At 62.2% G+C, this 101,644-nt stretch carries 101 protein-coding genes and 6 pseudogenes; 69 read left to right on the forward strand and 38 right to left on the reverse strand.

Annotated features, from left to right (window positions below; all coding sequences use genetic code 11):
* Window positions 1-116 precede the first annotated feature (116 nt).
* On the reverse strand, window positions 117-380 hold the full coding sequence (locus tag HLH45_RS21675) for a hypothetical protein (RefSeq protein ID WP_046932423.1): 264 nt from the start codon (window positions 378-380) through the stop codon (window positions 117-119).
* 1,237 nt (window positions 381-1,617) lie between these two features.
* Here HLH45_RS21675 and HLH45_RS20955 point away from each other — a divergent pair.
* The 12 genes from HLH45_RS20955 to HLH45_RS21010 all read left to right on the forward strand — a co-directional run bounded on the left by HLH45_RS20955 (window position 1,618) and on the right by HLH45_RS21010 (window position 11,222).
* On the forward strand, window positions 1,618-2,550 hold the full coding sequence (locus HLH45_RS20955) for a DUF3560 domain-containing protein (protein ID WP_223670291.1): 933 nt from the start codon (window positions 1,618-1,620) through the stop codon (window positions 2,548-2,550).
* Between the two features lie 83 nt (window positions 2,551-2,633).
* Window positions 2,634-2,825 carry a hypothetical protein gene (locus tag HLH45_RS20960; protein WP_015462633.1) on the forward strand — a complete coding sequence of 64 codons (192 nt, stop codon included), beginning with the start codon at window positions 2,634-2,636 and terminating at the stop codon, window positions 2,823-2,825.
* Window position 2,826: 1 nt separating this feature from the next.
* The gene (locus HLH45_RS20965; protein WP_040156347.1) at window positions 2,827-3,234 is read left to right on the forward strand and encodes a hypothetical protein; all 408 of its coding nucleotides are present in this window, start codon (window positions 2,827-2,829) and stop codon (window positions 3,232-3,234) included.
* Window positions 3,235-3,260: 26 nt separating this feature from the next.
* Complete coding sequence (locus HLH45_RS20970; protein WP_046932490.1) at window positions 3,261-3,542, forward strand: hypothetical protein; 282 nt, start codon at window positions 3,261-3,263, stop codon at window positions 3,540-3,542.
* A 322-nt stretch (window positions 3,543-3,864) separates the two neighbouring features.
* Entirely contained in the window at window positions 3,865-4,686 is an 822-nt protein-coding gene (locus HLH45_RS20975) for a hypothetical protein (RefSeq protein WP_046932433.1), read from the forward strand.
* Window positions 4,687-5,320: 634 nt separating this feature from the next.
* Window positions 5,321-6,025 (forward strand): DNA-binding protein, encoded by a 705-nt coding sequence (locus HLH45_RS20980; protein ID WP_046932434.1) that lies wholly within the window; start codon window positions 5,321-5,323, stop codon window positions 6,023-6,025.
* 112 nt (window positions 6,026-6,137) lie between these two features.
* Entirely contained in the window at window positions 6,138-6,509 is a 372-nt protein-coding gene (locus HLH45_RS20985; RefSeq protein ID WP_017160559.1) for a single-stranded DNA-binding protein, read from the forward strand.
* On the forward strand, window positions 6,506-6,901 hold the full coding sequence (locus tag HLH45_RS20990; protein WP_223670292.1) for a hypothetical protein: 396 nt from the start codon (window positions 6,506-6,508) through the stop codon (window positions 6,899-6,901). The genes HLH45_RS20985 and HLH45_RS20990 overlap by 4 nt, the downstream gene beginning before the upstream one ends.
* Window positions 6,898-7,758 carry a ParA family protein gene (locus HLH45_RS20995; protein ID WP_015462640.1) on the forward strand — a complete coding sequence of 287 codons (861 nt, stop codon included), beginning with the start codon at window positions 6,898-6,900 and terminating at the stop codon, window positions 7,756-7,758. Before HLH45_RS20990 ends, HLH45_RS20995 begins: the two co-directional genes overlap by 4 nt.
* Complete coding sequence (locus tag HLH45_RS21000) at window positions 7,751-8,887, forward strand: ParB/RepB/Spo0J family partition protein (protein ID WP_046932437.1); 1,137 nt, start codon at window positions 7,751-7,753, stop codon at window positions 8,885-8,887. Before HLH45_RS20995 ends, HLH45_RS21000 begins: the two co-directional genes overlap by 8 nt.
* A 716-nt stretch (window positions 8,888-9,603) precedes the next feature.
* Complete coding sequence (gene mobC / locus HLH45_RS21005; protein WP_223670293.1) at window positions 9,604-10,122, forward strand: plasmid mobilization relaxosome protein MobC; 519 nt, start codon at window positions 9,604-9,606, stop codon at window positions 10,120-10,122.
* Window positions 10,119-11,222, forward strand: coding sequence for a relaxase/mobilization nuclease domain-containing protein (locus HLH45_RS21010; protein ID WP_046932439.1), 1,104 nt, complete (start codon window positions 10,119-10,121; stop codon window positions 11,220-11,222). The genes mobC and HLH45_RS21010 overlap by 4 nt, the downstream gene beginning before the upstream one ends.
* A gap of 58 nt (window positions 11,223-11,280) precedes the next feature.
* Here the strand turns inward: HLH45_RS21010 and HLH45_RS21015 are convergent, their stop codons facing one another.
* The 19 genes from HLH45_RS21015 to HLH45_RS21105 form a co-directional block, all read right to left on the reverse strand.
* The gene (locus tag HLH45_RS21015) at window positions 11,281-11,883 is read right to left on the reverse strand and encodes a TrbM/KikA/MpfK family conjugal transfer protein (protein ID WP_046932441.1); all 603 of its coding nucleotides are present in this window, start codon (window positions 11,881-11,883) and stop codon (window positions 11,281-11,283) included.
* A gap of 29 nt (window positions 11,884-11,912) precedes the next feature.
* A complete protein-coding gene (locus HLH45_RS21020) occupies window positions 11,913-12,473 on the reverse strand; it encodes an OmpA family protein (protein WP_046932443.1) in 561 nt (186 codons plus the stop codon).
* A gap of 217 nt (window positions 12,474-12,690) precedes the next feature.
* Window positions 12,691-14,370 (reverse strand): LPD7 domain-containing protein, encoded by a 1,680-nt coding sequence (locus tag HLH45_RS21025; protein ID WP_046932445.1) that lies wholly within the window; start codon window positions 14,368-14,370, stop codon window positions 12,691-12,693.
* 12 nt (window positions 14,371-14,382) lie between these two features.
* Window positions 14,383-15,009: a KfrB domain-containing protein gene (locus HLH45_RS21030; protein WP_017160641.1), complete on the reverse strand. Its 627-nt coding sequence runs from the start codon at window positions 15,007-15,009 to the stop codon at window positions 14,383-14,385.
* Between the two features lie 93 nt (window positions 15,010-15,102).
* Window positions 15,103-17,829, reverse strand: coding sequence for a type IV secretory system conjugative DNA transfer family protein (locus tag HLH45_RS21035; protein ID WP_152666351.1), 2,727 nt, complete (start codon window positions 17,827-17,829; stop codon window positions 15,103-15,105).
* A gap of 202 nt (window positions 17,830-18,031) precedes the next feature.
* Complete coding sequence (gene virB11, locus HLH45_RS21040) at window positions 18,032-19,015, reverse strand: P-type DNA transfer ATPase VirB11 (protein WP_197046139.1); 984 nt, start codon at window positions 19,013-19,015, stop codon at window positions 18,032-18,034.
* A 115-nt stretch (window positions 19,016-19,130) separates the two neighbouring features.
* A complete protein-coding gene (gene virB10 / locus HLH45_RS21045) occupies window positions 19,131-20,264 on the reverse strand; it encodes a type IV secretion system protein VirB10 (protein WP_029220872.1) in 1,134 nt (377 codons plus the stop codon).
* Window positions 20,264-21,142, reverse strand: a complete 879-nt coding sequence (gene virB9, locus HLH45_RS21050; RefSeq protein WP_046932455.1) for a P-type conjugative transfer protein VirB9 — start codon at window positions 21,140-21,142, stop codon at window positions 20,264-20,266. The genes virB10 and virB9 overlap by 1 nt, the downstream gene beginning before the upstream one ends.
* The gene (locus HLH45_RS21055; protein WP_080948171.1) at window positions 21,139-21,900 is read right to left on the reverse strand and encodes a VirB8 family type IV secretion system protein; all 762 of its coding nucleotides are present in this window, start codon (window positions 21,898-21,900) and stop codon (window positions 21,139-21,141) included. The genes virB9 and HLH45_RS21055 overlap by 4 nt, the downstream gene beginning before the upstream one ends.
* Window positions 21,901-22,191: 291 nt before the next feature.
* Window positions 22,192-23,289, reverse strand: a complete 1,098-nt coding sequence (locus tag HLH45_RS21060) for a TrbL/VirB6 family protein (protein WP_046735685.1) — start codon at window positions 23,287-23,289, stop codon at window positions 22,192-22,194.
* Window positions 23,290-23,565 carry an EexN family lipoprotein gene (locus HLH45_RS21065; RefSeq protein WP_017160589.1) on the reverse strand — a complete coding sequence of 92 codons (276 nt, stop codon included), beginning with the start codon at window positions 23,563-23,565 and terminating at the stop codon, window positions 23,290-23,292. It abuts the gene before it with no gap.
* Between the two features lie 49 nt (window positions 23,566-23,614).
* Entirely contained in the window at window positions 23,615-24,325 is a 711-nt protein-coding gene (gene virB5, locus HLH45_RS21070; protein WP_046932459.1) for a P-type DNA transfer protein VirB5, read from the reverse strand.
* A 124-nt stretch (window positions 24,326-24,449) separates the two neighbouring features.
* Window positions 24,450-24,566 carry a hypothetical protein gene (locus HLH45_RS21075; RefSeq protein WP_017160586.1) on the reverse strand — a complete coding sequence of 39 codons (117 nt, stop codon included), beginning with the start codon at window positions 24,564-24,566 and terminating at the stop codon, window positions 24,450-24,452.
* Between the two features lie 12 nt (window positions 24,567-24,578).
* On the reverse strand, window positions 24,579-27,068 hold the full coding sequence (locus HLH45_RS21080; protein ID WP_046932463.1) for a VirB4 family type IV secretion/conjugal transfer ATPase: 2,490 nt from the start codon (window positions 27,066-27,068) through the stop codon (window positions 24,579-24,581).
* A 5-nt stretch (window positions 27,069-27,073) separates the two neighbouring features.
* Window positions 27,074-27,415: a VirB3 family type IV secretion system protein gene (locus tag HLH45_RS21085; protein ID WP_007968798.1), complete on the reverse strand. Its 342-nt coding sequence runs from the start codon at window positions 27,413-27,415 to the stop codon at window positions 27,074-27,076.
* Between the two features lie 12 nt (window positions 27,416-27,427).
* Window positions 27,428-27,739 carry a TrbC/VirB2 family protein gene (locus HLH45_RS21090; RefSeq protein WP_017160625.1) on the reverse strand — a complete coding sequence of 104 codons (312 nt, stop codon included), beginning with the start codon at window positions 27,737-27,739 and terminating at the stop codon, window positions 27,428-27,430.
* A gap of 157 nt (window positions 27,740-27,896) precedes the next feature.
* The gene (locus HLH45_RS21095) at window positions 27,897-30,269 is read right to left on the reverse strand and encodes a type IA DNA topoisomerase (protein ID WP_046932464.1); all 2,373 of its coding nucleotides are present in this window, start codon (window positions 30,267-30,269) and stop codon (window positions 27,897-27,899) included.
* A gap of 25 nt (window positions 30,270-30,294) precedes the next feature.
* Window positions 30,295-31,080 (reverse strand): lytic transglycosylase domain-containing protein, encoded by a 786-nt coding sequence (locus HLH45_RS21100; RefSeq protein ID WP_046932467.1) that lies wholly within the window; start codon window positions 31,078-31,080, stop codon window positions 30,295-30,297.
* Between the two features lie 70 nt (window positions 31,081-31,150).
* Complete coding sequence (locus HLH45_RS21105; RefSeq protein WP_046932469.1) at window positions 31,151-31,627, reverse strand: hypothetical protein; 477 nt, start codon at window positions 31,625-31,627, stop codon at window positions 31,151-31,153.
* Window positions 31,628-33,127: 1,500 nt separating this feature from the next.
* On the opposite strand from HLH45_RS21105, the gene HLH45_RS21110 reads away from it, so the two are divergent.
* From HLH45_RS21110 to HLH45_RS21135, 6 genes are all read left to right on the forward strand, one after another.
* Window positions 33,128-33,541 carry a hypothetical protein gene (locus tag HLH45_RS21110; protein WP_223293198.1) on the forward strand — a complete coding sequence of 138 codons (414 nt, stop codon included), beginning with the start codon at window positions 33,128-33,130 and terminating at the stop codon, window positions 33,539-33,541.
* On the forward strand, window positions 33,538-34,179 hold the full coding sequence (locus HLH45_RS21115; protein ID WP_015462664.1) for a hypothetical protein: 642 nt from the start codon (window positions 33,538-33,540) through the stop codon (window positions 34,177-34,179). Before HLH45_RS21110 ends, HLH45_RS21115 begins: the two co-directional genes overlap by 4 nt.
* A gap of 142 nt (window positions 34,180-34,321) precedes the next feature.
* A complete protein-coding gene (locus HLH45_RS21120) occupies window positions 34,322-34,552 on the forward strand; it encodes a hypothetical protein (protein ID WP_015462665.1) in 231 nt (76 codons plus the stop codon).
* A gap of 43 nt (window positions 34,553-34,595) precedes the next feature.
* The gene (locus HLH45_RS21125; RefSeq protein ID WP_015462666.1) at window positions 34,596-34,916 is read left to right on the forward strand and encodes a hypothetical protein; all 321 of its coding nucleotides are present in this window, start codon (window positions 34,596-34,598) and stop codon (window positions 34,914-34,916) included.
* A gap of 9 nt (window positions 34,917-34,925) precedes the next feature.
* Window positions 34,926-35,240, forward strand: coding sequence for a hypothetical protein (locus tag HLH45_RS21130; protein ID WP_015462667.1), 315 nt, complete (start codon window positions 34,926-34,928; stop codon window positions 35,238-35,240).
* Window positions 35,241-35,270: 30 nt separating this feature from the next.
* Window positions 35,271-35,531, forward strand: coding sequence for a hypothetical protein (locus HLH45_RS21135; RefSeq protein ID WP_015462668.1), 261 nt, complete (start codon window positions 35,271-35,273; stop codon window positions 35,529-35,531).
* A 70-nt stretch (window positions 35,532-35,601) separates the two neighbouring features.
* Here the strand turns inward: HLH45_RS21135 and HLH45_RS22120 are convergent.
* Window positions 35,602-35,912, reverse strand: a pseudogene (locus HLH45_RS22120) (recombinase family protein); the annotation flags it as partial.
* A 183-nt stretch (window positions 35,913-36,095) separates the two neighbouring features.
* On the opposite strand from HLH45_RS22120, the gene HLH45_RS21145 reads away from it, so the two are divergent.
* The 3 genes from HLH45_RS21145 (at window position 36,096) to HLH45_RS21155 (ending at window position 37,847) form a co-directional block, all read left to right on the forward strand.
* Window positions 36,096-36,329, forward strand: a complete 234-nt coding sequence (locus tag HLH45_RS21145; protein WP_071117323.1) for an antitoxin VbhA family protein — start codon at window positions 36,096-36,098, stop codon at window positions 36,327-36,329.
* Window positions 36,319-37,293 carry a Fic family protein gene (locus HLH45_RS21150; RefSeq protein ID WP_015462671.1) on the forward strand — a complete coding sequence of 325 codons (975 nt, stop codon included), beginning with the start codon at window positions 36,319-36,321 and terminating at the stop codon, window positions 37,291-37,293. The genes HLH45_RS21145 and HLH45_RS21150 overlap by 11 nt, the downstream gene beginning before the upstream one ends.
* Before the next feature lie 140 nt (window positions 37,294-37,433).
* Window positions 37,434-37,847: a hypothetical protein gene (locus HLH45_RS21155; RefSeq protein ID WP_015462672.1), complete on the forward strand. Its 414-nt coding sequence runs from the start codon at window positions 37,434-37,436 to the stop codon at window positions 37,845-37,847.
* Between the two features lie 408 nt (window positions 37,848-38,255).
* Here the strand turns inward: HLH45_RS21155 and HLH45_RS21160 are convergent, their stop codons facing one another.
* Genes HLH45_RS21160 through HLH45_RS21170 form a run of 3 tightly spaced genes read right to left on the reverse strand, consistent with a single transcriptional unit; the run spans window position 38,256 to window position 39,494 of the window.
* The gene (locus HLH45_RS21160; protein WP_046932476.1) at window positions 38,256-38,801 is read right to left on the reverse strand and encodes a hypothetical protein; all 546 of its coding nucleotides are present in this window, start codon (window positions 38,799-38,801) and stop codon (window positions 38,256-38,258) included.
* A gap of 49 nt (window positions 38,802-38,850) precedes the next feature.
* Window positions 38,851-39,246, reverse strand: coding sequence for a type II toxin-antitoxin system VapC family toxin (locus tag HLH45_RS21165; protein WP_009602864.1), 396 nt, complete (start codon window positions 39,244-39,246; stop codon window positions 38,851-38,853).
* Window positions 39,243-39,494, reverse strand: coding sequence for an AbrB/MazE/SpoVT family DNA-binding domain-containing protein (locus tag HLH45_RS21170; protein ID WP_002804328.1), 252 nt, complete (start codon window positions 39,492-39,494; stop codon window positions 39,243-39,245). Before HLH45_RS21170 ends, HLH45_RS21165 begins: the two co-directional genes overlap by 4 nt.
* A gap of 181 nt (window positions 39,495-39,675) precedes the next feature.
* Here HLH45_RS21170 and HLH45_RS21175 point away from each other — a divergent pair, with 181 nt between their 5' ends.
* A complete protein-coding gene (locus HLH45_RS21175) occupies window positions 39,676-40,242 on the forward strand; it encodes a recombinase family protein (RefSeq protein ID WP_046932484.1) in 567 nt (188 codons plus the stop codon).
* 228 nt (window positions 40,243-40,470) lie between these two features.
* A complete protein-coding gene (locus HLH45_RS21180) occupies window positions 40,471-41,121 on the forward strand; it encodes a recombinase family protein (RefSeq protein ID WP_046932486.1) in 651 nt (216 codons plus the stop codon).
* Window positions 41,122-41,390: 269 nt separating this feature from the next.
* Here HLH45_RS21180 and HLH45_RS21185 read toward each other — a convergent pair whose 3' ends face one another.
* Window positions 41,391-42,410: a DUF8611 domain-containing protein gene (locus HLH45_RS21185; RefSeq protein ID WP_017160644.1), complete on the reverse strand. Its 1,020-nt coding sequence runs from the start codon at window positions 42,408-42,410 to the stop codon at window positions 41,391-41,393.
* A 22-nt stretch (window positions 42,411-42,432) separates the two neighbouring features.
* Between HLH45_RS21185 and HLH45_RS21190 the strand changes: the two genes are divergently transcribed.
* Entirely contained in the window at window positions 42,433-42,807 is a 375-nt protein-coding gene (locus HLH45_RS21190; RefSeq protein WP_306460199.1) for a ParC-related protein, read from the forward strand.
* The gene (locus HLH45_RS21905) at window positions 42,804-42,980 is read left to right on the forward strand and encodes a hypothetical protein (RefSeq protein WP_223866248.1); all 177 of its coding nucleotides are present in this window, start codon (window positions 42,804-42,806) and stop codon (window positions 42,978-42,980) included. The genes HLH45_RS21190 and HLH45_RS21905 overlap by 4 nt, the downstream gene beginning before the upstream one ends.
* A gap of 27 nt (window positions 42,981-43,007) precedes the next feature.
* On the opposite strand, the gene HLH45_RS21200 is transcribed toward HLH45_RS21905, so the two are convergent.
* Both HLH45_RS21200 and HLH45_RS21205 read right to left on the reverse strand, forming a co-directional pair.
* The gene (locus tag HLH45_RS21200; protein ID WP_046932235.1) at window positions 43,008-45,971 is read right to left on the reverse strand and encodes a Tn3 family transposase; all 2,964 of its coding nucleotides are present in this window, start codon (window positions 45,969-45,971) and stop codon (window positions 43,008-43,010) included.
* Window positions 45,972-45,991: 20 nt separating this feature from the next.
* Window positions 45,992-46,948, reverse strand: a pseudogene (locus HLH45_RS21205) (site-specific integrase); the annotation flags it as partial.
* A gap of 192 nt (window positions 46,949-47,140) precedes the next feature.
* Here HLH45_RS21205 and HLH45_RS21210 point away from each other — a divergent pair.
* The 3 genes and pseudogenes from HLH45_RS21210 to HLH45_RS21220 all read left to right on the forward strand — a co-directional run.
* Window positions 47,141-48,196: a DNA-binding protein gene (locus tag HLH45_RS21210; RefSeq protein WP_046932237.1), complete on the forward strand. Its 1,056-nt coding sequence runs from the start codon at window positions 47,141-47,143 to the stop codon at window positions 48,194-48,196.
* 132 nt (window positions 48,197-48,328) lie between these two features.
* Entirely contained in the window at window positions 48,329-49,405 is a 1,077-nt protein-coding gene (gene xopE, locus HLH45_RS21215; RefSeq protein WP_033482209.1) for a XopE/AvrPphe family type III secretion system effector, read from the forward strand.
* Between the two features lie 295 nt (window positions 49,406-49,700).
* A pseudogene (locus HLH45_RS21220) lies at window positions 49,701-50,396 on the forward strand (DNA-binding protein); the annotation flags it as partial.
* Here the strand turns inward: HLH45_RS21220 and HLH45_RS21225 are convergent.
* Window positions 50,384-51,421: a hypothetical protein gene (locus HLH45_RS21225; protein WP_017160582.1), complete on the reverse strand. Its 1,038-nt coding sequence runs from the start codon at window positions 51,419-51,421 to the stop codon at window positions 50,384-50,386. The pseudogene HLH45_RS21220 and the gene HLH45_RS21225 overlap by 13 nt on opposite strands.
* 393 nt (window positions 51,422-51,814) lie before the next feature.
* On the reverse strand, window positions 51,815-53,137 hold the full coding sequence (locus tag HLH45_RS21230; protein WP_017160583.1) for a right-handed parallel beta-helix repeat-containing protein: 1,323 nt from the start codon (window positions 53,135-53,137) through the stop codon (window positions 51,815-51,817).
* A 568-nt stretch (window positions 53,138-53,705) separates the two neighbouring features.
* On the opposite strand from HLH45_RS21230, the gene HLH45_RS21235 reads away from it, so the two are divergent.
* The 5 genes and pseudogenes from HLH45_RS21235 to HLH45_RS21255 all read left to right on the forward strand — a co-directional run bounded on the left by HLH45_RS21235 (window position 53,706) and on the right by HLH45_RS21255 (window position 57,195).
* Window positions 53,706-54,056 (forward strand): hypothetical protein, encoded by a 351-nt coding sequence (locus HLH45_RS21235; RefSeq protein ID WP_233449299.1) that lies wholly within the window; start codon window positions 53,706-53,708, stop codon window positions 54,054-54,056.
* A 328-nt stretch (window positions 54,057-54,384) separates the two neighbouring features.
* Window positions 54,385-54,573: a hypothetical protein gene (locus tag HLH45_RS21240; RefSeq protein WP_081397861.1), complete on the forward strand. Its 189-nt coding sequence runs from the start codon at window positions 54,385-54,387 to the stop codon at window positions 54,571-54,573.
* A gap of 188 nt (window positions 54,574-54,761) precedes the next feature.
* Window positions 54,762-55,109 (forward strand): annotated as a pseudogene (locus HLH45_RS21245) (helix-turn-helix domain-containing protein); the annotation flags it as partial.
* Between the two features lie 321 nt (window positions 55,110-55,430).
* Complete coding sequence (locus HLH45_RS21250; RefSeq protein ID WP_005918291.1) at window positions 55,431-56,345, forward strand: type IV toxin-antitoxin system AbiEi family antitoxin domain-containing protein; 915 nt, start codon at window positions 55,431-55,433, stop codon at window positions 56,343-56,345.
* Window positions 56,338-57,195: a nucleotidyl transferase AbiEii/AbiGii toxin family protein gene (locus tag HLH45_RS21255; RefSeq protein WP_005918293.1), complete on the forward strand. Its 858-nt coding sequence runs from the start codon at window positions 56,338-56,340 to the stop codon at window positions 57,193-57,195. Before HLH45_RS21250 ends, HLH45_RS21255 begins: the two co-directional genes overlap by 8 nt.
* 26 nt (window positions 57,196-57,221) lie before the next feature.
* On the opposite strand, the gene HLH45_RS21260 is transcribed toward HLH45_RS21255, so the two are convergent.
* Complete coding sequence (locus HLH45_RS21260; RefSeq protein ID WP_005918295.1) at window positions 57,222-57,500, reverse strand: hypothetical protein; 279 nt, start codon at window positions 57,498-57,500, stop codon at window positions 57,222-57,224.
* A gap of 202 nt (window positions 57,501-57,702) precedes the next feature.
* Between HLH45_RS21260 and HLH45_RS21265 the strand changes: the two genes are divergently transcribed.
* The 4 genes from HLH45_RS21265 to HLH45_RS21280 are packed head-to-tail and all read left to right on the forward strand — an operon-like array spanning window position 57,703 to window position 60,047.
* The gene (locus HLH45_RS21265; RefSeq protein ID WP_081397863.1) at window positions 57,703-58,167 is read left to right on the forward strand and encodes a ParC-related protein; all 465 of its coding nucleotides are present in this window, start codon (window positions 57,703-57,705) and stop codon (window positions 58,165-58,167) included.
* Window positions 58,164-59,030, forward strand: a complete 867-nt coding sequence (locus tag HLH45_RS21270; protein WP_081397862.1) for a hypothetical protein — start codon at window positions 58,164-58,166, stop codon at window positions 59,028-59,030. Before HLH45_RS21265 ends, HLH45_RS21270 begins: the two co-directional genes overlap by 4 nt.
* A gap of 10 nt (window positions 59,031-59,040) precedes the next feature.
* Window positions 59,041-59,409: a hypothetical protein gene (locus HLH45_RS21275; protein WP_008578304.1), complete on the forward strand. Its 369-nt coding sequence runs from the start codon at window positions 59,041-59,043 to the stop codon at window positions 59,407-59,409.
* 5 nt (window positions 59,410-59,414) lie between these two features.
* Entirely contained in the window at window positions 59,415-60,047 is a 633-nt protein-coding gene (locus tag HLH45_RS21280; protein ID WP_228996771.1) for a hypothetical protein, read from the forward strand.
* Between the two features lie 21 nt (window positions 60,048-60,068).
* On the opposite strand, the gene HLH45_RS21285 is transcribed toward HLH45_RS21280, so the two are convergent.
* On the reverse strand, window positions 60,069-60,332 hold the full coding sequence (locus tag HLH45_RS21285) for a hypothetical protein (protein WP_008571690.1): 264 nt from the start codon (window positions 60,330-60,332) through the stop codon (window positions 60,069-60,071).
* Window positions 60,333-61,912: 1,580 nt separating this feature from the next.
* Here HLH45_RS21285 and HLH45_RS21685 point away from each other — a divergent pair.
* The 29 genes from HLH45_RS21685 to topB all read left to right on the forward strand — a co-directional run bounded on the left by HLH45_RS21685 (window position 61,913) and on the right by topB (window position 88,358).
* Window positions 61,913-62,152, forward strand: a complete 240-nt coding sequence (locus tag HLH45_RS21685) for a hypothetical protein (RefSeq protein ID WP_045123789.1) — start codon at window positions 61,913-61,915, stop codon at window positions 62,150-62,152.
* Window positions 62,145-62,414, forward strand: a complete 270-nt coding sequence (locus HLH45_RS21290) for a hypothetical protein (protein ID WP_033478823.1) — start codon at window positions 62,145-62,147, stop codon at window positions 62,412-62,414. Before HLH45_RS21685 ends, HLH45_RS21290 begins: the two co-directional genes overlap by 8 nt.
* Before the next feature lie 583 nt (window positions 62,415-62,997).
* Window positions 62,998-63,396 carry a DUF6573 family protein gene (locus HLH45_RS21295; RefSeq protein WP_033479026.1) on the forward strand — a complete coding sequence of 133 codons (399 nt, stop codon included), beginning with the start codon at window positions 62,998-63,000 and terminating at the stop codon, window positions 63,394-63,396.
* Window positions 63,397-63,516: 120 nt separating this feature from the next.
* Window positions 63,517-64,110, forward strand: coding sequence for a hypothetical protein (locus HLH45_RS21300; protein WP_008574227.1), 594 nt, complete (start codon window positions 63,517-63,519; stop codon window positions 64,108-64,110).
* A 52-nt stretch (window positions 64,111-64,162) separates the two neighbouring features.
* The gene (locus tag HLH45_RS21305; RefSeq protein ID WP_008574229.1) at window positions 64,163-64,390 is read left to right on the forward strand and encodes a hypothetical protein; all 228 of its coding nucleotides are present in this window, start codon (window positions 64,163-64,165) and stop codon (window positions 64,388-64,390) included.
* A gap of 191 nt (window positions 64,391-64,581) precedes the next feature.
* Complete coding sequence (locus HLH45_RS21310) at window positions 64,582-64,926, forward strand: hypothetical protein (RefSeq protein ID WP_017164628.1); 345 nt, start codon at window positions 64,582-64,584, stop codon at window positions 64,924-64,926.
* A gap of 378 nt (window positions 64,927-65,304) precedes the next feature.
* Window positions 65,305-66,126: a hypothetical protein gene (locus HLH45_RS21315; protein WP_003490716.1), complete on the forward strand. Its 822-nt coding sequence runs from the start codon at window positions 65,305-65,307 to the stop codon at window positions 66,124-66,126.
* A gap of 1,058 nt (window positions 66,127-67,184) precedes the next feature.
* A complete protein-coding gene (gene parA / locus HLH45_RS21325) occupies window positions 67,185-67,823 on the forward strand; it encodes a ParA family partition ATPase (RefSeq protein ID WP_008576026.1) in 639 nt (212 codons plus the stop codon).
* A complete protein-coding gene (locus tag HLH45_RS21330; RefSeq protein ID WP_008576027.1) occupies window positions 67,820-68,155 on the forward strand; it encodes a hypothetical protein in 336 nt (111 codons plus the stop codon). The genes parA and HLH45_RS21330 overlap by 4 nt, the downstream gene beginning before the upstream one ends.
* A 272-nt stretch (window positions 68,156-68,427) precedes the next feature.
* A complete protein-coding gene (locus tag HLH45_RS21335) occupies window positions 68,428-68,892 on the forward strand; it encodes a DUF2840 domain-containing protein (protein WP_081397858.1) in 465 nt (154 codons plus the stop codon).
* Between the two features lie 4 nt (window positions 68,893-68,896).
* Complete coding sequence (gene lepB, locus HLH45_RS21340; protein WP_075242386.1) at window positions 68,897-69,493, forward strand: signal peptidase I; 597 nt, start codon at window positions 68,897-68,899, stop codon at window positions 69,491-69,493.
* The gene (locus HLH45_RS21345; protein WP_081397857.1) at window positions 69,486-70,076 is read left to right on the forward strand and encodes a lytic transglycosylase domain-containing protein; all 591 of its coding nucleotides are present in this window, start codon (window positions 69,486-69,488) and stop codon (window positions 70,074-70,076) included. The genes lepB and HLH45_RS21345 overlap by 8 nt, the downstream gene beginning before the upstream one ends.
* Window positions 70,077-70,700: 624 nt before the next feature.
* Window positions 70,701-72,503, forward strand: coding sequence for a DUF3363 domain-containing protein (locus HLH45_RS21350; protein WP_081397856.1), 1,803 nt, complete (start codon window positions 70,701-70,703; stop codon window positions 72,501-72,503).
* A gap of 4 nt (window positions 72,504-72,507) precedes the next feature.
* Window positions 72,508-74,565 carry an IncP-type conjugal transfer protein TraG gene (gene traG / locus HLH45_RS21355; protein WP_033479484.1) on the forward strand — a complete coding sequence of 686 codons (2,058 nt, stop codon included), beginning with the start codon at window positions 72,508-72,510 and terminating at the stop codon, window positions 74,563-74,565.
* Complete coding sequence (locus HLH45_RS21360) at window positions 74,562-75,053, forward strand: hypothetical protein (RefSeq protein WP_008578000.1); 492 nt, start codon at window positions 74,562-74,564, stop codon at window positions 75,051-75,053. The genes traG and HLH45_RS21360 overlap by 4 nt, the downstream gene beginning before the upstream one ends.
* Window positions 75,050-76,063: an ATPase, T2SS/T4P/T4SS family gene (locus HLH45_RS21365; protein WP_075246543.1), complete on the forward strand. Its 1,014-nt coding sequence runs from the start codon at window positions 75,050-75,052 to the stop codon at window positions 76,061-76,063. The genes HLH45_RS21360 and HLH45_RS21365 overlap by 4 nt, the downstream gene beginning before the upstream one ends.
* 206 nt (window positions 76,064-76,269) lie before the next feature.
* On the forward strand, window positions 76,270-76,590 hold the full coding sequence (locus HLH45_RS21370) for a TrbC/VirB2 family type IV secretion system protein (protein WP_075288077.1): 321 nt from the start codon (window positions 76,270-76,272) through the stop codon (window positions 76,588-76,590).
* Between the two features lies 1 nt (window position 76,591).
* Window positions 76,592-76,858 (forward strand): VirB3 family type IV secretion system protein, encoded by a 267-nt coding sequence (locus HLH45_RS21375; protein WP_019238162.1) that lies wholly within the window; start codon window positions 76,592-76,594, stop codon window positions 76,856-76,858.
* A gap of 64 nt (window positions 76,859-76,922) precedes the next feature.
* Window positions 76,923-79,493 carry a TraG/VirB4 family ATPase gene (locus HLH45_RS21380; protein WP_081397855.1) on the forward strand — a complete coding sequence of 857 codons (2,571 nt, stop codon included), beginning with the start codon at window positions 76,923-76,925 and terminating at the stop codon, window positions 79,491-79,493.
* An 18-nt stretch (window positions 79,494-79,511) separates the two neighbouring features.
* Window positions 79,512-80,291: a TrbJ/VirB5 family protein gene (locus tag HLH45_RS21385; RefSeq protein ID WP_033479468.1), complete on the forward strand. Its 780-nt coding sequence runs from the start codon at window positions 79,512-79,514 to the stop codon at window positions 80,289-80,291.
* On the forward strand, window positions 80,288-80,626 hold the full coding sequence (locus HLH45_RS21390) for a hypothetical protein (protein WP_039431433.1): 339 nt from the start codon (window positions 80,288-80,290) through the stop codon (window positions 80,624-80,626). The genes HLH45_RS21385 and HLH45_RS21390 overlap by 4 nt, the downstream gene beginning before the upstream one ends.
* A gap of 19 nt (window positions 80,627-80,645) precedes the next feature.
* Window positions 80,646-82,124, forward strand: a complete 1,479-nt coding sequence (trbL, locus tag HLH45_RS21395) for a P-type conjugative transfer protein TrbL (protein WP_081397854.1) — start codon at window positions 80,646-80,648, stop codon at window positions 82,122-82,124.
* Between the two features lie 6 nt (window positions 82,125-82,130).
* Window positions 82,131-82,841, forward strand: coding sequence for a conjugal transfer protein TrbF (gene trbF, locus HLH45_RS21400; protein ID WP_078563513.1), 711 nt, complete (start codon window positions 82,131-82,133; stop codon window positions 82,839-82,841).
* Window positions 82,842-82,867: 26 nt separating this feature from the next.
* Window positions 82,868-83,860 (forward strand): P-type conjugative transfer protein TrbG, encoded by a 993-nt coding sequence (gene trbG, locus HLH45_RS21405; RefSeq protein WP_008577462.1) that lies wholly within the window; start codon window positions 82,868-82,870, stop codon window positions 83,858-83,860.
* A 15-nt stretch (window positions 83,861-83,875) separates the two neighbouring features.
* Window positions 83,876-85,228, forward strand: coding sequence for a TraB/TrbI/VirB10 family type IV secretion system protein (locus HLH45_RS21410; protein WP_033837182.1), 1,353 nt, complete (start codon window positions 83,876-83,878; stop codon window positions 85,226-85,228).
* 70 nt (window positions 85,229-85,298) lie between these two features.
* Window positions 85,299-85,607, forward strand: a complete 309-nt coding sequence (locus HLH45_RS21415) for a hypothetical protein (protein ID WP_008575014.1) — start codon at window positions 85,299-85,301, stop codon at window positions 85,605-85,607.
* A gap of 10 nt (window positions 85,608-85,617) precedes the next feature.
* Window positions 85,618-85,857: a hypothetical protein gene (locus tag HLH45_RS21420; protein WP_008575015.1), complete on the forward strand. Its 240-nt coding sequence runs from the start codon at window positions 85,618-85,620 to the stop codon at window positions 85,855-85,857.
* A gap of 72 nt (window positions 85,858-85,929) precedes the next feature.
* On the forward strand, window positions 85,930-86,178 hold the full coding sequence (locus tag HLH45_RS21425) for a hypothetical protein (RefSeq protein ID WP_003490067.1): 249 nt from the start codon (window positions 85,930-85,932) through the stop codon (window positions 86,176-86,178).
* Between the two features lie 2 nt (window positions 86,179-86,180).
* Window positions 86,181-88,358, forward strand: coding sequence for a DNA topoisomerase III (gene topB / locus HLH45_RS21430; RefSeq protein ID WP_081397853.1), 2,178 nt, complete (start codon window positions 86,181-86,183; stop codon window positions 88,356-88,358).
* A gap of 188 nt (window positions 88,359-88,546) precedes the next feature.
* Here topB and HLH45_RS21435 read toward each other — a convergent pair whose 3' ends face one another.
* Both HLH45_RS21435 and HLH45_RS21440 read right to left on the reverse strand, forming a co-directional pair.
* Window positions 88,547-91,510, reverse strand: a complete 2,964-nt coding sequence (locus HLH45_RS21435; protein ID WP_046932235.1) for a Tn3 family transposase — start codon at window positions 91,508-91,510, stop codon at window positions 88,547-88,549.
* 20 nt (window positions 91,511-91,530) lie between these two features.
* Window positions 91,531-92,487: pseudogene (locus HLH45_RS21440) on the reverse strand (site-specific integrase); the annotation flags it as partial.
* Between the two features lie 192 nt (window positions 92,488-92,679).
* On the opposite strand from HLH45_RS21440, the gene HLH45_RS21445 reads away from it, so the two are divergent.
* From HLH45_RS21445 to HLH45_RS21455, 3 genes and pseudogenes are all read left to right on the forward strand, one after another.
* Window positions 92,680-93,735, forward strand: a complete 1,056-nt coding sequence (locus tag HLH45_RS21445) for a DNA-binding protein (RefSeq protein ID WP_046932237.1) — start codon at window positions 92,680-92,682, stop codon at window positions 93,733-93,735.
* Window positions 93,736-93,867: 132 nt separating this feature from the next.
* Window positions 93,868-94,944 (forward strand): XopE/AvrPphe family type III secretion system effector, encoded by a 1,077-nt coding sequence (xopE, locus tag HLH45_RS21450; RefSeq protein ID WP_033482209.1) that lies wholly within the window; start codon window positions 93,868-93,870, stop codon window positions 94,942-94,944.
* 295 nt (window positions 94,945-95,239) lie between these two features.
* Window positions 95,240-95,935 (forward strand): annotated as a pseudogene (locus HLH45_RS21455) (DNA-binding protein); the annotation flags it as partial.
* Here HLH45_RS21455 and HLH45_RS21460 read toward each other — a convergent pair.
* From HLH45_RS21460 to HLH45_RS21480, 5 genes are all read right to left on the reverse strand, one after another.
* The gene (locus tag HLH45_RS21460; protein WP_017160582.1) at window positions 95,923-96,960 is read right to left on the reverse strand and encodes a hypothetical protein; all 1,038 of its coding nucleotides are present in this window, start codon (window positions 96,958-96,960) and stop codon (window positions 95,923-95,925) included. The pseudogene HLH45_RS21455 and the gene HLH45_RS21460 overlap by 13 nt on opposite strands.
* Window positions 96,961-97,353: 393 nt before the next feature.
* Window positions 97,354-98,676, reverse strand: a complete 1,323-nt coding sequence (locus HLH45_RS21465) for a right-handed parallel beta-helix repeat-containing protein (RefSeq protein WP_017160583.1) — start codon at window positions 98,674-98,676, stop codon at window positions 97,354-97,356.
* Window positions 98,677-99,352: 676 nt separating this feature from the next.
* Entirely contained in the window at window positions 99,353-100,297 is a 945-nt protein-coding gene (locus tag HLH45_RS21470) for an Eco29kI family restriction endonuclease (RefSeq protein WP_223670422.1), read from the reverse strand.
* The gene (locus HLH45_RS21475; protein ID WP_253909673.1) at window positions 100,298-101,446 is read right to left on the reverse strand and encodes a DNA cytosine methyltransferase; all 1,149 of its coding nucleotides are present in this window, start codon (window positions 101,444-101,446) and stop codon (window positions 100,298-100,300) included.
* A 1-nt stretch (window position 101,447) separates the two neighbouring features.
* Window positions 101,448-101,644, reverse strand: a 197-nt coding sequence (locus HLH45_RS21480) for a ribbon-helix-helix domain-containing protein (protein WP_171309893.1), incomplete at its 5' end; no start/stop codon positions are given.

The following is a 101,644-nucleotide window of genomic DNA, read 5'->3' on the forward strand; positions in this document are numbered from 1 at the left end:
TGTAATCGGCTCCCGCAGCAGATTGCTGCAAATTGCTGCAATTTTGCAGCCCGCCCATCATTGAGGCAATGAAAAGTTCGGGAGGCACATATGTAAGACGACTGAGGGCGCTAGCGTCAGAGAAAGCGTTTCAGGTCTGCAATCGGCGCGGGCAACTCTTCTCCGTATGCGCTGTGGCGCGCCACCGCTGCCGCCCATGTGCTTTCTAGCTCGCTCATATCGATGTCTTCGCGCGGTGTCGCAACGTAAGCCCGGCCGCCGCAGTCTGTGCAAAATGGGTCTACGCCCTTGCAGTTCGGGCAGCGAGCAAATTGCCAGAATCCGCGCTGGATGAACACGCCGGCCAAGCACACGTAGCAGACAATTCCGGCTTGATCCATTGTCCCGCACGGGCTCCCGCACGCATCGCACACGCCAGGTGGGCCGAATAGCCAGGGATCAAGTCGTGGTCGTTTGCGGTTGCCCATGGGACAGATTACCCATGCCGATGTCGCAGAACATGCGAAAACGAGCCTGTGCCGTGCGTCTGATCCAGTCCAGGCGGGGGCGTGACCGCAAGCGGTCACCGGCTTGGGGTGCTGCGCACCGATGCCGCGTGCCGCGTCATCGCCAGTCGGCCCTAATCCTCGCCCCTGCGCGCTCCGCTTGCAGAAGCAAAACCGCACCCCTCCAGCACGCCGTTTTCCGAAGGGTCGGGGACCAAGGATTGGCGACAGCCCGGCGGCTGGCCAGGCCGAGGCATGTCGCCAACGCCCTGGCCGGCACGCTGAAAACTGTCTTGGTCACAGATCAAGCTCACCAGGTCCGCGATCGTGTCGCCAACTCCGCCGGCGGCGCTGCCGACGACCAGGTGCCCGATCCGGGGTGTAGGGGGGAACCCCCTACGGACAACGCCTCACCCGCGCAAGCGCGGCTTCAGCGCCGAGAGCAACGCTCCCGCCGCCGGCAGGGAGCCACCCCCACCTCCCCACTGCAAACCCGCTTTTGATGGCGCCGCTAGCCCGTCCGCGGCTTGTCCACGGCCGGCGCGCAGCGCCGCCCCGGAGCCCGGAGACCTCCCTATCGGAGGGGTCCGGGGGAAGCGGTGGGCAAGCTGGGGGCGGGCGTCCTATCGCACGCGCCGCAAGACAGTTGCAGCGCACGCGCCGCACACGTCCCGCGCTGGCGCGCAAGACAGTTTCAGCGTGCCAATCGCACGCCGGCCAGTGCGGCCGCCCTGCCCTGCAGAACGGCCACCAGCTCGATCACCAAGGCGATCACCAGCGACGGCCGCACACGGCCGCAGAACCGCGCCTGCGGCTCGCCGGAACGGCTCCATCTGCACGTCGCTGACGCGACGCGCTCACGGTCCACGGGACCGCTCCCACACGTCGCCGGTGGCGTGCTGCATCGCTGAGACCCTTTCGCCTGCCCTGAACGGTAGTCCGGGCGCTGCGCGGCCATCCAGGGCACCGCTTCGCTGATCCGCTCACCCGGTCCCTGCGCTGCGCTCCGGGCTGCGGCTTCCCGTCTCTCCCTGGACACCCGCTTGACCCGGCCGACCTACGGGCAACACGGCGAAAGGCACTCAGCGAAGCAATGGTCAACTCCCCCCACAACAGCAAAAGGAGCGTCCCGATGAACCTAAACACGCCCGCGCCGAAGCGCGATACACAAGATCAAGAGCCGGCTCCTGCATCTAGCAAAGCAATGTGTGAGAGCAACAGCAATCAGATCGACCACACTGAGGAAAAGACCCCGATGAACAGCTATGAAGCCAAGTTGGAAGCCCGCCGTGAACGCCTGCTGACCCGTGCCCAGGAAGCGAACAAGAACGCCGACAGCCTGCACAAGAAAGCCCGTTCGATGGCCGGTGCGATCCCGTTCGGGCAGCCCATCCTCGTTGGGCATCACAGCGAAAGCCGGGACCGTAATTATCGCGAGCGCATACACAAGACGTTCGGCAAGGCGTTTGCCGAGATGGACAACGCCCAGCACTACGCGAGCAAGGCGGCGGCCGTCGGAACGGGGGGGGTCTCCAGCGATGACCCGGATGCGGTCGCCAAGCTGCGCAAGGAGCTGCAAGCGATGGAAGCATCACAGGAGCGGATGAAGGCCGCGAACAAGGTCATTCGGACGAAGAAGACGCCGGAGGAACGCGAAGCCGCATTGATCTCCCAGGGGTTCACGGCTGCGGTGGCCGCCGACATTCTGAAGCCGGATTTCTGCGGCCGCGTCGGCTTCCCGAGCTACGCGCTCAGCAACAACACCGCGAACATGCGACGGGTGCGGTTGCGCATCGATGAGCTGGAGAAGCGCAAGGCCTCGGCTGACGTGGAGCGGCGTGGGGACGGTTTCACGTACCGCGAGGACGTAGCGGAAAACCGGGTGATGTTCCTTTTCGACGCCAAGCCGGACCAGGCGACGCGCACGCTGCTCAAGCGTTACGGGTTCAAGTGGAGCCCGAGCCGCGATGGTCAACCGTGGGTTCGGCAACTGAACAACGCCGGTATCTACAACGGCAGACAGGTATTCGACGCCCTCAATTCTTCCAATATTGGTGACATTTGATCGCCAATATGAGGTACATTGGAAACACAGGATTACCAACTTGGAGTCCCCTACGGGGGCTCCCACTACCCAGGAGGGTGCCCGTGAAAATCTTCCGGTTTCTGGACGACTTCATTGTCGTGATCGCCAAGGCTGTTATCCGCGCTGTATTCGCCGTCGGGACAGGCCTGGTCTACATCCAGTTTATTGGCGGCCTGCTGCTGACGCTCGCTTTCGGTACGAGTGCGCTGGTCCTGGTGCTTGCTGCCGTGCGTCGTGCCGTCCTCGGAGCCTGATATGACAAAGACCACCAAGCGAGCTACGGCGCACCTTGCCGCGCTTGTCGACGAGTTGCCAAACCTGATTACCGGCCTTGACCAAGAAATTCAGTCAATCACCGAGACGATGGCCGGGCTTAAAAGGCAGGGCTTAGTGTACGCCTCGCCATTCTGGAAACGCGACAAGTCCGGACAGCCCAAATATTTCTACCTGCTGCATACCCAGCGCAAAGGCGAGCCGCGTAACCGCGAATATATCGGATGCGATGCCAACCGCATTGCTCGCGCAAATGCCGCGATCGAGCGAGCCAAGCAGTACGACAACTTGAACCAGCGTCTGACCCAGCTTCAGAGCCAGGCCGAACAAGGCGTGCGCGTGCTTGCTGATGCAAAACGCGTCCTGACCGGCAACGGTCGGACGTGGTGAGCTTCAATTTCCGAGCAGGTGACGACGTGAACGAAGATCAAACCCAGTTCGCCCCGACCGCGATCGATGCTGCGATCGATGCGCTGGACGAGCTATCCAAGGGGCATCAATTCTGCGGCGATGACCTGATCGCCGCGGCCTACGCGCTCGACTACCTTGCGATGCAGAGCGGCGATCTCCGGCGCATTGCGAGCGATCCCGGCTTCGCTGGCTCAATGCAGGGGACGGAGACGGCCGAACGAGTCGCGCGGCTGCTGCGCGAAGTGCGGCGGCACATCATGCCTGCAGCATTGGCGACGCTGCACTGATCGACCGCGCGTGAGCGTCTACAGCTACGCTCAACGGAGCGCAGATGATGGCGCTGCTGGCATCTTAAGGCCCGAGCGCCGATACTTGGCAGCGATATGACAACGCGGGTGGGCTAGCTGCTAGCGCAGTAGACCCCCAAAAACGAAAAAACCGCCTTTGGCGAGGCGGTTTTTTCATCACTGGACTGGCGGGAACACCAGACCAATGGGGCAGTAACGTACCCCCATCCTAATCCCGCCGGCGAAGCCGTGCAAGAGGGAAAAGGATGCAAAGGCCTAAACGCCGAACACCTTGCCCCGCTGCCGTTCATCGGCGCGGGACATGCCAGCAGTAGATCCAGGCTCCCACACGCCAGGCCCCGAACCGACCGCCACCATCGGCCGGCCGCACAAGCGTGTGCATTGGCGTCAGCCCAAGCCGCCGTCCGGCAAGAAGCGCCGGCCGGCCGTCCTCGATGCCACCCGCGAAGCGCTGGTGCGGAGCCTGGAACAACGGCGAGGCTCGCTGTGGATGCGGATTAGCCGCAACGTCATCGTGGCCGGCTATGCCCTGGACAAGGCGCTGACGCGGGTGCGCGCTCTGCGCAAGGACGGCGCCGAATCACTGTTGGCCATGTCCGTCGCCCTGCTCTACCTGGCCGACGTGCGCACCGGGTTTGTGGGCAAGCCGCGCCAGGGCGGCGGCCCCTGGCAGCGATACACCCTCAGAGACCTCGCCCAGCTCGCCTATGGCGCACAGACCGGCGCCGAGCTGGAACGCGCCAAACGCTCGATCGACATGATGGTGAGCCTTGGCTGGGCATTCCCCACCAAGCAGGTGCGCCGGCACACCAAAGACGCCGAAGGCCGCGACGGGTGGTGCAGCGAGCCGGGCGTGCGCCGGCTCAACTTCCAACGGCTGTGCGACATGGCCGGCACCAGCTGGTTACTCAAGCGCGACCGCAAGCACGCTGACCAGGCGCGTGGGACCGGTGTTGCGTCCTTCGCCCAGGCGCACGCACGCCGGCAGTCGCCTCAGGACGCGGGCACTACGCCGCGCACGGGCGCTGCCCGCCCTGCGGCGCACCGAGCCACGGGCGACCCGCCAGGCGGCGCGCAGAGTGCCGTGCAGCACATCTCCGACATCCTCGCCATGTTCAAATAGCCGTCGCCGGCAGGCTCGCCCCTGCCCGATGCCGCAAAAACAGGCGCACACGCCGGCAAATCTGCCGCGAAAAGGCGAGCCGCCCTGACTTTGGCGGCCTCGATCACCACCCCGCCGCCCTCAACTACACCCCCCGAACCGAGTTCCACCCCGCTTCGGGGGATAAGCCTGTGGGGAAGTAACGTTATTTGTGACCCTTAATTGCCAGGCCATCCAGTCAACCTTTGGTTGAAAGCACAGTCAGTAGAGCACTCAACAGCAAATCGGCGTCGCCGCCGCTACGCGCCGACGACAGCGTTAGAAGCTCAATGGAGGGGCTGCGCCCCTCCCACCGCCGTTGCGCACCAACCGCATTGCTGCCTCAAGCAACCCATGTGCGCAACGGCGGCGGTTCCCTCCTGCAAAAAGCAAAAACGGGTCAGCAGGGAGTAATTAACCGGACTTCGAGGAGGCCATGACCCTAGAAAGGCTGTCGGCTTCGGGTTGCCTGCGTTGAAAAGCGGTCACCGTGCGCTACGCGCACACAAGCCTGCTGCGTGCCCGCCGAACGGTATGCAATCAAGCGCAAAACCGCTTGTATGATAAGAAGAATAATACTGTTATTCTTCTTATCATACAAGTATCGGAACCGTACATGGACCCCTCCCAAGACGCACGTGATCGCATCCTCGCCGCCGCTGATGCGCTGTATGAACAGGCCGGCCGTGAGGTCTTTCCGACCGTCGATGCCGTGCGCAAAGCGGCCAAGGCCAACATGAACGAGGCAAGCACCGTCATGAAAGAATGGCGGCGCACACAGGCGCGTCCGGCGTCGGTTGCCGTCCAGGTGCCCGAGCCGGTGCAGCAGGCCGCAGGCTTGGCGGTGGTGGCCATTTGGCAGGCCGCCCAAGAGGTGGCCAACGACGCGCTGCGCGCGGCCCAGGCCGGGTGGGAAGCCGAGCGGCAGGAGGTGGAGGCACTGAGCCAGCAGATGGCCGACGCCTACGAGGCCCAGGCACTCGAGCTTGAAGCGGCCCAAGCGCGCATCGCCGAGCTGGACGCCGCCCTGCAGCAGGCCGTCACGGCAGCGGCGACCCACCAGGCCGCCCTTGACCAGGTGCGCACTGCATTGGTGGACCTACAGCAGCGGGCTAGCACGGCCGAAGCCCGCGCCAGCGAGTTACGCACCGAGCTGGATCGGGCGCACCTGGTTGCTGCCGAGCAGCGCAACGCGGCCGGGCAAGCGCGCGAAGAGGCTGCAACCCTGCGCGGTCGCTTAGCCGCTTTCGAGGGCATGGCCACCTCGCCCACCCCGGCTAAAACCAACCCCGGCAAGCCTCGCGGCAAAGGGACTGGCTAAATGCATCAAGCCGCAATTTGTTGTCTATTTGTTGTATACTTGTTGTAGATTGCGTTTCTATCCAGTTATACTGGCCGTGCGGTCAATCCTGGCCGCGCCACTCGGAGCCTGTATGCAGAGCAATGTATTCGTCGGGAATCTGGCGAAGAATCCCACCCTCTCCGGCAATGGTGACCGGGCATATTGCCGGTTCACCCTCATCTCCAACGAGTACGCTGGCCGCGATGGAGAAGGTGCCGCCCGAGAACGAACCGTCACCCTGTCGTTCGTCGCGTTCAAGTCGATGGCCGATCGCATCGCAAGGAATTGCATGAAGGGCGATCAGTTGATCGTGGAACACCGGATTGCCAACAACAACCGGGAAGTGGACGGCGAGACCGTCTACGGCTTCGATTTCATCGCGGAACGTGTGCAATTCGGTGCACCGGGCAAGGAAAAGCGCGAACACCTCGCAGAGAACCAGGGAGCAACGACTGAACCATGACAGCCCCGAATCCAAGGATTGACGCCGTCCAATTCGACCGCGTGGCGGCGTCATGCAGGTGGCGGCCCTATTCCTTGGGGGCGGTACGCTCGATCTTGGTCGATGGTGCGTCGATCGCCGAAGCAGCGACGGCGCATCAGATCACTGCCAAACATGCCCGCGTGCTGATGAATCGGTTCCTGGCGAAGGCCGAGCAGCAGAGACTTGAAGAGTTCATGCAAGTCGAGCCCCCGAAACAACCCATCGCATTACTAGAGTCGTATGCGAATGAGATCGTGACCCTTCGGGACAAGGGTTACTCGGCAGACCAGATCGCCGCTTATCTCAAGAGGCACGGCGTCGTTACAAATGCCACCAAAGTGCGCAATTTCATAAGGAGCAATCGGGCATGAAAACTGTTGTTTTCGCCAACCAGAAAGGCGGCGTTGGTAAGTCCGCGATCCTGGACCAACTGGCCTACTATTTCGTTCTTCAGCGTCAACTGCGCGTCGTTGTGATCGACTTCGATCACCAGAAAAACACCACCAAGGCGCTCACCACCGGCGGGCTGTGCACCGTCTCCCCTGTGACCAGCAGTCAGATCCTCAGCGCCGGGAAGTCAGCGATCGGGCGCGCTGATTTTGTCTTGGTCCCTGGCGACGGGGAGTTGTACAAGATGGAAGAGACGGCGGCCGAACTGACCGCGTTCGTCAAATATGCGAAGGAACAGGGGAAAACCGGTGCGCGGGACGGGCGCAGCGAGTATGCGACCAACCTGCTATCCGCCCTGACGGAAATCGCGCCTCACTTCGATATCTGCCTGATCGATACCAATCCGAACCCTGACATCCGTCAGCTCGCGTCGCTTGTGGTCGCCGACTATGTCGTCTCGCCGATCCAACTCAACCAGGAAGCCATTGACGGCATTGGCGACCTGCTGAACCACCCGAAGCTCGGTATCCGCAAGATCAAGGCGACGATCAACAAGAAGCTGACTTTGATCGGAATCTTGCCGAACATGGTCGAGCCGACCCCGTTCCAGCGCGACAATTTCACTGCGCTGGCGACCCACTACCCGCAGCTCCTTATTTCTATGTCTCCCCTACCCGGCTTTGCCGCCGTGAAGAAGACAACGGCAATCCCCGAGGCGCAGGCTGTCGGGCAGCCCGTCTGGAAGCTGGGCAAGACGAGCGCGCGCGATGCTTGGACGCAGATGCGGCCCGTCTTCGACAAGATCGCCGAGGCGATGGAGGTTCCGAAGAATGATTGACCTGAGCGCACTCAATGGGGAACCGGACGATCAGGTGACCCCGGTCAGCGAGCCGGACGGCACACCGTTCCGCATCAAACTTGCCGACATCGAGCGGGATCCCAAGCAGCCGCGCAAGCGGTTTACCCAGGCCGATATTGACGCCCTGGCGGAGAACATCAAGGAACGCGGCGTCAAGCTAGCTATTTCCGTCAAGACACATCCCACGAAGCCCGGAAAGTGGCTGATTAATGACGGCGAAGTTCGCTGGCGTGCCTCTAAGCAGGCAGGCGTAGAAGACATCCCGACGATCGTGGATGAAGACTTCGACAGCTTCGACCAGGTCAACGCTAACGAGCTGCGGTACGCGTTGCATCCGATGGATCTTGCCGAGTTCATCAAGGAAAAGGTGGGCGAGGGTTTCAAAAAAGGCGTAATTGCCAAGCGTCTCGGCAAGCCGGCGAATGCCATTACGGAATTGCTTGCGCTCGTAGATGCTCCGGCTTGCGTCACTGATGCCTGCATGTCTGGTCGCTGCACGTCGCCGAAAACCCTCTACGAGCTGCGCGCGCTCGCCGAGAAGTATCCGGAACAAGTGCAGGCGTGGTGCGATAGCGACGTGGAGATCACACGCGCATCCGTCGCCGCGCTCGGTGATAGCCTGAAGGAGAAGAAGGCGCCGAAGCCGTCCGACCCTGCTTCGGGTGATGCTGGCACCAGCCCGGAAGCCGGCGGAAAATTTCGTCATGACGAAAAAAATGGTGGAGGCAGTCAGGGAACGGGAGCGGCCGGGTCTGACGACGGAGACGAAGGTCCTGGCTCCAGCGGTGCTGGAAAATTTCGTCATGACGAAAAAACGCAGGGTGGCAATCAGGACGAAGCCGCCGGGTCAGGTGCAGGAGCGGGTAGCGGCGACGCGGACACGGGCGAACTGACGAGCTGGCCTCGGGGCAAAGCGGTGTCCGATCCGGACAGCATGAAGCGCCCCCTGTTGCTGGTCGAGCATGACGGGCGTGCTGCGGCGGTCCTGCTGAACCGCCGGCCGTCTACTGCCGGTCTCATCCGCATTCGTTACGAGGATGGAGGCGGCGACGCTGAAGTGGATGCCGGGACGGTCAAGATCAACCGGCTGATGGAAGGCGAGAAGTGAGACGAAGAGGCGGGCTTATCAGTCCGCCTCTCTCGTTTCGGAGCCAGTACCAGGGGTGTAGGGGGAACCCCTACGGATAACGCCTCACCCGCACATGGATGGTTTCAGCCTCGGGGACAGTTCTCCCGCCGCCTGCAATGAGTAACCCCGACGTCCCCTGCAAACCGCTTTGATCGGTTGGGCAGGGTGCAAGGCCAGGGTGAGCCCACCGAGCAGATGTGCAGACCCCGAACGCCCTCAGGGCGTAGACGTGACATTACCGTTGCCGATAGCAAATCGGACCGAAGGGAACGGCAGCGGCCGGGTCTGACGATGGAGACGAACGTAGTGGCTCCAGCTGCGCTGGAAAATTTCGTCATGACGAAAAAACGCAGGCTGGCAATTAGGACGAAGCCGCCGGGTCAGGTGCAGGAGCGGGTAGCGGCGACGCGGACACGGGCGAACTGAGGAGCTGACTTCTGTGCAGACCCAGACGCCCGAAGGGCGTAGACGTGAAATGACCGTTGCCGATTCCTGAATGTCCCGTCTGAAAGCCTGACCTCGAGCAAGTTGCACCGAAGCAGGCCCAAACGACACCAGAGCAAGAGCAAGGAAGGGAAGGGACATTGCAGGATAGGCCATAGGCCGGTACATTGTGCGCACAATGTATTTGCACGGGTAGCCCGTGCATTGATTGAGGTCGACTGGAAACGCCATTGGAGAAGCCAAGCAGGTCGTTGAACCTGCACCTAGGCCCGGAGCGCAAAGCGCGGTGGGTGGCCTACTGCGCTGCCCGGGGGAAGACGCCGGGCGCAGCGATTTGCGAGGCGATTGACCACACGCTCGCTACCGCTCCTAAGGAGCCGGCCAAGCTGTACCGTCAGACACACCAGGCGCCGGACGAGCCCAAGCAGCGGTTTGAAATCCTGTTGACTGCATCGGAGAAGGCGGCCGTTCGCGAACGAGCAAACATCGAGCGATGCTCAATGAACCGTTGGGGCGTTGACGCCATCCGCGCCGGCCTCACCGGCGAACCCCAGTTCGGTACGAAGGAAGTCGATACGCTCGGCGAGTCGAACTACCAACTCTTGGCGATCGGTCGAAACCTCAATCAGATCGCGCGGCGTCTCAACGAGGGCAAGTCGGCCCGCGTGACGGTCGAGCAAATCAAGATGCTGGCCGACCGCATCGACCAGCACACGAAGAAGGTTGCCGATGCAATCCGCGCCAGCCAAGAGCGTTGGAACATCGAATGACCCGACAGAGCATCGAGCTGGACCTGTCGGACTTCGCCGACGCCGCCCGGATCACATACAAGAAGACCCGCAAGGCGAAGCGCACCCCGCGAGGGGCGAAGATCACAGGCCCGGAGTCGCCAAAGCCGAACCGGTCGGGACCGGCCATCCGGGCGACCATCGACCGGATCACGCGTCGCGTTCCCGAGGTGATGGTGAAGATCACCCAGGGCAAGAAGAATCCGGAGACGGGAAAGCTGGAGATCCTCTGCAAGGACATGCGCGGCGTGCGCGCGCACATGCAGTACATATCCCGAAATGGCGCTGTCGAGCTGGAGGACGAGAACGGCCAGCGCTACCTTGGCCAAGAGGACGGCAGGGACGTGCTGCGCGCTTTCGCCCGCGCTGGCACACCGATACCGGAGCGCGACGGCCGGCGGCGAGAGGTTTACAGCATCGTCCTGTCGATGCCGCCAGGGACGGACCGGGACGCGGTGAAGGCTGCCGCGCGGGACTTCGCAGCGGCTGAGTTCAGCGGTCGCCAATACGTGCTTGCCGCTCACGATGACGACGCCCATCCGCACGTCCACCTTGCGGTCAAAACGGCAGATGCGCGCGGTGTCCGGCTCAATCCACGTAAGCCCGATCTACAGCGCTGGCGAGAGCTATTCGCGGAAAAGCTGCGCGACCACGGCATAGAGGCGAACGCCAGCGATCGACGCCTACGCGGCATCGTCAAGAAGAGTGAGCGCCAGGCCATCCGGTCTCTGAAGGATCGAGGCGAGACACCAAGGCTGGTGGCGCAGCAAGAGGCGCAGGCGGGCGACGAGGCTGCCGGGCGCAGCCGTCACGCGAACCCCGCCCAAAACAAAATCAGCGCAGGCAGGCGGAGGATCACGGCCGCCTATGGCAAGGTCGCGCGGTCGCTGGCTACCGGCGATGCCGAGGACCGTGCGCTAGCGCTCCGGATTGTCGAGCTGGTGAAGGCCATGCCGCCGCCGACGACGCGACACGAGGACCGCGTGGCACAGTTGCGTGCGAATAATAAGACGGCTGGCGTCGATTGCGGAGCCGATCGGGACGCGGCGAAGGAGAAACCGGAGCAGGGCAGGGACCGTTGAGGCAAAAAAAACGCGGCCTAGGCCGCGTTTTTTTGGACTACTCGCGCTGCTATCGCTGCTATCGCTGCATCCGCTGCCAGTTGGACCCGTCGCTGTCCCAACCGTTGTCGCCCCCGCTGGAATTGCCGGAGGCCTGGCGCTTGTTGTACTCGGCCAGCGCGGCGTCGTACTGGTCAGGATCGACCCAGTGACCGCCCTTGCCCGGCTCACCCACGTAACGCGCTACCGTGCCGTTGGTCTGGTCCACGTTCTCATTGCCGCCATACGCCGAGCAGTACGACGGCGCCGAGTTACGCACGTAGCGGGCATTACCATAGCCCTGATAGGCCGTCATAGAGGCGTTGAGCGTGGCCGCATCACACCGGCCGGCGCCATTGGCGATGGAGTCCACCAGGGACTTCATCTTGTCATCCGACTCGGAATCGGGGCAAAGCTGAAGGAAGCTCTTGCGCTTCTTGATCGTGTCGCTGACCTTGCGGGCGCTGATGCTGAAATACTTGCGGATGGACGGTGCGCATTCGTCGGGCCGCTGGCCTGTGGAAAGGCACAGAATGGCCTCGCAAGCTAGCTTCGTGTCGCCGGTGAACTCTTGCGCGGACGCAGCTCCGGCCGCTGCACATGCAGCGACGGCCAGGGCGAGAGATCGAACAGACAGGTACATGGGGGAATCCTCCGTGGTTGCCGCAAGCGTCACTTGCTGATGAATTCGATGTCCACGCGCCTATTCAGAGCGCGGCCATCGGAAAGCCGATTGTTCGACCGGTAGTCCCCCGCCGACACAAAGTTTAAGTCGATGATCCCGCTCGGGACGCCCTCACCGATCAACCAGTCCTTCGCCGCTTCCGCGCGGCCGCGCGCGATGCGCTCATCGCCGGACGACGGGTTCGGGTTGTCCGTTCTGCCGCGCACCTGGACGTGTGCAACGCCGGCGGCAATCAAGCCGCGCAGATGAGCAACCTGCGCCGGTGTCGGGCGGAACTGCGCGCTGTTCCAGGGGAACTGCACGCTGACCACTGGGTACAGCGGCCGAGCGGCTGCACGCGGCGCCTGCTGCCGCTGTACAGCCTGCGGTCCGCCCTGGTGCTGCACCACCACCACGGGCGCCGACGGAAACGCCTCCTGCTGCAACGTCTGAGCCGCGACAGGGCTGTTGACGGGTACACGGTCCCGACCGCTAACCGTCGGAGGCTTGGGATGGGACGAACACGCCGAAACCGCGAAAGCCACGCCGACGAGAGCCAATGCACGCATTAGAGACTCCAATATTTATATTTATGCGAGCCAATATTATATATTTTGGCATTGATGCCGCAATGCTGGCAGTGAATTTCGCTTGCGTGGCGCGCCCTTGGCGACAGATGCGAACTGGCCAGGTCGTGTAGTTGTCGCCAATGTGGTGGTGGTGGCGGGGCATAAAAAAACCCCAGCTATGGGCTGGGGTCTGAAACAACGAGACGCATCGCGTCCGCTATCGCGTCCGCTCGGCGTTCCGCTGCACCACGGGTGACGTGCGCTCTTGCTCCGGCACACGTTGCGGGGCCGCCTTGTCGTACATCATCACCGGCGGCAAGGTGCCGGCCTTCGACTTCTCGGACACCACCCGACCGATCTCGGCCATGACCTTCTCGCGGGCCTGCGGGTCTTTCACCTTGGCCTCCATCACCTTCGCTGCGATGGCGGTGATGACCTTCTCGCGATCGCCCTTGTGCGCCTCCCACGTGTTGCGGTGGGTGTTGATGGTCTCGCTGCCGATCACCTTGCCCTTGTCGTCCCTGGTCAAGGCTTCCACCGTCACGGGCTGATTGCCCTTGAACTCCAGGCGAACAGCATCGCCCGGATTAAGTTTGGACTCGCCGACAGCTCGGTCCAGATCCTTGCCCCAGATGGTGCGCTCGCCGGTCTCGGTACGCAGCTTGACGAAGTAACTCATCTTCTCGGCGGGATCGTTCTGATAGGGCGCTGCCCCATGCGCGAGCATGATGCCCTCATGGACCGCCAGTGAGCGCGCAGGAGCCCCGCCAGCACTCCTTGGCTTCTCCGGTGCGGAGATCGCCTCAGACGGCTTCTGAGCGCCATCTGCGGACTTCTCGGCGGTGGCGGAAGGCGATGGTTCCCTAGAGCGCTCCTGGACACGCTCAGTGCCTCGCGACACTGAGTTGCCCATGCGGCGCTCTTGTTCGGCCGCAAGGGCTTCCAGGTCGCGCTCAGTGGGCTTGTAGCCGGTTGACGCCATGCCGCGCAGACTGGCCTCCATCCAGCCGGCCTGGCGGAACTCCGGATGCCCGTCCAGGTGAACCATCTTCCAGCCCTTCGCGTCGGCCATCATGACCATGGCCCGCGCCACCCGCTGATCGTTGGAGGCCGTCTTCAGCCTATCGCCGACATCGCGGAACGCGATCCGCCCCGGCTGATCCTTGAAGTAGTGCCGAGGCCCGGATGTGTTGAACTGAGCGTTCACCTGTTCCATGAGCTGGATGCGGCGGTTCTTCTCTGCCTCCACCACATCATGCTCAGCTTCGACAGGCTGCGGCGCGAGTCCGGCGCGCTGCTCGAGGACTTCGACGCGCTCCAAGCGGTCGGCTTCCTTGTCCAGCTCCTTGACCGCGATCATTTCGCGATCGGCGCGACCTTGTAGCTTGCTCAGATCGCGGTCCACGCCGTCGATGCCGGCGTTGCGCTCGTACTCATCGCGGTCGCGCTTGCGCAGCTTGGCGGCCATCGCCAACGCCTCGGCCACGTCAACGGATTCCAGCTCGTTGCCCTTAACCTCGCGGATGGTGTTGACCTCGGTTGCTTCCTGCGCGCGGTCCTCGTTCGCCGGGGCTCGGCGCTCAATCTCCTTTGGCGTGAGGCCATGGCTGAACGCCAGATCCTCGCCGGACAACGAGCCCTTCGTCGCCTCGGCCTCGCTGATGCGCAGAGCATTGCGCTGGCCTACGGCCTCCGTCAGTCCGACCTCGTTCACGCCCTTGATCCGCACGACCTGCTTGCCGTTCAGCCGGAACGACAGGTCGTAGGCCGTCTCGCCGTCTACCTCGCGCTTGTCGAACCTTACAGCCGTGATCGGCTTGTCATCGATCATCATCACGCCGTAGCCAGGCATCGCGCTTTCAGCCGGCACGCCGGCATTGGTGGATTCATCTGCCATGACGAGCCCCCCTTACCGTTCCAGACTCGGCGCATGCGCCTTGTCTTGGCCCTTAGCGGGCACAGCGATCGAGCGCGCCGTTTTTGCCCCCTCCTGGACGGGGGCGGTCGGTGCCTTAGCCATATCGGCCGCCAAGGCCTGCACGCCCTGCACATGCGCCACGAACGCATCGCGCTGCTTGGCCGTCTTGAACGCCGTCTGCGCGTACTCCTTCGCCGCCTCGACGGGGTCCACTGCCTTGCGCTGGGTCTGTGCCTGGTTCTCGGCTGCACGCTCCGGGTTCCAGGGGTAGGCCTTCGCTTGGCCGTCGCGGTAGTGCACTTGGATGTTGCGATTGACCAGGTCATTGTTCTGGTCGCGGCTTTGCAGCTTCGGCCCCTGGAACTCGACATCGTTGCGCAGGTGCACGATCGCCGACCTGTGGCCCTTACCAATGGCCTGGACGATGAAATCCTTATCGGCGTGGATGACCGGCCCCTTATAGCCGTTCTTGCTGTCGCTCTTGGCCGGATATACATCGGCCTCCTTGCCCAGCTTCTCCGCGACAGTCGCGCGGATCTCTCTCGGGATGTCGGTCGGCTTGATCCTGTCTTCGGCCTTCGACTGGTTGGTGCTGGCATTGCTGGTGTCGTTCGACATTTCAGGTACTCCTATGGACTGGGCTTTGCCCGCTTACGTCACAGCCAGAATGGCCGTGCTCGTAAATTTCAAGACCTGATCGACCGAAAATTGTCATTTCCGCTCGATCGGGCTGTCAAGAATGGATAAATCAAGGATGGGTTTAGTAGGCGCCGCCGCAGGCATTGGCGCCGCGTCGTCGTCCTCCAACACTTCGTCGTCCGGATGAACGACTTCGGTGTCGCCATCGAAATCAGAGAGATCCGGCAACTCGTCGTACAGCCGCGCCTCGTCGTCTTCGTCCAGCTCGGGCACGTCATTGCCTTCGGCGTCGGCGTCGACATCGTCCTCCGCAACCGCTTCGCTGTGGTCGCCTTCGTGCGCCAGATCGTCTACCGCATCCACGGGTGCGGGCTCGGCTGGCGGCTCAGGCTGCGCCACGGGCTTGACGACGATCGGGGCGATGGCGGCCGCCGGCGCCGCTGCAACCGCTGCCGGTGGCTCGGCTGCATGGGCCGCGCGATCACCATCGCCATCGCCATCGCCATCGTCGTTGTCGGTCTCCGCTGCCGCCTCCGCATCGAGCCGCGCCAATTCCTCGTCGCTCACCGCATCCTCGTCACCAATGTCCTCTGCAGAGGGCTGCGACGCGGCGTCAAGCGCGTCGAAGAAGTCGGCGACGATGCCCTGCACCTGTTCGGGCGGTAGCTCCTGGCCTGCGGCCAGGTCGCGGATCTTCGACGTGTCCATTGCCAGCTTGCGCAGGTCGATGCCGCCGGCGATGTCATCCGGCGTTACCTCACGCACGCGGCTCTGCACGATGGCATCGTGCAAATCGAAATCGATAGTTGGCACGGGTGCCGCGAGCTTCCAGCTACCCCACGATCGCTCTAACTCGCGCTGTGTCGGCTTACGCCGCATCCCCAGGAAGTTTCGCGTGAGTAGCGATGGATCTACTTCGGCCAGCCGGTCCAGGAACACGTAATCCTCGTAGTACCGGATCTTCGTGCACTTGATCGCCTTGGTGTTCTCCAGGTTGATGATTTGCTCGCGCTGACTCATTTCCTTCAGCTCTTGCGGCATCATCAACGGCCGTTTCTGGTCAGACTCCGACTCGGAGCCGCCAGAACGGCCGAGCTGGCGACTGCGGCCGGTTGACTTGAAGGTGTAGTACCCGAGCGCTTCCGAATAATCGTTCGCGTCGCGCTGTTCGCGCGGCGTGTAGAAAATCTGACACGCATGGTTCGTGACAAGTGTCCGCGCCAGGTCGCGCCCGTATCCCATTGGGATATCCGCTTCCAACTGGCCGGCGGACTGAATGATGGTCACCAGCCGCAGACCATAGCTCGCCATGTACGCGTTGGACTTCGCAATGATGCCGATGCGGCCCGGCGCGGTGAACTCGTCCATGAGCATCATGCAGTGGTATTTCACGTCTGGCGTCGCGTTGAGCTGCACGTCGAGGTTCAGCTTGACGAGCTGCGAAAACAGCATGTTCATGATGAGCCGCGCGCTATCGAGCTTGGCGGCAGGAATACCGATGTAGATCGACATCCTCTTGCGGCGGACCTCGCGTAGATCGAAATCATTCGCTGCGGTGGCCGCGTCGAAAATCGGACTTGCCCATAGCGTCAAAGGCGCGTTGAACGTGGACATGATGCTGGACAACGTGTTGTCCGAAGTCGTCACGAACCGGTTCAGCGCATCTACGCACTCCGACGACAGCGGCGGCAGGCCCACGCCGTCCCATTGCACGATTGGCTCAAGACGCCGTTCCGTCTCGTACTCGGCGCCGCAATCCTTCAATTGCTCTTCGATCGCCTCGATTTCAGCGGCCGGCACGTTCTCGGCGACTGCGAACGGGATCTCATCGCAAAGCGCTTCCGCCTCGGCCTTATCCACCCGCTTCAGGTCCATGATGACCTTCACCGTCTGCGCCTGCTCCTCGCCGGCGCTGTTGAGCATGATGTCGCCGAACTCGCGGTAATTGCGGGACGTGATGATCCCCTGGATGTGGTCTTTGGCGGACTTGCCCTTGCCCGAGGCCTGGCGCAGCAATTCGCCGAATGTGCGCGGCAATTCGGGTGTTTCACACAGGTAGAGAACCAGCCCTAGGAACAGGTTGCGCGCCGTGTCGTCGAAGAACGGTTCTTTGCCGTCGCCGGGATAGATTGCATATCCAAGGTCCAGGATGTCACCGACGCGCAAACGCGGGTCGTCACTGATATAGCCCAGTGGGTTGTAACGGTGGGTTCGACCATCCTCCGCGAACGGATTGAACAGGTAGCAGGCGTGCCCGTAACGGGCTCGCCAACCCGACGTGATCAGGAAGTTCTCTTGCTTCACGTCGAGGACGACCACAGAGTCCTCCCAGCTCAGCAGGTTCGGGATCACGATGCCGACGCCCTTGCCGGAGCGCGTCGGGGCCGACAGCAGCACGAATTGCAGGCCTGGAAAGAGTAGGAACCGCTTCTTCCACTTGCCGACGATGATGCCTTTCGGCGCAAACAGGCCTGCGGCCGCTATCTCGCCCTCGTTGGCGAACCGCGAGTCGCCGTAGAGCTTGCGTTGGTCTCGCATCGCCGCAATCGTGGCGGCAATGATCGCGCCATATATCGGGACCGCCGGGATCACCAGCGCCAACAGAAGGCGCTTCGCCACCGGGGGATTGTCCTTGTAGTAGCTCCAATAGAGCCACCATGTGCCGAAATCCGTCTTGCCGATCGGATTTGCTTTGCCGAGCAGGTAGAACATGACGCCGCCCATGTAGACGACGCCGGCAGTGCCCGCGACCAACACCAAAAGGACAAAGACAAGCTTTGCCCACTTCTCACCACTCATAACCTTTCCTCGCCTAGGGTAGGGCGCCCGTTGGTGACGCTGCGGCCGCCGGCGCCGGCGAGATCCGTGACCAACTGAGGCTGACCAGCTCGGCCGACTTGATGACAAAAACCCGCAATCGAGCGCGGGTTTTTGTCACCAAAAAGCCGGCAGTGATTGGTGACAGTGCGACGACCTGGCCAGCTCGTGACTGTCGCCAACATCACGCCTCGATCTTGCCAAGCGCTCGCTTGGCACCGGGGTCGTACCAAAGCTCGGTGATGTTCCGGCCAAAGCCACCTTCGTCGGTGTCGTTGGTGATATGCACCACGACATCGACCACCAGGTGCAGCAGCCGGCGGATCACCGGATACGGCAACTGGCGCCCCTGGCGGTTCTGCAGAACCATCAAGGCCAGCCGTTCAAAGGCCAGGTCGCACGACCCCGCATGCACGCTAGTAATGCTGCCACGGTGACCCGAGGCCGCGACGTTGAGGAAGTCGTAGGTTTCGCCGCTACGCAGCTCCGCCAGGAGGATGCGCGTCGGCTTCATGCGAAGGCAACTCTTCAGCAGCGACGCCGGAGTGACGATCGCGCCATCCTCTTCATTCGCCTCGCTCTTGTAGAACAGATGCACGTGGTTCGGATGGTCTGGCAGGAACAGCTCGGGCGTGTCCTCGATCGTGATGAGGCGTTGGTTGCGAGGAATTTCCTGCATCAACGCTTTCATGAACGTTGTCTTGCCCGAGCCGGTCTCGCCGGCGACGACGATCACTTTGTCCAACTGGACTGCACGCCGGAGGAAGCCGAGCGTGTCGCCGGTCGAGCGCAGCTCGAGCAGCTCACGCTCGGCACTCGTCAGGCCGGTTGATACCGGCTTGATGTGCTTAAAAAAGCCCTGGCGTTTGTAGTCCCCCAGGTTGCGCCGACTGAGCGATGGCTTGCGGATCGTATACGAGTACGTCCCGTGTTCGCAGGCATCCGGCCGAACAATTTGCACACGCTCGCCATCGGGAAGGATGCCTGAGAGGATCGGCTTGGCATCGTCCAGCGTATCGTTGCCGTATCTGGCAATGGCAGTGCCCAGCGACTCCAGGTGTGCATACGTCAGCCCAGGTTCTTCGTGACGCTCCCAGTGACTTTCGCGCTCGATAAAGACTTCGCCCGGCCGATTGACGCATATCTCGGTAATGGAGCTATCGCTCATCCATGGTCTCAGCGGCTCCATCAAATGTCGTACAGACGACGCTCGATCGAACCCCACTCCACCAGTTTCATTTTCAACGGTTCTGGACATCACACACGCTCCAATAGTGTTAATTTCACTGGGTCTGGACATCGTAAACACTCGAAAAGTCGAGATCGCGGGCGATGAAAATCGCGATTTGCTCGCCTTGGTTCTTGTAGAGGGTAGGGGGAATGTTGATGGTGTTCTTCAGCGCCTCCGCTGCCATGTTGCTACTGGCCTCGCCAGTCGAGTTGAAATTGAACTGATTGCTGCCGCTGCTGCTGCCGTTCCCTTGCGTCGCGAAACGCGCAGTGTCGTCCACCAGGCTCAGCATCAAGGCGCCGCCGAACCGCTTCCAGAAATGGTTATCCACGTAACCGGGCAGTCCAGCGCCACCGAGCGCGTCAGCGCCGGGCGAGTCGAGATTGACGACGACGCCATTCGGCGTCTTGACCCGCGTCCACAGCACGTAGATCCGCGCCATGCCCTGGCGCATGTTCGACTGATACTCGCCGGTGACCGTCGAGCCGCGCTCGATGAGCAGCACCTTGCCGTTGTCGCTGAAAATGTTGCGGGTGACCACGCACGCGGTCATCCCCGGCACGGTGGAGTCGAGCCGTGTTTGCAACGCGCAGTCGATGGAACTGCCCTTCGCCAGGATGAAATTGCGATTGCCGATCATCCCGGCCTTGCGGGCGTCAGTCTTCGTGCCGCTCAGGAGGCTCGCCATCGGGCCACCGCCATCGGTGCCGGAAGGCTCCAGGCCGAGTCGTGCGCCGGCGCCTGCCGCGCTCTGCGCGCCGCTGGCGCCGCCACCCGAGGCCGCATCGTCGCTGACCACCATCAAGGACGAGGCCGACTTGTCCAACTTGGCCGGTGGGCGGGCTTCCTCGCCAGTGGCGCTGCCGGGAACCGAGGGCGCCGTCGCTGTCGGCTGCACGCCAGGCACGGCCTCCGCCGGCGCTGGAGGCGTGGGAGACGCAGGCGGTGCGGTGAACGACCTGGCCGGTAGCGCCGGCGCCTCCATGGAGGCTTTCTTGGTGGCCGCTGCGGACTTCTTGCCCGTGTACTTCAACAGCGCCAGCGACACGAGTGCCATCAAGATCACGATGACCCCGATGACGAACGCGACTTTCATGCCTCTACCGCGCTGACTGTCATTGACGCTCGGCATTCCACGTTCGCCAGGCAGGGCCGCCAGCTCGGGTTGAGTATTTGCCTCGCTCATCACTTCACCTCACCGGACTTGATGACACGTTCCACGCCCGGAACCGTCGTCCCAGTGTTGGTCGGCACGCCGTCCATGTTGTAAGAATCGTTATAGATACCGACGACTGCCGATCCGAGGCGCAACACCATTTCACGGGCGACACGGTGCACGACCAGAATATCCGGCGCGCTCGGATCGACATTCGCATTGACGATGCTTTCCGACTTGTCGCCGGCGACGAGGAAGACGGTCGGAAAGTCGCGGTTGTTCGGGAAACGTAGGTACGTGAACCGACCATCGTCGTAGGCCATCGACGGCGCGATGGCCTCCGAGTCCTTGCCAACCTGCATCGAGTAATGCCAGTTCATCGGCGCCGGCTTCGCCGCCAGGCGTGCCTCCGCCGCCTTCTTGTCGGCCTGGCGCGCCTTCGCCCGCGCCTCATCTGCCGGGTAGCGGAACTCCACACGGTAGGCGACGCGTTGGTTGCGCGCCGGTGCCCCGTCGTTGCTACCGGGCAGCAATTGCAGATCGAAGTCGTAAAGCCGCTGGTCAGTGGTCACCATCAAGTTGGTGTTCCACTTCCCAGCTTCCGGCGCCATGACCTGACCATCATTGCCGCCGGTCTTTATCGACTTCGGCTTAAGAAACAGGATGTTCCCGCTCTTGCGGAACTCCCAGCCCTGCAAAAAGCCGGTGCCAACATCCACGATGTTCTCGCCAGGGGCGAAAACAATACGCACGCCGAGGCCAGGCAGAGCCCGCACCAGCACAACGTCGCCGGCGTTGTAGTTGACGTACTGAATGCGGTTGTCGAATCGTGAACTGGACGGAACATCCATCGCGAAGGCTGGCACCGACACCATCACAGCTGCGAGCGTGAGATATAGGCGCTTCATCGGGCGCCCTCCGTCGTCAGCTCCGGGTCGGCGCGATAGCTGGTGACCTGGAACCCGAGGGGGTTAGTCAGCCGCGCCGACTCTTTCAGGACCGATGGATTCTGGTACTTGTAGGCGATCGTCGCGATCCAACGCGTGACTTGTCCACGGCCGGTTTCTTCGGCGCGCTTCGTCGTCTTGATGAAACGGACCGTACCCACCCCGTCGCCGTTGGGAACGACGCTGACGATCTCAACCGTCGCACGGACCTGCGATCCGAACTTCTTGTCCAGCGCATTGTCGCCGGTGAACAGCTCGCCGTATTGCTTGGCGACATTCGGCGCCGACAGCAGGCCTACAGTGTCGTAGTCCTTTTGCAGGGTGTACCAGTCGTAGGTCTCGCGGGCGCGCACGAACTGAGCCAGCCAATAACGGTCCATCGCTTCGTCGTATCCCACGCCCTTGCTATCGAGCGCAGTGACGAGATCCGGCACGCCCGTCGCGCTGTCCACGCGGATAACGTAGGGAATGCTCTCCTTCAGCGGTGCCATGACCGCAATGCCGATCGCCATGAGGACGAAGGCGACGCCGAACGCGCCGGCGACGCGCCAGGCGCGCCGCTCAGACTGTTCCAGGGCGAGCGTGCGGGAAGCTTCCCAACCGATCGCCTGAGCGTAATGCGGACTGTCTTCAGGCGTGACCTGAGTGTGCGCGCCGTCGGCGCTTTGCGACATGGTGGAATGCACCTTGGGGCGCTTACCGCGTCCGAACATGGTCATTCCCCCTGCGCCGAGCTGGTCGGCTGCTGTGTGACCGGGGGTTGCGACGGAACCTGCTTGTTCACCGGCACGCGTGCGCGTCCCTTGAGTGCCGGGACGACGGCTGCGTTGCTCGCACATCCCGCCAGCATGGCGACAAGGCAAAGCAAGGTAATGCACTGTTTCATATCCTTAATCCTGGGAATGCGGCGGTGCCAAATTGTACCATTGGACCTATCCAATATGGGTAATATTGGCATTCGCAAGGCAAAAAAAAGCCGCCCAGGCAGTCATTGCCTGAGCGGTTACTGATTAATTGCTGATAGATCCGCCGCGTGCGCGGCCCCAATTCTTGCCGACATTGTCGAGGACATGCTGTCGATACGATGGGTTCCACATCGTATTACCGGCAACCAGGTGGTTCATCCGTCCAGCGGACACCATCATGCCCGACTCAAGGTCGCGGCGTGTACTCATCGGATTGACGGCGCCACCGATAGCTCGCCCGGCTGCGATCGGTGCGCCGGCGATCGATGCCGCACGCGCTGCCATCGCCCCGAGCGTGATCGCGTTCGCCGACATGCCGCCGCCCAGGGTGCCGCCGATCTCATATGCGCGGTACACGAGGTACAGCATCACGAGCGTCAGCACGAACAGCTCTAGGACAGCAAAAAGCGTGCTTTGCGTTGCGGAATCAACGTCTACTTTCGCCACTGTGAAGGTGAAGAGCTTCAAGGCAATCGCCAGCACCGCCGACACCAGCGCGATTTGCATCACGCCGGTCATCACCTGGCCGAACCAACGATCGAAATAGCCTTTCACCGGCCCCCAGCCGATCGCCAGCACGAACAGCGGCCCAATGCCGAGCAAGAGCGAGAGCACTACATGCGAGCCGATAATCATCGCGCCCGCCGGCATGGCAATCACTATCGTCGCCAGCGCGACGGTCATGCCCAGGCCGATCTCCGACAGGCCCAACAGGATCTCGGTCCACCCCCGATTATTGCCTCGCTCGTACAGGACGGCTGCGATGTCCCAGCCGTCTTGAACGGCCTTGTCGATCGTCTGATAGATCGAGGCCGACTTGGCGCCGGAGTTGCCGGCGAACGCATCGGCAAGGCCCGTTTCCATGCCGCGCACGGAGTCGATGACCATGCTGCCATACGTGCCGACGTTGAGCGCAATGGCTGCGATCAACGTGAACTTGATGCACGAAACGACGAATTGCGAGAACGGACCATCGACCCGCCCAATGGCCATGAGCATACCCATCACAGCGTAGTAGAGCGTGCCGCCGAGAACAGCGGTCGCCGTAATCGCAGAAATGACGCTGGACGCTACGGTCGTCGCGTAGCTATCCAGTGCATTGTTGAACGTTTCGCCAATGAACTGAAAAAGCACCACGTCCATTTACTTGCTCCCTTTCAGTTCCTTGGCGAACTCGCCAGCATCAAGCTGAAGGTGGCCGCGCTTGGCCGTCTCCGTCTCTGCGTCGGCCTTTTCGGCGTTGATGCAGTTGGCCGACGCTGCGGCCTGGCCAGCATTTGCGCGGCAGTCCGCGAGCATTGTCGCTCGCTCGGGAGCATGTTCCTTGTACCAGGTGACCGTCTGCACGGGTTGCTCATCCTTGCAGCCTGACAGAGCAGCGACGAAGGTCAGAAGAGTGGTGTACGCGACGCGTTTCATAGATATCCCCTCGGAGACCGGTCATTGACTGACCGGTCTCCCTTGGCAGTTAGTTGAACGTCAAGGGTTGCAGATCCAGGTAACCACGCCGCGCGAGCTGCTTGGCGTTGATCTCGCGCTGGCGCTGCTCCTGAAGCTTCTCATCAGCCTGCGCCATCATCTGGAACAACTGGAGCTTGGTCTGCTCGTTGGCGATCATGGCTTGCTCGGACGCGATGCGTCCTTGCAGCTCGGCGATCGCCTTCGGGTCTTGCGTCTGGTTGATCTGGCCCATGAGCGAGTTGATTTGATCCAGACGAGATTTCGCGGCGGCATACGCCTCGCCGGCGAACGCCTTGTCCTGCGCAGGCTTCACCGCTGCGGCTTCGCACGCGGTGCGCTGCGCTCCGGCCGCCATACGCCCGCAGGCGTCGAAAACCTTGTTGGCGTCGTGGATTGCCGCTGCGGAGCCGCTAAGGCCGTTGTAGCCACCGGTGCGGACGGAGTCGTAGACCTTTTGCCAGTCGGACGGCAGATAGTCGCGCAGCGCAGGGTTATTCATGATCTGACCCAGGCCGCGCGGGCCAGTGACTGCGTCGTATTGCTTTTGCATTTGGTTAATCTGGCTGACCATCTGGTCGTATTGGGCCTTCCACTTGGCCATGGTCTCAATCTGATTGGTGATTGCCGGCACGTCGGCGATCACCGTCACCGGGACACCGGCGAACGCCGTGCCCGAGAGGGCAAGCGTGGCGGCCAGGATCAATGCGTACTTCTTCATAGCGCTACCTCGTCAGTTGGATTTCTTGGACGTCACCACGTGAGCCTTACCCATCCCGCCCAGATCTAGACGGCAAATCATCGACTGGTGGCCTTGCTTGATGATCATCAAGCGACTGTTTTCGCTAGTCGACTTTGATGATCTTGTACTCGTCTTCGGTCACCTTAAAACCGTCCAGGTACTGGCGATAATCGGCCTCCGGGTTCGGCAGATAAATCTTGGTCGCGACCTGCTGATTCATAGCGCTACCTCGTCAGTTGGATTTCTTTGACGCCACCACGCGAGCCTTGCGGCGCTGGTGGAACACGGGAAGCCATTGGCTCGGATCGTCGCCGACCTCGGCGATGATCTCATCCAACAGCTCGTTGTTGTCCGAACTACCGGACAGTATCGCCAGCTCGTCACCCATCCCGCCCAGGTCGAGACGGCAGATCATCGATTGGTGGCCTTGCTTGACGATCATCAAGCGACTGTCCTCGCTCATCGACCTGATGATCTTGTACTCATCTTCGGTCACCTTAAAGCCGTCCACGTACTCGTGATAATCGGCCTTCGGGTTCGGCAGGTAAATCTCGGTCGCAACCTGCTGCACGAGCTGGGATGCGATCTTCGACTTCAGCAAGCTACTCGGCATCTGCGTCGCGAAGACGCCGAGGCCGTTCTGCTTGCGGATCGTCAATTGCTTGTTGCCGGCGAAGTCGCTGAACGCATCGTCATCGACCCACTTCCACGCCTCATCCATCCAGTAGATGAAGCGGCGGCCGTCGATGACCGATTCCATGCGATGAAGCAGGTACATGGAGATCGGCGTGCGAACGTCATCATTGTCGAGGAAGTCCGTGCCATCGAAACCGTAGGTCGTGTGAGTCGTGAAGTCGATTTGATCGTGCGCGCAATCCAGCGCCCAGGCGAGCGAACCGGTCTTGCCATAACCATCGTCGGCACACCACTTCGCCAGGCGCTTGGCCACGCTGTTCTCGCGATCTTGCTTGTCGCCGCCCTCGGTGATGTTCTGAAGTACCGTTGAAAGACGACGCAGCGCCTTCGGCATGCTCATCACTGTGCGCACCGCATGCTCGATGCGTCGTTCGTCCTCAGTCGTGACGCGATTGCCGCCGCTGCTGACCAGCGAGCGCACCAGCCGCTGAAGGAACAGGATGTTCGCTTCAGTGGGCTCCATCTGAAGCGGGTTGAAGCCGGTCGGCTGGCCGTTGCGAACAGCCAGGTATTTGCCGCCGCTCGCCAAGATCGTGGCCTTCGCGCCCTGATCCTTGTCGAAGAAGATGAAGCACAAGCCCATCGGCGCGTTGTGCTTGTACTTCTGTGCCTGGCACATGCAGAAGTTCAAAAGCACGGTCTTGCCCGAGCCGGACTGACCAATCACGCGTGTGTTGCCGAGCAACTTCTGATCGTAGTTGTCCTCGTCTCCCTTGGAGAAATGGAAGTTCAGATAGGCCGGCTGACCGGACGGCGTTTTGAGCAGAGTCAGCGCCTGGCCCCACGGATTGCCGTCGCGCTTGCCGGCGCGGAAGTTATGGAAACCAGCCAAGCAGGCGAAGTTCTGCGATGTCAGTCCGGCGATGCGCGGTCGGAAGCGGAAATTGCAGGGCAGTTGTGCATAGAACGCCGCGTCCGTTGCGGTGTTGACCAACGCCGCAAGGAAGCCCTCATTCTGCAACGTCGTCATCGCCTCAGTGGTATTGCTACGCACCGAGTCCATGCTATCGCCAAATACCATCATCGAAAAATGGTACTCACCCATCGCAAACTCGCCGTTAATAAGGCTGTCCTTGGCCTCTGCCATAGCGACCAACTGCGACACGCTGCCGTCCTCCGTATTGCGCAAGCGCTTCTCCTGGCGATCCAGGAAATCTACGCCGTCGCGCTTGGGCATGAAGGAGAACGACTGCGTCACCACATACTCAAAGCCCTTATACATGAGCATGTTGAGGATGCCCGGCTCGGTGTTCTCCGGGTAGTCCTTGAAGTCGATGCAGCGCGCAAACCGCGTAGAGACCGGCGTGCGAATTTCGATCGTCTCGGTGCCGGCGAATACCCAGGCATTGCCCAGGTACTCGTTCAACGGCGCCTGCGGCACGCGTACCGGCTGCGACTCACCGGTCAGCAGGTAGTTCAAGAACTCCAACTGCTGGGAATGGAGCGCGCCACCCTTGTCGTAAGTGCGCAACACCTCGATACCACGGCGCTCATCACCGCCATAGCGGCGCATGCTCGCCTCCACCTGCGATGCAAGCTCATCGAGCCTGCGAAGCGCCCTGCGCTGATCCGCGATGATCTCGGCGTGCGAACGACGGCTTGCCTTGGAAAACAGCTTGCCGATGCGTGAAGGATGCGGACGGTAAACGAGCGTGACGTAAAGCTCGTTCGCCATCATCTTGTAGCCGGTGAACGAGGCGTAATACTTCTCGTCAAGTTGGCGGCAGAACTCATTGTCGAAGTGCGAAACGAGCCGGTCGCTCGTCTTGCGATGGAGAATGTGCGTCCACATCGCAACATGCTCGCTCGCGATGGAGCGGTACAGGGTGTTAAGTTCTTCCTTGCGCTGCAACAGTTCTTCCGGGTCTGCCGTCTCCCACGCCAACCCGGCGAGCCGCCAGGTGCGCACGTAATCGCCTTCCAGCGTCACGATCGTGTCGGGCGATACCTGGCTGCTGTACGGAATAAACGGCGAGATCGAGCGCTCGCCGTTCAACTGCTGCTGATACCTGGCCTGTGCATTCATACGCCTCATTTCCGTTTCTTGAACGCAACGGGGCTCCAGGCGGATGACCGCCAGAAGCTACCGTTGCGGTTGTAGTTGATGAGCCGAAAAAGGATCTTCAGCCAAAGGAGCCTGAATTGCTGATCGTCAGACTTCGTGATGTGCCGCATCACCATGATGGCGACGGGCACAAGCACGATGCAGAAGATTGACGTCCAGATCGTCACCAGCATGAGGCTGCCGCCGACGATGACGAAGGGCACCACCGGGACACCCATAATCATCGCCGGTCGCGTGCATCCCTTGAACAGCGGATCTTTCGTGTAGGTGGCTCTGCGCGAGCCGGCGGAGCCTGATCCCGTCGCCATCGTCGGCCACCCTCAGTTGATGAGGAAGCGCGCCAACTGGGGAGCGGCACCGATGAGGATGCCGCCGCCCAGGATCGGCACCACGTCGATGAAACGGGCGTGCGCGAACGCCATCTTATAGCCGGCCACAATCACGGCGATCGTGACGATAGACACGGAAATCACGTTCAAGACGCTCAGGACGTTTTCGACACCCTGATTGACCTTTTCCAGGCCTTCGGCCGCAGCCGGGCCGGCGATGACCATTGCAGCAGCCAGTGCGGCTACGCTCAGCAGCGCGGTGCGGGACGGCGACTTAGCGCCGATGAAAGCAAGCTTCTTCATATAGTGTCCAGTCCTAGTAAAAGTGATGGTGTGCGGTGTTACCGCGTGTGCTCCTGCGTGCTACTTCCCCCCCCGAGGCGCCGTATCAGGCAACCAAATTGTATCGCATTGAATACCAAAATTATGTGTTTTGGTATCGCACACACGCCCTACTTCCCTACCGGCGCAACTTCGGCTTAGCCGCAGGCTTCGCCTTGGCCTTGGCCTTCGCCGGCGAGCTGGTGGACTTGGTGGCACCCTTGGCCGCCCTCGGCACGGGCTTGCCCTTGTCGTCGTCCATGATGGTCTTGCAGCCCTCACGGTAGCCGCTACAGCCCCACCACCAGCCATGGTCGCCCTTGCGGCGGTACATCGCCTTGCCGCACTTCGGGCACGGCGCTTTCTTGATCGCGACGGGCCGGCCCTTGTCGTCGTCCATGAAGGTCTTGCAGTTCTCGGTGTCGGTGCAGAACCAGCCAAAGGCGCCTGTCGGCTTGCCGGTCTCGCGATCCTTCTTCTGGTATCGCCTCAGCGGCGCGCTGCACTTGGAGCAGGTGTGCAGGGCGACAGGCTTGCCGCCCACGTCGTCCAGGAACGTCTCGCAAGCCTCTGCCGGGCAGACCCACACCAGGCCGCCACCTGACTTGCGCTTGAAGCGCCGGAGCGTCTCACCACAGCGAGGACACGGGTGCGCCGCTCGCTCGACCGGCTTGCCCTTGTCGTCGTCCATGTAGTGGCCGCACGTCTCAGCATCGGCCGTGCAGCGCCAGAACGGCGACTTGCCGGGCTTGGCGTAACGACGCATGCCCGTGCCGCACTTCGGGCATTTGAAGCGGGGCGTGAACTCGCCGCTGACCGCGATGCGCGCCAGTTCCTCGTTCAACTGCGTGTAGGCCGGTTCCACCACGTCGCGATATGACGCCTTGCCTTCGGCGATGGCGTCTAGCTGCACCTCAAGCTCGCGGGTGAAACCCAGCTCCATGAAACCGAATTGGCCACGCAGCAGGTTGTCCACCACCAGCTCGCCGATCTCGGTTGGCAGCAGGTAGCGCTTCTTGTCCAGCTCGACGTAGCTGCGGCCCAGCACGTTCGTCATGATCGCTGCGAATGTCGCCGGCCGGCCGACTCCTTCGTCCTCAAGCTTTTGAAGCAAGGTGGCCTCAGTGAAACGGCGCGGCGGCTCCGTCTTCTTATCCAACACCTTGCCGTCGATCGCGCGCAGATCACCACCGACAGCCAGGCGCGGAACCTGGCCGTCCTTCGCGGCGTCTTCGTCGCTGTTCTCTTCGTCGTCCGGATCGCGCTCCAACAGCGCCCGCCAACCGGCGTCGATCATCTTGCGGCCACGCGCGACGTATTCGAAGCCGTCGCGATCGGTGGCGCGTAGGCGCACCGTATTGACGGTGTATCGGGCGTCGGCCATTTGCGAAACTAGGGTGCGCAGCCGGATCAACCGATAGAGCGCCCGCTGGGCTTCGTCCGCGCCAGCGTCCTCGACCTCGATGTGCGTCGGCCGCACCGCGTCGGCGTGACCGCCCTGCGCGCTGGCCTTCTCCTTCCACCTGCGCACGTCTGGCGATAGCGCCATCCCCTGGCTTGCCGCGAAGCTACGCACCTTGTCCGCAGCATCCGGACTCAGGTTCACGCTGTCGGTGCGGATGTACGTGATATGGCCGTCCTCAAAGAGCTTTTGCGCCGCCTTCGTCGTCGCTGCAGAACTCATCTTCAGGACTGTGCTAGCTGCGCGCAGCATGCCGAGCGTCGAAAGTGGCGACGGCGGCCGTTCCGACTTCTCTTCCGTCTTGGCCTCCAGGACCACGAATTGCCGCGACTGCGATGCCTTCGCTGCCAGCGCCGCGTCCAGCACATACGGGCTGTCCTCGGTCACATACGGCTTCGTGTCCCACTGCGCCGACCATTTCGCGCCGCCGCCGGCGTCGAACATCACCACCGCGCCGAAATGCTTGGTGGATTTGAACGCCGCGATGCGGCGTTCCAACTCCACCACCAGGCGCACCGCCACGCTCTGAACCCTGCCTGCCGAGAGGGACATTCCGAGCATGTCCGACAGCAGCGGCGACACCATGTAGCCCACGAACCGATCGAGGGCGCGCCGCCCTTCTTGGGCATGCACGAGATCCATGTCGATGCGCCGGGCGGCGCGGAGCGAGGCTTGGATCGCCTTCGGCGTGATCTCCGTGAACGTCACACGCTCGTAGTCGCCTTCGCCGAGCTGAAGCGCCTCCTTCAGATGCCAGGAGATCGCTTCGCCCTCGCGGTCCGGATCGGTCGCGAGGTAGACGACCTCGGCTTTCGCGACCTCGCGTTTGATCCGTGCCACGCGCTCAGCAGCGCCAGGGAACGTGCGGTCGCCGACTTTCTGCGGCGGGATGTATTCGTACTGAAGCGAAAAATCAGGCTTGCTGATGCCAAATTCGCGCTGCGGCAAGTCGCGAATATGGCCCACACTCGCGACCACCTTCCAATCGTCGCCGAGATAACCTTGGATACTGGCAACCTTATTCGGACTCTCCACCACCATGAGTTTCATACGTTGGCTCGTGTCGGGTAATTGGTCAGAAGACGGAAAAGTCGTCCGCGTCGGCCGCCGGCGTGCGCGATGCGGACGGCTGTTGCGCCTTCAGCTTCACCGCATCGTCAGCCACCGGCGCGGTAGGCGGCTGGGGCAGCGCCGACCGCTTCGGCGGATCGAGATCGACCAGCACTGAGGCGTGGTCGGCCGGCTCCGCCGGCTCGCTTGGGGCTGGCGCCGCCGTGAGCGGCACTGCTGCAGTCGCATCGCCTGGCTGCGCCGGCTCAGCGGCCGGAACGCGGGCGTTCGGCGACGTGCGCGCGCCGATCGCCGGCACGACCGGTATCGCCTTCGGCACCACCCCGGCGCTCGCGAGTACCTTCTGCACGTAGCTCGGCTGCCCCGCCTTGTCGGGCCGGAAGCCGCGCGAAAAATTACCGGAGTAGTAGCAAGAGAACGCCGCGTGCAGCGGGTCTTTCTCGCTGGCCAGCTTGGCCGACGCCCGCGCGTAGCAGTCTTGCAGGATCTTCGATCCCGCACGCAGATTGGCGCAGGCGTCGAACGCCTGCGCATATGTCAGCTTGTACTTCGGAAGGTTGTGCCGATTGACCTGGGCGATGCCCAGTGAAAAGTTCCAGCCGCCCGCTTCCAATTGCTGCGCAGTGGCGACGGCTTCCTCAAGATTGACGGGTTGACGGGCTAGTCGCCCGTCAACCACGCCAATTGCATACGGGTTGAAACCCGACTCGACTTGCACAAGCGCTGCCATCGTCTGCGGCGCGACGGTCGGTGCGCACTGCTGCGCAAGGTCCATGAACTCCAGCAACATATGGCCTCCATTGTTGGGTCTGGAGACCATAATAACATATATTGGTCAATACACTTATAGCATAATGGCTTCAGATTTTTGCCGGTTTGGCGTTGGCCGGCATATCCCCAACAACCGCCATCGGTCGGGCCTCGCCCGGTAATCCCTGGTTGCGGAGCAGAGTAAATCCGTCCAACGGATCTTTCTCCAACAATAGATCGTTGAGACGTTTCAAGTCCTTAAACATTCTCGGTCTGTCGCGATTCCTCCGAGTGGTCAAATACCACTCCTTGCCGGGCTCGCCAAGAAGTTGCGCTAGAACGTAGTAAGCCTCGGGTACCCCCATAGGTTTGATCTGTTTAAGAAAATCACCCTTCCTATCTGCAAATTTTGCAGTGACGTAAAAACCGCTCGGCGTTTCAAATACCTTGATGTGATTTACAATATTATATTGGGCGGCCAACTCCAGATCACTCTCCAAAATAGAATTAGACAGGGTGCAGGGTGGGTAAACGGGTGGTAGGGCGGCTCCCATGAGGCGGTCGCGATCTCGGTCTCGGTCGTTCATCTTAAAATTTTCCTATCCTACTACCAAAGCACCGCATATTGGTAATCGATTTGCATCATTTCGGTTCCATGGTCCGCTCAGGGAACGAGCTGGCTGGCTCACCCCATCCCCCGACCTGCGGCCAGGGGATGGGGACGGGCTTTCGTAAACCGAACCCGGCTGTGCCGGTTTCGGCCCTTCGGGCTTCAATCCCTTTCGGATCCGGCGAACAGCAAGGAACGCCGGTAGTGCCTCGGCGGCTTACCATCACTGCGCGAACGCGAACCAACATGCATAAATCTGCATCCCCAAACTGCCGCGCTACATGGCCACACTGTACTATGTTGGCGACAAAAATGTAATTTTCGATATGAAAGTGTCACCAAGCAGACGAAGCCTGGCACAATACTGCCAGAGCGAAGCAAGGCATTGCCCTGCAAAGGAATTTAGCAGGCGCGCCGCGCCGCTTACCGACAAATCTGCGTGTTCCTTCGTGAATTTGTCGTCACCGTCTCAGTAACGCGCGGTGAGCGGCGCCGCCCCTGCCGTGGCGGCTGACATTGGCGACTGCCCACATACCCACCGCCTCGCTGCGGGTGCCATAGAAGGCCCCTACGCGGACCGTGGATATGTGGACAGCGCCGGCGGCGCTGATGCGCCTTGGTGACGACCTGGCCGGCGTCGCCGGCGGGATCCGTGACCAAGGATTGGCGACAGCCCGGCGGCTGGCCAGGCCGAGGCATGTCGCCAACGCCCTGGCCGGCACGCTGAAACTGTCTTGGTGACAAATGCAGCTGACCAGGTGCGCGATCGTGTCACCAACGCCGGCGCCGACGACGACCAGGTGCCCGATCCGGGGTGTAGGGGGGGACCCCCTACGGACAACGCCTCACCCGCACACGCGCGGCTTCAGCGCCGAGAGCAACGCTCCCGCCGCCGGCAGGGAACCACCCTCACCTCCCCACTGCAAACCCGCTTTTGATGGCGCCGCCCCGGAGCCCGGAGACGTCCCTATCGGAGGGTCCGGGGGAAGCGGTGGGCAAGCTGGGGGCGGGCGTCCTCTCGCACGCGCGCAAGACAGTTTCAGCGTGCCGATCGCACGCCGGCCAGTGCGGCCGCCCTGCCCTGCAGAACGGCCACCAGCTCGATCACCAACGCGATCACCAGCGGCGGCCGCACACGGCCGCAGAACCGTGCCTGCGGCTCGCCGGAACGGCTCCATCTGCACGTCGCTGACGCGACGCGCTCACGGTCCACGGGACCGCTCCCACGCGTCGCCGGTGGCGTGCTGCATCGCTGAGACCCTTTCGCCTGCCCTGAACGGTAGTCCGGGCGCTGCGCGGCCATCCAGGGCACCGCTTCGCTGATCCGCTCACCCGGTCCCTGCGCTGCGCTCCGGGCTGCGGCTTCCCGTCTCTCCCTGGACACCCGCTTGACCCGGCCGACCTACGGGCAACACGGCGAAAGGCACTCAGCGAAGCAATGGTCAACTCCCCCCACAACAGCAAAAGGAACGTCCCGATGAACCTAAACACGTCCGCGCCGAAGCGCGATACACAAGATCAAAAGCCGGCTCCTGCATCTAGCAAAGCAATGTGGATAGACGCGAAGGACATCAAGCCGGGTGACGTGCTGCTGGGCATGTTCAACGGGGTGGCTGCGCGCCGGGACAACGTGCAGGAAGTGCGGGCCGGGTGGTGGTGCCGCGTGTACGTGCTGGCGAATGGTGGTTACGACGTGATGACCTATCGCGCCGATGCCCGTGTCTACATCGAGCGCGGTCCTCTCTTCCACATCGAGGCCGTCAGCAAGCACAGCGACGAGCGCCTGCGTCTGACCCGGTATCCGATGAGCCGCCAGCAATGCGAGACCCTCATGGGCACGATCAGCCGTCATCCCTCGCGCCGCATCGAGCTGGTCGAGGTGCAGGCATGAGCATCTTCGACGCTGACGACCTGGTCAGCAGCACCTTCGCGCCTGTCATCACGATCCGACCGGAGATCCGCACCATGAACCGCCCGAAGAAGACCCGCTATATCCCCGCCAACGCCGAGGCCCGCGAGTTCCCGCAGGCCGGCGTTGTCGCCTACTGCTACGGCAACGGCGTGCGCTACGCCCTGCTGGCCTACAAGGGTCGGCAGATCCGCGCCGCTCTCAACCTGGCATTCACCACGGCCGAGCAGCGCGATAGGCACCTGACCAGCTACATCGAGCGGCAGGCCGCGAATGAGAACGCCAAGCGCGAGCGCCGCGAAACCGGCCACGGCTTGGCGGTGGGTGACATCGTGTATGAAACCTACGGCTACGAGCAGACGAACGTGCACTTCTACGAAGTCACGCGCGTACCGTCCGCACGCTCCGCCGTGGTGTGCGAGATCGAGGCCGAGAAGACCGAGGCCGGCGAGAAGGCCATGGCCGGCACCGCCGTGCCTCGCCCCGGTGTCTTCAAGGCCGGCGCCATGCCGCGCATGCACCGCGCCGCCTATTTGCACGTCCTGAGCGGTGGCGCCGGCCACCACGGCAGCCTGTCCAAGTGGGACGGCAGGCCCAAGGATTACAGCTCCTATTATTAACCTGACTATTGGCTGAATGTGCGAACGCGAAACCATTATTTCGCGCCGCATTTCGCCCCCGCTTTGAAGCCAAAATTATATAATTTGGTTACATGGAAAGTGCGTATTGGTCGCCAACACGTAGCCACCATAAGAGTGAAGCATGAACGTCAAGCCGATCGAACTCGCCGCCATCCTCGCAGGCCTACGCCTGCTTCAGCGGCACGACGTGCTGCCGGCCGACATCGATTCCATTCTGACCGACGCCGGTCCGCGCATCACCGAGAGCGACATCGACGCGCTGTGCGAGCGCATCAACGCCGGCGACTTGGTGCCTGCCAAAGCGGTTTCCACGTTGGTCAAGGCAGCGCGGGACACCCGGTCGCTGTCCTGATCCCGCACCAGCCAAGCGTCACTCACAGTTAGGGGTAATCCGCATGTCGAACTATCAGCAAATCCATGGTTTCACCGCCGCCGGCGACGAACGTTTCCGGACCTTCATCGCGGCCCATTTCGCCGAAAATCCGTTCATTGCCGCGCACTACCATGGCGATCCCGAGGAAGCGCGCCGTGACTGCCTCAGTGTGTTGGAAGACAACTTAAATGGCGCCGGCGGCCCGCTGACCTGGGGGCTTCTGTCGCCCAGCAGTCCGGGCGACCTGCCCCACAGCTTCACGGTGGACCTCGATGAACTCATCATCGCGGACGTGGACAACGGCGACGAAGACGACGCCGACACCGCCGCCTCGGCGGCCTAGGGAGGCGCCATGCAGCAGTCCATGACGCTTAGCCAGTTCCGCGCCGCCCACGCTGCCGGTGGCTTCACCGGCGCCCAGCTCGTGGGCGTCGGTGGGCGGTTCTACGTCAGCGCCGCCGACCGGCTCGGCGACTCGGCCATCCTCGTGCGGGACGCCGACCGCGCCGTGCGCTTCTTCAGCAGCTCGGAAACCGGGCTGAAGCTGCTGCGGGATGTCGGCTTCGCAACGATCACCGTCGAGCTGAAGAACTGGGCGCCCGACCAGGGCGCGCTCAAGATCATCGACAACAGCCCCGCGCAAAGGAGGCCCGCAACCACTCCGTGACCCCTGTCCTTTCGCTATCGAGAATGAACCATGAAAACGGAACACAAGCAGTTCGCCGGATCGACCGCCGTTACTCTGGCCCTCATTTCCCCCCTGCCGCAGGCAGTCTGCGTCGGCCAGATCAAGCAGGCGGCCGCCATCGCGGCAACCATCGCCATCTCCGCCATGGTCAGTGTCGCATTCCTGGCCGCCGGTCATCACCGCCAGCAACACCGGCCTGTGCCGGGTCAGCAAAAAATCGATGCCCTCCGGGAGCAGTACCGCACAAACGCGGAGCCGCAAGGAACCTAAGCTTGACGACATGCACTCGACCTGGCCAGTTCGCAGTTGTCACCAAAAGCCCGGCCTAACCGCCGGGCTTTTACTTGGTGACAGATCCGCGCGATCGATCGCGCAGATCTGTCACCACTGCCGCCGCCGGCGCCGCTGCGCGTGCAGGCGCGTACTTGTAGAAACTGCTGCGGCTAATCTTCAGCGCCTTGCAGATGTCCTCGGGCGTTCGATCGGTCAGTGCCAGAGTCTCGATTGCGCGGATGGTATCGGCGCTTTCACTCGGCGGCCGCTGTTGCGTCCACGCGCGCGGGCGGCATAGAGGCCTGCCCGCGTCCGCTCGACCATAAGCCGGCGCTCAAACTGCGCGATGGCGCCGAAGATATGAAAGACCAGCTCACCGGAAGCGATATTAAACTGGAGGCTTGCCGAGTCGCCCCCGCTGGCGACTCTCCGAACCAGGAGCAGGACATGTTGGAAGTGAATTACACGCTCCGCATTGATCAGAACAGCCGCGATCGCTTCAACAATGCAGTGAAGACCAAGGAGCGCCATCGGAATCCGTCGCAGGTGATGCGCGAGCTGATGGATGCTTACGCCGATGGCCGCCTCGTGATCGAGCCGAGCGGACCTGCGAAGCCGTCCGAGGATGAGCTGCGCCTGCGCCGTGAGGCCGTGGAATACGCACACGGTTCCGTGGCACTGGAAGGCTTCGCAGTGAGCAGAGCTGCGCAGGATTTGGCGCAGCGCTTCATGCGCGGCGAAATCAGCAAGGAAGAGTTCATGGCACCGTCGTTCGACGTGGTCCATGGTCGATAAGCTCGACATTGCAGCAAGACGCGATGAGCTGGAAGGTTTCTACACCTTCCGGCGCATTGTTGAGCTGCGTGTGGCCCCCGTGGGGGGCGCATTTGACGTGGACCACCTGAAGGAGATCAATCGCCGGATCTTCCAGGATCTACCAGGCCTTGGCTTCGATGACGTGACGCCCGGCCGCTTCAGGGATGCCGTGCCGGCGGGTGTCGATTGGGTGAAGCACCGCCAGCTAGAGACGGCCAACGTCACGTCGCATGTCTGCTACTCAGACATGGATGCCAAGGCGATTGGGCGGCTCGGCGAAACACTAGGGCGCGCTGACCCCGAACGTCTCCGGCGGATGAAGACCGGTCCGTTCGTCCAAGAGCTCACCTCACTCTATGCCGAACTCGATTACATCCACCCGTTCCGGGATGGAAATAGCCGCACGCTGCGCGAATTCACGCGCGAGCTGGCCGAGGCCTCCGGCTTCCATCTGCAATGGGAATACTTCGGGCAGAACAAGGGCGGCCGCGACGCGCTCTATGTCGCCCGCGACCGCAGCGTCAACGAGCTGGCATTGCCGAACATCAAAGCGGAGGTGACGCGCCGGGACGTCGTTTTCAGCATGGACCAACTGGAAGGAAACAAGGATCTTGCCGGCCTGCTGAAGGACGCCGGCCATCACCTTGTGCGCCCCGCCCGCGCCGACGCGTTCCAGCGGCTGCCGGAAGCCGAGGCCGTACTGGCATTCCCCGAGCTGAAAGAGGCTTACGCCACGCTGCGCCGCGCTGACTTCTACAGCGCCACGAAGGTGGTGAACGCACCGCAGTTGCGTGAGCAGTTCGTGGCCGGCGTTCGCGCCACGATCCAAGAAAAACTCAACGCCGGCGAGACGCAAGGACTTGGGCCGGCGAAGCCGGCCGAGAAGAGCAAGAGCGAAAAGACCAAACAGCCGCCGCGATCAACACCAGATCGCGAGCGATAAAAAAAGCCGGCAGATCGGGCAATCTGCCGGCTTGCCATCACTACCACTTAGAGGGACGGGCAATGACGACGAGCCGCAAGCCTACCACGCGCAACCGCGCGCCGGCCATGCCAAAAGATCCGCCTACTGATGGAGCACACATGAACGAAGAACAGGAAATTGCCGAAGCGGCCGGGAAGCGCGAGCTGTACGACGCGTTCTGGAAAGAGTCATCCGATGCGATCAAGCCGTTTCGCGAATTCTGGAGCAAGAGCGGCGGCACGATGCGGGAAGAAGCGGGGAAACTGGATGCCGTGCTAGGTGGTAGAACGCCGGTTTCGGATCAGGCAGTAACGGATTGCCGGCTGGCCGTCATGCGGCTGCACCAGTTTGCTCACGCGATCTCAGAGTTGTCCAGCGGCAGCATCGCGAAGATTCAGAACGAGCTGTGCCAACGAGCCATGACAGATATTGTCGTGCGAGCGATGGATGCGGCCAAGAAAGCGCAGCGGGACATGGCGACCATCTACCAGTGGGTCGCAGCGGCTGAGCACCCGAACACGGCACAGCAGTAATCAAAGGCTCTTTGGCTCCGACACGACCCTCGGAATTGTCGGAGTCTGTCGTTTTCAGAAGACGATTTCACCAGTTCACTGGCTGGCCGCCGTGTGTGCATAGAACTTCTGACCGAGAGCGGTCAGAAGTTCTATGCACGAAGCGCCGCGAGAGGTCGTAATTGCTCAGAACTCCTATGCACGGTGCGACAAAGCCGGAACCGCCGAAAATTCCGGCGATCAACCGGCAAGCTGCTTGATGCGCTCGGCCAGGCGGCCGAAAGCCTCGTTCACGCATTCCAGCACCTTGGGTGCTGCGCCCTGCGTGCGCAGCGAGTCTTTGAAGGCGTCCAGGTCGGACAGCCATTGCAGATGCAGGCGGCCCAGCTCGTCGAGCTCGCACGAAACGCCTGGGGAGTTGGCCGACTGTTAGGATCCAGCGGTGGATTTGCTCAGCCAACCTCGCTGGGCCCAATATCTCAGCATCCATACATTAAGAAGACCGGAAGCGATCTTAAAATCCCAGATCGCTTCGCCGGCCCCGAACTGCCGCTTACCACTGCCGGTGCTAGAGAGCTCCATTGCGCTCGCCATCACAGTAGGCTCTTCGGGGAAAAACGCTGCGCGAAAAGCATCTATCTTCGTAGCAAGCTGAAGAACATCTTGCGGTGCTAGCAGTTGACCAAGATTGTGCCCAATCTTATTGCGCAAAGCATTTAGATCGAGCACCGCCAAACATATCTCCACCGGTACACCGAAGGCGGCAGCAAGTTGCACTTTATTCGAAAAGTTCTGTGGTACGGAGGTGATGACTTTGGCGATCTGCGAATTGATCGAGGATTTCAGAGCGAATACCAGCAGCTTTTCAACGTGAAGGTGGATACGCAACACACATCCTACGAGGTCCTCTGTCTCAAAAGCACGTATTAATTCTTCGTGCGAGAAGGGTTGGATAAATTCATGATAGGCCGACACGGGTAAACTCCTGAGATTGCGCTATTAGGGAACCTCTGAACAACGCCCCTCACAAAAGGCGAGTTGATTGCCCTTGCGCCGTGAGAAGTACCACCGCCTTCTTATCGAAGGAAACGAAGGTTTCCCCGCCAAGCCAGTTGCCTTCGTAGGCAATGACGCCATCGGCAAAGTCTCCGCCCGCGTCGAGTACCAGCAAACCAGCCTCCACGGCAGGCCGGTTCACTTCCACATTCGCGGCGGCCAGTAGTGCCCGGATCGCGCTGGCCGCGTCGGCTTGCTGGAAGCCGTAGACACGCAGCAGCACCCAAACAAATTCGCATAGGCACGGCAACGCGACCGCGATCAACTCGGCGTCGGTCAAGACTGCGGCGGCAACGTCCGCTTGTGCGGGATCGTCACGCACAACCGCACGCACAAGGACGTTGGTATCGACTGCGACCTTCATTGCTTACCTGCCCAGCCTTGCGCCGCCGCCTCGTTGATCTCTTCGATGGTGGCAACCTTCTGCGTCCTGCCCGCGAGCAGGCCGACAAAGCTGGCTATCGTCCCTGCGGGCCGGGCCGCCTTGAGCACGCCCCGACCATCTGGCAGCAAGTTCAGTTCGATCTTGTCGCCTGGCCTGATGCCGAGGTGTTGCAGTACGTCCTTCCGAAACGTCACTTGTCCACGTGCGGTAACGGTCAATGTGGTCATGGTGGTTTGCCCTCGCAACCCAAGGTTGATGCTTTGCATTGTAATGCAAAAACGCCTTACTTTCAATGTCCGTCAAACGATCATTAGTCGGCCATGCATGACAATGTCCGGAAATGCGCTTGTTTAATGGGTTTCCGGACATTATGATATACGGACGAAAAGACGGACAAAAGGGACGGTAATGGTACTGATCGGCTATGCGCGGGTATCGACGGCGGAACAGGACACCGCTTTGCAGACGGATGCGCTACGCAAGGCAGGCTGCGAGCGCGTTTTTGAGGACACGGCTTCTGGGGCCAAGGCCGACAGGCCCGGCTTGGCTGATGCGCTGGCCTACCTGCGCGCCGGCGACGTGCTGGCCGTCTGGCGTCTGGATCGGCTCGGGCGCTCGATGCCACACCTCATCGAGACAATCGCCGCGCTGGAAGCGCGTGGCGTCGGCTTCCGGTCGCTGACCGAAAGCATCGACACCACCACGCCGGGCGGACGGCTCATCTTCCACGTCTTCGGCGCACTGGGCCAGTTCGAGCGCGATTTGATCCGCGAGCGCACCAAGGCCGGGCTGATCGCTGCCGCCGCACGCGGACGGAAGGGCGGGCGAAAGCCGGTTGTCACCGCCGACAAGTTGCAGCGAGCGCGGGAGCACATCGCCAACGGGCTTAATGCCCGAGAGGCCGCTAAACGGCTCAAGGTGAGCAAGACGGCTCTATACGCCGCGCTGCAATCCACTAGTGCAGCCGACTCCTGACATTCCGTGCAGTCGTTTTCTGAGAATGACAGCTGCCCCGGAGACCTCCCTATCGGATGAATGGTCCATTTAGGCTGGCCCATTTTATGTGGTCCGTTTAAGTCCACAAAAAAATATTGGGCCACCCGTAAAGTTGATGGTACGTTTAGGTATACCCAAAAAGGCCGCGCAGGAGGCCACCATGTCCGACGTGATTCCTACCCCCGCCGATCTGGCGAGTAGCATTTGATGGCACGTGCTCCTGCAGAACCCTTCAAGGTTGCTCGGATCTACCAGCGCGTCAGCACTGATGGCCAGGATCTCACGCGACAAGCCGCGATCGTCCAAGAGGCCAAGGCCGCCGGCTTCTACGTCGCCGGCGTCTATCGTGAGAAGGCTTCTGGTGCGCGCGCCGATCGCCCTGAGTTGCTGCGCATGATCGAGGATCTGCAATCGGGCGAAGTGGTCATTGCAGAAAAGATAGATCGGATCAGCCGCTTGCCACTGGCCGAAGCCGAGCGCCTGGTAGCGTCTATCCGCGCGAAGGGTGCGCGCATCGCCGTTCCCGGTGTTGTCGATTTCTCCGAAGTGGCGGCCGAGGCGAAAGGTGTGGCAAAGGTCGTGCTTGAATCTATGCAGGACATGTTGCTGCGCATCGCCCTGCAGATCGCTCGCGACGACTATGAGGACCGCCGCGAGCGTCAGCGTCAGGGTATTGACCTGGCGAAGGCCAGAGACAAGTACCGTGGCCGCCCGGCCGATCAGGCCATACATGCTCGCATCGTCGCGTTGCGCGGCCGTGGGGAGACCATCGTCAACACTGCGCGTCTGGCAGGCGCGAGCGTCACCACCGTCAAGCGTGTGTGGGCCGCGCACTGCGCGCAAGGTTACGGGAATTGATAACTGGGGAGCATGCCTGGACGGCCACGTGACCCTGTGGCCACCAGCAGGTGGCCACCAACAACAGAGTAGAAGTAAAGGCGGTCTGCAGGAGGTGGTTAGAGATCTTGCGGACATGCTGGCGGAGCATCATTGCTGCCGGCGCCGACCTGTTCACTGCGTGAGTGAAGCGTTGCCCGTAGGGGCGCTGCCCCTACACCCCATGCGCCGCGTGAACTAATCACTGCCAGCAGAGGTTTTTAAGAATCAACGTGTACGCCATATTAGCTCTACAAATCGGTGCTGATAGCAGCCTGAAGCGCGCGTAGCGCGTTGTCAGAGTATCTGGGATGTTTTTGGGCTCCGAACTCGAAGAACATGACGTATGCTGAATTTTCGTCGATTCGCAGATGGTCGCGGATAGCCTTGACTTTCTTGGTTGGCAACCCCAGTTTTTTTGCCAACTCGCTCCGGCTCCAGTGGTATTTTTTCTGGAGATCTATTTCACGGATGGCAGCCGCCCCCTCCGGGTCATCACCTGACACGAACCGAACAGCTGGAGCGCCTGTGGCTTTGGTAAATCGGACACGAATAGTCGGCCCCTCTCCTTCAATGTTCGTTGCTAGGGTCATCAACCGTGGGAACACCTGGTCCAGGGGAGTGCCTTCCTTGATCGCTTCTTCAATTCTATAAAGGTCTCTTTTGGAGACTGCGACCTTTTCGCTGACGTGTGCTTCCATCGCCAGGAGTGCCGTGATTCGGCCTCTGGCCTCGTCTCGCGCCCTTCGACCCGGGGCAAGTAGTTCTCGAATCTGTGTGTATTCACGATTTACCAGCATCAGAAAATCCGGCAGCGCTTGGGTAGACAAGGGTAAGACCCGGACCGGAAGATTGTCCGCAAGAGTGTCATTGAAGTGCGTCGTGAGCACTTCATCTAAGACAGTTATCAATGCTCTTGCATTGATGTAGAGAGCATCTTCGGGAACCACGATCATCCAGTGCTGGGCCGAGTTGCGCATCGCATCAATAACGCGGATAGCTCCAGTTTGTGATGCGGTGATCCACCCTTTGGACTGAGCAGTAGTGAGCGCCTTGTCGATACCAATCGAGGTTCCCTTTTCTTCATCAAAGACGTCTTGTCCCTTTTGAACCAGCAACGCTTTGACCAACATTTCGCTAGCGTGCTGAAACATAAGAAGAACTGCTTCCGTCCTCCCATTATCGTCATGGTTATTGAATGCCTCCAAGCCACGCTTTAATGAAGCAATAGCCTTCGCCTTCAGTGTCCTGGCATCCCTCTTAAGTTTCATAATTTCTCCGAATATTCTGTCCTTGACACCGCAGCTGGTCGGCCAGGTCGGCGGCTACAGCGTGATGGTGCGCGTGGGCCAAACCGAAAAGCAATTGACCGGCCAGCGCGGTGAGCCGCGCGTGTTTGCCAGCTTGGACACCGCCGCCGCCCAGCTGCTGGCGCTGGGCGTGATGGTGTTCGAGGTGTTGCCGGCCAACTACGTGCGCGCCCCGAAGGTCTACCGCCGGGGGCGACCGGCCGCACTGAAGGCGTTGGCCAAGCTCCAGCGCCAGGCCAAACCCGAAGCCCAAGCCGGCCAGGAAGCCGGCCGGCGCGGCGGCCACCGGGCGCAGCTGAAATTGCCCGGCCTGCCGCGCACCCGCAAGCCCGCCCGCTCCGCTGGTGCCGACGCATGAGCCACCGCAACGACCTTGCCCAGGTGACAGCCGAGCGCGATGTGCTGGCCGGCTTGGTGAAGCAGTACGAAGCCCCGGCTGCGGACTTTCAGCGCGGATCTGCAACACGGGGTTCAGCCGACATACGTGTAAAAATAGCTCACAAGATCGGATTTCATCCATTGCATCAGTGAGTTAGCGGATATTTTGGCGCACCAAAACTACCCTGCCAATGCCAGTTCAGTCTCATACGGTTCCGGGACCGCCTCCACATCAATCAGGTAATCCCCGAAGCGCTTTACATGGCTGGTCACGTACGGGCTGAGGAACGCCACGTCCTCCCGCGTGATCTTCCACCCCTGCCGCATCAGAGACGTCATGATTCGGGTCTGTTCGACCACGTTGTAGAAGATGACGGCATTGGAGACCAGGTCGTTGTATTGGACGGCCTTCTCCTGCTCAACGGGGTCATTGTCGGCAATCACTCCTTCCCCGCCGAAGAAGAAATACTTTGCGAAGCCGTTGTAGGCCTCCACCTTGTTGGTGGAGGCGGTGATCTGTTCGCGCAACTCGCGGTTGGAGATGTACTGCAGCAGGAACAAGGTGCGCACGGCCGAACCGAGCGCCTTGAAGGACTGGTACAGCCGGTTCTTGCGGCTGTAGTTGCCCAGCTTGCGCATCAGCGTCGAGGCCGCGATCTTGCCGGTCTTGATCGAGAGCACGACCTGCATCAGGTCCTTCCAGTGGGTCTCGATCAGATCCCAGTCGACAGTATCCCGGAACAGTGCATCGATGTATTCGTAACGAATGTCCTCATCGGGGCGGAAGAACTTGTATTCGCGCCAGTTGCGGATGCGCGGCATCAGCTGGATGCCCAGCAGATGCGAAAGGCCGAACACCGGCAGCGACTGCCCCTGCGTGTCGGCGTGGACGGTGTCAGGCTGGATGTCGGAGGTGTTCTTCAGCAGGCCATCGATGATGTAGACCGCCTCCCAGACACCGCACGGAATGAAGTGGCTGAACAGCGCGACGTACGTATCGGACACGTGGTGATAGGCGATGCCGCCGTAGCCGCCATAGCGGATGTGGTACGAAGCGAGCAGATTCTGGTCGTAGAGGTCGTACTTGGTGCCGTCGGCGGCTGCGCTCTTGCCATCGCCCCAGCATTTGGGGAGCTGCAGGCCGGCGTAGCTGTTGATGATGTCCCGACAGGCCGCCGCCAGTTTGTTGGCATCCACATGCCGGCGGTTGACGAACGACAGCATGTGCGCCGAGACGGCGCCACGCAGGTGTCGGGCAGCCTGGGCCGGTCCGAGGTTGCAACCATAGGTGAAGGCGGTGAGGACGTAGCGCTCGGTCGGTTGCTCGATCTTGGCGTCCGAGCCGGACAGAGGACCGAAGTGACGGGGCCAGCGCGTCCAGTGGGCCACATCGCACAGGATCTCGATGACGCTGCGTTCGCGCATGCGGTCGAGGACGGCGGTTTCCAGGGCACGGGCCCCGCAGCTCATCTCCTTGGCCTTGCTGCGCTTGAGTACCGGAATGCCATCCTCGCCGATGACCACTTGGCCGTTCTCCAGATAGCCCTGATCGGTCAGCTCGGCGACTTGCGTCAGGCGCGATTGCAAGGCATTGACGAAGCCCACGGCCGTGGCCGGCAGCCCCACGTGCTTGCAGTAATCCTCCAACAGAGGCTCGCACTGCTCCCACGGCAGCAACTGTTCGCGGTAGTCGGCGTAGGTTTCCGATCCGCGCACAGCCACGTCGCCCGATTTCAGTTCGTTGGCCAGCGATGAGAACACACAAACCTCGAACAGACGCCGGTGGATGCGCTCCTCGCCGCCCACTTCGGTGCGATGGACGATGGTCTTGCGCCAGAGCTGGGTGGTGAATGCCAGATCGACCGCTTCGTCCAACCAATGGCTGCGGCTTCGTTCCTGCGTCAGGATCAGCTCGATCGCGTCGATCAGCGAGCGGTCCTCCGTGGTCGAGGCCAAGTCCAGCCTACGCACCATCCGCAGGATGGTGGAGCGGTGACTTTTATAGAACGGCCACAGCAGCGGCAAGTGATTGTCGCCACTATGCGCCGCAATGGCGTTGCAGTCGGCCTGCAACGTCTGCGCGCCACCATGGGCGTTGATCAGGTGGCGGATTTCACGCCCCGCCTCGGTGTCGCCGCGATGATGGTCGAGGACGCGGACCACATCCGACATCGTCGCCACGATCGCTTCGGTCTTCTCGCGATAGCGCGCCCTCAGCCGCTCCAGTTCCTCTCGGCCCCGGTTGTGGATGTTCCCCATGCGCTTGATGAACATCTCCGCGAGATCGTCGCGCGTCTGGACCCGGGCCCGGTGGATCAAGCACACCAGTACGGCGTAGCGCTTGGCGGCCCGAAACTTGCGCAGCTCGGAAGCATCCAATGCCCGCGCCTCGGCAGCGAAGTGCTTGCGCTTGACCTCCGGGATGCCCGCCAGGTGCACCTCGCTGCCGACCAATTCGTCCAGTTCGGCGATATGGTCGATCAACTCCTGGAAATGCTGCAGCGAAGAGCGCTTGGGTAGGCGCTTGATCGCGTGCAGCGGGCTCTTCTGACGCCCCTGTTCGACCTGCAGGAGGCCTTCCAGGCGCTGTTTTTCATCGATGGTCAGTCGAGCCTCGATCTGAGCGAAATAGCGCCCGTTGACCAGCGTGCGGATGCGCCGGGTCAGGCGATCCAGTGTGGAGAACGCCGGCAGCTCGACGCGATCACGCACGAGCTGTTCGATGGCTACATTGATCAGGTCCGCCGGGTTATCCATCACCGCAGCGGCTTCGTATACCGCGCGTGCCGCAATCTTCAGCCCGCCGTCGCTGTAGGCCCGGACCTGCAGGAATTGACGGATCCGACGGTAGTAGCGATAGCGCGAGGCGTTGGCAAGATTCGCTGGCTTGACCTGCACGCGCAGTTTCAGCGCGCTGCGGATATGGCGCATCACCGCCGGCGGGACTTCGTCCAACACGGGGAAATACCCCAGCCGTTGGAAGGTCTTGAGCAGGATCGTCAGCGTCAGGCGGTGCGCAGGCTGCCGGGTGTACTCGGCAACGAAGGCCACCTCAGCGTCGGTTGGCGTGTAGGCCGCAACCAGTTCGCGGACGACCGGGTTGCGCTTGAACTGCGGGTATGCGGTCCGTTCGATCGACGCCATCCAGCCCCTCAGGTCGTTGCAGGCCTTGGCAGCGCGGGCGCTTCCGGCAGACTGGCTTCGATGCGCCGGCGTGCGAAAGGATCGCCCCCATCAATGTAACGCATCGCCGAGTGCACATCGCGCCAGCCGACGTACTCCATCAGCGCCTTGACATCCCAGCCGTTGGCGTTGGCCCAGCCGGCAAAGCCGCGGCGCAGCGAGTGGCCGCTGTAGTCGTCGGGAGAGCTCAGCCCAGCCTCGCGGAAGATCCGCCGTAGCAGACGCACCAGGCTGTTGGGGTGGAGTGGCGCGGCGGCAATCCACCCCCACTGGTTGACTGCGCGAAACAGTGGCCCCTCGTGGAGGGCGGCTGCCGCGACCCAGGTCATGGTGGCAGCCACCGGGCACCAGCGCGACAGCGCCGGGACCTTGTAGGTGGTGCCGGCGTGCCGGCGATCGCTCTTGCTGTGCGGCAGGAAGCAGGTCATGCCTTCGCCGGCCACCAACTCCAAATCCTGAACCTGGAGGCGAACCAGTTCGTCGCCGCGGAAGCCGCGCCAAAAGCCCAGCAGTACAAAGGCGCGATCGCGCATGTGCCGGAGCCGACCGGCCGCATCGTCACGCGTTCCGGCCGCAGTTGCGGCGCCATCGAGCCAATCCACGACCTGACCTAACTGCGTGAGCTGCAGTGGCGTGGCTCGCTTTTCCTGACCCGGATGCACCGTTTGGATGCCCTTGAGCACCTTGCGTACGACGGGCGCCCGCGTGGGGTCGGCGAAACCGTGCGCCTGGTGCCACTGGGCCAGTGCTGCGAGCCGGTGCCTGAGTGTGTTGAGCGCGAGTTGCCCGGCGTAGGCGGCCAAGTAGCGCGCCACCTGCTCTGCGGTCGCCGGCAGATGACCACCCCACTCGATCTCGAAATGGCGGGTTGCCGCAGCGTAAGCGCGTTCGGTGTTGGGTCGGGTGGCGGCTTCCAGGTACTGCCCAACGCTGATCATCGGCCCCTCCCAGTCGCTAGATGGGCCGGGGTGTACTGGCCCGCGTGCGAGCTTAGCCGAAAAATCGGCCTTAGGCTGGATAATCTTAGATTATCCCGCGTGAGCTCAACGCCTATCGACGGTTCATTTAATGCGTTGAGGAGTATGTGATTACATGGTATGTAATACGTTACGAAATACGTGGAGTGACGGATGGCAAGGTCCGGGCTGTACAAAAGCGATGTGCAACGCGCCCGCGATCGGCTGCGCGCCACGGGCACGCATCCGTCCGTGGACGCGGTGCGGGTGGCACTGGGCAACACGGGGTCCAAGACCACCATCCACCGTTATCTGAGAGAGTTGGAAGAGGAGGAAGGGCAAAGCGTTGGCGCGAAGATGGGCGTGAGCGACGCACTTCAAGACCTCATCGCCCGCCTCGCCGAGCGGTTGCACGCCGAGGCTGACACGGTCGTGGCGCAGGCCCAGGCGCGCTTCCAGGCGCAGCTGCAGGAACGCACCCAAGCGCTGGAGCAGGCCCGGCAGGAGGCTGGCTCGCTCAGGACGCAGCTGCAACGCTGCGAGACCGCGCTGCAGGCCGAACGCGAGGCGGGCGACGCTGCCAGGAGCGAAGTGGCCCGCCGCACCACCGAACTGGCCCAGCTGGAGGAGCGGATCGCGGGCCTCACGGCGCGATTGGCCGAGCACGACGCCCATGCGAAATCGTTGGAACACAAGCACGAACACGCCAGGGAAGCCCTGGAGCACTACCGCACCTCGGTCAAGGACCAGCGCGAGCAGGAACAGCGTCGGCACGAACACCAGGTGCAGGAACTGCAGGTCGCCCTGCGCCAAGCCAACGAAGCGTTGACCGCCAAGAACCACGACCTGATGCAGCTCAACCGGGAAAACGGCCAGTGGCTGGAACGCCAGACCCGGCTGGAGCGGGAACTGGCGCAGGCACGCCAGCGGGCCGACGCCCAGCAACGCGAGCGCGACGCGCTGCGCCTGGCGGCCGCCGAGCACCAAGCCCTGCAGGTGCGCTGGACCGACGATGTCCACGCGCTGGAAGGCGTGCGCACCGAACTGTCGGCGGCGCGGACCGAACTGGTCGAAGAGCGCCAGCGCCGGGAACACGCCGAGGCGGACACCCTGCGGGCCACGGTGCGCCTGAGCACGTTGGAACAACTCCTGGCGCAGCTGCGGCCAGCGCACTCCGTTGGCGAACCCGAAAACGCCATCGCAGCCGGTGCAATGCCGGCAGGCAAATGATCAGCCGCTTGGCGAAGGCTCGGGAATCCCCCGCGTCAATGCTTCGCCGTCCCAACCATGCCTTCGGTGAGGCGAAGCGAAGCGGAGCGCTCCCCGCCAAACTTGCTTCTACAGTCACTGCAGGAGATCAAGATGGGGCTATGCAGTTCAAAGCCGAGCGTGGCGGGTTCACCCGTAGCGGGTTCACCTGAGCATTATTTAACCCACACCACAGAGCAGACCACGCCCTCTACGCCTTCATCCCCCGAGGCGCCCATGTCACCCAGCCTGCATGGCTTGGTGGCACTCGGCTCTTCGGGAACGAGACGGGATCGCTTCCGGCAGCCAACCCTACAGCCGCACGAAGTTCAGCAGGCGGCCTACCAGCTTGGTATGCGACTCAGCGGCAGACCCATCGAAGACGCGAGCGACCGTCAACGCCTTGCCGACGCGACAGAGACGGTACACGAGACACGACTCGCCTTGCACCGTGGACGAGGCAATGTCGATAGCGATCTGCGGCTCAGCAACGGACGGAGCGCCACCTACAGCTCCCTGTCTTACTGTCTCGGTGAAAATGACGAAAATTTACTGGCGGGCAGCGCGCTGGCTGCCGGGGCAGGCAACTGTGATCACAATGCAGCGATTAACGCACGTCGGCATGCGGTTCGCATGGAGGATGGCGGGCAGATGATGAATGTACGCGACTATGAGCAGACCCACCTCTATGCGCTGTACCAGCCACCAAGCTCGGCAGAGGCGGAAGAATCACCTGTAGTCCTCGACTCGTGGGGCGACGGTCCGGCCGTTCTACTAAGGGATTCGCACTGGGCCGAAACGTACGGAACATCCACCAACGTAATTGAACGCTTCGACAAGCGCGATGCAATCGACGCGCTTGCCAGGACAACCGCATTCAGAGCCGAGATCGAGGATCCGCAAACTGATCTCCATGCGAATGCGCGCGACCTGGAGACAGCATTTCTAGCCAACCCCGCACCCGGCGATATCTTTTCCGCGATGCCTGTCATCGCGCCCGAGCTGGCCCAGAGCACGCGTCAACGGCTGCAAGAGTACTCACCGCGGACGCGTCAAGCTCTAGCCGCCGATGCTGCGCGGCAGGCCTATGGACTGGATAACGCACAGCCCATCTCGCCGCGCACAACTGCTGCGATCCTTGAAGATGCAGAGCGCCTGGATGCCTTGGGTCGCCCACCCTTGAGTTGGTGACGATGGATCAAGCCGGATGAGCGTCGGCACGTTCATGACGCCACCGCAGCGCGCTTGGGCGCGCTACGCGCCCAAGCGCGGCCAGCAGGCCATGCGCGGTGCTATAGGTCGGGCCTGACACGTCGCCAACGTGTAGCGCGAGGTGGACGCCGAATTGCGGCTCTCCGTGTTGACCTGGTGACGCACGTGCAGCAGTAGCCCGGCATGAGGGTCGGCAGTGCGTCGTGAGAAATCCTTAGCTGACAGGGAGTTAGCTCACTTTTGGCTGTGTTTTACACGAATCCCTGCCGACCCTCTACTGCAGGCAGAACGCGAGGCGGGCGACGCCGCCAGGGGCGAGGTGGCCCGCCGCACCACCGAACTGGCTCAGTTGGAGGAGCGGATCGCGGGCTTCACGGCGCGACTGGCGGAGCACCAAAGCCACGCCCGCTCCCTGGAGCAGAAGCACGACCACGCCAGGGAAGCCCTGGAGCACTACCGCACCTCGGTCAAGGACCAGCGTGAGCAGGAACAACGCCGGCACGAGCACCAGGTACAGGAACTGCAGGTTGCCCTACGGCAGGCCAACGAGGCGCTGACCGCCAAGAACCACGACCTGATGCAGCTCAACCGGGAAAACGGCCAGTGGCTGGAACGCCATACCCGGCTGGAGCGGGAACTGACGCAGACACGCCAGCGGGCCGACGCCCAGCAGCGCGAGCGCGACGCGCTGCGCCTGGCGGCCGCCGAGCACCAAGGCCTGCAGGCGCGCTGGACCAAAGATGTCCAAGCGCTGGAAGGCGTGCGCGCCGAATTGGCTGCGGCGCGGACCGATCTGATCGAAGAGCGCCAGCGCCGGGAACATGCCGAGGCGGACACCTTGCGGGCCACGGTACGTCTGAGCACGCTGGAACAGCTCCTGGCGCAGCTGCGGCCACCGCGCCCCGTTGGCGAACAAGTAACGTCTGGGAAGGACGAAACCTCCCCAGACGCAAATAGTCAGTTGCTTTGAGGAAAGCTAATGCCGGGCGAAGCGCCACCAAATACGGAGCAACTACCGCGCGTCAGGTTGTTCTGCTCGAACGTCTGGCCGGCATTGCCCAGGCAAGTCGGGGCATTTGTCGTACCATCGTTTACGGCTACGTTTACCGTGACGTGCGAGCCGCGATTGAACGACACCGTCTGAGTTCTGGCGCCGTTGCCGAAGATGTTGAATTCGGTCAGGCGCCAGATCTTATTGATATCCACCGTAGAGGCGCGCTGACTCACTCTGTAGGCCCTTCCGTTCACCGAAAACGACACGGTATCCACGCCCCCCGAGGTCGCAGAACCGGTCAGCTTGACACCAGCGATGCCCGAAACTGGCACCAGAGGCACTCGCACCGATTCGCTGTTAATCACGCAAGCGTTGCCTTCGTAAGCATCCCAGCCGGACGGGCAACCCGCCGCATCGTATTCCGAGGTACTGTCCGCATATACCCAGCTTTCAATGAAGATGACCGGGTCAAAGCCATTACTTGAGTCTTCGTCGGCGTCGCTGGAGTAGACGTACTGTTGCCAGGTCCTGCACGAAGAAAAACCGAACTGCGCGCAAGCGGCGGGGTTGCTGTCGTTGTCGGTATTGATTTGCAGCGAGTATTGGACTACCCCAGTGGTCACGCCGCTTACGCTCGGGAACGAACCGACGGCTGAGTGGGTGAGCCTGCCCGTGCGTGCAGCGTAGTCATCGCCATTGCCGGTGATGAGCACACGGTTGTCGGTGGTGGTACGAACGTTGCCGCTGGCAACGTGTCGTGGCTTCATGACCAACTTCGGCGGTGCGCCACAGCGTACCGCCTGCCACCCCATGTCCGGAAATGTCGAGCTAAAGCAGCCCTCCATAGCCGGAGCCTCGTGCTTGAGCGTAGTTTCCCATGCAGACATAGCCTCGGCACGGCCAGTATTGTTTATTGCAGCGACCTGCGCCGCTGCACCCGCGCTAACGATGCTTCCAACGATGCAGGCGCCAAGCATGTACTTCGATTTAAATTTTCTCATGGTCTTTCTTCTGGTTTGATAGTTAAATTAAAGTAAAATTTTAGTAAATTTGCGGCGCACCAAATCGGAAGTAATCGCCGCGTTAGAGAAGTGCTGCTTTTACGGCAACGCGTTACTTCGTCCTCGATCACAATTCATAAAATGGCGCGAGACCAGCGCTAAACCGCCAGGCGTGGAGGTCGCGGTCCAGCATGCGCGCGGGCCAGCTCGGACAGGCGTCGCGCGGCGCTGGCGATGGGCGCATCGAACCAGACGGCATGCGCAGTGCCGGAAGCCGGAGTGATAATTCCTCAATTATCAGGCGGTTGGGCAAGATTTGGCTGTTTTTTGCATCAATCCTGCCGGGCACGATGGCGCTGACCGTCGGCCAGGCGGCTGGCGCCATCGTCCGGATCAACGCGCCTCGAATGCCCCCAAGTCCGGCGCATGTCCGTTGAAGGCCTCACCGGTATCGGCGCCGGCGTCGATCAAGGCGCTGCCCGGTGCCAGGGTGGCGAAGGTGATGATGGGTAGGTCGCCGTTGGCCTGGCGCGGACGCATGAGCTGTCGCTCGTCCAGGCTGACGAAATCGCCTGCACTGATGACAAGGGGAAGATTGAACGAATTGCGGCCGATATCGTTCTCACTTGCAGACCCCAGGTTGATCATTTCGATGCGCGTTCCGAATCCTAAGTTATTGGCCAGATGGTGGTCGTATCCAGGCACGTCGGTGACGTTGTCGCTTAAGGTGGATTGCATGTCGTAGTTGGCGCGGCCGTTCTTGATCGATGTATTGCTGATCCACTCCTGCCCACCGATGTGGTGATTGGCGTAGAGGCCGTTGGATCGATTGCCCACTGCCAGATTGAACCGCACGATGTGGCGCGGCACCGGCTTGGGATAATCGCTTCCGTTGCGGCCGTAGCCGCCGGCCTTGAAGCCTGTGCCATTGCCCAGCGGGGTGAATGCGCTGTCGTACCCGTTGTAGAACGACCAGTTGCGTTGCAGGGTGACTGCGGCAGCAGCATTGATCAGGTCGAACCCATCGTCGCTGTTGAACCATGCGCGGCTGCCTTCGATAAGGTTTCCGGTGCTTCCGGCAAGCGTCGGGTGCACGCCGAAACCGTCGATGTTTCCATCGGAGAAGGCATTGAGTCCGCGGTTGTTATAGGCATCGACGTTGTGTACCCGGTTGTCGCTGCCGGAAACCAGGTACCAGCCGATCGCCTGGCCGTCGTGGATCGCCAGATTCTCGAACAGGTTGCCGTTGCCGCGGTCAACGCGGAATGCTTCGGACTGGGTCAGGCGGTCTGCAATGGTGATCCGCACCCCCACCACCTCGAATCCGCGAAAGACGCAGTTGTTGCTGGCCACCCGGAATGCGGCCACGCGCAGGCCGGTGGGCGTCACCGCAGAGAAGTCGAACACCGGCCGCTCGTTGGCGACGTTGACATAGGCGATGCCGGGCTTGGTGATCTCGTTGACCACGGCGTAGGGCTGCCGCACCACGCTGATGTTGGCGTTGGTCAGGCGATAGGTGCCGCCGCGCAGGTAGACGGTATCGCCACTGGACGCGGCGGCCTGCGCAGCCATCACGCTGGCAAAGGGGGCGGCGCGAGTGCCGGGATTGCCGTCGTTGCCGGTGGGCGCGATGTACCAGTCGGCGGCCACGGCCGTGCACGGCGGCACGCAGGCGGCAACGGCGATCGCCACGATGGTGCGAAGAGAGAGGTTCATCGGATGTCCCTGGTGTACTGCATGACAGTGGCTGCGTGCCGCCTTTGACCCGGCGTGGCACGAGCCGCGAGTCGCGCAGCCTGCGGGAACCGGTTTGCGCTCGCCAGTGGTCGTGCTCGGTTCTGCTACGACGGTTGACGTTTCGATGTGCCGCAACGCAGAAGTGTGCAAACGGGACATAGGTATCTGGATCGATGCGGGCGCTGCCGCTGCCCGCACTGCGGCGCGACGTTCCACGGCCGCCCTGTGTCCGGCATCGCATCGCCGCGCGCCATGCGATGGAGAACCGCCGTGGACCGTCGTACCTTCCTGGGGTTCAGCCGTTCCTGGGGTTCAGCCGACATACGTGAAAAATAACTCACAGAATCCGCAGGGTGGGTAATAGTCGGATGCCCCCGGCTTCACGAGAGCGAGCACGAGCCGATCGCCTGCTGGCATGACACGCATGGTCAAGACCTCGGGACATGGGGCGGCGGCGTTCCTTTACACACCCGGTGACCGACCGGCCGCGCACACTCGCCGAAAGACAGTTGCAGCGTGCCGAACTTCGAAAGGGACGAGGTAGTGGATGAGCCGATGGAAGCGCCGTTTTATCCGGCAACTTCATGTTTTCACAAAAGAAATCGGATTCTGCGAGTTATTTTTATACGTATGTCGGCTGAACCCCTTATACATGAAGCTGCTGCGCCATCCTGCGTTAGCGCTGGTCAAGGGACTGATCGCAGCCGTTGGCTGCTGGCTCGCACCGCTGCCTCTGGTCTATCCGATGGTGACAACGGGCGAGTGGTCACTAGGCCGTGTGCTGTTTGCGCTGCTGTTCGCTGTCCTTGGCCCGTTGACGGGCCGCGTCATCGCACGTACCACGCTGGCCAGCTGGCGCAATCGCCACCTTGCCGCACCACATCCGCAGCAAACCTGACTTGGAGACTGCACCGATGACCATCACCGCATCCACGGCCACCAGCTCGGTGCCGCCAATCATCCTCGTTGCCGGCACCGCCGTTCGCTGCGTCAGCTGCAATGCGCCGCTGGCAATAGCCTATCCAAACTCTTCCGATGGCTCCGCGACTCGGGCATGTGGACCCGCACGTGGCCCCGCCTGGCGATGGCGGCGGGGAACCTGGTGTTCGCTGGGCTGTGCCTGTGGGCGACGTATGCAATTTATCGTGGGCAGCTCCTGTAGCCAGATGCGCCCTGATTGTCCCAATGCCCTGCCATAGAGCCATTACCCTATGAAACGTCCCGCCATGTCTAACAACATTGCCGACCTCTTCTTGTCGGATCTAACCGACGCCGCCAAGGCCGAGCTTGCGGAAGAGTACGCCGATGCAGCCGAGTCGGACGAGGAGCGCGACGCATGGCGTGCGCTTGCTACTCAATACAGCCTCGCTGCACGTGACCAGGCGCTCGGCCACAACGCAGGAGCTGCCCCATGAAAATCTTCCGCTGGTTGCGTCTTCCCTTGAGCGATGAAGGCGCTGCGCCCGGACCGTAACAAACAATAGCCAGGTGCCGGCCTGGTCTGCCCAACGCCCCGCTTTACGCGGGGCTTTTTTGTGCTTGCGCCAGTTGCTGGCGGCGCGCAGCAGTGCGGCCAATCAGAGGGTCGGCAGGGATTCGTGTACGCCTCGCCGTTCCCGGCGTCGTCGACTTTTCCGAAGTGGCGGCAGAGGCGAAAGGCGTGGCAAAGGTCGTGCTCGAATCTATGCAGGACATGTTGTTACGCATCGCCCTGCAGATCGCTCGCGACGACTACGAGGACCGTCGCGAGCGTCAGCGTCAGGGCATTGAGCTGGCGAAGGCCAGAGACAAATACTGTGGCCGCCCCGCCGATCAGGACATACATGCTCGGATTGTCGCTTTGCGCGGTCGTGGGGAGAGCATCGCCAACACTGCGCGACTCGCCGGCACGAGCGTGACTACCGTAAAGCGGGTGTGGGCGGCTCACTGCGCGCTAGGTCATAGAAATTGATTGCCGGGAGTAGAGCGCCGTGAAGTAAGGCAGGTCTTCAGTTGGGGATGGCTCCGGGTCTGCAGGGAGCTCACCAAACAGCCTCCGAGAAACTAAACTGCGTAAGTCTGTAGTTCGATAGACTGAACGTCCTTAGGACGTTCAGTCTATCGAACTTGACTATATTTTTGCAACAGGTTCGAAACACTTAATTTACCGGCAGCTTGAAAGCAGACCAACAGGTCTTGCCAAATTTCTCCCTGTTAGCATAGAATCAACGTCCTTAGGACGTTGATTCTATGCTAGCAGTAATTTTTCGAAAACTATTTGGTGGCACGTCCCATGTCCGATGAATCTTTGAAGCGCCTTCGCTGGCGCGATGCACTCGTTGCCAAGGTTCTTGCCGAGCGCGACTCACCCATCATTAGTACCTACTGGATCGCCTCGAAGGTGTTCAAGCTGGGAATGGAGCGCGCGTATGAGGGGCAACCCCTTCAACTGCCCGCAGGTCAGCCGGGGGCCGTCATGCTTGGTGAGGCACGCAAGGCGCTTCTAAAACGAAAGGTGATCCTCCAAGACAAAAGCCTACCAAGCCAGCTCTACAGGCTTCCTGGGGAGACGGCGCCGGTTCCAGAGCTGATGTGCTCCATTGATCCCTTCGGGCATGTGGCCTATCTCAGTGCAATGGCCTATCACGGGTTAACGAATCGCTTGCCTAAGGTCCTTTATTTCGTCAGCCCACATCCTCCCATCTGGAACGATTTGGCAGAGGAGAAGATGCGTAGGGACTTAGGCGATCTTTACGGCCCCTACACCGATTCAGAGCTGCCAAGGCTGCGTCGAGTCAAAATCGAAAAGCTAGATGGTGTCGTGATCAAAGAGATCAGGACCAAGGAGCACCGCGGTGGATGGCGCAGCGCCAATGATGGTGCTCTGCGCGTGACAGGTCTCGGGAAAACCTTCGTAGACATGCTCCAGCACCCAGACATCTGTGGTGGGATTCGCCATGTGATCGAGGTGTTTCAGGAACAGGCGCCACTACACCTAAAAGCAATCGTCGCGGCTTTCAACACCCATGGCGGTCCAATCGACAAGGTCCGGGCTGGCTACATCTTGGAAACGTATTGCGGAATCGACAGCGTCGAAGTGGGCGAGTGGACTGCTTACGCCAGCCGGGGTGGTTCTAGGAAGCTGAACCCGCAGGCAGATTACTCTCCTGAGTTCTCTGCCAAATGGTGCCTATCGATCAATGTCTAGCCTTCTCACGAACATCCCTGGATGGGTAAAAGCAGCTTCATCAGAGGAGAGAAGCTTTCGCGAGGCGGTCCACATCATCCTGGACACTATCGCCGCTGACACAAGGCTCAGCGATCTGCTGTGCCTTAAAGGCGGCATCTTGATGGCGTTGCACTACGAGAGTACGCGCCACACGACCGACATCGATTTCTCCACAGAAAAGCCTTTTTCGATTGATGCAGAAGTGGAGATCAAGGCGTTGATCGATGCTCGTCTGATCGAGGCAGAAGAGCGGCTTTCGTACGACACTGTGTGCAGGCGGCAGGGCTGGGTCGTTCAGCCTGGTCGAGATAAGACCTACGTGACGATCAAGATGAAAATTGGCTTTGCCACACGCGGGACAAGGCAGCACGAACGTTTATTACGCGGGCAGGCCGCGAATACGTTGAGCATTGATTACAGCTATCTAGAGTCGATCCCTCAAATCGAGGAGGTCAGCTTGGGCGCAGACGGGGTCTTGCGCGTTTACGCACTCCCGACGCTCGTAGCTGAGAAGATCAGGTCCCTTCTCCAGCAACCGCTTCGCGATAGGTATCGTCGCCAGGACGTCTTTGATCTTCAGCACCTACTGATCAATCGGCCAGAGCTCTACAACGCTTCGTGCCAAAAAACGGTGGTCGAGGACATCATCATCAAGTGCCATGATCGCGAGGTGCCGGTGGATCAGGGTTCTTTCGATCAGCCAGAAATCCATGACAGAGCATTGGCTGACTACGCGACGATCGCCGATGAGATCGAGGGTGAGCTCCCCGACTTTGAAGAAGCCTTTGCCATGGTCAGGGACTACTTCCGGGGTCTACCGTGGTCATGAGTGCCAGGCCATCCTTGCTTTGGCGATCAACGGCGAGGTGAAATCTCGCCGTGATCTTCCAACCAGGTGCGGACCATTTCGCCGACGAGCTTGCTCAACGCGTACACAGCAACCAGGCCAACCAGCCACGGTGCAGCCATGTCGGCCATCTGCTTGGTGTACGCGCTCGCGTGCGGATCGTTCAACACGAACAGCAGCACGGCGAACAGGAAGTACAGCGTAAACAAGACGCCGAAGCCGACCAGGCCAGCGCGTGACAAGCCACGCAGAAGCGGCAGAAGCTGATCGCGCAGAAACGTATTCATGGCGGAACTCCATCTAGGGACGAACAAACTCTAGCACTGCCGTCGTATCAGCTTGGCCGCAGAGGCGGCCGCAAGCCCCTACGAACCAATGGGTGACTGCGTGGAATCTTGCGTTATGTGCGCAGCCGGCCTCGCCGCACTAGGGCTTGCACGTCAGGTTCAAATGATCGAGCATCAAACATCGAATTTTGATAGGTCGATCATGACATCCCCCATTTCCATCACCACCTTGGCCACCCTGGCCAGCGCCGGGGTGCTGCGCGCCGTGCAGCTGGTCGGCCAGGTCGGCGGCTACGCGGTCATGGTGCGCGTGGGCCAAACCGAAAAGCAACTGACCGGCCAGCGCGGGGAACCGCGTGTGTTTGCCTCCCTCGACACCGCCGCCGCCCAGCTGCTGGCGCTGGGCGTGATGGTGTTCGAGGTGCTGCCGGCCAACTACGTGCGCGCGCCCAAGGTCTACCGCCGGGGGCGGCCAGCCGCGTTGAAAGAGTTGGCCAAGCTCCAGCGCGAGGGCAAACCCGCCAAGCGCACGCCGGCCAAGACACCGGCCGGCGCGGCGGCGGTGGCCACCGCCGCGAAGATCCTGCCCAGCGATCGGGCGCAGCTGAAATTGCCCGGCCTGCCGCGCACCCGCAAGACCGCCCGCACCGCTGGTGCCGGCGCATGAGCGAACACGACGAACTCCGCCAGGTGACCGCCGAGCGCGACTTTCTCGCCGGCCTGGTCGAACAGCACGAAGCCCGGCTGCGGACCTTCAGCGCGGATCTGCAACACGTGCTGATGGCCGAGTTCAGTGGCGAGGACACGGGACCCGAGTACGTCGGCGCATGGCAGCGCCTGCACGCCCTGATTGCGCCCGTGGTCAACGGCTACGCGCCACCGTCTGGCGAAGCAATGCCGGCGCCAGTTGCCCGGGTCGATGCGCCGCCGGCGCTCGACCAGGACAGCAGCGCAGATGTGTGCTCTGCGCGAGTAGGCCCGCATGACACCTATGCGCTCAACGTCACGCTGTTGGGCGGCGATGCGGCCCTGTTCCAGGGGCATCACTTTGCGCACGCGCGCCTCTCCCAGATCCTGGGCTCCTATCGTGAACTGATCCTGCGGCACATGCCGCAGTTCACGCCGGACGAGTGGGCCGCGCTGGCAGAAATGCTCAACGACGAGTGCAACGAAGCGCACTACGACTACCTGCAACGCCTGGATGAGGATGAGCAGCTATCGAATCACTCGCCGCACGGCCCGTTCACGACGGACGTGGATCGACTGGCAGCCGTTGCTGCCGACCGCGCCGCCGAACGGACGGCGCAACAACGACAGAGAAACGCCGATCATTACGACCTCTTCGCGCCCACCGTGGACTTGCTCGACCTTGCAGGGCGGCTGGAAGCGCTGACCGATGTCCAGCGCTTAGCAGCCTACGAGAAGTTGATGCAGCTGCTTCACCCTGACCGCTGCGACTTGGTTGCCTATGAGGCAACCAGGGGTGCGGCAATCGCCGCGTGCTTGCACGCCACAAACCTCACCGCTTAGGAGCAGGCAGATGAAAGAATTCTCAGACGTCCCCGCTATCTTCACTTCCACTCAATTGTTGGCCGCGTTGTCAGTAGCACCGAAGGACCGAGTGCTGGTCTACGCAGATGATCTGTCGGATGACGAGTGGGACGGTTCATATGCAACGCGCACCGATATCAACGTGCTTCTTGTTATGGAGGGAAAGACTGAAACGGATGGTGGCCAGGTCGTTGGCGTAATCGGCGCGCAGAGCATTCGCGATACCTCCGGCCGCAAGATTCCAGACGACATCCGCGAATTGATGAACCAGGCCGAAGACCGCATTGGTCCGCTGGCTTGGGTGTCGGATGACGTGTTTGCGCTTCCCGAGCACCCGCGTGCCGAGCGTCGGGTGTAACCACGATGGATCTACCCCCCCAAGATGAGCGCAGCCACGCACCGCCAGGTGGCCGGCTGGCGCTCGCTCTCCCCGCTCTGCTGGCGGCGTGCGTTGCAGCCGGTGCCCTTGCAGCGCCGCCGAGCGGCGGCAGTTGGGCCACCATCGCCGGCTATTACCCTGGCATGGGCAAAGAAGCCGCACGCAAGGTGGGCTTAGCAAATTGCAAGGCCGCCTATGAAGCGGTCGAGTGCAAAGCACTCGCCGCGCTCACGTTCGCCGGGGCGGTGTCGCGCGATAGCGACATCACCCTCAACGAAAAAACCGAGCGTATCGAATCGGTGGAGTTCCAGTTCTCGAAAGAGGCATATCCATCGGTTGTCGCCGCGCTTGTCGCGCAGCTCGGCGAACCTACGGCAACCGATGACGATGCCAGAGCCGATGCCTGGCGCAGAGCTGGGCGCAGCTCCTGCGATCCTGTCCTCATCTGGCAACGCGGCGGCGACGACGTTGTAGCTGTGTGCGGCGGCGGTTGGCACCGCAACGGCCGCACCTATCTGGTCGCCGACCGCAAAGCAGGACGCGGGAAAGAATGGGCAGAAATCGTGGGCGACCGTGCTAAGAGCCGTCGAGCCGCCGAGGCGTTCAACTCCAAATAAGTGCCATTCCCCGTGGCGGCGTCAGAGAAAACGTTTCAGGTCTGCAATCGGCGCGGGCAACTCTTCCCCGAATGCACTGTAGCGCGCCACCGCTGCCGCCCATGCGCTTTCTAGCTCGCTCATGTCGATGTCTTCGCGCGGTGTCGCAACGTAGGCCCGGCCGCCGCAATCCGTGCAAAACGGGTCTGCGCCCTTGCAGTTCGGGCAGCGAGCAAATTGCCAGAATCCGCGCTGGATGAACACGCCGGCCGAGCACACGTAGCAGACGATTCCAGCTTGATCCATCGTGCCGCAGGGACTCCCGCATGCGTCGCACACGCCAGGTGGGCCGAATTGCCAGGGGTCTAGTCGAGGTCGTTTGCGGTTACCCATGCGTCAGATTACCCATGCCGATGTCGCAGAACATGCGAAAACGAGCCTGTGCCGTGCGTCTGATCCAGTCCAGGCGGGGGCGTGACCGCAAGCGGTCACCGGCTTGGGGTGCTGCGCACCAATGCCGCGTGCTGCGTCATCGCCAGTCGGCCCTAATCCTCGCCCCTGCGCGCTCCGCTTGCAGAAGCAAAACCGCGCCCCGTCCAGCACGCCGTTTTCCGACCGGCGCCGCGATGACCAGCGTCGCCAGGGCCAATGGCCGGCATCCAGTACCCCGGCCTCGCTGCGTGCTCATAGTGCGCTTCCTTCGCATCGACGCAGCGTTATTGATCGCCAGCTTGCCCCGAACATCGCATGGCTCGGCCGCCCTGCAAGGGCAAACCCTCACCCGTTCGCACTCCCTGCGGTCGCTTGCGCTGCGGCTTCCGGGTTTGCCCTTGCACGTCTGCCTATCCGCCATGCGCCTGATCGGTGCGCGATCAATAACCCCGCGCCGAAAGGAACGCACTATGAAAAAACGCACGCAGCAAGTCCTCGCAACGGTGCTGGAAAATCTGCCGGCCATCATCACGGCCCTGGCGACGCTGGTCACAGCCATCGCGGCGCTGGTCGAAAAACTCAACTAAGGAGGGACGGGGCGAAAGCCCCGTTTTTCGCTTCGCTGCATCCACAAAGAGCAACAGCACGCCGGCATCGCCAGCGCCAAGCCAGCAGCTCGCCCCCCGCTTGCCCACCGCCCGCCGCCGTGGACAAGCTGCAACCGGCAGGCCCGCCACCCATGCCCCACCGCTTCCCCGGTGCCTGGGGATGGATACACCCATCTCCCACGGCGCCGGGCAGCGCTACGCGCTGGCCGTGGAGCATGCGTGGACGGCCGCATGACTCGCTGCGCACCGATCCAGAGCTGTATGGGTGGGTAATAGACGGCAGGCGCTGCCGCCTGCGTAGCAAACTTGGCGATAGCACATCCCCAACCCGGGGAAATCAACCTTTGATCCCGGCTCACCCGTCTATTACCCACCCTTGCATGAGGGGGGGGGCAGCCCGCCCACCACTTGTCCACCGTGGCGCTAGCCAGGTGGACGGCACCACCAGGTCAGCGTCGGCCGTTGGCCGGCCCCGTAGACAAGCCGGGGCCGGGCTGCAATCGGAAGGGCCCGCCCTCCCCTCGCCGCTGCGCGCTCCGCACCGATCCAGGGCTGTATGGGGTGGGTAATAGACGGCAGGCAATGCCGCCTGCGTAGCAGGCCGGGCGAGAGCACGTCACCCGCCCGAATAAATCAACACATGATCCCGGCCGATCCGTCTATTACCCACCCTGCCCAGACTGAGGGCCGGCAGCTCGCCCCTCACTTGCCCACCGTGGCGCTGACCAGGTGGACGGCACCACCAGGTCAGCGTCGGCCGTTGGCCGCCCCCGTGGACAAGTCGGGGACGAGCTGCAACCGGCAGGCCCGCCCACCCATGCCCCACCGCTCCCCCGACGCCTGGGGATGGATACACCCATCCCCCACGGCGACGGGCAGCGCTACGCGCTGGCCGTGGAGCATGCGTGGACGGCCATGTGGCTTTGTGGCCGCCGGCAGGCGGCCACCGATGCGGCCTGCGTCGCAGTCCGCAATACCGCATCGGCGGCGTTGGTGTGCAATGGTATTGCACGATGTAAAATTCCCATGCACGTGCGATTGCACGCGCACAAAACCAAACGCCGAGGACGTGACGACGATGCCTAAATCTGACTCCACCGCAGCAGCTGCCCCCGTACAGACCTCCACGCACGATCGCTTCGATGTCGTTTCACCGCATAGCTACACCAAAGGTGACGGCGAAACCGGCACCGAGTGGTTCCGGTGCGGTGTTGCCTTTCCCCATCGCAGCGGCGGCTTCACCCTCAAGCTACGCACCGTGCCGGTGGCCATCGATGGCGAAGTGACGCTGATCGTGCGCAAGCGCGAGCCGCGTGACAAAGGCGAAGATTGGAACTTGCCGGATTAGATCGCCCGGCGTCACCGCGCCATACACGGTAAAAAGCCACCGGAGATCCCGGTGGCTTTTTTTGTGCCTCATTCGTCAAGATCCACCCAAGCACCGGGCGGCGGCAACATGTTTTTGCCGGTGCCCTTGCAGGGCTTACACGTCACCCACTCAGTGAGGCCGGGCCAGCCCCCCTCCTCGCCGCACATTGGGCATTCGTCATCGGGAGCATCTTGCTCTTGCATGTATATCGCCTAGCCAGTGATTGGCCGCAGTGTTGCACGCGCGCACATGGCTGCGCTGCCGGCGACGAGTACCCGCAAAAGCGGGTTTGCATGGTGGTGTGTGCTGGCCAGGTCAGGCATGCCAGCGTTGTCGTGTGATCGAGCTTCGGGCTGCGGTCTGGGCAAAGCGCGGCCGGGGACTACCCATAACGAGCGACCTCATGCACCAACCCCCTGCATTGGTACGGGGAGTGATGTCCCAGAGATAGAACGCAGAGGTGCATGCATGACAGCTTGCATGCTTGCATGCAAGCATGCAAATCGGTATTATGAAGGTGTGCCAAGACATTGCACACCATACAACTACCGGAGACATCGCCATGTTCACAGCGTCCGACATCATCCATACCCACACTCGCGCCGACCTCCTGGAAGATGGCGACCTGGTGGACGTGTCTGCCCTCGCCCGCGAGGCTGGCTTTAAGGTGCCGGTTGCCGTCACGCGGGCCGTCTGGGCCGACTGCGTGGCATGGAGCCAGGAAGACACCAAGCGCAAGCACGTGCCGCAGGACGAGCAAGGCCGGCTGTGGGATGTGCTGTTCATGGCGCGCCACTTCGCCGCCCGTGGCGGTGATGCCAACCGCGTGCCGTTCGCCCTGCACCGGGTGCCCCGTGAGGGCCGAGGCCACCAGGCCCGCATTGTGACCCTGCACATGCACATCGGCCCCGGCGACGATGCCGAGCCGGTCATCACCATCATGCAGCCCACCGAAGACTGACCCCCTTTTTTGCCTAGTGGTGTGCAATACCATTGCACACCACTAGGCAACGATCCAACCACGGCAGCGCAGCGGCTGCGCTGTTGGCCACCACTCTCCAGCACTGACCAGGACACCACCATGCGCAAGCTGCCCCACCCCGCTTCCCTTACCGCTGCCGAGCGTGCCGAATGGCGCGATAACCTCACCACCCCGCGCTATGCCCAGCAGCCGCGCGACTTGGCCGACGGCTCGCGCTACTACCTCGCCGAGGAAGCCGGCCGCATCGTCGTGACCAAGTTCCACGGCAAGAGCTTGAAGATCGATCGGCAGTGGTTCCGGTCGCAAGCCGAGGCCGAGCGCGACATTGCCACGTTCACCACCCGCCGGCAGCAGCTGGCCGACGCACAGGCCGACCGCCGCGCCGAGGCCAAGCGCCCGCACACCCTCGACGTGGGGGCGGTGCTGGTGTCTAGCTATGGGTACGAGCAGACCAACGTGGACTTTTACGAAGTCGTCGCCGTGCAAAATCGCACCGTGACCCTGCGCGAGCTGGTCCAGGATCGACAGGGCACCGGCCACATGTCCGGCACCACCACCCCGGTTCCAGGCCAATACACGAAGGCCGAACCGATCCGCAAGCGCGTCAACCCTCGCAACGGCGTCAAGCTATCCAGCGGCAGCTACGCCCACCCGTGGGACGGTCGCCCGCAATACTGGTCAAGCTACGCTTGATTTACCCTAGTGCGGCACGCCGCCGCTGTTATTCACCCTTGGAGCCATCACGATGAAATTGCGCCACTCGCTTCTGTACGCCATCCGGCACTATTTTGTACTCCTGGTCCTGAGCTGCGCACTTGTCGGCTTTGGCATCCACGGCCTTGCGACCTTTGAGCCGACCGCATCCAATGCCGCATTTAGCAGTCCAATCAACGACAACGCGTGGTTGATCTACCTGGTCGGCGTGGTTTGCGGGCTGGGCGGGCTTTTTTGGATCGCGTACAGGTCTCGCTAATAACAGGAGAGGGCGTCAAGATGGACGAGCAGAAAGCACTGCATTTTGTCAACCGGTTGTCGGCCTGCATCGCTACCGCATGGCTCTGCTGGATCTTGTATCTACTCAATTGAAGCTGCGGCGGCAGCTTTTTTTAACGTCAATGGTGTGCAATGTTTATGCACACCTTTACCAAATCGAGGGAACCGAACATGACCAAGCCTAGATCCAGTGCAGCGACCGCGCGCACCGGCAGCTATCCCAGCGTCCATGCCGGGCTACTGCTGCACGTGCGCCACCAGGTCCAACACGGACAGCCGCAATTCGGCGTCCACCTCGCGCCACACGTTGGCGACGTGGCAGGCCCGGCCTATAGCACCGCATGTGGCCTGGCCGCGCTCGATGTCTTCATCTGTTCGCCGGCTGCGGTGTCAGCCGACCTGGCCGCGCTGGTCATCGCCGGCAGTCACTACGTGCTGACCCTGGAAGCGGCCGCCCAGCTGGCGGCCGACTTCGCGCTGCCCGTGCGCACGCCGCCGGAGTTCGACGGCGCGTAGCGCGACGCTGGCGCGCTCACATACCGTTGCAGCCACGCCGGCAAAGGGATCGCATGCTGGCAAAATGCACGCCAGGGCATGGTGTGCAATGGTTGTGCACACGGGGATTGCTTGCGGTTTAAGGGCCGCGCGCAGATACTTGGCAGCGATATGACAACGCGGGTGGGCCAGCTGCTGGCGCAGTAGACCCCCGAAAACGAAAAAACCGCCTTTGGCGAGGCGGTTTTTTCATCACTGGGCTGGCGGGAATCACCAGTCAATGGGGCACTAATCGATACCCCCATCCTAATCCCGCCGGCGAAGCCGTGCAAGAGGGAAAAGGATGCAAAGGCCTAAACGCCGACCACCTTGCCCCGCTGCCGTTCATCGGCGCGGGACATGTCAGCAGTAGATCCAGGCTCCCACACGCCAGGCCCCGAACCGACCGCCACCAGCGGCCGGCCGCACAAGCGTGTGCATTGGCGTCAGCCCAAGCCGCTCGCCGGCAAGAAGCGCCGGCCGGGTGTCTTGGACGCGACCCGCGACGGGCTTGTGCGCGGCCTGGAGCAGCGGCAAGGCTCCCTGTGGATGCGGATTAGCCGCAACGTCATCGTGGCCGGCTATGCCCTGGACAAGGCGCTGACGCGGGTGCGCGCACTGCGCAAGGATGGGGCCGATTCGCTGCTGGCCATGTCCGTGGCCCTGCTCTACTTGGCCGACGTGCGCACCGGATTTGTGGGCAAGCCACGCCAGGGCGGCGGGCGCTGGCAGCGCTACACCCTGCACGACCTCGCCCAGCTCGCCTATGGCGGACAGACCGACGCCGAGCTGCGGCGCGCCAGGCGCTCGCTCGACATGATGGTGAGCCTTGGGTGGGCATTCCCCACCAAACAAGTGCGCCGGCACAAGAAAGACGCCAACGGCGGCGACCTGTGGTGCAGCGAGGCCGGCGTGCGCCGGATCAACTTCCAGCGGCTGTGTGACATGGTGGGCACCAGCTGGCTACTTAAGCGCGACCGCAAGCACGCCGACCAGGTGCGTGGTGCCGGCACTGCATCCTTCACTGACGCCCAAACACGTCGCCAGTCGCGCCAAGAGCAGGCCGCCAGGCCGCGCACAGGCGGCGACCGCCCTGCGGCGTTCCGCGCAACTGGCGACCCGCCTAGCGGCGCACAGAGCGCCACCCGGCACATCGCCGACATCCTCGCCCTGTTCAAATAGCCGGCCCGGCAGGCCAGCCCCTGCGCAATGGTCTGAAACGGCCTGAAAACAGGTTTGCACAGCGAAAACCCGGTCGAGCCGAGGACATTTCTGGACCCTCCGGCGCCCTCGGTCACCGACGTCTCCACCTCAACACCTCACGCCAAAGCGAGTTATCCACCGCAGCTGGGGGTAAGCCTGTGGAGAAGTAGCGTTATTTGTCCCATTTAATTGGGAGGCCAACCAGTCAACCTTTGGTTGAAAACACAGGCAATAGAGCGCTCAACAGCGAAATCGGCGTCGCCGCCGCTTCGCGGCGACGACAGCGTTAGATGCTGAATAGAGGGGCTGCGCCCCTCCCACCGCCGCTGCGCATGAGCCCACTTGGAAAACCAACCAACATGAAGGCGCAGCGACGGCGGTCCCCTCCCGCAAACAGCAAAAGCGGGTCGGCAGGGAGTAATTAACCGGACTTCGAGGCAGGCCATGACCCTAGAAGGGCTGTCGGCTTCGGGTCGCCTGCGTTGAAGAGCGGTCACCGTGCGCTACGCGCACACAAAGCGGCAGCGGTTCACTGGACCCGCAGAATGATCCCGCTCCGGCAGACCACGTAGGCACGGTCGCATTGAAACAACGCTAGCTTGCGGATCGACTTTTCGCGTGGTGCCACATTGTCCAGCTCGACGGCCACGGTCCATCGGTCGTTGGTCACCACCAGGTCGATGAACCCTCTTCGATCCTTTTGCACCTGGACAGGGACTTCCCAACTCACCCGCCAATTCCGCCGCTTCAAACGACGCGCCCACAGGAGCTGAAAACGATGGGCTGGTTGTGGCATGGCTACAGAGTCTGCAATCGCAGAGGCGTCCGGGCAACCGGCCGCTTTTTTTGCACTGCCCCCAGCGCAGCGCAACGCTGCCGGCCAGGCCAAGCCCCGCGGGCGTGGCAGCAGTTAAGCATGCATGCAACCTTGCAACCATGCATGCGTGCATCTAAATCAGCTTGCATGCGTGCATGCATGTTGCTAGGGTATTGCACACTTGCCCTCAAGCAAGCGACTTCCACCAGGAGCGCAGTGCATGAAAACCATCGCCATCGCCGTCCAGAAGGGCGGCTCCGGCAAGACAACGATCGCAGTACACCTCGCGGTGGCCGCGCAGCAAGCCGGTCTGCGCGTTGCGCTGGCCGACACCGATCCGCAAGGCTCGGCCAAAGGGTGGGCCGAAACCCGCAAGCACTCCACGCTCGAAGTGGTGGCCATCACGTCTGCCAACGTCGGCGCAGCGGTCCAGGCCGCAGCCGAGGAAGGCTATGACCTGTTGATCGTGGACACCCCCCCCCATGCGTCAGCCGGCATCGCGGCCGCGCTTGAGCATGCGGATCTCGCCTTGATGCCTGTGCGCCCGAGCCTGTTGGACCTTGCCGCCGCGCCGGCCTCGATCCGACTATTGCAGGCCAGCGGCAAGCCGGGGGCGTTCATCCTGTCTAGCGCCCCGATCCGCGCCAGTGAGACACGGGAAGTGGAACGGGAGCTGGCAAGCACCGGCATCCCGGTGCTGGAAACGGTCGTTCATGATCGAACGGCCTACCGGCGCGCCCTCGCCTACGGCCAGGCCGTGGGCGAATTTGAGCCGGCCGGCAAGGCCGCATTTGAGATTCGCGCTCTATGGCGCGAAGTGCATACGCTACTCGGCGCAACCAAAGGAACCCATGTATGAACACCGGACTCACCGGCAAGCTCGCCGCCCTGGACAAGACCAAGAGCCAACCAGATAAGCCGGTGCGTGCAGCGCCAGCCGAATCCAAGCCCCAGGCCACCGCGCGCCAGGCCGGGACGGCCAAGAGCGCGCCCAAGGTCGGCGCTACTCGCACGATCACGATCCGTCACCTGACCGACGATGACCTGCGCCGGCTTTCCGAGTTCCGCTACACCCACAACATGACCATCCAAGACATCACCATCAAGGGCATCTCGATGTTCCTCGCCTCGATGGGTCTTGCCCCGCTGTCGGCCATGTCCGACACCAGCGATTCCGGCGACGCCGAGTAACGCATGCGCGCATGCAGCGCAGCTTGCATGTTTAGTTGCACGCATGTTTGCATGCAAAGCTGCACGCAGTCATGCATGCGTGCGCTCTTGCAGCTGTGCATGCATGTCGGCAGCGTGCAGTGCATGCGCGCATGCAAGTCAGCTTGCATGCGTTTCCGGAAGGTGCATGCAAGCCTGCAAGCCGCTAAAGCAGCTTGCATGCAGAGACGCGTAGGCCAGGCTTCTATCGCCTGCATGCAAAGCGTCAAGCATGCGTGCATGCAGGTCTGACGATGGGCGCCCAGGTTATTGAAGCCTTCGCCAAGGGCCGGACGAACCGGCGGATTCTGGCAGGTAAACCGCGCCAGGTTGGCCGCTGGGTGATCGGCGAAGATGGCACCCGTCGCCGGCTTCTGAGCTTCGCACCTGGTGACCGGTTTGCACTCGATCTATGGGAGCAGAATGACTACGGCACAACGCGATGGCGGGTTGTGCTGTGCGAGGCATTACCGGCCGGCCAGGCGGGCGAAAGCGTGCCGGCAGTGCGCCCAAATGTCGCCATTCTGGCCGACATCACAGGCGCAACGCGGGTGCGCGCTTATGTGGCCTGGTTAGCCCTAAACCGGTCAAAAATTGACACCCTAAATCGGCTAGAATTGGCGCGTATCGAACAGTTTTTCCAGCGCATGCCACTGGCGCGGTTGAAGGTTTTAACCGCCGATGTGAGAGCCAAACTCCCCCGCAAAAGGCGAGGTTAGCGGCATGTCTGTGACACGAAAGAAACTCATCAAAGGGCTAGCACTCGGCCTAGGCCTAGCAGTGATCGCCCCCGCCTTTGGATGGGCAGGTGCGCGCGGTCTGGCCTCGCTAGGTTTCACCGTAATTGCCAACCTTTCGCCAAGCGTGGCGCAAGGTCTGTACCTCCTGAATCGCAATACACATAGTGCAGAGCGGGGCCAGCTGGTCGCTTTCTCCCCACATAATGCGGCAGCGCGTTATGGCTTTGAACGCGGCTGGATGAAGCCCGGAAGTCTTTACATCAAGCGTGTCGGTGCGGTTGCTGGCGACACGGTGTGCGTGAAAAGCGAAGTCAGCATTGCAACCCCAACAACCGCAGGGCACCCAGCCACCTATCGGCGTGTGGGCGCGGTCGCTGCTACGGACCGCACAGGCGTGGCGTTGCCTCACGTCCTACAAGGCTGCACGCGAGTTCCAGCGGGGCACATCTTCACCATCGGTGATGGTCTCGCTAACAGCTATGACGGCCGCTATTACGGGTTCGTTCCGCTGTCGGTAATCGTCGGAAGCATTACACCGTTGTGGACGCAATCGTCTACGGTAGGAGTCGATCATGAATGACCTGATGTCAGTGATTCTCGCTTGCTCCATCGGTGTGCATCCGCAAACCGTGCAGGCGATCATCAAGCATGAGAGTGGTGGCAATCCGTATGCCATCAACAACCAGGTCCGTAGCTTCTACCCGACCCGGTTTGACGATGCCCAGCGGATCGCAGTCGAACAGGTGAGGGCCGGCCGCAGTACCGATATCGGGCTGATGCAGATCAACTCGCAGCATCTGACCAGGTTCGGAGTGACGCCGGTTGACCTACTAGACCCATGCACAAACATCCGAATTGGCACCACCATTCTGGCCCGGAACTACGCCCAGACATGGGCCAAATATCGCGCCGAAAAGCCTGCGCTGCTGGGCGCCTTGTCGATGTACAACACCGGCAACGAGTCGCGCGGATTGAGCAATGGTTACGTGAGCTGGGTGTCGCAAGCGGCTGGGGTGGCGGTGAACTTCCCGGCAAGCGGGAAGGCGAGCGGCCGCCGGTCCACCAAAGCCCAAGCCAATGCTGTTCCCGTGATGTCGCCCGCAGCCGCGCCCACAGGGTTCGCAGGGACCGGGCCGAAGGCTGCACAACCGAGGCCACGCTGACCGCTTGTGCGGCGTTGTGCGGGTAGCGTCCGATAGGGCGGGGCTTGGTCGAGGCTGACGGTTCCGAGACGCGCTACAGCAGAGCCAGAGCGGGCGTTGTGGCTTCTGTGAAGGGTGGGTGTGATCGGAGGGAGTGAGGGCGTCGGAAGGCAAAAGCGGAGAAGCCGAAAAGAAGGGCAACATAAAAGTGTGTGTGGTATGTGGGTTCTAAATTACTATTTCTATTAGCTTTTTCTTACAACATTGTCAATTAGACTTGTTGTAAATTACAACAATGGTTTCTAGGGCCGGGAGACGACCGTGGTCGGTAGTGGAAAGCGCAGCTCAGCAGGGCCAGACCAGGGCGATGGGAAGGGCAGTCAGGGGGCAGGCAGCTCCGACAAACCGCTGCGCGTTCGTCTGTCAAAGGGCCGCCAGGCGCGTAACACCTCCCAGGTCAACGAGGTCATTAGCCGTGTCAAAAGTGCTGCCAAGCGGGCGGCACGAACCGGGCGCATTTCCGGCGCGACCACGCACCACGCTGGACGCGCTGCTGGCGTCAGGATTAACACCGGAAGCCGACAGCAGCGCGTCACCATTAAGGCCCGTGTGGTTGCAGCGCCACGGGTTGGAGCCAAAGACGCCATGCAGCGGCATGTGGACTATGCGCAGCGCCACGGTGTAGACAAGGATGGTGGGCCGGCGCGCCCGTTCACCGGCACAAGCGAGCTCACGCGCGAGCAGACTTCTCAGTTCGTGGATCGGGCAGAATCTGACCGGCATTCGTTCCGATTCATCGTCTCGCCGGAAGAGGGCGCGAACTTGAATCTAGAAAGCTACACCCGCGATTTGATGCAACAGATGGAGCGGGATCTAGGGACAAAGCTGGACTGGATGGCGGTCGCCCACCATGACACCGACAACCCGCACGTGCACATCATCGTGCGTGGGGTAGATGACAAGGGCGGCGACCTGGTAATAAGCCGCGACTACATCAGCAATGGTATGCGCGAGCGGGCACGCGAGCTGGCGACGCGGGAGCTGGGATATCGAAGCGATATCGACATCTATCGCTCCGCTGCGAAAGAGGTCACGCAAGAGCGCTGGACGGGTCTTGATGCGTCCATGCTTCGAGAGCAGCAGGGCCGCGAAAGCGGCTTAATCCATGCCGGCCAAGTGCATGCAGATCCGTTCCGCAACGCGCAACGCCAGCTGCGTCTACAGCGTCTGGCGGTGCTGCGGGATCACGGTCTAGCCACTGAGAAATCGCCCGGCCGTTGGACCATTCATGCGAACGCCCCAGAGGCCATGCGCGCTATGGCGCAGGAACGGCGCTTATCAGGCCAGTTGAAGCCACACCTGGATGCGGAACGTAGCCGGCGTGGGATGTTGGCAGATCACACAAGCCTCAAGGCCGCGCCTGTGCGGGGCGTGGTCCTGGACCGTGGACTGGCTGACAAGTTATCTGGCACTGAGTACGTCATCGTCAGTGGCTTCGACGGTCAGGTGCATTACGCCACGCTTAGTATTCATTCGGAACGGCATATGCCCGAGCGCGGCCGTGTCGGTGATGTCGTGGAGCTGGGCAGTTACACACCGCCGGCTGCCACATCGGCTGACAAGAATGTGCTGCGGCGTGCCCAGAGTGGGTTCTACGACCCGCGCCAGCATCTTGCCGAGGTGCAGACATGGGACCCCAAGCGGCTGCCGCAAAACGCGACACCGGATTCCTACATCGAAGCGCACGTTCGGCGCATGGAGGCCTTGGCAAGCCGTGGACATGTCACCAAGCGCCTGGACGGCTCGTTCAAGGTGCCGGCGGACTTGCTGGCCCGTCTCGATGGTGATCCGGCGATTGGCCGGCAGCGCAACGCCTTCGTACGGCTCGACGTTTTGGGCAAAGGACCGCTCAACCGGCAAAGCCAGGTCATCGCTCGCACGTTCCTGGACGACGAGCTGGCCGCCGGACGACTTGCCCAGCTGCAAGGCACCAACGTCCGCACACGCACGCAGGCACAGTTCCTGGAAGCCTTGGAAGCCCGTACAGATCGCCTGGTGGCACTACGGATGGCCGAGTGGACCCCCGCAGGCGTCCGACTCGCGGCAGGATTTGACGAGCGGATGCGTGCCCTTGAGCTGGGCGAAGCGCAGCAGCGGCTAGCGGCCAAGTACGGGCAGCCGGTCAATCTGGACGTGGCCCGTCGCTTCCAGGGGAGCGTGCAGGCCATCGAGAACCTCCCCAGCGGCCCCCATGCGGTCATCGTGCAGAACGGCACGTTTGCCGTGGTGCCGGCCAAGGACGGGTTACAGCGCCAGCTGGGCAACACGGTGGCGGTACAGCTGGCCCAAGGCCAGAGCATCAACCAGGCGTTCCAGTCGGTGCGCATCCGCTTCGCGGCGATGGACGCGCTCGACAAGGGCAAATTGCTAGGACTGACACGGAGCTAGGCCGATGGCCCCCCAAAGCAAACAACGCGAGAAAACCCGGCACGCTGGCGGTCTACGCGGCGGCCCCATCGTGGCCTGCCTGCTATGCCTCTTTCTGGGCGTGTGGGCAGCGACCCAATACGTCGCCTACGCACTGGCCTATCAGCCCCAGCTGGGCGCGCCCTGGTTTCAGATCCAGGGCCACGGGATCTACGCGCCCTGGTCATACTTCCCGTGGCTGTGGGATTACAACGCGTATGCGCAGGACATCTTCACGCGCGCCATCTACATCGTGGCCGGGTTTGCGGCGCTGGGCTTTGTCGTCATGGTGGCGGTGGCCATCTACCGCACTCGCGCCCAGGAAGACGTCATGACGCATGGCTCGGCGCGGTGGGCCGAAGCCAAGGAAATCGAAAAATCGGGCCTGCTGGGGCAGGCTGGCGTGGTGCTGGGCATGACTGAGGACGGCCGTTACCTGACCCATGACGGCCCAGAGCATCTGGAAGTCACCGCCCCGAGCCGGTCGGGTAAGGGCGTGGGCGTTGTCGTGCCCACGCTGCTGAACTGGCAGGCCAGCGTGGTGGTCAACGACATCAAGGGCGAGAACTGGGAACTGACATCGGGTTACCGGAGCCGGATCGGCTACGTGCTGAAATTCAACCCGACCCAGCGCGACACCTGCCGGTTCAACCCATTGGCCGAGATTCGACCAGGTGATAACGAGGTCAAGGACGCCCAGAACGTCACCGACATGCTGGTAGACCCGGACGGCAAGGGAAAACCCGACCATTGGAGCAAGGAGGCCGACTCATGGCTGCTGGCGGTGGTGCTGCATGTCCTCTACGCCGAGCCGGACAAGACCTTAGCCGGCATCGCGATGTTCCTGGACAACCCGGAACGGACGATGGAAGCCACGCTGCAATACATGCTCGACACCAAGCACCGCAACGGCAAGGTGCACCCGGTCGTAGCGATCGGAGCCAGGGCCATGCTCAACAAGAGCGCCGACGAGCGCAGCGGTGTGCATTCGACGGCGCGTAGCTTCTTCAACCTCTACTACGACCCTATCGTGGGCGCGGCGACCAGCGAGAGCGACTTTCGCATCACCGACCTGATGCGCGCCAAATACCCGCTGTCGCTGTATCTGATCAGCCCGCCCAGCGACAAGTCGCGCTTGCGGCCGCTGTTCCGGCTGATGCTGCAACAGATCACCCGCCGGCTCACGGAGGAATTGCACCCGGAGGGCAACAAGCACCGGCTGCTGCTGCTGGTCGATGAGTTCCCATCGCTGGGCAAGCTGGAATTTTTCGAGGAAGGGCTGGGCTACGTGGCCGGCTACGGCATCAAGTGCATGATGATCAACCAGAGTTATAACCAAATAGTTAAGTATTACGGTCCGAGCAACACGGTGATGGACGGTGCACACATCCATGTGTGGTATGCGCCCAACACCGACGAAACGGCCAAGCGCATTAGCGATTCGCTTGGCATGACCACCGAAATTCACCAGCAGACCAACTACACCGGAGGCCGGTTGTCTGGGTGGTTGGGGCACGTGATGGTGTCCAACCAGGAATCAGCCCGCGCATTGATGACGCCAGGCGAAGTACGGGAAATGGACCCGTCAAAGAAGATCATCGTGGTGGCAGGCCTGCCACCGATCATGGCAGTGAAAATCAAGTATTACAGCGACGCCAAGTTCCGCGACCTGGTGCCGCCGACCGATGCGCGCGGCAAGGTGCTGGACCCGACCCACAAGTACGCGCCGGTCGCCAAGACCGGCGCCAGGCCATACCCCTATGGTCCGCCCGTCGCCGCCAACCCCTGGACCAAGCTCACCCCCGCTGTGGTGCCGGTTGCGGTGGCGGCCGCCCTGCAACCGGCCGTCCAAGACTCCCGCGACCTGGACGCCACCCCTGAACCGACGCCCGCACCAGAGGTGGCCGTCGAGGCCGCGCCCATGCTCGATGACGACATCGGCGCCGATGCCGACATCGACACCGATGAAATCACCGTCAGCCCCGCCGCCAAAGCCGATGGCATGGATGCGGCCGACGACGACATTGACTACATGCTCCCATGAAGAAGTCTCACGGTAAGACCATTCTGCACACCCAAGTCGAAACCCGGCTCATGCAGCTCGCAAAACGTGAAGCCGCCGAGCGGCGCATCCCGTTGCGCGCTGTGGTGGAAGCCGCGCTGGCCGAGCGTTACGACCCCGAGCACGCCAAAGCCGAAGAAATGCTGGTCTTGAAGGAGCTGCGATCGCTGCGCAACGAGGTGCGCAACGTGCACTTCGGCAATCAAATGCTGGTGGAGCTGACCACGCTCACGACCAAGAACCTGTTTGCACGCCTGCCGGCCGCGACCCCGGCCAGCAATGCAGCGGGAGAGGGCTTCTACAACGCCCTGATTGCATCCGTGGAGCGGGTCTTTAGCCAGCGCACGCCGCTGCTGGACAAGTTGACCGGCTCGCTGCTGCGTGCCCAAACCGATAGCGAGTTCGATGCCCTGCACGCAGCGGCCGGGAAGCCCGACGACGCCGACCACGATCCTGAGGCCACCCCATGAACGCCAATCCGTCTGTGTCCACGACCATTACCCGGCATAGCCGGCTGCTGGACATGATGAAGTCCGCGCTCGGCGGTGCCATTGGCGAGCTGCTGGACGATCCGGCCGTTGAAGAAGTGCGCGTCAACCCCGATGGCCGCCTGTGGTATGCCAAGGACGGCCGTAGGATCTGCCACGACGATACGCTTGACGTGAACACACGCGCACGCGTCATCAAGATCGTGGCCGATCACGTTGGCGAGATTGCCGACAAAGACAATCCCAGCTTCCCGGCCGAGCTGCCGGAATCGGGCTACCGCTTCCACGCCGTCTTGCCACCCGAATCGCCCGATGGCCCCACCTTCGTGATTCGCAAGAAATCAAACCTGCGGCTCACGCTGGACGACTATGTGACCAAGGGACAGCTGACGCCGCGCCAGCGCGACATCATCGTCAAGGCGGTGCATGAGCGCGACAACATCGTCATCGTCGGCGGCACCAACACCGGGAAAACCACGTTCGCCAATGCAGTCCTGTACGAAATGGGCCGGGTTACCGGCCGCGTCATCACGCTAGAAGATACGCTGGAATTGCGCGTGGAAGCCGACGAGGTGGTGCGCCTGCGCACCGTGCGTAACCGCGACCAAATCACCCGCAGCATGACACACCTGTTGCGCGATACGCTGCGTATGACACCAGACCGCCTCATCGTCGGTGAGGTACGTGGCCCGGAGGTCATGGACATGCTCGATGCCTGGAACACCGGCCATCCAGGCGGGCTATGCACCATCCACGCCAACAGCGCCAACGAAGCATTGGAGCGCATCGAGGACTTGCTAGTGCAAGGCGGGTTCCTGCCGGTTCCGCGCAAGATCGCCCGCACAGTGCAGCTCATCGTGAGCATCGGGTTCGAGACAGTAGACGCCGACGGCGGCCACAAGGCGGTGCGCCGCGTGCGTGAAGTGCTGCGCGTGAAGGGCGTCCAGCAGACGCCGGAAGGCAACGTCTACACACTGGTGTCGGCTGCGTGACCTGAACGGAGCGGCTTCGGTGCTGTTTTCCTACGCGTTGTGTAGGAAATCACTGACTGCGATGCCCGTCAAAGAACGGACGATGGAGTTGGGTAGCTGACATTGCAGGTGTATGCGTTGTCAGCTACATTTCGTGGCATGGTGTGCAATGGGTTTGCAAACCATGTGAAGGAACGATATCAATTCCCCCAACCCATTCCAGGGATATGACGATGAAGCTGCGTAACACTCGCACCCTCCAGTTGCTGACGCTGGCGGTCTTCCTATTGCCGGCAGCCGCCTATGCAGGCGGTACCGGCATGCCGTGGGAAGGCTGGCTAGACCAGATCCTGAATAGTATTAGCGGCCCTGTCGCAAAGGCCCTCGGCGTGATTGCCATTATCAGTTGTGGCGTGGGCATCGCCTTTTCCGAGGGCGGCTCGGGCATGCGCAAACTGATGTATGTCCTTGTCGGTCTGTCGATCGCCTTCACAGCTTCCACGTTCTTCCTGAACTTCCTCGGCTTTGGCGGCGGCGCGGTGTTCTGACATGGACGAGAACGCCAATCCCGATGGCTATGAAGTGCCTGTTCACCGTGCACTGTCCACGCCTCGCCTCATTGCTGGAATCCCTCGTGACATCGCTGTTGTGTCGTTCACGATGGCAGCGGCGTTGATATTTGGCTTGCAATCGTGGTGGAGCTTGCCGCTCTATCTGGTGATCCACATCGGCCTGGTCCTCATGACCAAGTACGACACGCAATGGCCGGCGGCGCTGCGACGCGCTCTCCGTTTAAAAAACCACTACCGCGCATAGCGGGCTACCGGCAGTAGTCCGCCAACGCCGACCACTGCCGGTAGCGCTCAGTGAAGGCCAACCCATGCAGCGACTTCCGAAATACAGCAACGAACCTACAGACATCGGTGATGTGCTGCCGTGGGCATATCTGGTCGCCCCCGGCGTCGTGCTGAACCGCAACGCGTCGTTGATCACGACGCTGCGCTATCGCGGGCCAGACCTGGACTCGGCGACCAAACACGAACTGATTGCCGTATCAGCCCAAATGAACAACCTGTTCCGCCGCCTTGGGGACGGCTGGTATTTCCAGATCGACGCACAACGTGCGCCCAGCACCAGCTACCCCAGCGGCGAGCACTTCCCCGACCCGATGTCCTATCTGATCGACGAAGAGCGCCGCAGCATCGCCGAGACGGGCGTGCACTTTGAGACCACCTATTACTTCACGCTTGGATGGCTGCCGCCCAAGGCGCGCGAGAGTGCCGCCCGTGCCTGGTTCTTCACCGACCCAGACGGGCAGCGCAAGACCGCGGCCAGTCGTGACCGGCAGACCATCAACGATTGGGTGGACAAATTCGTTGTGGAACGCGTGCGGCTGCTGGAAGCCTTCTCGGCCATCCTGCCCGAGGTCCACGCGCTCGATGACACCGAGCTGCTGACCTACCTGCACGACACCGTTAGCACCAAGCGGCACCCGGTGGTGCCGGGTGACGTATCCCAGGAGCTGTGCCGCGTGCTGCCCGACACCCCGCTGATCGGTGGCAAAGAGCCGAAGCTGGGGAAGCACCACATGGGCATCATCACCGTGCGCCAGTTCCCGACGCAGACCACGCCCGGCATCCTGGACCGCTTGAACCGGATGGGCATGGCCTACCGGTGGGTGACGCGCTGGGTGGCCCTGGACAAGGCCACCGCAGACAAGGAAATGAAGAAGATCCAGCGCGAGTGGTTCAGCGGCCGCAAGTCTTTTATGGTCATCTTGAAGGAGCTACTGAGCAAGTCAGAGTCAGCGCTGGAAAACCCTGAAGCCCTTGCCAACGCGGCCGACACAAATGCGGCAATGCAGGAAATCGCGGCCGAGGCGGTGGGCTATGGCTATTTCACACAATCGCTGATTGTGTTGGACACCGACCCGCGCCGACTGGAAACCAAGCTGCGCGCCGTCGAGCGCGAAATCAACGGCCTTGGCTTTGTTACCCTTGATGAGGCCCGCGACGGCAACGCCATCGATGCGTTTCTCGGCGCGGTGCCAGGCAACGCCCAGCACAATATCCGCCGGCCGATGGTGTCCACGCTCAACCTCGCCCACGCGATGCCAAGTTCCAGCGTGTGGGCCGGGCCGCGTTACTGCCAGAACGACCTATTCCCAGGCAATCAGCACCTAGACCACTCCCCGCCGCACATGTTCGTGGTCACCGGGGAGACAACGCCGTTCCGATTCAGCACCTATGTGGGCGACGTTGGGCACACGATGGTCATCGGCCCAACCGGTGCCGGCAAGTCGGTGCTACTCAACCTGGCCGAAACACAGTTCCGGCGCTACGAAGCGGCGCAGGTGTATGTGTTCGACAAGGGCGGCAGCTCGCGCATTACCACCGACCACGTGGGTGGCCGCTTCTACGACCTAGGCGGCGACAGCAGCCCGGCGTTTCAGCCACTTGCCCACGTGGACAACGACCAGGAGCGGGCGTGGGCGCAAGAATGGCTCATCGACATCATCGTGGGTGAAGGCGTCGAAATGACGCCCCAGCGTAAGCGCGCCATCTGGGACGCGCTCAACGAAATGGGCGGCCTGAACTACCCGGAGGAACAGCGCACCATTTCAGCCTTCACCGTGCTGGTGCAAGATCCAGACATCAAGCAGGCCTTGCACCCGTTCACGGTGGACGGCGCGCACGGCTACCTGCTCGATGCAACGCACGATGACGTGTCGCTGGGCAGCTGGCTTGCGTTTGAAATGGAAGAACTGATGAACACCCCCCAGGTGGTCATGCCTGTGCTGACCTACCTGTTTCACCGCTTGGAGCAACGCTTCGACGCCAAGCGGCCAAGCATGTTGGTGCTCGATGAAGCATGGCTGTTCCTGGACCACCCGGCGTTTTCGGCCAAGATCCGCGAATGGCTTAAGGTGCTGCGTAAAGCCAACGTCGCAGTGTGGTTCGCCACACAGAGTCTGGCCGACGTGGCGCAATCCAAGATCATGCCGACGCTGATCGAGGCATGCATGACCAAGATCTTCCTGCCCAACAGCAGCGCCCGCAACGACGAGGTGGCCAAGTTCTACCGGATGTTCGGTTTGAATGAGAAGCAGCTGGACATCCTCGCCAGCAGCACGCCCAAGCGCGACTACTACCTGACCAGCCCGCAGGGCAATCGTCTGTTCTCGCTGGGCATGGGGCCGTTGGCGCTCGCTGTGTGTGGTGCAACCGGCAAGGAAGCGCAGCGGGATGCCATCGCCATCCGCAAGACCACCAGCTCCACCGTGCAGTTCAACGAGGCCTACCTAGCCCACCTGGTCAATAAGCACGACCAGGCGCAGGCCTCCAAGCCGGCAAACCAACGCACAGCGTCGCCCCTGCAATGGGCGCTCGACTTCGTGCGCTCCGTTGATAGCAGTCCCGCAGCGCCGAGCAACACCCCCGTCCAAGCCTAACCCCGCATGGAGAACGCTATGACCATTCGTCGCGTTACCGCAGCACTCACCGTCGCCATCGGCATCACTGTTGCCGGCGGCTCCGCCGTCTATGCACCCCCGGCGCAAGCGTTGGTGTGCGCCAATTGCAGCAACCTGGTGACCCAGCTGTTGCAGCAGAGTCAGGAGATTTCGGCCTATGCAAAGCAGGTGCAGCAATACAAAACCCAGCTGGATCAATTGAACTTGCAGATCCAGCAGGTTGCCAACGAAGGCCGCAATCTGGCCTCGTTGCCGAGCAATGTGTTCGGTCAGTACCAGCGGGTTTACGACTCCTACAAGCAGAGCATCAACCAACTGCGCGGAAGCATGGCGAACCTACAAAACACACGAGACCTGTTCGCCCAACGCTATCCCCAAGTGACCGATGACGCGACCTTTCAGCAGCTTTCCACGATGGTTGATCAGTGGCAATCGCAGGGCCGCGAGAACGTAGAGGACGCCCTTTACAGCGGCGCCGCCGTCCTGGACACCCTGGACAGCACCAACCAGCAGTTCGAGACGATGGGCAAGGCCTCGCAGTCAGCGACAGGTGCCCTAGCTGCCACGCAGGCCGGTAACCAGATCAACATGCTGGTCGGCCAGGAAATGATGAAGCTCAACGCACAAACGGCGGCGATGAACCAAGCCGTGCTTGAGGAACAGGCTCGGCAATTTGCATCCGACCAAGCCAACAACGTCAAGCTCAGCAAAGCTCACGGCAGCAGCGCCTACGACAAATCGACGGTCGCACCGGCCAACATTGAGTTCTTAAAGTGAAAAATACCATCCGCCTTGTAGTGATTGCCGTCGCCGTAACCCTCGTAGGTTGCGGCGAACGTGCCACGTCGGTTCCCGACAGAGGGCCAGCTAACGGGACTATTCCCGGCGATGCAGTGATACCGATCTTTGAGAAGTTGGGCCTGCCAGATAAGTGCAAGCAGGTTGGCACGTTCGACCAGACGTGCGCGAACCAGATCGACAGTGCATACGGCATTGGCGCCGGCGATGACGCACGGATCAAGCTGAAAACATGCCGCGCTTATGGGAATTGTGGCGATAAACGCGGCTCTCCGGCGAAGTCCACCGTGCCTCCGGCTAAAACGAGCTTCTAACTACCAAAGGTAGGCCGCTATGAACCCGACCACCACCGGATTCCTAACCGCGTTACTCAACAATTTCGTCAACGTTTTCTCCAACGGGTTCGGAATCCTGACACCACGTGCGTCCGCAATATTGGGCACGCTCGCAGCGATCGAAGTAGCGCTAGCTGCGCTTTTTTGGGCGCTGCGCGGTGAAGACTTCACTGCACCGTTCCTTAGAAAGCTCCTAAGGATCGGCTTCTTTACCTTCCTGGTCGCATCATGGCCGACCTTGACCAATGGAGTAGCCACCGGACTCGCACAGATCGGAACCCTGGCGGGCGGTGGTACCTCGACATTAATTAAAGACCCAAGCGCAATCCTAGATAGAGCAATGGAGGTCATCAAACCAATTGATGATCAGATCCAGGACATGCAACGCGGCGGGTGGATGGACAAAGTTGCGATGCTCGCAGTAGTTGTCCAGTACACGATTGCGGAGCTGTTTATCCTGGCTGCATTCGCAGTGTTAGCGGTCACGTGCATGCTGACCGTCCTCGAGTTCTATCTAGTGTCGGTCTTAGGCCTAATTCTGGTTCCCTGGGGTATCAGCAATCACACTGCGTTCCTAGCTGAGAAAGCGATAGGCGCTGTCATAGCCCAGGGTGTGAAGCTGATGGTGTTGAGCTTCATCATGGCGGTTTACGGCAACGTCATGGCGACATTCACTGTGCCGCCAGCCCCCGAGATCCTTGTTACCTATCTCGCAGCTGTCTCGGCTGGTGTGATGGCCATCCTGGCCGTACATGCCCCAGCTGTAGCCGGAGGCCTGCTATCAGGCTCGCCGTCTTTGACCGCCGGTAGCGCGGCCGGTGTCGCCATTGGTGCCGGCGCTGCCGCCATCGGTGCGGGTGTCGGTGCCGCCGCGCTTGGCCGCATGGGCGCCGCCAGTGCGGCCAAGACCATCACCGCCGCCGGGCAGATCCACGGCGCCGGAAGTGCAGCTGCCGCAAATAGCACGGGTGCCGCTGCGGCTGCACTGAGCAATCCCGGTGTTCGTGGCAGCGTCATTGGTGGACTGATGGCGGCAAGCACGACACCGGCCGGCCAGGCCGTTGCAGCCGGCGTTCAACGCGCGGCAAGCACCCGGCTCGGCCAGGCCGCAATCAAGTTCGGCTCGGCCGCCGCTGCAAACATTGATCGCGGCGTCTCAGCGGGCGCCAGTTATGCGGCCGCTGGTGCGTCGGAAGTTGGCCGGATGGCCGCTGCACCGATCACCAATGCCGGCGCAGCGGTGAAGGACGCCTGGTCCCAGGGCGTCGCGATGAGCGGCGGTGTACAGCCGGCAGCTGCGCCGCCACCGCCTGCGACACCTACTCCGTCCCCGGAACGACTGGAAGCCGGCAGACAGCGATTCAGTGACGCAGCAACGGTCGCCAAGGCAACAACGACTGCCATCAAAGGAGCCACAACCACCAGTGGTGGCGGCAGTGGCAACCCGACGATTGCCCCCACCAACGACGAGAGCTAACCACGCATGAGCAGCACCAAAGACCTTCTGCAAACACCCGTCGGCCAGCGTCCCAGCTCGCCGCCGATGTCGCCGCACCACGACTCGGCTCGCAAAGGCTGGACGGACAAACTGGAAAAATCGGAGAGCGACAAACGCGCATGGCGCTGGGCTGCGGTTGGCGGCTACGCGCTGTCGGTCCTGCTGGCTGGCGGTCTTATTGCCGTGAGCAATCGACCGCCACCGAAGCCGCTCATTGCGCGCATCAATGCAGATGGCGCGGCGCAGGTTGTGGGTTACGCGACCCCCAACTACACGCCCGGTCAGGCGGAGATTCGCTACTTCCTGAAACATTGGGTGGAGCTGGTGCGCACCGTGCCACTCGATCCGGTGGTGGTGAAATCGGCTTGGAATGAGGCCTACAACTTCATGACGCCGGCCTCCGCAAACAAGCTAAACGCCGAGGCGCGCGTGCCGGGTTCGACCATGAGCAAGGTCGGCCAAGAAACTGTCACCACGCAAGTGACTTCCGTGGTGCCCGTGTCGGCCGACAGCTATCAGGTGCGGTGGATCGAAACGAGCTTCACCGATCAGGGCCAGGTCAAAGAGCGGTCAACGTGGACGTCCACGTTCACCGTCAAGCAAAGCCCACCTGATCGAAAGATCGAGCTGATAAACCCGCTCGGCCTGTTCATCACGGACTTCAATTGGCAGCGCGACATCGGCAGCACCCCCTAATTTTTTCGCCTAAGAGTGCAAACACTATGCAAACCATGAAGACCTCTCTTCTGCCCCTGCTGCTGTTGTCTGCCGGCATTGCCAATGCGCAGAGCACGCCACAAGTGCCGGCGATCACCAGCGCGCTCAACGACAACAGCACCGCAGCTGCCAACGCAGCGCCGTTGGCGAACAACCCACCCGCACCCGCGCAGGCATACGTGCCGCCGCCAGTAACGCCTGAGCGAGTCTCCCCGCGTGTTGCCAAAGCGCGGTCCGACTTCGACAGCAAGCAACGCGCCCAGGTCGCCGAATACGTCGGCCAAGCACGTCAAGCGCCAACGAGCAGCAGCACCGCCAACATCGGCGGACAGACGGTCTTCACCTATAGGCCTGGTGCGCTCTACACGATCTATGTCGGCGCCGGCCGTCAGACCGTGATCGACTTCCAGCCCGGCGAGCAGCTGACCGGCGAGGTCAACGGGTCGGATACGGTGCGCTGGCTGATTAGCCAGGTCACCAGCGGCACCGATGCCGGTGAGCAAGTGCACCTGGTGCTGAAAGCCGTGGAGCCAGGTCTGACCAACGACCTGTTCATTGCCACCAATCGTCGCACCTACCTGGTCACCGCGCGTAGCGTGACCGATTGGAGCATGCCTAGCGTGTCCTGGCAGTACCCGATGGACACCTGGAAGGCACAGCAAGCCGTGGCAGCCAAGCGCAAAGCCGTCGAGCCGGTGGCGGTGGCCCCAGACGCGCTGCACTTCAACTACGACATCAAGGGCGGGCGATACGCCTGGAAGCCCATGCAGGTCTTCGATGATGGCGCGCAGACCTATATCCGCATGCCAGCCACGCTCAACGCGACCGATGCCCCGGCGTTGTTCCTGATCGAGAAGGGCGAACCGCTACTGGTGAACTACCGCGTCAAGGGCGTGGCGAACGGTACCAGCGGACCGACCTACATCGTGGACCGCGTGTTTGATCGCGCCGAGCTGCGCGTCGGTGCGAAGCAAACCATCACGATCCGCCGTCGCTAATCACAGAGGTGCCGCATGCAGACCACGAACGGAACCCCGGCTGACGACGAACGCGATCCGGTCACTGGCGAATCGGCCAGCCAAGGCTATCAGCCGCCGCAGGACGCACCTATCCCGCTGGCAACGCCAAAGCCGAAGATCAAGACCCTGGACAAAACGAAGGTCGGCATCATCGCCGGCATCGCGTTTGTGTTGATCGCATTCGCTTTCGTCCAGGCCTTCATGCAGAAGCCAAAACAGAACAAGCCCAAGGAGCAAGCGACGACGGCCAACATGTCCAACAAGCCTGAGGCCTTCAATGCGTTGCCCAGCGACTACGCCACGGCCGCTCAGCAGCGTGCAGAGCGCGTGCCCAAGTTGGGGCCACCCATGCCAGGGGAAACGGGTCAATTGCAGTACGCGGCCCAACAGCAGGCCAGCACGCGAGCCTACGGCAGCGGGCAAGCGCAGACAGCAGCCCAGCAATTTGCCGCCCAGCAGGATCTACAGCGCCTACAACAGGCCGCCAACGCCCGCTACGCAAAAACCAGCTTCCAACAGAGCGGCGGAGCTGGTGGAGCGGGCAACCCGGGCCAGTTCGGCGGGCAAGCTGGATTTGGCGGGATGCCGCCGACCTCCCCCGAGGCGTTGCAACAGCAGCAACTGCTTGCCCAAGCAGCCGCTGCTGCTGCCGCAGCTGGTGGGCTGGACAAGACCGCCCGCGACGATGCCAACCGCCAGGACGACAAGCGGCAGTTCATGGACGAGAAACGCGATACCGGCACGCTGCAATCGCGCCTGACCTTGCCGGCCACACCCACCGTCGTGAGTGCCGGCACGCTGATCCCTGCCCTCTTCCTGACCGGGATCAACAGCGACCTGCCCGGCCAGATCACCGCCCAGGTGTCGCAGCCGGTCTACGACACCCCGACCGGCCGCCACGTGATCATTCCCCAAGGCTCGGTGCTGATCGGTGCTTACGACTCGCGGGTGACCTTCGGGCAGAACCGCGTGCTGCTGGTCTGGCAGCGCCTGCGTTTCCCGAACGGCTCCAGCCTTGACCTTGAGGGCATGGCCGGTGTTGACCTGTCCGGCTATGCCGGCGTGAGCGATAAGGTGAACAACCATTGGGGCAAGGTGCTGTCGAGCGTGCTGCTGTCGAGTACGGTCGCCGCCGCCGTGGCAACGGCAGAAGGTGACAGCTTTTCCGCTTTCCAGCGTGACGCTGGTCAGGCTGCATCCCAGGGCGCGGCGCAACAGATCAACCAAGCCGGCGCCCAGCTGCTCCAGCGCAGCATCAACGTGCAGCCCACCCTGGAAATCAGGCCCGGCCAGCGGGTTGCAGTGATGGTCAACAAAGACTTGGCGCTGTCGCCTTATGGCCCGTGAGCGTGATCTAACGTGTGCAATATCAGTAAACTCCGATGGCTTTACCAACCACCCAACGGAGCCAAAAGCTATGCCTGCAAAAGCCGCACGGCGACAAGTTGTCGCGAACGTGGCCCCTAAGCAGATGAAAGCGATTGACCGCGATGCACAGCGCGCCGGATTAAGCCGACGCATGTTTATGCAAAACCTCATGGAAGAATTTCTGCTTCAACCCACCACCCTGGTTCCCGGCGGCATCTACCGCAAGCTCGACCGCGAACGCCTACGGTTCCACCTGTCCGTGCCCTTGCACAACGCTGTCAACAAGTACGCCAAGAAGCTGGGCGTCACGATCAGCGTCGTTATCACCACCGCTGTAGCCAATCGCTACCCGCTCTAGGAACAACAACATGGCCCGCAAACCATCCGCACTGCCGAAGATCCCCGTCAAGACTGAGCGCGTCACCAAGCGCTTGCAGTTCGATCCCAACCTCATCAAACGTGTTGAGGCCTTCTGCGATTTCTACGCCGAGACCGTGGGCGCAAAACCTGACTGGAACGATGCCGCCGTTGCCCTGATCGAGCATGCGCTCGATGGCAACCGTGACTTCAACAAGTACCTTGCCGAGCAGAACAAGCCAGCTGCATGACCACACCGTGACGCACTCAGTCTGTGCGGCCCACCTCGCGTGGCCGCATCGGACAACCGCCGGAGTTAGCGCATGAACGCACCCGAAAAGAGCCTGGGATACCGCATCGGCGAAATGCTCTACGCCATGTCGCAGTGGTCACGCCCAGCCCGCGCCAGCATTGTGATCGTTGGCATGCTGGCTGCCATCGTATTTTTCTGGCTGTCGATTCCGGCCGCCGCCGTCGCCATCGGGTTTGTCTCGCTGGCGACATTCTGGCTGCTGCTGCCCACCGACCCGCCGGCCGACCCGAACACCGCCGCCAACGACTCGGAGGGCTGACCATGCGCCTATGGATCTGCGAAAAGCGCGACCAGGCCAAGAACATCGCGCCGTTGCTGGGCAACCCGAAACCTGGTCAGGGCTATATCGACACCGACGATGGCCGTGTCACGTGGGCACGTGGCCACCTCCTGGAACAAGTCGCACCGCCAGGCTATGACAAGGCATGGGAAGCCTGGAATTTCGATGTGCTGCCCATGATCCCAAGCGTGTGGAAGCACCAACCCACCCCCGACAAGGAACGCGAGCTGGCCGTGCTGCTGGCCAATATTCCCAAGGCGACGGAAATCATCATCGCCACTGACTGCGGAGCCGAAGGCGAAGCGATCGCCCGTGAGCTGCTGGACCATGCAGGCTATCGCGGGGCGGTGCGCCGGCTGTGGTACTCCGCGCTTGATGCGGCAAGCCTCACCAAGGCCATCGCCAGTCTGCGACCAGGTGAAAGCAGCGAACCGCTGTATTGGGCCAGTCAAGCCCGCTCGCGCGCCGACTGGCTGATGGGCATGAATCTAAGCCGCGCCTACACGCTGCGATCCCGCGCCGCTGGTGGCAAAGGGCCGCGCCATGTAGGACGGGTGATGTCCCCCACCCTCGCCCTGGTCGTGCGCCGCGATGCGGCCATCGAGGCGTTCCGCGAGGCAACCTACTACGACATCGAAATCACCGCTCAAACAGCGACCGGCGCCAATGTGGTGCTGACGCATGCGCCAACGGATGAGGGCCGGATCTTCGCCCGCGCCGACGCCGAAGCCATCGTTGCGGCTGCCACCGGAGCCAGCGGCCCGCTCGCTGTCACGAACGACACCAAAGCGCAGAAACCGCCCTCACTGATGACGCTTTCCCGCTTTCAGCAGCTGGCGTCGCGTCGGTTCGGGTGGAGTGCCGATAAGACCTTGGAAATTGCGCAGAGCCTGTACGACAAGGAGCTGACCAGCTACCCGCGCACCCCGTGCGCACTGTTGCCAAACGAACAGGAAGCAGAGATCCCCCGTGTGCTGGAAACCCTTGCGCAGGTGCCCGGCCTGGCGCGCCACGTGGCGGCATTGACCGTCAACAAACCCACCATCCGGCCAAGCGTGTTCAACAGTGCCAAGATGGCGAAAGACCATGCAGAACACCACGCCATCGTCCCCACGGGCGCGCCGCTCGCCGGGCGCACGCTCAGCGATGACGAGCAGACCGCCTATCTGCTGATCGCGCAGCACTACCTTGCTGCGCTGCTGCCGGACTACACGTTCAACGAAACGCGCCTGACGCTGGAAGCTGGCGGCGTGGCATTCACCGCCAGCGCTCGTATCCCGGTCGATCAAGGGTGGAAGTCCGTGTTTGGCGCGGACCCGGACAGCGAGGACGAGGAGGACACGACAGCGCCCGTGCTGCCGGACATCAAGGACGGCACGCACAGCACAGTCACTGCGGCCGCACTGCGGCCCAAGAAGACGCGCCCACCCAAGCGCTACACCGAAGGCGACCTGATCGCCGACATGCTCGATGTCGGCAAGTTCGCCACCAACCCCGAAGTGCGCAAGCGCCTCAAGGAAAACGCCGGCATCGGCACCGAAGCCACCCGGGGAACCATCATCAAGAACCTGCGCGAGCGAGGTTACTTGGAGTCCAAGGGAAAATTCATCGTCAGCACCGCGTTGGCGCGTGAGCTGATCGCCATGCTGCCTGCCCCGATCACAGACGCGGCGACCACCGCGCTGTGGGAAGAAAAGCTGGACGAGCTGCGCCGTGGCTCGGTGCCAGTCGAGGCGCGCGACGAGTTCGTTTCCAAGGTCGCAGCCAACGTCACCCGCATCATCGAAGCGGTGCGGAGCGATGCGACCAAAGCCGCTGCTAACCGTGTGCCCAGCGAAGGCCAGTTGCGCTATGCCCAGCTCATTGCAATGGAGCTGGGCGTCCCGCTGCCAGCCAATGCGGTCAGCTCCCACGTGGCCGTGCAGGCGTTCCTAGATGCGCACAGTGCTGCCTACGGCAACCTGCCCCCCAGCGCTAAGCAGCTGGCTTACGCGGAGAAGCTGGCCGCCGATAAGGGCGTGACCTTGACCGACGAGCAGCGGGACGCACGTGCCGCGCTGGGCGCATTCCTGGACCTACACGCGCCCAAGAAACCCAAGGCATCTCCCGCCAAGAAGACGACCACCAAGGCGGCGAAGAAGCCGAAAGCAAAAGCGTGATTCGCACCCTAGTTGCATGCTTGCATGCAAACATGCAACTAGGTAGGATGGCTGTGCATACATATTGCACACCTAACCCGTAGCGGGAAACTTATAGGGGTTCAGCCGACATACGTGTAAAAATAGCTCACAAGATCGGATTTCATCCATTGCATCAGTGAGTTAGCGGATATTTTGGCGCACCAAAACTACCCTGCCAATGCCAGTTCAGTCTCATACGGTTCCGGGACCGCCTCCACATCAATCAGGTAATCCCCGAAGCGCTTTACATGGCTGGTCACGTACGGGCTGAGGAACGCCACGTCCTCCCGCGTGATCTTCCACCCCTGCCGCATCAGAGACGTCATGATTCGGGTCTGTTCGACCACGTTGTAGAAGATGACGGCATTGGAGACCAGGTCGTTGTATTGGACGGCCTTCTCCTGCTCAACGGGGTCATTGTCGGCAATCACTCCTTCCCCGCCGAAGAAGAAATACTTTGCGAAGCCGTTGTAGGCCTCCACCTTGTTGGTGGAGGCGGTGATCTGTTCGCGCAACTCGCGGTTGGAGATGTACTGCAGCAGGAACAAGGTGCGCACGGCCGAACCGAGCGCCTTGAAGGACTGGTACAGCCGGTTCTTGCGGCTGTAGTTGCCCAGCTTGCGCATCAGCGTCGAGGCCGCGATCTTGCCGGTCTTGATCGAGAGCACGACCTGCATCAGGTCCTTCCAGTGGGTCTCGATCAGATCCCAGTCGACAGTATCCCGGAACAGTGCATCGATGTATTCGTAACGAATGTCCTCATCGGGGCGGAAGAACTTGTATTCGCGCCAGTTGCGGATGCGCGGCATCAGCTGGATGCCCAGCAGATGCGAAAGGCCGAACACCGGCAGCGACTGCCCCTGCGTGTCGGCGTGGACGGTGTCAGGCTGGATGTCGGAGGTGTTCTTCAGCAGGCCATCGATGATGTAGACCGCCTCCCAGACACCGCACGGAATGAAGTGGCTGAACAGCGCGACGTACGTATCGGACACGTGGTGATAGGCGATGCCGCCGTAGCCGCCATAGCGGATGTGGTACGAAGCGAGCAGATTCTGGTCGTAGAGGTCGTACTTGGTGCCGTCGGCGGCTGCGCTCTTGCCATCGCCCCAGCATTTGGGGAGCTGCAGGCCGGCGTAGCTGTTGATGATGTCCCGACAGGCCGCCGCCAGTTTGTTGGCATCCACATGCCGGCGGTTGACGAACGACAGCATGTGCGCCGAGACGGCGCCACGCAGGTGTCGGGCAGCCTGGGCCGGTCCGAGGTTGCAACCATAGGTGAAGGCGGTGAGGACGTAGCGCTCGGTCGGTTGCTCGATCTTGGCGTCCGAGCCGGACAGAGGACCGAAGTGACGGGGCCAGCGCGTCCAGTGGGCCACATCGCACAGGATCTCGATGACGCTGCGTTCGCGCATGCGGTCGAGGACGGCGGTTTCCAGGGCACGGGCCCCGCAGCTCATCTCCTTGGCCTTGCTGCGCTTGAGTACCGGAATGCCATCCTCGCCGATGACCACTTGGCCGTTCTCCAGATAGCCCTGATCGGTCAGCTCGGCGACTTGCGTCAGGCGCGATTGCAAGGCATTGACGAAGCCCACGGCCGTGGCCGGCAGCCCCACGTGCTTGCAGTAATCCTCCAACAGAGGCTCGCACTGCTCCCACGGCAGCAACTGTTCGCGGTAGTCGGCGTAGGTTTCCGATCCGCGCACAGCCACGTCGCCCGATTTCAGTTCGTTGGCCAGCGATGAGAACACACAAACCTCGAACAGACGCCGGTGGATGCGCTCCTCGCCGCCCACTTCGGTGCGATGGACGATGGTCTTGCGCCAGAGCTGGGTGGTGAATGCCAGATCGACCGCTTCGTCCAACCAATGGCTGCGGCTTCGTTCCTGCGTCAGGATCAGCTCGATCGCGTCGATCAGCGAGCGGTCCTCCGTGGTCGAGGCCAAGTCCAGCCTACGCACCATCCGCAGGATGGTGGAGCGGTGACTTTTATAGAACGGCCACAGCAGCGGCAAGTGATTGTCGCCACTATGCGCCGCAATGGCGTTGCAGTCGGCCTGCAACGTCTGCGCGCCACCATGGGCGTTGATCAGGTGGCGGATTTCACGCCCCGCCTCGGTGTCGCCGCGATGATGGTCGAGGACGCGGACCACATCCGACATCGTCGCCACGATCGCTTCGGTCTTCTCGCGATAGCGCGCCCTCAGCCGCTCCAGTTCCTCTCGGCCCCGGTTGTGGATGTTCCCCATGCGCTTGATGAACATCTCCGCGAGATCGTCGCGCGTCTGGACCCGGGCCCGGTGGATCAAGCACACCAGTACGGCGTAGCGCTTGGCGGCCCGAAACTTGCGCAGCTCGGAAGCATCCAATGCCCGCGCCTCGGCAGCGAAGTGCTTGCGCTTGACCTCCGGGATGCCCGCCAGGTGCACCTCGCTGCCGACCAATTCGTCCAGTTCGGCGATATGGTCGATCAACTCCTGGAAATGCTGCAGCGAAGAGCGCTTGGGTAGGCGCTTGATCGCGTGCAGCGGGCTCTTCTGACGCCCCTGTTCGACCTGCAGGAGGCCTTCCAGGCGCTGTTTTTCATCGATGGTCAGTCGAGCCTCGATCTGAGCGAAATAGCGCCCGTTGACCAGCGTGCGGATGCGCCGGGTCAGGCGATCCAGTGTGGAGAACGCCGGCAGCTCGACGCGATCACGCACGAGCTGTTCGATGGCTACATTGATCAGGTCCGCCGGGTTATCCATCACCGCAGCGGCTTCGTATACCGCGCGTGCCGCAATCTTCAGCCCGCCGTCGCTGTAGGCCCGGACCTGCAGGAATTGACGGATCCGACGGTAGTAGCGATAGCGCGAGGCGTTGGCAAGATTCGCTGGCTTGACCTGCACGCGCAGTTTCAGCGCGCTGCGGATATGGCGCATCACCGCCGGCGGGACTTCGTCCAACACGGGGAAATACCCCAGCCGTTGGAAGGTCTTGAGCAGGATCGTCAGCGTCAGGCGGTGCGCAGGCTGCCGGGTGTACTCGGCAACGAAGGCCACCTCAGCGTCGGTTGGCGTGTAGGCCGCAACCAGTTCGCGGACGACCGGGTTGCGCTTGAACTGCGGGTATGCGGTCCGTTCGATCGACGCCATCCAGCCCCTCAGGTCGTTGCAGGCCTTGGCAGCGCGGGCGCTTCCGGCAGACTGGCTTCGATGCGCCGGCGTGCGAAAGGATCGCCCCCATCAATGTAACGCATCGCCGAGTGCACATCGCGCCAGCCGACGTACTCCATCAGCGCCTTGACATCCCAGCCGTTGGCGTTGGCCCAGCCGGCAAAGCCGCGGCGCAGCGAGTGGCCGCTGTAGTCGTCGGGAGAGCTCAGCCCAGCCTCGCGGAAGATCCGCCGTAGCAGACGCACCAGGCTGTTGGGGTGGAGTGGCGCGGCGGCAATCCACCCCCACTGGTTGACTGCGCGAAACAGTGGCCCCTCGTGGAGGGCGGCTGCCGCGACCCAGGTCATGGTGGCAGCCACCGGGCACCAGCGCGACAGCGCCGGGACCTTGTAGGTGGTGCCGGCGTGCCGGCGATCGCTCTTGCTGTGCGGCAGGAAGCAGGTCATGCCTTCGCCGGCCACCAACTCCAAATCCTGAACCTGGAGGCGAACCAGTTCGTCGCCGCGGAAGCCGCGCCAAAAGCCCAGCAGTACAAAGGCGCGATCGCGCATGTGCCGGAGCCGACCGGCCGCATCGTCACGCGTTCCGGCCGCAGTTGCGGCGCCATCGAGCCAATCCACGACCTGACCTAACTGCGTGAGCTGCAGTGGCGTGGCTCGCTTTTCCTGACCCGGATGCACCGTTTGGATGCCCTTGAGCACCTTGCGTACGACGGGCGCCCGCGTGGGGTCGGCGAAACCGTGCGCCTGGTGCCACTGGGCCAGTGCTGCGAGCCGGTGCCTGAGTGTGTTGAGCGCGAGTTGCCCGGCGTAGGCGGCCAAGTAGCGCGCCACCTGCTCTGCGGTCGCCGGCAGATGACCACCCCACTCGATCTCGAAATGGCGGGTTGCCGCAGCGTAAGCGCGTTCGGTGTTGGGTCGGGTGGCGGCTTCCAGGTACTGCCCAACGCTGATCATCGGCCCCTCCCAGTCGCTAGATGGGCCGGGGTGTACTGGCCCGCGTGCGAGCTTAGCCGAAAAATCGGCCTTAGGCTGGATAATCTTAGATTATCCCGCGTGAGCTCAACGCCTATCGACGGTTCATTTAATGCGTTGAGGAGTATGTGATTACATGGTATGTAATACGTTACGAAATACGTGGAGTGACGGATGGCAAGGTCCGGGCTGTACAAAAGCGATGTGCAACGCGCCCGCGATCGGCTGCGCGCCACGGGCACGCATCCGTCCGTGGACGCGGTGCGGGTGGCACTGGGCAACACGGGGTCCAAGACCACCATCCACCGTTATCTGAGAGAGTTGGAAGAGGAGGAAGGGCAAAGCGTTGGCGCGAAGATGGGCGTGAGCGACGCACTTCAAGACCTCATCGCCCGCCTCGCCGAGCGGTTGCACGCCGAGGCTGACACGGTCGTGGCGCAGGCCCAGGCGCGCTTCCAGGCGCAGCTGCAGGAACGCACCCAAGCGCTGGAGCAGGCCCGGCAGGAGGCTGGCTCGCTCAGGACGCAGCTGCAACGCTGCGAGACCGCGCTGCAGGCCGAACGCGAGGCGGGCGACGCTGCCAGGAGCGAAGTGGCCCGCCGCACCACCGAACTGGCCCAGCTGGAGGAGCGGATCGCGGGCCTCACGGCGCGATTGGCCGAGCACGACGCCCATGCGAAATCGTTGGAACACAAGCACGAACACGCCAGGGAAGCCCTGGAGCACTACCGCACCTCGGTCAAGGACCAGCGCGAGCAGGAACAGCGTCGGCACGAACACCAGGTGCAGGAACTGCAGGTCGCCCTGCGCCAAGCCAACGAAGCGTTGACCGCCAAGAACCACGACCTGATGCAGCTCAACCGGGAAAACGGCCAGTGGCTGGAACGCCAGACCCGGCTGGAGCGGGAACTGGCGCAGGCACGCCAGCGGGCCGACGCCCAGCAACGCGAGCGCGACGCGCTGCGCCTGGCGGCCGCCGAGCACCAAGCCCTGCAGGTGCGCTGGACCGACGATGTCCACGCGCTGGAAGGCGTGCGCACCGAACTGTCGGCGGCGCGGACCGAACTGGTCGAAGAGCGCCAGCGCCGGGAACACGCCGAGGCGGACACCCTGCGGGCCACGGTGCGCCTGAGCACGTTGGAACAACTCCTGGCGCAGCTGCGGCCAGCGCACTCCGTTGGCGAACCCGAAAACGCCATCGCAGCCGGTGCAATGCCGGCAGGCAAATGATCAGCCGCTTGGCGAAGGCTCGGGAATCCCCCGCGTCAATGCTTCGCCGTCCCAACCATGCCTTCGGTGAGGCGAAGCGAAGCGGAGCGCTCCCCGCCAAACTTGCTTCTACAGTCACTGCAGGAGATCAAGATGGGGCTATGCAGTTCAAAGCCGAGCGTGGCGGGTTCACCCGTAGCGGGTTCACCTGAGCATTATTTAACCCACACCACAGAGCAGACCACGCCCTCTACGCCTTCATCCCCCGAGGCGCCCATGTCACCCAGCCTGCATGGCTTGGTGGCACTCGGCTCTTCGGGAACGAGACGGGATCGCTTCCGGCAGCCAACCCTACAGCCGCACGAAGTTCAGCAGGCGGCCTACCAGCTTGGTATGCGACTCAGCGGCAGACCCATCGAAGACGCGAGCGACCGTCAACGCCTTGCCGACGCGACAGAGACGGTACACGAGACACGACTCGCCTTGCACCGTGGACGAGGCAATGTCGATAGCGATCTGCGGCTCAGCAACGGACGGAGCGCCACCTACAGCTCCCTGTCTTACTGTCTCGGTGAAAATGACGAAAATTTACTGGCGGGCAGCGCGCTGGCTGCCGGGGCAGGCAACTGTGATCACAATGCAGCGATTAACGCACGTCGGCATGCGGTTCGCATGGAGGATGGCGGGCAGATGATGAATGTACGCGACTATGAGCAGACCCACCTCTATGCGCTGTACCAGCCACCAAGCTCGGCAGAGGCGGAAGAATCACCTGTAGTCCTCGACTCGTGGGGCGACGGTCCGGCCGTTCTACTAAGGGATTCGCACTGGGCCGAAACGTACGGAACATCCACCAACGTAATTGAACGCTTCGACAAGCGCGATGCAATCGACGCGCTTGCCAGGACAACCGCATTCAGAGCCGAGATCGAGGATCCGCAAACTGATCTCCATGCGAATGCGCGCGACCTGGAGACAGCATTTCTAGCCAACCCCGCACCCGGCGATATCTTTTCCGCGATGCCTGTCATCGCGCCCGAGCTGGCCCAGAGCACGCGTCAACGGCTGCAAGAGTACTCACCGCGGACGCGTCAAGCTCTAGCCGCCGATGCTGCGCGGCAGGCCTATGGACTGGATAACGCACAGCCCATCTCGCCGCGCACAACTGCTGCGATCCTTGAAGATGCAGAGCGCCTGGATGCCTTGGGTCGCCCACCCTTGAGTTGGTGACGATGGATCAAGCCGGATGAGCGTCGGCACGTTCATGACGCCACCGCAGCGCGCTTGGGCGCGCTACGCGCCCAAGCGCGGCCAGCAGGCCATGCGCGGTGCTATAGGTCGGGCCTGACACGTCGCCAACGTGTAGCGCGAGGTGGACGCCGAATTGCGGCTCTCCGTGTTGACCTGGTGACGCACGTGCAGCAGTAGCCCGGCATGAGGGTCGGCAGTGCGTCGTGAGAAATCCTTAGCTGACAGGGAGTTAGCTCACTTTTGGCTGTGTTTTACACGAATCCCTGCCGACCCTCTACTGCAGGCAGAACGCGAGGCGGGCGACGCCGCCAGGGGCGAGGTGGCCCGCCGCACCACCGAACTGGCTCAGTTGGAGGAGCGGATCGCGGGCTTCACGGCGCGACTGGCGGAGCACCAAAGCCACGCCCGCTCCCTGGAGCAGAAGCACGACCACGCCAGGGAAGCCCTGGAGCACTACCGCACCTCGGTCAAGGACCAGCGTGAGCAGGAACAACGCCGGCACGAGCACCAGGTACAGGAACTGCAGGTTGCCCTACGGCAGGCCAACGAGGCGCTGACCGCCAAGAACCACGACCTGATGCAGCTCAACCGGGAAAACGGCCAGTGGCTGGAACGCCATACCCGGCTGGAGCGGGAACTGACGCAGACACGCCAGCGGGCCGACGCCCAGCAGCGCGAGCGCGACGCGCTGCGCCTGGCGGCCGCCGAGCACCAAGGCCTGCAGGCGCGCTGGACCAAAGATGTCCAAGCGCTGGAAGGCGTGCGCGCCGAATTGGCTGCGGCGCGGACCGATCTGATCGAAGAGCGCCAGCGCCGGGAACATGCCGAGGCGGACACCTTGCGGGCCACGGTACGTCTGAGCACGCTGGAACAGCTCCTGGCGCAGCTGCGGCCACCGCGCCCCGTTGGCGAACAAGTAACGTCTGGGAAGGACGAAACCTCCCCAGACGCAAATAGTCAGTTGCTTTGAGGAAAGCTAATGCCGGGCGAAGCGCCACCAAATACGGAGCAACTACCGCGCGTCAGGTTGTTCTGCTCGAACGTCTGGCCGGCATTGCCCAGGCAAGTCGGGGCATTTGTCGTACCATCGTTTACGGCTACGTTTACCGTGACGTGCGAGCCGCGATTGAACGACACCGTCTGAGTTCTGGCGCCGTTGCCGAAGATGTTGAATTCGGTCAGGCGCCAGATCTTATTGATATCCACCGTAGAGGCGCGCTGACTCACTCTGTAGGCCCTTCCGTTCACCGAAAACGACACGGTATCCACGCCCCCCGAGGTCGCAGAACCGGTCAGCTTGACACCAGCGATGCCCGAAACTGGCACCAGAGGCACTCGCACCGATTCGCTGTTAATCACGCAAGCGTTGCCTTCGTAAGCATCCCAGCCGGACGGGCAACCCGCCGCATCGTATTCCGAGGTACTGTCCGCATATACCCAGCTTTCAATGAAGATGACCGGGTCAAAGCCATTACTTGAGTCTTCGTCGGCGTCGCTGGAGTAGACGTACTGTTGCCAGGTCCTGCACGAAGAAAAACCGAACTGCGCGCAAGCGGCGGGGTTGCTGTCGTTGTCGGTATTGATTTGCAGCGAGTATTGGACTACCCCAGTGGTCACGCCGCTTACGCTCGGGAACGAACCGACGGCTGAGTGGGTGAGCCTGCCCGTGCGTGCAGCGTAGTCATCGCCATTGCCGGTGATGAGCACACGGTTGTCGGTGGTGGTACGAACGTTGCCGCTGGCAACGTGTCGTGGCTTCATGACCAACTTCGGCGGTGCGCCACAGCGTACCGCCTGCCACCCCATGTCCGGAAATGTCGAGCTAAAGCAGCCCTCCATAGCCGGAGCCTCGTGCTTGAGCGTAGTTTCCCATGCAGACATAGCCTCGGCACGGCCAGTATTGTTTATTGCAGCGACCTGCGCCGCTGCACCCGCGCTAACGATGCTTCCAACGATGCAGGCGCCAAGCATGTACTTCGATTTAAATTTTCTCATGGTCTTTCTTCTGGTTTGATAGTTAAATTAAAGTAAAATTTTAGTAAATTTGCGGCGCACCAAATCGGAAGTAATCGCCGCGTTAGAGAAGTGCTGCTTTTACGGCAACGCGTTACTTCGTCCTCGATCACAATTCATAAAATGGCGCGAGACCAGCGCTAAACCGCCAGGCGTGGAGGTCGCGGTCCAGCATGCGCGCGGGCCAGCTCGGACAGGCGTCGCGCGGCGCTGGCGATGGGCGCATCGAACCAGACGGCATGCGCAGTGCCGGAAGCCGGAGTGATAATTCCTCAATTATCAGGCGGTTGGGCAAGATTTGGCTGTTTTTTGCATCAATCCTGCCGGGCACGATGGCGCTGACCGTCGGCCAGGCGGCTGGCGCCATCGTCCGGATCAACGCGCCTCGAATGCCCCCAAGTCCGGCGCATGTCCGTTGAAGGCCTCACCGGTATCGGCGCCGGCGTCGATCAAGGCGCTGCCCGGTGCCAGGGTGGCGAAGGTGATGATGGGTAGGTCGCCGTTGGCCTGGCGCGGACGCATGAGCTGTCGCTCGTCCAGGCTGACGAAATCGCCTGCACTGATGACAAGGGGAAGATTGAACGAATTGCGGCCGATATCGTTCTCACTTGCAGACCCCAGGTTGATCATTTCGATGCGCGTTCCGAATCCTAAGTTATTGGCCAGATGGTGGTCGTATCCAGGCACGTCGGTGACGTTGTCGCTTAAGGTGGATTGCATGTCGTAGTTGGCGCGGCCGTTCTTGATCGATGTATTGCTGATCCACTCCTGCCCACCGATGTGGTGATTGGCGTAGAGGCCGTTGGATCGATTGCCCACTGCCAGATTGAACCGCACGATGTGGCGCGGCACCGGCTTGGGATAATCGCTTCCGTTGCGGCCGTAGCCGCCGGCCTTGAAGCCTGTGCCATTGCCCAGCGGGGTGAATGCGCTGTCGTACCCGTTGTAGAACGACCAGTTGCGTTGCAGGGTGACTGCGGCAGCAGCATTGATCAGGTCGAACCCATCGTCGCTGTTGAACCATGCGCGGCTGCCTTCGATAAGGTTTCCGGTGCTTCCGGCAAGCGTCGGGTGCACGCCGAAACCGTCGATGTTTCCATCGGAGAAGGCATTGAGTCCGCGGTTGTTATAGGCATCGACGTTGTGTACCCGGTTGTCGCTGCCGGAAACCAGGTACCAGCCGATCGCCTGGCCGTCGTGGATCGCCAGATTCTCGAACAGGTTGCCGTTGCCGCGGTCAACGCGGAATGCTTCGGACTGGGTCAGGCGGTCTGCAATGGTGATCCGCACCCCCACCACCTCGAATCCGCGAAAGACGCAGTTGTTGCTGGCCACCCGGAATGCGGCCACGCGCAGGCCGGTGGGCGTCACCGCAGAGAAGTCGAACACCGGCCGCTCGTTGGCGACGTTGACATAGGCGATGCCGGGCTTGGTGATCTCGTTGACCACGGCGTAGGGCTGCCGCACCACGCTGATGTTGGCGTTGGTCAGGCGATAGGTGCCGCCGCGCAGGTAGACGGTATCGCCACTGGACGCGGCGGCCTGCGCAGCCATCACGCTGGCAAAGGGGGCGGCGCGAGTGCCGGGATTGCCGTCGTTGCCGGTGGGCGCGATGTACCAGTCGGCGGCCACGGCCGTGCACGGCGGCACGCAGGCGGCAACGGCGATCGCCACGATGGTGCGAAGAGAGAGGTTCATCGGATGTCCCTGGTGTACTGCATGACAGTGGCTGCGTGCCGCCTTTGACCCGGCGTGGCACGAGCCGCGAGTCGCGCAGCCTGCGGGAACCGGTTTGCGCTCGCCAGTGGTCGTGCTCGGTTCTGCTACGACGGTTGACGTTTCGATGTGCCGCAACGCAGAAGTGTGCAAACGGGACATAGGTATCTGGATCGATGCGGGCGCTGCCGCTGCCCGCACTGCGGCGCGACGTTCCACGGCCGCCCTGTGTCCGGCATCGCATCGCCGCGCGCCATGCGATGGAGAACCGCCGTGGACCGTCGTACCTTCCTGGGGTTCAGCCGTTCCTGGGGTTCAGCCGACATACGTGAAAAATAACTCACAGAATCCGCAGGGTGGGTAATAGTCGGATGCCCCCGGCTTCACGAGAGCGAGCACGAGCCGATCGCCTGCTGGCATGACACGCATGGTCAAGACCTCGGGACATGGGGCGGCGGCGTTCCTTTACACACCCGGTGACCGACCGGCCGCGCACACTCGCCGAAAGACAGTTGCAGCGTGCCGAACTTCGAAAGGGACGAGGTAGTGGATGAGCCGATGGAAGCGCCGTTTTATCCGGCAACTTCATGTTTTCACAAAAGAAATCGGATTCTGCGAGTTATTTTTATACGTATGTCGGCTGAACCCCAACACGTGCTTATTCCGTGGGCGGAAGCTCACCGCTGACGGTGGCCGCCACTGCATCATCATCGTCCACGACCTCAGATGGGGTCATGGCCGCGTTCTGGGCGAAGTCGCTCAGGAAGCCACGAACGATGCGCGCCCGGCTGCGATGAGGCGGGTTGGCCGCGAAGTGTTCCGCGATCCTCGTGGTGATGACGTCCGGGGACATTTTGTCTTCGAGGCTTTCAGCCATCGCCCAGTTCCGGCCGGGGTGCATCACGTCCCACGGAGAACGCTTATTCGCGCGCGTGGTGGCCGCGTCACCATGCTTGCTGATTCCCCAGCAGATGCCCATTTCGTTGTTCCAGATCGGCCGGAAGGTGCGAATCAGATGCCGTTCGGCGACGAGCTGCGCATTGGTGGCGCAAACCAAGCGGTGACAGGTGAAATCGTCCACCTTGAGCGAGTGCGGCAGGCCCTGGTCGGCAGCGTAGCCGCCCACCGTCTTGATCATCCGGCGGTGATCGACCAGACGGCTGTAAAGCTGCGGCCCCTGTTCGCGCGATGTGCGCGCGTCCGCGCTCTTGGGGTCGGCCTTGCCGACATAGATTGGCGTTTCGGTGCCCGACACGGCGGCATAGGCTGGATGATCGCCGTGATAATAGATCGCATAGACGCCAGAGCCGTAGGTGCGCGCGATGCGCGCCAGCGGCACCCTGTCCTGGGCGACCAGGGCCAGCGCCACGAGACGGCCGGCGGTGTCCGGGTTGGCGGGATCGAACGAGGCACCCGGTTCCTTGATCGGATCAAGGTTGCTTCGGGCTTCCTCGATCTCGCCCGTCAGCGCCAGCAGCTCGGCCATCGTTTTCGTGGCGGCCGGCCGCGACAGCGTGGGCAAGATTTCCCGCAGACGGGCCAGCCGCTCGCGCACCTCGACAATTACCGTTTGCTCGGGGCGAAGTCTCGGAGCCTTCGCCATTCAAGCCGCCTCAATGTCGGAGGCCGGCGCAGTGGCTAGTGTCTCGGCCATCCAAGTGCCCATAGCCTCGGCGAGCTGCGACGGCACGGCGTTGCCGAGCTGGCGCATGCTTTCCGTCCACGACCGCGGGAACTGGTAGGTATCGGGTAGGCCCTGCAAGCGGGCGGCCTCGCGCGTGGTGAAGTAACGCACGCTGCCATCGTCCCGAACCATCATGTTCTCGCCACCAGGCACGCCATGATCGCCCGCTTTCAGCGCCTTGGCGGGCTGATCGAGCGGGCTTCCAGTGTGACCCGGATAGACCCGGGCGCCGTCCTGAAAGACGTGGTTGCTCTTCCCGTTTGGCTCGCCCAGGCCCATCAAGGCATCGCGAGTTGTCACCCAGGGCTTTCCCTTAGGCACCACACGCAAGGCGCGCAGTGCGCGAACTGCGGCGGCATCGGTGGAGGGAATGAACGCATCGGCCGGCTGGCGAAGGCCGTGACGCTTCCAATACTCGCCGCTGACCCACTGATCCCACAGCAGCCGTTCGCGCGAGTGCGTGGGCGTGGGCGTGGCCAAGCCACAAGCCAAGTCAGAGCGAATGCCGGCGACGATGACGCGATGGCGCTTCTGCGCGGCCCCGTAGTCTGCTGCGTTCACCTGAACGACGATGACGCGATAGGCAGAGGCCAGGCGCGAGGCTTCCAGGCGGCGCGTATGGCGCGCGTGATCCTCGCCGTCCAAGCGGGTGATTTCTGGATGGTGGAGGTGCGCAATGATCCAACGCAGATAGTTGGCGAAGGCCGGCCGGGCCAGGCCGCGCACGTTCTCGAACAAGAAGCCGCGCGGGCGAATCTCGCGCACGGCGCGAATCACTTCCGGCCACATGTCGCGGTTGTCACCTTGCCCCTTGTGCTTGCCGCCGATTGAGAAGGGTTGACAGGGCGGGCCGCCTGCCACTAGGTCAAGGCCGCCGAAGCGACGCCAAGTTACCTCGCGCACGTCCGCCTTTTCCAGCGGCCATTCGCTTACATGCTTGATACGGCGGCGGCGGTTGTGCAGTACGGTTTCCACCGCGTCGCCGTTCCATTCCACCATCAATTCATGGTGGAAACCGGCGCGGGACAAACCCAGCGCCAAGCCGCCGCAGCCGGTGAATAGTTCCACGCTACGCATTCGAGCGCCCCTCTCTGATATCAAGTAAAAACAGGGGGACTTGCGCCTGTTCAATCAGGTTTTCCACAGCGCGACGTACCAGCCATGCAACCTTCACGCCATTTTGTTCGGCAATGTGCTCCAGGTAGGCGTGCTGCTGGCGCGTCAGCGTGGTTGTGACCCTTACAGAATTTTGGCTGTCATTAGCCA

The organism is Xanthomonas euvesicatoria, assembly GCF_013112235.1.
GTDB classification, from domain to species: Bacteria; Pseudomonadota; Gammaproteobacteria; order Xanthomonadales; family Xanthomonadaceae; genus Xanthomonas; species Xanthomonas euvesicatoria.

Bases quoted from the DNA above. Each gene is read 5' to 3' on its own strand.
- HLH45_RS20955 (WP_223670291.1), top strand. From the start codon at position 1,618: ATGAACCTAAACACGCCCGCGCCGAAGCGCGATACACAAGATCAAGAG.
- HLH45_RS21125 (WP_015462666.1), top strand. From the start codon at position 34,596: ATGTCGAACTATCAGCAAATCCATGGTTTCACCGCCGCCGGCGACGAA.
- HLH45_RS21370 (WP_075288077.1), top strand. From the start codon at position 76,270: ATGACGATGAAGCTGCGTAACACTCGCACCCTCCAGTTGCTGACGCTG.
- HLH45_RS21225 (WP_017160582.1), bottom strand. From the start codon at position 51,421: ATGAGAAAATTTAAATCGAAGTACATGCTTGGCGCCTGCATCGTTGGA.
- HLH45_RS21465 (WP_017160583.1), bottom strand. From the start codon at position 98,676: ATGAACCTCTCTCTTCGCACCATCGTGGCGATCGCCGTTGCCGCCTGC.
- HLH45_RS21345 (WP_081397857.1), top strand. From the start codon at position 69,486: ATGAATGACCTGATGTCAGTGATTCTCGCTTGCTCCATCGGTGTGCAT.
- parA (WP_008576026.1), top strand. From the start codon at position 67,185: ATGAAAACCATCGCCATCGCCGTCCAGAAGGGCGGCTCCGGCAAGACA.
- HLH45_RS21290 (WP_033478823.1), top strand. From the start codon at position 62,145: ATGCCTAAATCTGACTCCACCGCAGCAGCTGCCCCCGTACAGACCTCC.
- HLH45_RS21350 (WP_081397856.1), top strand. From the start codon at position 70,701: ATGCAGCGGCATGTGGACTATGCGCAGCGCCACGGTGTAGACAAGGAT.
- HLH45_RS21180 (WP_046932486.1), top strand. From the start codon at position 40,471: ATGGCACGTGCTCCTGCAGAACCCTTCAAGGTTGCTCGGATCTACCAG.
- HLH45_RS21155 (WP_015462672.1), top strand. From the start codon at position 37,434: ATGAACGAAGAACAGGAAATTGCCGAAGCGGCCGGGAAGCGCGAGCTG.
- HLH45_RS21055 (WP_080948171.1), bottom strand. From the start codon at position 21,900: ATGACCATGTTCGGACGCGGTAAGCGCCCCAAGGTGCATTCCACCATG.
- HLH45_RS21330 (WP_008576027.1), top strand. From the start codon at position 67,820: ATGAACACCGGACTCACCGGCAAGCTCGCCGCCCTGGACAAGACCAAG.
- xopE (WP_033482209.1), top strand. From the start codon at position 93,868: ATGGGGCTATGCAGTTCAAAGCCGAGCGTGGCGGGTTCACCCGTAGCG.
- HLH45_RS20975 (WP_046932433.1), top strand. From the start codon at position 3,865: ATGCCAGCAGTAGATCCAGGCTCCCACACGCCAGGCCCCGAACCGACC.
- HLH45_RS21905 (WP_223866248.1), top strand. From the start codon at position 42,804: ATGAGCCACCGCAACGACCTTGCCCAGGTGACAGCCGAGCGCGATGTG.
- HLH45_RS21360 (WP_008578000.1), top strand. From the start codon at position 74,562: ATGAAGAAGTCTCACGGTAAGACCATTCTGCACACCCAAGTCGAAACC.
- HLH45_RS21000 (WP_046932437.1), top strand. From the start codon at position 7,751: ATGATTGACCTGAGCGCACTCAATGGGGAACCGGACGATCAGGTGACC.
- HLH45_RS21145 (WP_071117323.1), top strand. From the start codon at position 36,096: ATGGATGCTTACGCCGATGGCCGCCTCGTGATCGAGCCGAGCGGACCT.
- HLH45_RS21035 (WP_152666351.1), bottom strand. From the start codon at position 17,829: ATGAGTGGTGAGAAGTGGGCAAAGCTTGTCTTTGTCCTTTTGGTGTTG.
- virB5 (WP_046932459.1), bottom strand. From the start codon at position 24,325: ATGAAGAAGTACGCATTGATCCTGGCCGCCACGCTTGCCCTCTCGGGC.
- HLH45_RS21420 (WP_008575015.1), top strand. From the start codon at position 85,618: ATGGCCCGCAAACCATCCGCACTGCCGAAGATCCCCGTCAAGACTGAG.
- HLH45_RS21315 (WP_003490716.1), top strand. From the start codon at position 65,305: ATGTCAGCAGTAGATCCAGGCTCCCACACGCCAGGCCCCGAACCGACC.
- HLH45_RS21150 (WP_015462671.1), top strand. From the start codon at position 36,319: ATGGTCGATAAGCTCGACATTGCAGCAAGACGCGATGAGCTGGAAGGT.
- HLH45_RS21075 (WP_017160586.1), bottom strand. From the start codon at position 24,566: ATGAATCAGCAGGTCGCGACCAAGATTTATCTGCCGAACCCGGAGGCC.
- HLH45_RS21285 (WP_008571690.1), bottom strand. From the start codon at position 60,332: ATGGATCAAGCTGGAATCGTCTGCTACGTGTGCTCGGCCGGCGTGTTC.
- HLH45_RS21470 (WP_223670422.1), bottom strand. From the start codon at position 100,297: ATGGCGAAGGCTCCGAGACTTCGCCCCGAGCAAACGGTAATTGTCGAG.
- HLH45_RS21085 (WP_007968798.1), bottom strand. From the start codon at position 27,415: ATGGCGACGGGATCAGGCTCCGCCGGCTCGCGCAGAGCCACCTACACG.
- virB9 (WP_046932455.1), bottom strand. From the start codon at position 21,142: ATGAAGCGCCTATATCTCACGCTCGCAGCTGTGATGGTGTCGGTGCCA.
- HLH45_RS21435 (WP_046932235.1), bottom strand. From the start codon at position 91,510: ATGGCGTCGATCGAACGGACCGCATACCCGCAGTTCAAGCGCAACCCG.
- HLH45_RS21210 (WP_046932237.1), top strand. From the start codon at position 47,141: ATGGCAAGGTCCGGGCTGTACAAAAGCGATGTGCAACGCGCCCGCGAT.
- HLH45_RS21250 (WP_005918291.1), top strand. From the start codon at position 55,431: ATGTCCGATGAATCTTTGAAGCGCCTTCGCTGGCGCGATGCACTCGTT.
- HLH45_RS21380 (WP_081397855.1), top strand. From the start codon at position 76,923: ATGCAGCGACTTCCGAAATACAGCAACGAACCTACAGACATCGGTGAT.
- HLH45_RS21425 (WP_003490067.1), top strand. From the start codon at position 85,930: ATGAACGCACCCGAAAAGAGCCTGGGATACCGCATCGGCGAAATGCTC.
- HLH45_RS21295 (WP_033479026.1), top strand. From the start codon at position 62,998: ATGTTCACAGCGTCCGACATCATCCATACCCACACTCGCGCCGACCTC.
- HLH45_RS21375 (WP_019238162.1), top strand. From the start codon at position 76,592: ATGGACGAGAACGCCAATCCCGATGGCTATGAAGTGCCTGTTCACCGT.
- HLH45_RS21385 (WP_033479468.1), top strand. From the start codon at position 79,512: ATGACCATTCGTCGCGTTACCGCAGCACTCACCGTCGCCATCGGCATC.
- HLH45_RS21230 (WP_017160583.1), bottom strand. From the start codon at position 53,137: ATGAACCTCTCTCTTCGCACCATCGTGGCGATCGCCGTTGCCGCCTGC.
- topB (WP_081397853.1), top strand. From the start codon at position 86,181: ATGCGCCTATGGATCTGCGAAAAGCGCGACCAGGCCAAGAACATCGCG.
- virB10 (WP_029220872.1), bottom strand. From the start codon at position 20,264: ATGAGCGAGGCAAATACTCAACCCGAGCTGGCGGCCCTGCCTGGCGAA.
- HLH45_RS21185 (WP_017160644.1), bottom strand. From the start codon at position 42,410: ATGAAACTTAAGAGGGATGCCAGGACACTGAAGGCGAAGGCTATTGCT.
- HLH45_RS21095 (WP_046932464.1), bottom strand. From the start codon at position 30,269: ATGAAACTCATGGTGGTGGAGAGTCCGAATAAGGTTGCCAGTATCCAA.
- HLH45_RS21300 (WP_008574227.1), top strand. From the start codon at position 63,517: ATGCGCAAGCTGCCCCACCCCGCTTCCCTTACCGCTGCCGAGCGTGCC.
- HLH45_RS20980 (WP_046932434.1), top strand. From the start codon at position 5,321: ATGGACCCCTCCCAAGACGCACGTGATCGCATCCTCGCCGCCGCTGAT.
- HLH45_RS21685 (WP_045123789.1), top strand. From the start codon at position 61,913: ATGGATACACCCATCCCCCACGGCGACGGGCAGCGCTACGCGCTGGCC.
- HLH45_RS21135 (WP_015462668.1), top strand. From the start codon at position 35,271: ATGAAAACGGAACACAAGCAGTTCGCCGGATCGACCGCCGTTACTCTG.
- HLH45_RS21280 (WP_228996771.1), top strand. From the start codon at position 59,415: ATGGATCTACCCCCCCAAGATGAGCGCAGCCACGCACCGCCAGGTGGC.
- HLH45_RS21065 (WP_017160589.1), bottom strand. From the start codon at position 23,565: ATGAAACGCGTCGCGTACACCACTCTTCTGACCTTCGTCGCTGCTCTG.
- trbF (WP_078563513.1), top strand. From the start codon at position 82,131: ATGAGCAGCACCAAAGACCTTCTGCAAACACCCGTCGGCCAGCGTCCC.
- HLH45_RS21415 (WP_008575014.1), top strand. From the start codon at position 85,299: ATGCCTGCAAAAGCCGCACGGCGACAAGTTGTCGCGAACGTGGCCCCT.
- HLH45_RS21365 (WP_075246543.1), top strand. From the start codon at position 75,050: ATGAACGCCAATCCGTCTGTGTCCACGACCATTACCCGGCATAGCCGG.
- HLH45_RS20990 (WP_223670292.1), top strand. From the start codon at position 6,506: ATGACAGCCCCGAATCCAAGGATTGACGCCGTCCAATTCGACCGCGTG.
- traG (WP_033479484.1), top strand. From the start codon at position 72,508: ATGGCCCCCCAAAGCAAACAACGCGAGAAAACCCGGCACGCTGGCGGT.
- HLH45_RS21270 (WP_081397862.1), top strand. From the start codon at position 58,164: ATGAGCGAACACGACGAACTCCGCCAGGTGACCGCCGAGCGCGACTTT.
- HLH45_RS21105 (WP_046932469.1), bottom strand. From the start codon at position 31,627: ATGAACGACCGAGACCGAGATCGCGACCGCCTCATGGGAGCCGCCCTA.
- HLH45_RS21120 (WP_015462665.1), top strand. From the start codon at position 34,322: ATGAACGTCAAGCCGATCGAACTCGCCGCCATCCTCGCAGGCCTACGC.
- HLH45_RS21015 (WP_046932441.1), bottom strand. From the start codon at position 11,883: ATGTACCTGTCTGTTCGATCTCTCGCCCTGGCCGTCGCTGCATGTGCA.
- HLH45_RS21115 (WP_015462664.1), top strand. From the start codon at position 33,538: ATGAGCATCTTCGACGCTGACGACCTGGTCAGCAGCACCTTCGCGCCT.
- HLH45_RS21060 (WP_046735685.1), bottom strand. From the start codon at position 23,289: ATGGACGTGGTGCTTTTTCAGTTCATTGGCGAAACGTTCAACAATGCA.
- HLH45_RS21110 (WP_223293198.1), top strand. From the start codon at position 33,128: ATGAACCTAAACACGTCCGCGCCGAAGCGCGATACACAAGATCAAAAG.
- HLH45_RS21460 (WP_017160582.1), bottom strand. From the start codon at position 96,960: ATGAGAAAATTTAAATCGAAGTACATGCTTGGCGCCTGCATCGTTGGA.
- HLH45_RS20995 (WP_015462640.1), top strand. From the start codon at position 6,898: ATGAAAACTGTTGTTTTCGCCAACCAGAAAGGCGGCGTTGGTAAGTCC.
- HLH45_RS21240 (WP_081397861.1), top strand. From the start codon at position 54,385: ATGTCTAACAACATTGCCGACCTCTTCTTGTCGGATCTAACCGACGCC.
- HLH45_RS21100 (WP_046932467.1), bottom strand. From the start codon at position 31,080: ATGTTGCTGGAGTTCATGGACCTTGCGCAGCAGTGCGCACCGACCGTC.
- HLH45_RS21030 (WP_017160641.1), bottom strand. From the start codon at position 15,009: ATGTCGAACGACACCAGCAATGCCAGCACCAACCAGTCGAAGGCCGAA.
- HLH45_RS21275 (WP_008578304.1), top strand. From the start codon at position 59,041: ATGAAAGAATTCTCAGACGTCCCCGCTATCTTCACTTCCACTCAATTG.
- HLH45_RS21170 (WP_002804328.1), bottom strand. From the start codon at position 39,494: ATGACCACATTGACCGTTACCGCACGTGGACAAGTGACGTTTCGGAAG.
- lepB (WP_075242386.1), top strand. From the start codon at position 68,897: ATGTCTGTGACACGAAAGAAACTCATCAAAGGGCTAGCACTCGGCCTA.
- HLH45_RS21010 (WP_046932439.1), top strand. From the start codon at position 10,119: ATGACCCGACAGAGCATCGAGCTGGACCTGTCGGACTTCGCCGACGCC.
- HLH45_RS21265 (WP_081397863.1), top strand. From the start codon at position 57,703: ATGACATCCCCCATTTCCATCACCACCTTGGCCACCCTGGCCAGCGCC.
- HLH45_RS21090 (WP_017160625.1), bottom strand. From the start codon at position 27,739: ATGAAGAAGCTTGCTTTCATCGGCGCTAAGTCGCCGTCCCGCACCGCG.
- HLH45_RS21175 (WP_046932484.1), top strand. From the start codon at position 39,676: ATGGTACTGATCGGCTATGCGCGGGTATCGACGGCGGAACAGGACACC.
- HLH45_RS21445 (WP_046932237.1), top strand. From the start codon at position 92,680: ATGGCAAGGTCCGGGCTGTACAAAAGCGATGTGCAACGCGCCCGCGAT.
- HLH45_RS21335 (WP_081397858.1), top strand. From the start codon at position 68,428: ATGGGCGCCCAGGTTATTGAAGCCTTCGCCAAGGGCCGGACGAACCGG.
- HLH45_RS21255 (WP_005918293.1), top strand. From the start codon at position 56,338: ATGTCTAGCCTTCTCACGAACATCCCTGGATGGGTAAAAGCAGCTTCA.
- HLH45_RS21130 (WP_015462667.1), top strand. From the start codon at position 34,926: ATGCAGCAGTCCATGACGCTTAGCCAGTTCCGCGCCGCCCACGCTGCC.
- HLH45_RS21410 (WP_033837182.1), top strand. From the start codon at position 83,876: ATGCAGACCACGAACGGAACCCCGGCTGACGACGAACGCGATCCGGTC.
- HLH45_RS21305 (WP_008574229.1), top strand. From the start codon at position 64,163: ATGAAATTGCGCCACTCGCTTCTGTACGCCATCCGGCACTATTTTGTA.
- HLH45_RS21675 (WP_046932423.1), bottom strand. From the start codon at position 380: ATGGATCAAGCCGGAATTGTCTGCTACGTGTGCTTGGCCGGCGTGTTC.
- HLH45_RS21310 (WP_017164628.1), top strand. From the start codon at position 64,582: ATGACCAAGCCTAGATCCAGTGCAGCGACCGCGCGCACCGGCAGCTAT.
- HLH45_RS21025 (WP_046932445.1), bottom strand. From the start codon at position 14,370: ATGGCAGATGAATCCACCAATGCCGGCGTGCCGGCTGAAAGCGCGATG.
- xopE (WP_033482209.1), top strand. From the start codon at position 48,329: ATGGGGCTATGCAGTTCAAAGCCGAGCGTGGCGGGTTCACCCGTAGCG.
- HLH45_RS21200 (WP_046932235.1), bottom strand. From the start codon at position 45,971: ATGGCGTCGATCGAACGGACCGCATACCCGCAGTTCAAGCGCAACCCG.
- HLH45_RS21020 (WP_046932443.1), bottom strand. From the start codon at position 12,473: ATGCGTGCATTGGCTCTCGTCGGCGTGGCTTTCGCGGTTTCGGCGTGT.
- HLH45_RS21080 (WP_046932463.1), bottom strand. From the start codon at position 27,068: ATGAATGCACAGGCCAGGTATCAGCAGCAGTTGAACGGCGAGCGCTCG.
- HLH45_RS21260 (WP_005918295.1), bottom strand. From the start codon at position 57,500: ATGAATACGTTTCTGCGCGATCAGCTTCTGCCGCTTCTGCGTGGCTTG.
- trbL (WP_081397854.1), top strand. From the start codon at position 80,646: ATGAACCCGACCACCACCGGATTCCTAACCGCGTTACTCAACAATTTC.
- trbG (WP_008577462.1), top strand. From the start codon at position 82,868: ATGCAAACCATGAAGACCTCTCTTCTGCCCCTGCTGCTGTTGTCTGCC.
- HLH45_RS21235 (WP_233449299.1), top strand. From the start codon at position 53,706: ATGAGCCGATGGAAGCGCCGTTTTATCCGGCAACTTCATGTTTTCACA.
- HLH45_RS20965 (WP_040156347.1), top strand. From the start codon at position 2,827: ATGACAAAGACCACCAAGCGAGCTACGGCGCACCTTGCCGCGCTTGTC.
- HLH45_RS20985 (WP_017160559.1), top strand. From the start codon at position 6,138: ATGCAGAGCAATGTATTCGTCGGGAATCTGGCGAAGAATCCCACCCTC.
- HLH45_RS21165 (WP_009602864.1), bottom strand. From the start codon at position 39,246: ATGAAGGTCGCAGTCGATACCAACGTCCTTGTGCGTGCGGTTGTGCGT.
- virB11 (WP_197046139.1), bottom strand. From the start codon at position 19,015: ATGAGCGATAGCTCCATTACCGAGATATGCGTCAATCGGCCGGGCGAA.